The organism is Vibrio alfacsensis (assembly GCF_019670485.1).
In the GTDB taxonomy this organism is placed as follows: Bacteria; Pseudomonadota; Gammaproteobacteria; order Enterobacterales; family Vibrionaceae; genus Vibrio; species Vibrio alfacsensis.
This window is the reverse complement of the sequence record NZ_AP024167.1, coordinates 112727-228069: the sequence shown is the minus strand read 5'-3', so window position 1 is coordinate 228069 and position 115343 is coordinate 112727. Positions and strand designations below refer to the sequence as shown.

The 115343-nt window shown below is 41.2% G+C and carries 122 protein-coding genes (2 of these 122 running past the window's edge); 69 read left to right on the top strand and 53 right to left on the bottom strand.

The window, feature by feature from the left end:
* Positions 1-193: the 3' portion of a hypothetical protein gene (locus tag VA249_RS22665; protein ID WP_221072321.1), read on the top strand. 35 nt of this gene lie to the left of the window's left edge; only the last 193 of its 228 coding nucleotides appear in the window; its start codon lies beyond the left edge, outside the window; its stop codon occupies positions 191-193.
* Between the two features lie 93 nt (positions 194-286).
* Positions 287-1012: an exonuclease domain-containing protein gene (locus VA249_RS22660; protein ID WP_176703625.1), complete on the top strand. Its 726-nt coding sequence runs from the start codon at positions 287-289 to the stop codon at positions 1010-1012.
* A gap of 52 nt (positions 1013-1064) precedes the next feature.
* Here the strand turns inward: VA249_RS22660 and VA249_RS22655 are convergent, their stop codons facing one another.
* Entirely contained in the window at positions 1065-2117 is a 1053-nt protein-coding gene (locus VA249_RS22655; RefSeq protein ID WP_176703626.1) for a V-type ATP synthase subunit I domain-containing protein, read from the bottom strand.
* A 110-nt stretch (positions 2118-2227) separates the two neighbouring features.
* Here VA249_RS22655 and VA249_RS22650 point away from each other — a divergent pair, with 110 nt between their 5' ends.
* Positions 2228-2866, top strand: a complete 639-nt coding sequence (locus tag VA249_RS22650) for a hypothetical protein (RefSeq protein ID WP_176703628.1) — start codon at positions 2228-2230, stop codon at positions 2864-2866.
* 60 nt (positions 2867-2926) lie between these two features.
* On the opposite strand, the gene VA249_RS22645 is transcribed toward VA249_RS22650, so the two are convergent.
* The 3 genes from VA249_RS22645 to VA249_RS22635 all read right to left on the bottom strand — a co-directional run bounded on the left by VA249_RS22645 (position 2927) and on the right by VA249_RS22635 (position 5262).
* Positions 2927-3202, bottom strand: a complete 276-nt coding sequence (locus VA249_RS22645) for a hypothetical protein (protein ID WP_176703630.1) — start codon at positions 3200-3202, stop codon at positions 2927-2929.
* 300 nt (positions 3203-3502) lie between these two features.
* The gene (locus tag VA249_RS22640) at positions 3503-4204 is read right to left on the bottom strand and encodes a hypothetical protein (RefSeq protein ID WP_176703631.1); all 702 of its coding nucleotides are present in this window, start codon (positions 4202-4204) and stop codon (positions 3503-3505) included.
* Between the two features lie 227 nt (positions 4205-4431).
* Entirely contained in the window at positions 4432-5262 is an 831-nt protein-coding gene (locus VA249_RS22635; protein WP_176703633.1) for a hypothetical protein, read from the bottom strand.
* Positions 5263-5413: 151 nt separating this feature from the next.
* Between VA249_RS22635 and VA249_RS22630 the strand changes: the two genes are divergently transcribed.
* The 4 genes from VA249_RS22630 (at position 5414) to VA249_RS22615 (ending at position 7538) form a co-directional block, all read left to right on the top strand.
* On the top strand, positions 5414-6355 hold the full coding sequence (locus VA249_RS22630) for an SPFH domain-containing protein (protein ID WP_176703635.1): 942 nt from the start codon (positions 5414-5416) through the stop codon (positions 6353-6355).
* Positions 6356-6357: 2 nt separating this feature from the next.
* Entirely contained in the window at positions 6358-7020 is a 663-nt protein-coding gene (locus VA249_RS22625) for a hypothetical protein (RefSeq protein WP_176703637.1), read from the top strand.
* Between the two features lie 12 nt (positions 7021-7032).
* Entirely contained in the window at positions 7033-7236 is a 204-nt protein-coding gene (locus VA249_RS22620) for a hypothetical protein (RefSeq protein WP_176703639.1), read from the top strand.
* A gap of 107 nt (positions 7237-7343) precedes the next feature.
* Positions 7344-7538 carry a hypothetical protein gene (locus VA249_RS22615; RefSeq protein WP_221072319.1) on the top strand — a complete coding sequence of 65 codons (195 nt, stop codon included), beginning with the start codon at positions 7344-7346 and terminating at the stop codon, positions 7536-7538.
* A gap of 138 nt (positions 7539-7676) precedes the next feature.
* Here the strand turns inward: VA249_RS22615 and VA249_RS22610 are convergent, their stop codons facing one another.
* From VA249_RS22610 to VA249_RS22570, 9 genes are all read right to left on the bottom strand, one after another.
* On the bottom strand, positions 7677-8963 hold the full coding sequence (locus VA249_RS22610) for a hypothetical protein (RefSeq protein ID WP_176703642.1): 1287 nt from the start codon (positions 8961-8963) through the stop codon (positions 7677-7679).
* Positions 8956-9954: a hypothetical protein gene (locus VA249_RS22605; RefSeq protein WP_176703644.1), complete on the bottom strand. Its 999-nt coding sequence runs from the start codon at positions 9952-9954 to the stop codon at positions 8956-8958. Before VA249_RS22605 ends, VA249_RS22610 begins: the two co-directional genes overlap by 8 nt.
* The gene (locus VA249_RS22600) at positions 9941-11173 is read right to left on the bottom strand and encodes a hypothetical protein (protein ID WP_176703646.1); all 1233 of its coding nucleotides are present in this window, start codon (positions 11171-11173) and stop codon (positions 9941-9943) included. The genes VA249_RS22605 and VA249_RS22600 overlap by 14 nt, the downstream gene beginning before the upstream one ends.
* A gap of 61 nt (positions 11174-11234) precedes the next feature.
* The gene (locus VA249_RS22595; protein WP_221072317.1) at positions 11235-11723 is read right to left on the bottom strand and encodes a hypothetical protein; all 489 of its coding nucleotides are present in this window, start codon (positions 11721-11723) and stop codon (positions 11235-11237) included.
* 44 nt (positions 11724-11767) lie between these two features.
* Positions 11768-12253, bottom strand: coding sequence for a hypothetical protein (locus VA249_RS22590; RefSeq protein WP_221072315.1), 486 nt, complete (start codon positions 12251-12253; stop codon positions 11768-11770).
* Positions 12250-12879, bottom strand: coding sequence for a hypothetical protein (locus tag VA249_RS22585; protein WP_176703649.1), 630 nt, complete (start codon positions 12877-12879; stop codon positions 12250-12252). Before VA249_RS22585 ends, VA249_RS22590 begins: the two co-directional genes overlap by 4 nt.
* Positions 12880-13032: 153 nt before the next feature.
* On the bottom strand, positions 13033-16947 hold the full coding sequence (locus VA249_RS22580; RefSeq protein WP_176703650.1) for a conjugal transfer protein TraG N-terminal domain-containing protein: 3915 nt from the start codon (positions 16945-16947) through the stop codon (positions 13033-13035).
* A gap of 11 nt (positions 16948-16958) precedes the next feature.
* A complete protein-coding gene (locus VA249_RS22575; protein ID WP_176703651.1) occupies positions 16959-18428 on the bottom strand; it encodes a conjugal transfer protein TraH in 1470 nt (489 codons plus the stop codon).
* The gene (locus tag VA249_RS22570) at positions 18418-19452 is read right to left on the bottom strand and encodes a conjugal transfer protein TraF (RefSeq protein ID WP_176703652.1); all 1035 of its coding nucleotides are present in this window, start codon (positions 19450-19452) and stop codon (positions 18418-18420) included. The genes VA249_RS22575 and VA249_RS22570 overlap by 11 nt, the downstream gene beginning before the upstream one ends.
* Before the next feature lie 134 nt (positions 19453-19586).
* Here VA249_RS22570 and VA249_RS22565 point away from each other — a divergent pair, with 134 nt between their 5' ends.
* The 3 genes from VA249_RS22565 (at position 19587) to VA249_RS22555 (ending at position 22674) form a co-directional block, all read left to right on the top strand.
* Positions 19587-21173, top strand: a complete 1587-nt coding sequence (locus tag VA249_RS22565) for a hypothetical protein (protein ID WP_176703654.1) — start codon at positions 19587-19589, stop codon at positions 21171-21173.
* A gap of 66 nt (positions 21174-21239) precedes the next feature.
* Positions 21240-22283 carry a ParM/StbA family protein gene (locus VA249_RS22560; RefSeq protein ID WP_176703655.1) on the top strand — a complete coding sequence of 348 codons (1044 nt, stop codon included), beginning with the start codon at positions 21240-21242 and terminating at the stop codon, positions 22281-22283.
* Entirely contained in the window at positions 22276-22674 is a 399-nt protein-coding gene (locus VA249_RS22555; protein WP_221072313.1) for a hypothetical protein, read from the top strand. The genes VA249_RS22560 and VA249_RS22555 overlap by 8 nt, the downstream gene beginning before the upstream one ends.
* Here the strand turns inward: VA249_RS22555 and VA249_RS22550 are convergent.
* The 5 genes from VA249_RS22550 to VA249_RS22530 all read right to left on the bottom strand — a co-directional run bounded on the left by VA249_RS22550 (position 22671) and on the right by VA249_RS22530 (position 25710).
* The gene (locus tag VA249_RS22550) at positions 22671-23285 is read right to left on the bottom strand and encodes a hypothetical protein (protein ID WP_176703658.1); all 615 of its coding nucleotides are present in this window, start codon (positions 23283-23285) and stop codon (positions 22671-22673) included. The genes VA249_RS22555 and VA249_RS22550 overlap by 4 nt on opposite strands.
* A 287-nt stretch (positions 23286-23572) precedes the next feature.
* Entirely contained in the window at positions 23573-23854 is a 282-nt protein-coding gene (traL, locus tag VA249_RS22545) for a type IV conjugative transfer system protein TraL (protein WP_176703660.1), read from the bottom strand.
* A 9-nt stretch (positions 23855-23863) separates the two neighbouring features.
* Positions 23864-24493 carry a hypothetical protein gene (locus tag VA249_RS22540; RefSeq protein WP_221072311.1) on the bottom strand — a complete coding sequence of 210 codons (630 nt, stop codon included), beginning with the start codon at positions 24491-24493 and terminating at the stop codon, positions 23864-23866.
* Positions 24494-24503: 10 nt separating this feature from the next.
* Positions 24504-25307 (bottom strand): lysozyme family protein, encoded by an 804-nt coding sequence (locus VA249_RS22535; RefSeq protein WP_176703664.1) that lies wholly within the window; start codon positions 25305-25307, stop codon positions 24504-24506.
* The gene (locus VA249_RS22530) at positions 25300-25710 is read right to left on the bottom strand and encodes a hypothetical protein (RefSeq protein WP_221072309.1); all 411 of its coding nucleotides are present in this window, start codon (positions 25708-25710) and stop codon (positions 25300-25302) included. Before VA249_RS22530 ends, VA249_RS22535 begins: the two co-directional genes overlap by 8 nt.
* Before the next feature lie 120 nt (positions 25711-25830).
* On the opposite strand from VA249_RS22530, the gene VA249_RS22525 reads away from it, so the two are divergent.
* From VA249_RS22525 to VA249_RS22450, 16 genes are all read left to right on the top strand, one after another.
* The gene (locus VA249_RS22525; protein WP_176703668.1) at positions 25831-27549 is read left to right on the top strand and encodes a 3'-5' exonuclease; all 1719 of its coding nucleotides are present in this window, start codon (positions 25831-25833) and stop codon (positions 27547-27549) included.
* A 55-nt stretch (positions 27550-27604) separates the two neighbouring features.
* Positions 27605-28693 carry a hypothetical protein gene (locus VA249_RS22520; RefSeq protein WP_176703670.1) on the top strand — a complete coding sequence of 363 codons (1089 nt, stop codon included), beginning with the start codon at positions 27605-27607 and terminating at the stop codon, positions 28691-28693.
* Between the two features lie 175 nt (positions 28694-28868).
* Positions 28869-29507 carry an IncC plasmid conjugative DNA transfer DtrJ family protein gene (locus VA249_RS22515; RefSeq protein ID WP_176703671.1) on the top strand — a complete coding sequence of 213 codons (639 nt, stop codon included), beginning with the start codon at positions 28869-28871 and terminating at the stop codon, positions 29505-29507.
* 10 nt (positions 29508-29517) lie between these two features.
* Positions 29518-30228 (top strand): thioredoxin domain-containing protein, encoded by a 711-nt coding sequence (locus VA249_RS22510; protein WP_176703673.1) that lies wholly within the window; start codon positions 29518-29520, stop codon positions 30226-30228.
* Between the two features lie 14 nt (positions 30229-30242).
* Positions 30243-30635: a hypothetical protein gene (locus VA249_RS22505; protein ID WP_176703675.1), complete on the top strand. Its 393-nt coding sequence runs from the start codon at positions 30243-30245 to the stop codon at positions 30633-30635.
* Between the two features lie 65 nt (positions 30636-30700).
* Positions 30701-31546, top strand: a complete 846-nt coding sequence (locus tag VA249_RS22500; RefSeq protein ID WP_176703677.1) for a DsbA family protein — start codon at positions 30701-30703, stop codon at positions 31544-31546.
* 206 nt (positions 31547-31752) lie between these two features.
* A complete protein-coding gene (locus tag VA249_RS22495) occupies positions 31753-32097 on the top strand; it encodes a hypothetical protein (protein ID WP_221072307.1) in 345 nt (114 codons plus the stop codon).
* Positions 32087-32266, top strand: a complete 180-nt coding sequence (locus VA249_RS22490) for a hypothetical protein (RefSeq protein ID WP_176703681.1) — start codon at positions 32087-32089, stop codon at positions 32264-32266. The genes VA249_RS22495 and VA249_RS22490 overlap by 11 nt, the downstream gene beginning before the upstream one ends.
* Before the next feature lie 8 nt (positions 32267-32274).
* Complete coding sequence (locus VA249_RS22485; RefSeq protein WP_176703683.1) at positions 32275-32673, top strand: hypothetical protein; 399 nt, start codon at positions 32275-32277, stop codon at positions 32671-32673.
* A 12-nt stretch (positions 32674-32685) separates the two neighbouring features.
* Complete coding sequence (locus VA249_RS24365; protein WP_176703684.1) at positions 32686-32904, top strand: 2Fe-2S iron-sulfur cluster-binding protein; 219 nt, start codon at positions 32686-32688, stop codon at positions 32902-32904.
* Between the two features lie 10 nt (positions 32905-32914).
* On the top strand, positions 32915-33412 hold the full coding sequence (locus VA249_RS22475; protein WP_176703685.1) for a hypothetical protein: 498 nt from the start codon (positions 32915-32917) through the stop codon (positions 33410-33412).
* Between the two features lie 46 nt (positions 33413-33458).
* Complete coding sequence (locus tag VA249_RS22470; protein ID WP_221072304.1) at positions 33459-33683, top strand: hypothetical protein; 225 nt, start codon at positions 33459-33461, stop codon at positions 33681-33683.
* The gene (locus tag VA249_RS22465) at positions 33677-34273 is read left to right on the top strand and encodes a hypothetical protein (protein ID WP_176703687.1); all 597 of its coding nucleotides are present in this window, start codon (positions 33677-33679) and stop codon (positions 34271-34273) included. The genes VA249_RS22470 and VA249_RS22465 overlap by 7 nt, the downstream gene beginning before the upstream one ends.
* 253 nt (positions 34274-34526) lie before the next feature.
* Entirely contained in the window at positions 34527-35015 is a 489-nt protein-coding gene (locus tag VA249_RS22460) for a hypothetical protein (protein ID WP_176703688.1), read from the top strand.
* 101 nt (positions 35016-35116) lie between these two features.
* On the top strand, positions 35117-35302 hold the full coding sequence (locus tag VA249_RS22455; protein WP_176703689.1) for a hypothetical protein: 186 nt from the start codon (positions 35117-35119) through the stop codon (positions 35300-35302).
* A 29-nt stretch (positions 35303-35331) separates the two neighbouring features.
* Positions 35332-36177 carry a CPBP family intramembrane glutamic endopeptidase gene (locus VA249_RS22450; protein WP_176703690.1) on the top strand — a complete coding sequence of 282 codons (846 nt, stop codon included), beginning with the start codon at positions 35332-35334 and terminating at the stop codon, positions 36175-36177.
* Positions 36178-37710: 1533 nt separating this feature from the next.
* Here the strand turns inward: VA249_RS22450 and VA249_RS22445 are convergent.
* The 6 genes from VA249_RS22445 to priA form a co-directional block, all read right to left on the bottom strand.
* Positions 37711-38226: a hypothetical protein gene (locus VA249_RS22445; protein ID WP_221072302.1), complete on the bottom strand. Its 516-nt coding sequence runs from the start codon at positions 38224-38226 to the stop codon at positions 37711-37713.
* Positions 38227-38283: 57 nt separating this feature from the next.
* On the bottom strand, positions 38284-38808 hold the full coding sequence (locus VA249_RS22440; RefSeq protein WP_176703692.1) for an outer membrane beta-barrel protein: 525 nt from the start codon (positions 38806-38808) through the stop codon (positions 38284-38286).
* A gap of 42 nt (positions 38809-38850) precedes the next feature.
* A complete protein-coding gene (locus VA249_RS22435) occupies positions 38851-39666 on the bottom strand; it encodes a PIN domain-containing protein (RefSeq protein ID WP_176703693.1) in 816 nt (271 codons plus the stop codon).
* Positions 39663-40424, bottom strand: coding sequence for a hypothetical protein (locus VA249_RS22430; protein ID WP_176703694.1), 762 nt, complete (start codon positions 40422-40424; stop codon positions 39663-39665). Before VA249_RS22430 ends, VA249_RS22435 begins: the two co-directional genes overlap by 4 nt.
* A gap of 1 nt (position 40425) precedes the next feature.
* Positions 40426-40965, bottom strand: a complete 540-nt coding sequence (locus VA249_RS22425) for a hypothetical protein (protein ID WP_176703695.1) — start codon at positions 40963-40965, stop codon at positions 40426-40428.
* A 118-nt stretch (positions 40966-41083) separates the two neighbouring features.
* The gene (gene priA, locus VA249_RS22420) at positions 41084-43306 is read right to left on the bottom strand and encodes a replication restart helicase PriA (protein ID WP_176703696.1); all 2223 of its coding nucleotides are present in this window, start codon (positions 43304-43306) and stop codon (positions 41084-41086) included.
* A 106-nt stretch (positions 43307-43412) separates the two neighbouring features.
* Here priA and VA249_RS22415 point away from each other — a divergent pair, with 106 nt between their 5' ends.
* The 10 genes from VA249_RS22415 to VA249_RS22370 all read left to right on the top strand — a co-directional run bounded on the left by VA249_RS22415 (position 43413) and on the right by VA249_RS22370 (position 53802).
* Complete coding sequence (locus VA249_RS22415) at positions 43413-43784, top strand: hypothetical protein (protein ID WP_176703697.1); 372 nt, start codon at positions 43413-43415, stop codon at positions 43782-43784.
* Complete coding sequence (locus VA249_RS22410) at positions 43777-44424, top strand: hypothetical protein (RefSeq protein ID WP_176703698.1); 648 nt, start codon at positions 43777-43779, stop codon at positions 44422-44424. Before VA249_RS22415 ends, VA249_RS22410 begins: the two co-directional genes overlap by 8 nt.
* Before the next feature lie 3 nt (positions 44425-44427).
* Complete coding sequence (locus VA249_RS22405) at positions 44428-45555, top strand: hypothetical protein (protein WP_176703699.1); 1128 nt, start codon at positions 44428-44430, stop codon at positions 45553-45555.
* Between the two features lie 121 nt (positions 45556-45676).
* On the top strand, positions 45677-45865 hold the full coding sequence (locus VA249_RS22400) for a hypothetical protein (protein WP_176703700.1): 189 nt from the start codon (positions 45677-45679) through the stop codon (positions 45863-45865).
* A 42-nt stretch (positions 45866-45907) separates the two neighbouring features.
* Positions 45908-46447 (top strand): hypothetical protein, encoded by a 540-nt coding sequence (locus tag VA249_RS22395; protein WP_176703701.1) that lies wholly within the window; start codon positions 45908-45910, stop codon positions 46445-46447.
* A 459-nt stretch (positions 46448-46906) separates the two neighbouring features.
* The gene (locus VA249_RS22390) at positions 46907-50293 is read left to right on the top strand and encodes an ATP-binding response regulator (RefSeq protein ID WP_221072301.1); all 3387 of its coding nucleotides are present in this window, start codon (positions 46907-46909) and stop codon (positions 50291-50293) included.
* Between the two features lie 73 nt (positions 50294-50366).
* Positions 50367-50936 carry a TraE/TraK family type IV conjugative transfer system protein gene (locus VA249_RS22385; RefSeq protein WP_176703703.1) on the top strand — a complete coding sequence of 190 codons (570 nt, stop codon included), beginning with the start codon at positions 50367-50369 and terminating at the stop codon, positions 50934-50936.
* Positions 50851-51702: a type-F conjugative transfer system secretin TraK gene (locus VA249_RS22380; RefSeq protein WP_176703704.1), complete on the top strand. Its 852-nt coding sequence runs from the start codon at positions 50851-50853 to the stop codon at positions 51700-51702. The genes VA249_RS22385 and VA249_RS22380 overlap by 86 nt, the downstream gene beginning before the upstream one ends.
* A complete protein-coding gene (locus VA249_RS22375; protein ID WP_176703705.1) occupies positions 51699-53129 on the top strand; it encodes a TraB/VirB10 family protein in 1431 nt (476 codons plus the stop codon). Before VA249_RS22380 ends, VA249_RS22375 begins: the two co-directional genes overlap by 4 nt.
* 1 nt (position 53130) lies before the next feature.
* On the top strand, positions 53131-53802 hold the full coding sequence (locus VA249_RS22370; RefSeq protein WP_176703706.1) for a hypothetical protein: 672 nt from the start codon (positions 53131-53133) through the stop codon (positions 53800-53802).
* Positions 53803-53867: 65 nt separating this feature from the next.
* Here the strand turns inward: VA249_RS22370 and VA249_RS22365 are convergent, their stop codons facing one another.
* On the bottom strand, positions 53868-54947 hold the full coding sequence (locus tag VA249_RS22365) for a DUF7146 domain-containing protein (protein WP_176703707.1): 1080 nt from the start codon (positions 54945-54947) through the stop codon (positions 53868-53870).
* Between the two features lie 2 nt (positions 54948-54949).
* Complete coding sequence (locus tag VA249_RS22360) at positions 54950-55807, bottom strand: hypothetical protein (protein WP_176703708.1); 858 nt, start codon at positions 55805-55807, stop codon at positions 54950-54952.
* A 270-nt stretch (positions 55808-56077) separates the two neighbouring features.
* On the opposite strand from VA249_RS22360, the gene VA249_RS22355 reads away from it, so the two are divergent.
* The 18 genes from VA249_RS22355 (at position 56078) to lepB (ending at position 74432) form a co-directional block, all read left to right on the top strand.
* Positions 56078-57667: a hypothetical protein gene (locus VA249_RS22355; protein WP_176703709.1), complete on the top strand. Its 1590-nt coding sequence runs from the start codon at positions 56078-56080 to the stop codon at positions 57665-57667.
* Positions 57633-57902 carry a hypothetical protein gene (locus VA249_RS22350; RefSeq protein ID WP_221072299.1) on the top strand — a complete coding sequence of 90 codons (270 nt, stop codon included), beginning with the start codon at positions 57633-57635 and terminating at the stop codon, positions 57900-57902. Before VA249_RS22355 ends, VA249_RS22350 begins: the two co-directional genes overlap by 35 nt.
* A gap of 3 nt (positions 57903-57905) precedes the next feature.
* Entirely contained in the window at positions 57906-58388 is a 483-nt protein-coding gene (locus tag VA249_RS22345; protein WP_176703711.1) for a hypothetical protein, read from the top strand.
* Positions 58389-58568: 180 nt separating this feature from the next.
* Positions 58569-59864: a putative sodium/potassium/calcium exchanger gene (locus VA249_RS22340; protein ID WP_176703712.1), complete on the top strand. Its 1296-nt coding sequence runs from the start codon at positions 58569-58571 to the stop codon at positions 59862-59864.
* Positions 59865-59874: 10 nt separating this feature from the next.
* Positions 59875-60786 carry a PD-(D/E)XK nuclease family protein gene (locus VA249_RS22335; RefSeq protein WP_176703713.1) on the top strand — a complete coding sequence of 304 codons (912 nt, stop codon included), beginning with the start codon at positions 59875-59877 and terminating at the stop codon, positions 60784-60786.
* A 90-nt stretch (positions 60787-60876) separates the two neighbouring features.
* Positions 60877-61872, top strand: coding sequence for an AAA family ATPase (locus VA249_RS22330; protein ID WP_176703714.1), 996 nt, complete (start codon positions 60877-60879; stop codon positions 61870-61872).
* Positions 61872-62486, top strand: a complete 615-nt coding sequence (locus VA249_RS22325) for a hypothetical protein (RefSeq protein ID WP_176703715.1) — start codon at positions 61872-61874, stop codon at positions 62484-62486. Before VA249_RS22330 ends, VA249_RS22325 begins: the two co-directional genes overlap by 1 nt.
* Before the next feature lie 78 nt (positions 62487-62564).
* Positions 62565-63605 (top strand): DUF3150 domain-containing protein, encoded by a 1041-nt coding sequence (locus VA249_RS22320; protein ID WP_176703716.1) that lies wholly within the window; start codon positions 62565-62567, stop codon positions 63603-63605.
* Positions 63606-63676: 71 nt separating this feature from the next.
* A complete protein-coding gene (locus VA249_RS22315) occupies positions 63677-65389 on the top strand; it encodes a VWA domain-containing protein (RefSeq protein ID WP_176703717.1) in 1713 nt (570 codons plus the stop codon).
* Between the two features lie 15 nt (positions 65390-65404).
* Positions 65405-65989, top strand: coding sequence for a hypothetical protein (locus tag VA249_RS22310; RefSeq protein ID WP_176703718.1), 585 nt, complete (start codon positions 65405-65407; stop codon positions 65987-65989).
* Positions 65986-66384, top strand: coding sequence for a hypothetical protein (locus VA249_RS22305; RefSeq protein ID WP_176703719.1), 399 nt, complete (start codon positions 65986-65988; stop codon positions 66382-66384). Before VA249_RS22310 ends, VA249_RS22305 begins: the two co-directional genes overlap by 4 nt.
* Positions 66374-67138 (top strand): hypothetical protein, encoded by a 765-nt coding sequence (locus tag VA249_RS22300; protein ID WP_176703720.1) that lies wholly within the window; start codon positions 66374-66376, stop codon positions 67136-67138. The genes VA249_RS22305 and VA249_RS22300 overlap by 11 nt, the downstream gene beginning before the upstream one ends.
* Positions 67139-67255: 117 nt before the next feature.
* Complete coding sequence (locus VA249_RS22295) at positions 67256-69346, top strand: TraI domain-containing protein (protein WP_176703721.1); 2091 nt, start codon at positions 67256-67258, stop codon at positions 69344-69346.
* Positions 69347-71317 (top strand): conjugative transfer system coupling protein TraD, encoded by a 1971-nt coding sequence (traD, locus tag VA249_RS22290; RefSeq protein ID WP_176703722.1) that lies wholly within the window; start codon positions 69347-69349, stop codon positions 71315-71317. It begins immediately after the preceding gene.
* Positions 71317-72384, top strand: a complete 1068-nt coding sequence (locus VA249_RS22285; RefSeq protein ID WP_221072360.1) for a hypothetical protein — start codon at positions 71317-71319, stop codon at positions 72382-72384. Before traD ends, VA249_RS22285 begins: the two co-directional genes overlap by 1 nt.
* The gene (locus VA249_RS22280; protein ID WP_176703724.1) at positions 72378-73370 is read left to right on the top strand and encodes a hypothetical protein; all 993 of its coding nucleotides are present in this window, start codon (positions 72378-72380) and stop codon (positions 73368-73370) included. Before VA249_RS22285 ends, VA249_RS22280 begins: the two co-directional genes overlap by 7 nt.
* 10 nt (positions 73371-73380) lie before the next feature.
* Positions 73381-73749, top strand: coding sequence for a hypothetical protein (locus tag VA249_RS22275; RefSeq protein WP_176703725.1), 369 nt, complete (start codon positions 73381-73383; stop codon positions 73747-73749).
* A gap of 2 nt (positions 73750-73751) precedes the next feature.
* Positions 73752-74432, top strand: a complete 681-nt coding sequence (gene lepB, locus VA249_RS22270) for a signal peptidase I (protein ID WP_176703726.1) — start codon at positions 73752-73754, stop codon at positions 74430-74432.
* Positions 74433-74482: 50 nt separating this feature from the next.
* Here lepB and VA249_RS22265 read toward each other — a convergent pair whose 3' ends face one another.
* From VA249_RS22265 to VA249_RS22215, 11 genes are all read right to left on the bottom strand, one after another.
* The gene (locus tag VA249_RS22265) at positions 74483-75703 is read right to left on the bottom strand and encodes a hypothetical protein (RefSeq protein WP_176703727.1); all 1221 of its coding nucleotides are present in this window, start codon (positions 75701-75703) and stop codon (positions 74483-74485) included.
* A 27-nt stretch (positions 75704-75730) separates the two neighbouring features.
* A complete protein-coding gene (locus tag VA249_RS22260; RefSeq protein ID WP_221072359.1) occupies positions 75731-76195 on the bottom strand; it encodes a helix-turn-helix domain-containing protein in 465 nt (154 codons plus the stop codon).
* A gap of 339 nt (positions 76196-76534) precedes the next feature.
* On the bottom strand, positions 76535-77731 hold the full coding sequence (locus VA249_RS22255; protein WP_176703729.1) for a TraU family protein: 1197 nt from the start codon (positions 77729-77731) through the stop codon (positions 76535-76537).
* Entirely contained in the window at positions 77728-79047 is a 1320-nt protein-coding gene (locus VA249_RS22250; protein WP_176703730.1) for a TrbC family F-type conjugative pilus assembly protein, read from the bottom strand. The genes VA249_RS22255 and VA249_RS22250 overlap by 4 nt, the downstream gene beginning before the upstream one ends.
* Positions 79048-79057: 10 nt before the next feature.
* Positions 79058-79579 (bottom strand): S26 family signal peptidase, encoded by a 522-nt coding sequence (locus VA249_RS22245; protein WP_176703731.1) that lies wholly within the window; start codon positions 79577-79579, stop codon positions 79058-79060.
* Positions 79580-79581: 2 nt separating this feature from the next.
* Positions 79582-79998: a hypothetical protein gene (locus VA249_RS22240; RefSeq protein WP_176703732.1), complete on the bottom strand. Its 417-nt coding sequence runs from the start codon at positions 79996-79998 to the stop codon at positions 79582-79584.
* A 111-nt stretch (positions 79999-80109) separates the two neighbouring features.
* Positions 80110-82641, bottom strand: coding sequence for a TraC family protein (locus tag VA249_RS22235; protein ID WP_176703733.1), 2532 nt, complete (start codon positions 82639-82641; stop codon positions 80110-80112).
* 71 nt (positions 82642-82712) lie between these two features.
* A complete protein-coding gene (gene traA / locus VA249_RS22230) occupies positions 82713-83045 on the bottom strand; it encodes a TraA family conjugative transfer protein (protein WP_176703734.1) in 333 nt (110 codons plus the stop codon).
* A 27-nt stretch (positions 83046-83072) separates the two neighbouring features.
* Positions 83073-83558: a hypothetical protein gene (locus VA249_RS22225; protein WP_176703735.1), complete on the bottom strand. Its 486-nt coding sequence runs from the start codon at positions 83556-83558 to the stop codon at positions 83073-83075.
* A gap of 605 nt (positions 83559-84163) precedes the next feature.
* Positions 84164-84865, bottom strand: a complete 702-nt coding sequence (locus tag VA249_RS22220) for a thermonuclease family protein (RefSeq protein WP_221072358.1) — start codon at positions 84863-84865, stop codon at positions 84164-84166.
* 242 nt (positions 84866-85107) lie between these two features.
* Positions 85108-86727, bottom strand: a complete 1620-nt coding sequence (locus tag VA249_RS22215; protein ID WP_176703738.1) for a hypothetical protein — start codon at positions 86725-86727, stop codon at positions 85108-85110.
* A gap of 882 nt (positions 86728-87609) precedes the next feature.
* Between VA249_RS22215 and VA249_RS22210 the strand changes: the two genes are divergently transcribed.
* From VA249_RS22210 to traN, 7 genes are all read left to right on the top strand, one after another.
* On the top strand, positions 87610-88161 hold the full coding sequence (locus VA249_RS22210; RefSeq protein ID WP_176703739.1) for a hypothetical protein: 552 nt from the start codon (positions 87610-87612) through the stop codon (positions 88159-88161).
* Positions 88154-89974, top strand: coding sequence for an ATP-dependent helicase (locus VA249_RS22205; RefSeq protein ID WP_176703740.1), 1821 nt, complete (start codon positions 88154-88156; stop codon positions 89972-89974). The genes VA249_RS22210 and VA249_RS22205 overlap by 8 nt, the downstream gene beginning before the upstream one ends.
* A gap of 54 nt (positions 89975-90028) precedes the next feature.
* The gene (locus VA249_RS22200) at positions 90029-90409 is read left to right on the top strand and encodes a hypothetical protein (RefSeq protein ID WP_176703741.1); all 381 of its coding nucleotides are present in this window, start codon (positions 90029-90031) and stop codon (positions 90407-90409) included.
* Positions 90406-91095, top strand: a complete 690-nt coding sequence (locus tag VA249_RS22195) for a hypothetical protein (protein ID WP_176703742.1) — start codon at positions 90406-90408, stop codon at positions 91093-91095. Before VA249_RS22200 ends, VA249_RS22195 begins: the two co-directional genes overlap by 4 nt.
* 96 nt (positions 91096-91191) lie before the next feature.
* The gene (locus tag VA249_RS22190) at positions 91192-93294 is read left to right on the top strand and encodes a TonB-dependent receptor plug domain-containing protein (protein ID WP_221072356.1); all 2103 of its coding nucleotides are present in this window, start codon (positions 91192-91194) and stop codon (positions 93292-93294) included.
* Positions 93294-94067 (top strand): type 1 periplasmic-binding domain-containing protein, encoded by a 774-nt coding sequence (locus tag VA249_RS22185; protein ID WP_221072354.1) that lies wholly within the window; start codon positions 93294-93296, stop codon positions 94065-94067. Before VA249_RS22190 ends, VA249_RS22185 begins: the two co-directional genes overlap by 1 nt.
* A 129-nt stretch (positions 94068-94196) precedes the next feature.
* Entirely contained in the window at positions 94197-99392 is a 5196-nt protein-coding gene (traN, locus tag VA249_RS22180) for a conjugal transfer protein TraN (RefSeq protein WP_176703745.1), read from the top strand.
* A gap of 62 nt (positions 99393-99454) precedes the next feature.
* On the opposite strand, the gene VA249_RS22175 is transcribed toward traN, so the two are convergent.
* The 3 genes from VA249_RS22175 to VA249_RS22165 all read right to left on the bottom strand — a co-directional run bounded on the left by VA249_RS22175 (position 99455) and on the right by VA249_RS22165 (position 101716).
* Positions 99455-100423 carry a hypothetical protein gene (locus VA249_RS22175; protein ID WP_176703746.1) on the bottom strand — a complete coding sequence of 323 codons (969 nt, stop codon included), beginning with the start codon at positions 100421-100423 and terminating at the stop codon, positions 99455-99457.
* Between the two features lie 82 nt (positions 100424-100505).
* Positions 100506-101018, bottom strand: a complete 513-nt coding sequence (locus VA249_RS22170; protein WP_176703747.1) for a hypothetical protein — start codon at positions 101016-101018, stop codon at positions 100506-100508.
* 11 nt (positions 101019-101029) lie between these two features.
* Positions 101030-101716, bottom strand: coding sequence for a hypothetical protein (locus VA249_RS22165; RefSeq protein WP_176703748.1), 687 nt, complete (start codon positions 101714-101716; stop codon positions 101030-101032).
* Between the two features lie 100 nt (positions 101717-101816).
* Here VA249_RS22165 and VA249_RS22160 point away from each other — a divergent pair, with 100 nt between their 5' ends.
* Both VA249_RS22160 and VA249_RS22155 read left to right on the top strand, forming a co-directional pair.
* Complete coding sequence (locus tag VA249_RS22160) at positions 101817-102146, top strand: hypothetical protein (protein WP_176703749.1); 330 nt, start codon at positions 101817-101819, stop codon at positions 102144-102146.
* Positions 102136-102705: a hypothetical protein gene (locus tag VA249_RS22155; protein ID WP_176703750.1), complete on the top strand. Its 570-nt coding sequence runs from the start codon at positions 102136-102138 to the stop codon at positions 102703-102705. The genes VA249_RS22160 and VA249_RS22155 overlap by 11 nt, the downstream gene beginning before the upstream one ends.
* Positions 102706-103061: 356 nt before the next feature.
* On the opposite strand, the gene VA249_RS22150 is transcribed toward VA249_RS22155, so the two are convergent.
* The 3 genes from VA249_RS22150 to VA249_RS22140 all read right to left on the bottom strand — a co-directional run bounded on the left by VA249_RS22150 (position 103062) and on the right by VA249_RS22140 (position 105437).
* On the bottom strand, positions 103062-103286 hold the full coding sequence (locus VA249_RS22150) for a hypothetical protein (protein WP_176703752.1): 225 nt from the start codon (positions 103284-103286) through the stop codon (positions 103062-103064).
* A 31-nt stretch (positions 103287-103317) separates the two neighbouring features.
* Positions 103318-104685 carry an ATP-dependent DNA ligase gene (locus VA249_RS22145; RefSeq protein ID WP_176703753.1) on the bottom strand — a complete coding sequence of 456 codons (1368 nt, stop codon included), beginning with the start codon at positions 104683-104685 and terminating at the stop codon, positions 103318-103320.
* A 62-nt stretch (positions 104686-104747) separates the two neighbouring features.
* Complete coding sequence (locus tag VA249_RS22140) at positions 104748-105437, bottom strand: DUF4942 domain-containing protein (protein WP_176703754.1); 690 nt, start codon at positions 105435-105437, stop codon at positions 104748-104750.
* A gap of 235 nt (positions 105438-105672) precedes the next feature.
* On the opposite strand from VA249_RS22140, the gene VA249_RS22135 reads away from it, so the two are divergent.
* Complete coding sequence (locus VA249_RS22135; RefSeq protein WP_176703755.1) at positions 105673-105957, top strand: GIY-YIG nuclease family protein; 285 nt, start codon at positions 105673-105675, stop codon at positions 105955-105957.
* A 61-nt stretch (positions 105958-106018) separates the two neighbouring features.
* A complete protein-coding gene (locus tag VA249_RS22130; protein ID WP_176703756.1) occupies positions 106019-106354 on the top strand; it encodes a hypothetical protein in 336 nt (111 codons plus the stop codon).
* Between the two features lie 317 nt (positions 106355-106671).
* Here VA249_RS22130 and VA249_RS22125 read toward each other — a convergent pair whose 3' ends face one another.
* Entirely contained in the window at positions 106672-107673 is a 1002-nt protein-coding gene (locus tag VA249_RS22125; protein WP_176703757.1) for a class I SAM-dependent methyltransferase, read from the bottom strand.
* A 128-nt stretch (positions 107674-107801) separates the two neighbouring features.
* Here VA249_RS22125 and VA249_RS22120 point away from each other — a divergent pair, with 128 nt between their 5' ends.
* Entirely contained in the window at positions 107802-108110 is a 309-nt protein-coding gene (locus VA249_RS22120; protein ID WP_176703758.1) for a hypothetical protein, read from the top strand.
* A 33-nt stretch (positions 108111-108143) separates the two neighbouring features.
* On the opposite strand, the gene VA249_RS22115 is transcribed toward VA249_RS22120, so the two are convergent.
* The 5 genes from VA249_RS22115 to VA249_RS22095 all read right to left on the bottom strand — a co-directional run bounded on the left by VA249_RS22115 (position 108144) and on the right by VA249_RS22095 (position 111405).
* Positions 108144-109394 carry a DNA/RNA non-specific endonuclease gene (locus VA249_RS22115; protein WP_176703759.1) on the bottom strand — a complete coding sequence of 417 codons (1251 nt, stop codon included), beginning with the start codon at positions 109392-109394 and terminating at the stop codon, positions 108144-108146.
* Between the two features lie 171 nt (positions 109395-109565).
* Entirely contained in the window at positions 109566-109718 is a 153-nt protein-coding gene (locus VA249_RS22110; protein WP_176703760.1) for a hypothetical protein, read from the bottom strand.
* 67 nt (positions 109719-109785) lie between these two features.
* A complete protein-coding gene (locus tag VA249_RS22105; RefSeq protein WP_176703761.1) occupies positions 109786-110199 on the bottom strand; it encodes a phage protein NinX family protein in 414 nt (137 codons plus the stop codon).
* A 98-nt stretch (positions 110200-110297) separates the two neighbouring features.
* Positions 110298-110594, bottom strand: coding sequence for a hypothetical protein (locus tag VA249_RS22100; protein ID WP_176703762.1), 297 nt, complete (start codon positions 110592-110594; stop codon positions 110298-110300).
* Positions 110595-110898: 304 nt separating this feature from the next.
* Positions 110899-111405 (bottom strand): DUF262 domain-containing protein, encoded by a 507-nt coding sequence (locus VA249_RS22095; protein ID WP_176703763.1) that lies wholly within the window; start codon positions 111403-111405, stop codon positions 110899-110901.
* A 153-nt stretch (positions 111406-111558) separates the two neighbouring features.
* Here VA249_RS22095 and VA249_RS22090 point away from each other — a divergent pair, with 153 nt between their 5' ends.
* The 3 genes from VA249_RS22090 to VA249_RS22085 all read left to right on the top strand — a co-directional run bounded on the left by VA249_RS22090 (position 111559) and on the right by VA249_RS22085 (position 112372).
* Positions 111559-111759 (top strand): hypothetical protein, encoded by a 201-nt coding sequence (locus VA249_RS22090; protein ID WP_176703764.1) that lies wholly within the window; start codon positions 111559-111561, stop codon positions 111757-111759.
* Positions 111760-112025: 266 nt separating this feature from the next.
* On the top strand, positions 112026-112151 hold the full coding sequence (locus tag VA249_RS24240; RefSeq protein WP_256997344.1) for a hypothetical protein: 126 nt from the start codon (positions 112026-112028) through the stop codon (positions 112149-112151).
* Positions 112151-112372 (top strand): hypothetical protein, encoded by a 222-nt coding sequence (locus VA249_RS22085; protein WP_176703765.1) that lies wholly within the window; start codon positions 112151-112153, stop codon positions 112370-112372. Before VA249_RS24240 ends, VA249_RS22085 begins: the two co-directional genes overlap by 1 nt.
* A 27-nt stretch (positions 112373-112399) precedes the next feature.
* On the opposite strand, the gene VA249_RS22080 is transcribed toward VA249_RS22085, so the two are convergent.
* From VA249_RS22080 to VA249_RS22065, 4 genes are all read right to left on the bottom strand, one after another.
* Positions 112400-113101 carry an adenylosuccinate synthase gene (locus VA249_RS22080; RefSeq protein ID WP_176703766.1) on the bottom strand — a complete coding sequence of 234 codons (702 nt, stop codon included), beginning with the start codon at positions 113099-113101 and terminating at the stop codon, positions 112400-112402.
* A 55-nt stretch (positions 113102-113156) separates the two neighbouring features.
* Positions 113157-113369 carry a hypothetical protein gene (locus VA249_RS22075; protein ID WP_176703767.1) on the bottom strand — a complete coding sequence of 71 codons (213 nt, stop codon included), beginning with the start codon at positions 113367-113369 and terminating at the stop codon, positions 113157-113159.
* A 260-nt stretch (positions 113370-113629) separates the two neighbouring features.
* Complete coding sequence (locus tag VA249_RS22070; protein WP_176703769.1) at positions 113630-115087, bottom strand: DNA cytosine methyltransferase; 1458 nt, start codon at positions 115085-115087, stop codon at positions 113630-113632.
* Between the two features lie 67 nt (positions 115088-115154).
* Positions 115155-115343, bottom strand: partial view of a hypothetical protein gene (locus VA249_RS22065; RefSeq protein WP_221072353.1) — the 3' portion only. The gene runs 147 nt beyond the window's last position; only the last 189 of its 336 coding nucleotides appear in the window; its start codon lies off the right edge, out of view — the gene reads right to left on this strand; it ends in the stop codon at positions 115155-115157.

Below are 115343 nucleotides of genomic sequence, written 5' to 3'. Positions count from 1 at the left end.
AGGTTACCTATATGCGATTGGTGAAGAGTATGAATGCACTATTGAATCTGACATGGATTTGATGGCGTTTAATGCTGGAATCACTAATGCCAATGGAAAACATAACCTCTCTGTACAAAAACTGCAGCACGTCTCTTGTCGTTATATTCAAGGTCCTTGCCGCACATCTGACAAAGAGCTTTCACTTCGATAACTGAGTTAATACACCTTTACTCAATACCATCCCTTTGAGGATTCAACTTCCTCTAGGGCGGTTGATCCTCGCTAAACCATAGTGAGATAAATTATGAGTACGACTAAGAAATACAAATACCAAGAAGACCAATTTTGGACAGATACCGAAACAGGTGGTCTTGCTGATATGGTCACGCTTGATAACGGAGAACGTGTCTATGGCGCGCTTTACCGTCCTTTAATTGAAGTTGGCATTCTCGTACCAAAGTCATTTGAACAAGGCATCATTGACCTTGAGGATTGCCACAAGCTAAATCTTGGTATTACTGTGACTGAAGAAATGCTGAAAAGATTTGATCCGTGGGCATTCAAACAGCACAAAAAATCAGGCCTTTTAGCACGAATTGAATCTGGTGAGGGATTTGATGCGGTTGCTAAAGATAATGATGATGCCCAAAGTATCATTTTGGACTTCCTCCACACTAACGGTGTGAGAGAGTTCAACCGTGATGCTGGAACCGGTGCGGTTGCGATGGGAAATAATATCGCTTTCGACATGCAGTTCTACGATGCTCAGCTACCACGCGTTCGACAATATATTCACTATCGAAAATTCGATGTAAGTAGCATTAACGTTGCAGCAAGAACTTGTTTGTGGTCGCATCTTGGCTTGAAAGGTATCGATAAACAGCTCAACCACACAGCGCTCGATGACATTAAAGAGTCTGTTGAGGAAATGAACTGCTATACCACACAAATTAATGAGCTGCTTTGGTACAAACAGCAAGCTCAAAAGGCAGGCATCTACTCAGAAGCCGATGGGGAATGCCCATTTTAATGCCTAACCAAGCGAACCCCCCAACACACCCCAGGTGTGTAAGGGGTTCCCTTTATTTTGCTTTGATCTGATAAGAAACGTCTTTATAGTCCGACTCAAGATATTGCTCACGAATTTTAGTGGCGTAAGCGTAAAGCGAGACATAAATTATCGTTAAATCATCTTCGTGCATCTTAGTTTTCGCCTCATTCATATCCTTGATAAACGTTCTCTTCGTTGTCGATAACACGTCAAACAACGTGATCTTTTTAGCTTTCTGCAAAGCTTTTTTCATATCCGGTTTAACGAATTTAAGCGTAGTTGCAGGCGTTTTCTTCAAATCTTGAATGTAGAGCAAGATATTTGGGTCAATATACTTTTTCAGCTTAAGAAACTGCTGGTGGATCAAGTCATTCATAGGTTTGCCCGGGTAGTCTTTCTCTAACTCTTCACAAGATGGCATCAAGCCGGTTCCAGTTTCCGTTAATTGAACATCAACAGAGATACCGTTACTGCCACTGAGTTTAAAGTGAAAGGGCAGACCAGCTATTAAGCGAGTACCATCAAAAGTAAGAGATTCGTACTTTAACTCTTCCCAGTAGAATTTAAGTTCATATTTCAAACGATTCTTCGCTTTACCTTTACCAAGCATTGATCCAATCACAACGCCTGAATCTAACGATTTCTGCTCTTTAAGCTCTCGAATTTCTTGCCTTAAACTACGATTTTGCGATGCAAGTTCATTGATGATTTCTGTCGACTCATTCTTATTTTTTTCGTATGAAGAAATCGTCTTTTCCCATGACTTATCAATCGCTTCAACATTCTCAAATCGCTCGGTAAAAGCGGTTAACTCATCACGAAGCTTTTTAGCCGATTCACGACTTCTTTCTAAATCACTAAGCGCATTCTCTAGCTGGTTAGCTTGGTCTTGTAAGACGCAAATTTGAAGTTTAGTGATCTGATGATCTTGCGCCTCATCGACAAAATTTAAGGCCAACTGTTCGACATCTTTATACATCGATACAAAGGTGCTGAAAGCGTGTTTCGCTGCGACAAGGTTGCCACCTGCAATGAGCGATTGTGTAGCGAGCAAGTGGGTAGCAATTTTTGAAAAATCAATCATTTTGTATCATCAAGAATCGTATATCTGTGCAATTTTACTCTATTTGAACGGGTAATTCTTGGTTTTTTAACCCGCCATTATTAGGCAATTATCATATGGAGAAAACCACTATGAATACCCCACTAGAGCAGTACCGTTTATCCGGTAATTCGGCTCGAATTATTGACATTCAAATTAACAAACAACGCAAATACGATAAACCGAAGAAAATTCGTAAGAGAAAAACTAAGCCAAAGCCTCTGGCTGCGAATAACTTTGGAATGATCAAAAAGGCGGTTAGCAACCTGGATGACTTAGGCATCCCGTTCAGTAATGCTTGGTTTTTAAAAGGCCCGGCGTACTATCAAGTTCTCGCTGAAGTACTAAACTGGGCTGCAAAAGTATTCGACCCAGGCCTATATCATTACAAGCCTTACGCAATCGCGCACGCGATTAGAATGGGCGCTAATGCTAGCTGGGGGGTTGATGACGACGGCAAAACCGTTTTGTTTATCGAATCTTTGGAGGCTGGTGTATCAACCTTTCACGACCCAAGTGGCATGATTGCAAATTTCATTAATGAACTTGAAGAATGTCATTTTGAGATTGGCACCAACTGGCCACACCCATGGAGTCGAGTGCCGCGTCAGAACCTGTCTTTTATCATGTTAACCTATCCAAACGTGTTAAAAGTGGTGTCGGAGCTAACTCAACCAGGTCGCGTAGCAAGAGATAAGGAGATTGATAAACTTATCCCTTTCATTAACTAAGTAAAAACCTCAGACTAAGACCAAATCACTCACCTGATTTGCCCTCTTGTCTGAGGTTTTTTATTTGAAAATAGGGGAAGTAACATTCAAAGATTGAATGGTGTTGTGTTCATCATCCGTTATTTGGGTAGAAACAAACTGCTTAAAGACCAGCTCAAACTCTTGGTCAGTGTACGGCAAAGATTGATTTGTATGGAGGTATGTCGCAAAATCGTCCGTATATACTGGAATATGACCAAACATACCTGCGACTCCGTTCAGTATTTCCTGCCTAGTAAACCCATTAATATGCAATGCCGTTTCACAGTAAAGGTTCGCTAAGTCCTGCTTGTCCATTCTTCATCCTAAACAAATGTTAATAAAGTCACAGTTTACAATATCCGTATTCTGGAAGTCTGGTTTGAACTGCGAATCGTTCTTTCAAAATTTGTATTACTTAATTTTATCAAGACATAGCAAAAATCTCATTAAGATTTTCGGTCTTTATTCTACATAAAACGCAGTCAATATCCTTTTATTTCCAATAGCTTACGATGTATAGCTATTTGCTTGCGCAAATGATTTGTTTAAGTTTTATTCAAAATAAAACCTGATTACCACTTTCAGCCAATTATTTTTTCGTGTAGAGATTTCGACTTAAACACAGGATAGTTTGTAGCCGTGGATTTTTATCAAGTGAGTTAGCTCTCGAACATCTTTTTCATACTGAGTGTTTCTAAAAGCAACGAGTTTTGTTCGCAATTTGTTGTTTCTGGTACTTATTTTTCCAGATAACACGCCCTCTCGCGCTTCAAAGACCGACTGAGCAGCCAAGATCGCTTTGTTAAGTGCGAACTTTAGGTTTTCGTTAGTTATTTGTTGTTGCAATTGCTCAAGCAGTTCTGATTGTTGCTCTTTGATGTTTAACTGGTATTGCTCAACGCTGGTGAAAGATTCGCGAGTTGTAAGTTGGGATATTTCGAGTTTATCTAATCTACGCGCCATCCATCGCCTTTTTGCAGCTTTGGGCTCAGGTGGCAAAGACAAGTTGAAGCTTGCAAGTATCTTTTCTAGCAAATCTGACCAATGCTCGTAATTAATCGAATCAAACCTTTCAAAACTGTCTATCAGTTGCATCTGTCCGTCATATTTGGTCGGGAGTACATGACTCGACAAACGGACCGTTTTGATCTGCTCATCAGATTTAGCGAGGTCGTTAAGTGAAAAATATACTATTTTAGATTCATAACAGTGCAGATAGATTGAATCTGAACTCATTGATTCTTGCTGAGTGTAAGACACTCCAGCTCTATCAAGATACCTTTTGATGTTGTGTATTGTTCTATTGTTAATTTTCATGTTTTCTAACCTTACAGAACGTTGGCGACAATCAGGAAACAACAAAATGTGTATGAGATGCAATGCAAGTGCGGTAATCAAGTGTCAAAGCGGGTCTATAGCATTAAGACTAAAGAGAGGTTACAACACTGGCATGATTGTCATTTCGTCGTTAGTGGTTCACCTTACAAGATAGAACAAACACATGCCAAGTACTAATACATAAGCACTTGGCATATGTATGATTGTTAGTGCGTGATTTTAAGGTAAGTATGGATGTAGTTAAGATCGGTACCACGATCGGCAGGATGGTTTGTGTCATCGACAATCCAATCTGACATATGCATTTGCCAGTCATTCCACTTTGCGACTAGGTAATACACTTGACTGCCCTGTGTTGGCGTGATGTCGATGGTTTCAAACAGCCTGATTGTCATATCTAATGCTTCATCACCATTATTGGTAGTGACAAGGTTTGAGACACGATATGCGCCTGATACATCTCTTACATCCATAGGTGTTCCAGAGCAAGCAGCATCCGTTGAATCAAAAGTGTTAATCGTCGCTCTAAGCATTAAGAAGTCTGCGACCTCAAAATTGATATTGTCTGGCATGGCATAGTCGGAAAACGTGAGCTCAACCGTGAAATTAAAGTCATCGCTAAAAGGTTTGCAATCCATAGTCCAAACGCCATTTTGCAATAGTGCTAACTTTTCAATTCTCTCATCACGATTTAGCGGTTCTGGCTTCACACGATCATCATAGTAATCATCTTGGCTCTCATCATTATATGAATCTTGTGAATAGAAGTTGGGATCGGAAAAGTCCTGACGTTCCAGTTGTGTGTTCGCTGGTGGCTCGTACCCATTAGGTGTGCCATCAGGCTCCGTGCCGTCAGAGGGATTCTCAGGATCACTTGAACCATCGTCATTCCCTGTTTCGTCATTCCCTGTTTCGTCATTGCCATTTGAGGGGGTGTCTACCACTTCAGATTCAGAATTACTTGAACCACCAGAATCACCACCGCAACCTGTTAAAGTCAGCAAGCCAACCAACAACATCAAAAATAAATAGTTCATGTTTACGTTCCTTATTATCGTTTCTTCAAATAGCGAAATGCACTAATCAAACTCGTAACGACTGCAGTATCTAACGATTAGTTAAGCCGACAACTTATAGAAAACTTTTCGCTTATAGGTCTGAACCAATCATTAAAGAAAAGGACAGACCATGTATGAAACAATCGTAATTGGCGTATTAGTGCTCGCTGCTTCAATCTTGGTATTGAAGTCAAGTTTAGTTATAACGCCCGAGGGGTCACTGTACGTTGTTGAGAAGCTGGGGAAATTCAGTAGAACGTTAACCCCGGGTCTAGCATTCTTAGTTCCTTTGGTTGAGCGAGTAGCGCACCGACCGACCGTAAAGGCTCAAATCGTTGAACTTCCAGATGTTGAAGCGTTTTCAAATGATAATTCTCTTTTAATCGTTTCTTCTCAGTACGTCTTTAAATTCGTTGACGTAAAGAAAGCGCTGTATACAGCCATGAACGTAGAGCAATTAATTGAAAATTACTGCGTTACATCTCTTCGTAACGTGATGGGGACAAAAACATTAGATGAGCTGCTGTCATCACGCGCAGAAATTAAGGCTGCAATAGAATCAGAATTAGCTCAAATTGCAGGTAAATATGGTTGTGAATTAGAAAGCTATGAAATTTTAAATATCACTCCTACTGAAACAACCATTGCTTCAATGGAACAACTTGTTGCTGCAGACCGTCATGCTCGAACACTCAGAATCACTGCTGATGCCCAGCGTGATGCTGAAATTGCCGAAGCTACAGGTAAAAAAGAAGCCGAGGTACTTGCTGCAGAGGCAGAAAAGCAATCTGCGATTTTACGCTCTCAAGGTGAACTAGAGGCGGCTAAAAATGATGCAGAAGCAATTCGTGAACGTGGTAAAGCTCAAGCCGATGCGAATGACATGATCGCTAAATCTGTAAAAGAAAACGGCGCAGATGGTGTTCACCTAAAAGTCGCGACTGAATATACCGAAGCACTTAAAGCAATTGGTGAAAGCGAATCTAGCAAAACGATAATGATGCCTGTTGATTCTTCCCAGTTGGTTGGTTCTATTGCTGGTATTGCTGAGTTGCTTACAAAAAGGGAATAATTATGAATGTATTTGGCTTTGTACTTAGTGAACCCACTTTATGGTTTGCCTTTGCGGTTTGTCTACTCTGTATTGATCTGTTCATCGGTACTTCGATGCTTCTCTTTATGACCTTGTCCGCTTTCATAATGATGTCAGTAAGTATGGTATTTGACGATTTAAATTTTGCCACGTCAGCCGTCGTGTTTAGTGCTTTATGCTTTATCACTTATTTTATCGTTAAGGCTGTTGTTAAAAGCAAAAGGCAGGATGATATTAACTACGCAAACGAAGACATGATGAGTTTTCGGTTTAAGTTAGATCAAGACGTCTCAGCTGGAGTAAAAACTCGTATTGCGATTAACCATATACATTACACTGTGCTAGCAAGAAGTAATTACAATAGAACGTGCCAAGTTATGGTTTATGATGTTGTTGATGGCGTGCTGCTCATCACCAGTAATATTCCAAGTCATGAGTTTGCAGGTGAAGAAACCATCTGGGGAGATATTGAAAACCCTAAACTCAACACTAGCGACAACGTTTGCGATAACGCACGCTACAACACATCTTCATCTAAAAACAATCCACCACCAGCCGTTTCTGATCCAACTCCATCAAGCAATAGCAGTAGTGCCAGTTCTATAGGGGATGGCAACTCTTGCAGTGGCGACTCTGGTTGTTAAGGTAGGTTAGGCATGGCTAGGCTCGTTCCAACAGTTATCGGCTCTAGAAAAGACGTCTTTGAGCACTTAAGCGAGCTTGGCATGCTTGATGACGTTAAGCGTCTTAGCGAGGCATTGAACTCTCAATTTAAAGGTGTTCGTGTTGAACAAACGCTTGAAGATGGGAATCTTAAGGTGACCGAATACGAGATTGTGGCGACAACCTGGGAGAAATAGTAAAAGAGCATCGCATTTATAGGCTGGTGGATTTTATCAAACCAATGACAATTCGATTTAGTTCAATTGTCATTGGTTTGGTTATTGTAGCTATTTCTTGGAATACAATGAAAGACCTGGTACTGCTTGCAGTAGGAAGTGAAACGATCGCGCTTATATCTACAGCTTTTGGGCTCGCATCGTTTTTAATATTTGAAAAAACGAATGTCGACTTTGATGCAATGAGTGATTTAACCAGTAAGCTCGAAACTATGCCTGTGGATTACCTGCGTTTGTATCAAGGGTCAGTGGAACTTCTGTAGTTAGAACGTCGCATCGCTATGAGACTTCTTAACGAAAATTACCCAGGCTGGAGTTAGGATGGCTAGTTCTCCGAATTGACAATGCATTCGTTACGCAAATAAAACCCTCGAGACCCTCACGAGGGTTTTTACTACCAATTAAACCAGTGATAAACCTTTATTGTCTTTAGCGTTCATTTTCTCACCTAGAACCAATTCAACTACATCGTTAGGCCAATTAAGTAAGTTCACATTGGATTTAAGTTCACCGTTTTGCATAAACGCACCTTTCGCTTCACTGAAACCCAGTGCGTTGAGAATATGCATAATCTCATCAATGGTGATGGAGGTGCCATCTTCTTCATTAATGATCTTAATGGCAATGTTAATTACGACAGGGTGAACACTAAACCAGTAGCCACCGACTTTATGAAACATCGCCCCTTTCTGATTGAGAGGTGACTTGTGATTTTCGTACTGAATCTTTATCTGCTCTATAAATCGGGCAAATAATCGTTGATGCTCATTTTGACTATTCTGCTCCTCTTTAGGTTTCTCGGTTCGAGCCACTTCTGGTTCAACATTCTCTACAGGTTGAATTGCATTAGGATCAATCAACGCCTCAACCATATCTTCTGGTGCAGGTTTGTCTGCTTCGGAGGATTTTGCTGATTCCATATGAGAAGAGGTAACCATGTTCATCGTTTTCTGTAAGGAGGCAGCAACATCGTCAGGGTTAACAGCAGCACCAAATTTGAGGTGATTCTTGAATGATTCGTAATCCTCTGGTGAACGCTCGAAGAGATAAGCAATGGCTTTTTCCCAGAAGTATGGGATAGGGTAGGGATTGGTAAATAACGACGCTCGGATGGCTCGTCGCATCGAAGAGCTGATTGGGTTATCAAGGTTAGAGTACGGGCTAAAGGCGTCTAAAACCGCTTTGTAGATGGCAGGATCGGTATCTTTAGTAATAAACAAGTTGTGAAATAAACCAAGACCGATCATGCCACCACAAATCGCACGGTTTGAGTTGGAGATATAGACTCCACGCTTACTGAAAGACTTAAGGCTCTCTGAAGCAGGGTTCCATGAGCGATAAGGCTCATTTCTCAAACTGTGGTTAGCGATCATAAAGCCAATAGGAAAGATATGAACAAACTGCCAGAGCGCTAAATTCCATTCCACGTTTTGGTTCTTCATGTCATTCTCAGACCAAAATTTAGAAGAACTGAACTCAAAGCTCGAAAACGCTTTGCCACCAATCCAATTCACAAGCTGGCGATGGTTTAGCACCGTTTGATTATCAAATACGTTTTGCTCAGCAAGATTATTAATGTGGGACAGAGCTTCCATTTGAGCAGGAATAAACTCTTTACTCCATAACTCGGCTTGGACAGGCCATAACTCTTTAGGTACAGATTTAAACGGATCATTTGGTTTAGACATGATGTTGAGCCCCTGAATTGGTTAGTTCGTCACTAAGTGCTTTAAGCGAGAGCGAGTACATTTGATAACAGCGTTCGCCAGGATTAAGCAACGCTTCAAAATCAACCAATTGATACTCAACATCTGGTAAGTTTTGAACAAGGTTTAACGTGTGCTTCCAAATACTTTCGCCGTGAAGTGGGTTATGAAGCACCACTTGAGATAGAGTAAAGACACGAGTAATCGTGTAAGGATCAGCAGAGAAAAATTTCTGTCTTGCAAGTGAAGCAAAGTCATTGACAAACGGTAGGTGTAGATATTCATCTTCTGGCTCTTGAGCTTGGTACCACTGTTCTAGTATCAGTTGACGGTTAAGGCGTGAAACCTTGTTGATATCAATATCACGGACACCCTTACAAGCCTTTAATATGAGCCCTAAGACAGCACCATATGGATCTCCAATAACACCCATATGGTCTTGACGAGTATATTCTTTGCTTAGTACAAACAACGCAAGCTCAAACATATCCATCCATAGTAATGAGCAGCTCGAGAGTAGATTTGGTTTGTTAGCGTGCAGTATGTTTCCAAACTTCGCATTTGTGACATTGATAGGGGACACTCGAATGTGCTTATCAAATTTACGCTCAACATTCATAGCCGTTTTCAGTTTGAGCATATCCCCATGCAAGTATTTGTCTGGTATGAGTTGACCGGAACCAACTTCAGGTCGAAGCATGATTTCACTCAGTATTTCATCAAAATTTTGATTTATGAGTCGATTGACAGGCCGTACCTGTGAATTAACTTTGACAAGGTTATGGTGATTTACTCGAGCATCCACATTCAATAATTCATCAAGCCAACGCTGCGACTCTTGCAGATGATTGTTTTGATAAAGGTACTCTAGACCATTGGATAGTGCAGTGATTGGAAGCAATTGGTCATCAATACTAAGTCTTATACATTGGTCCCAATGGCCACCTAGATATTGCATCTTATTTGGAAACATACGCGCCCCCAAACTTGTCTTCTTCAACCACTCGATGATATCGGTCTAGTAATGATTGTTTCGTCAGCTTAATCGTTTGAAATTTACCAAGCTTACCTAGTGGCTTAAACGTAACATGATTAAAGATGTCGGATTCTAGTTCAAATTTACCGTCTTTCACTAGACCCACAGAAACATCATCAATGAAGATCTCGACGCTCTCAAACCAAGGCCAATTAATCCAGTGAATAGTGTTGGTTTTTTCTTCATATACCGGTGATTGAACGCGGAATGCTTGTGTATCCACAAACACGAGGTCGTTTGACGCCCTGAAGAACTGATTGATGAGTTTTCGACGTTTCTCAGACGTCAAAAAATAGTTGTGCCAACTATCAACCCATAGTTGACCAGATGTGCTTAGAATGAAACCAAGCTTTTCCATTTCAGGGTAGTGGTAACTAACTTGGTTTTCGAGAAACCGAATGTCGAGATAATGGTTCTCAGAAATGTAAGACATCATTGATTTAGCGATATCTGCCGTTTTCGGCAATTGAGAGGTATACCGCTCTTCAAATGGAATGTTCATCGGAAGCTCTATCATTGTTGTCTGAAATACTGACAAAACCATCGCAAACATATCGAGTGTAATCCTTTGATCTATCCCGTTAAGACGTTTCCATTGGTTAATGGTTGATGGGGCAAGTAGATCAGTAAACTCTTCTACAGCATTATTGTGTGCAAGTAGCGCAGTTGCACTCGTGCTTTCATTACAGACCACAGATTTAGAGAAGAAAGGCCGAGGAATATCTAGGTAGCAAATAAACTCCCCAGGCTGACCAGTGAGGAACTGAAGACCACCTTTAGTCAGACGAAACACTAAGGTCAAGTCGGGTTGGTCAAACTGCTCTTCAAAAGTGAAGTCAATTTTTTTGTTTTTTTGAAGCTCTCCCTGGCTGATAGGTCTCACTTCATTGGTATGGTTGTTAAGTAAATAGACTTCGAAAGATTGGGCTTCGTAATTAGTATCAAAGGTTACAGAGGCGTTGTAAACGATGTTTGCTGGTACGGCTTTATCCATAATCCCGACTAGATTAAATACATCGTTAACTCCATCCTGAATACCTCTTGGTGTATCCCGAGTTTCTTCAAGAGTAACCGTTTCTTTTTGGGCTTCATCATTATCTGAAAAGCAGCCAGTTAACCCTACAGCTAAAAATGCCGCAAGTATCCAATGTCTCATAATGTTATCACTCCTTTAGTTGATAACACTAAAGGCGAAAACCGTTTTTTGTAGGACTCAATTAAATTTCTTGGATATAGAGCCTGCCATCTGAAATGACTAAATCATATTTTTGCATGGGTTTAGGGAGAAATAGTTCTCGGTTTTCATCATCAAAAACGAAGCCATTATCTTTAAATGGATTGTAGGTCAAACATGCATAGGTCTCTTTGATTGAGGCTAGCTCATTTTCAGATACACTAACGCTTTGAATTGTGCCTTTAGCGTAGCAGTGCACATTTCTAACGCTATCTCGTCTAGCTCGCTCTCTACCTGCGACACTTACCTTGAATGGATCAAATGAGTGTAATCTAACTGCATCTGCGTAACCGAGCACTAGCCCTTTGCAGTTACTACTGTTGGACTTGATGCTAATTCGCAGGTTATTTAGGTTGCGGTATACGAGCACTTCATCGCCAAGAATGATTTTTCGCCCTTTAATTCCATCAATTGTTTCAACAGGTGTGGTTAGAAAATTACTGAGCATATTCATAAAAAAACCTTTAGGCATAGGGTAGATATACCTAAAGGTAACTGGAAAATTTTAACCGACAATTATCGGGTAACGAGCATGCCGCTAGTTCGATTCGATGTGAGGATAGACATGTTTCGAGTCACTAGCCTTGTTTCGATCCCATTTTCATCTGATTGAGCTGATACATCGAATCCATTAAAAAATTGAGGCAGATCTGTAATCCATTCATTGTAGAGAGTCGGCTCAAAAGCGACATGGTAAGCCACTAGTTTGTGATTGATTGACCAATAAAACTGAATAGTTCGGATACCTGCATAGGATAAAGAACTGACACCTGTAGTGGTAATATAGCCCGCAGTCGTGCTGATAGAGTTAGGCTCAACGTCTTTCGACTCACTATGAAAAGAGGTTATCTCTGTATCGAGTTTTCTCTTGTGCATACCTAAATAAATGCCATACCACTTATGCTCGGTTTCTAAAGTCGAGTTGATGTCGCCAGTCCTTGGGTTAGCGTGAACCCAAGTGCTTGCACATAGCATTGATATTAGTAGGCCTATCATCTTCATTTGAATGCCTCTGCAACTTTGCTTCGAGTCTCCATTACGGCTTTAGACTCTGAAATAATCTCGTTGTATTGGTGTTGCGTCTGTTCTGTTTTAGATTCAGGTAAGTTCAATTTCATTTCGTACACATAGATAGGTCTACCATGCGCGCGAAATGTATGAAAGCCCCGTTCTATATAATGATCGTAATCAGCAATAGTTGTTATTTCATGGTGAAATACCTTGTTAAATAGAACTCTATCTGACACTCGAAAACGAATGTCCTCAACTTTATTTGGGTACCGAGTAGAAAGCGTAAACATCATTTCTTCAATGCCTAACTCATTAAACATTGAGTGATACCCTTGATAGTAATTCTCAGCAATATGTCCATATTGTGCGTTATAGATCGAGTCGGTACTCGAGTATTCTCTTACTTCCACGACACGATCATAAACGGTCATAGCCTCTGTGCCGCTCATGCCTGGGTACACGCCTAAGAACTTGGCTGACTTTAGTATCTCAATGATCTCTGACGGTATGCCTGATAACTCAGATCTCTCTTCAAGTTCGTCAAATGAGTTTATGTATTTTTCCGCTGACACATTCGAGGAGATCATAAGCGCCGCCATACAGATCCATCGTTTCATTTATCTGTTCTCATTTCGCCTTATAATTATAATTATTGAGCAGAAATTCAGATATTGTCCCAAATATTTCAATTACTCTTAAAAATTAGACAGTTACAAAATCGCCATTCTGTCAGAATTGTGGAATTTCGACAGAATGGCGATCATTGCTTTTTATTTGAATTGACTTAATTGCTGAATATTTTGAGCGAAAGCCCCTTTGTTGCTTTCATCTGCGTAGTATTCATTCAAACGGTTCGGATCAACGTCATAGCCCTGATTTGTCACTGTAACCAATTCTCTCTGACCTCCCAAGGCGCCGCTCCAATTTGAGATACTAGAGTAGTTCGGCTCGCTTGCTTCAGTTCCCATCATTTTGAGGACGGCTTGATCATTTCCACCGTTAAGTTGTTTATTCAATTCATTTCTCATCATCTCAATTGCAGCTTTTCGACCGTTATGATTCTCGTAAGCCTGTAATCCTGCTGTCACGCCTAAAGTCGCAACACCGACAGCAGTACCAGCAGATTTAATTGCGCCTTTGAATTCAGAAGCTTTTGGAATAGCACCTGCTACAGTACTAAGTGTATTGCCGGCTGCTTGAGATAGTACAGCAATGCCTCCAGCACCGGATTGCGCCTGTCCTGTTTCATATAACGTTTGAATATATGCTAACTTACCGCCCACTTGATCTTTCAACTCATTATAACGGTCTAAAGCTTCATTAGAGCGGCTTTGCCAAGCTTCGTTGCTCATCCCTACAGGTTTTCTGACCTCGTGCCCCCTCTCTAGTGCAGCTCTAACTTTCGCATCGGCAGTAGTAGGGTTTGAATCAAATAGATTTGCAGTTTGCTGAATTTCATCCGCGTCGTTAAACGCAAAACCAGAAGATCCAAATGCAGTACTCCACATCAATCCTTTTTGAGTCGTGTTGTCATCGATATTTCCAGAAGCAGCATCCACTCTTTCGTTTGTAGCTTGAACTTTATTACCTACTTGATTGGCAATGCCCGCTTGTGCAGCTATTTCAGAGAATGCTTGGAGTTTACTGTATCCATCTTGCGAACTCGCAGCAGATGGATTGATTAGGTTTGCACGGCTCATTTGACCTTGTAAAAAGTCGATTTGAGCTTGTTTTTGAGCTACGTCTTCTTTGCTCAAATTGCCACTCTTAATTTCTCCTTGTAAGCCTTTTATTTCTTCACCAAGACTATGCATAAGACCATTTTTTGTATCCATAAGAGCGTTTTGGAAGTCGCTATCACTGTTAATCGTTCTGTTTGATGGCTGCCCAGTAAACTGAGAGATTAATGCGTTTGCTTTTGTTTCAGACCCTTTGTTTAAGTTTTCATTACTAAATGGCAATGAAAGTTCTTTTTGAGTTTTCGATGCACTTGAGTCACTAGCTTGAGCTCCGAACGTTGTAAAGCCTCCTCTAACTTCACTTTCAATTTGACCACTCGATTTCAAGCCACTTGAATTTGTAACGCCACCCTCAGTCTGCCCATAAATGTCTGAGTACCAGTCATTCATCGCATTACGAATAACCTCTTGACTCTTAGCGATGTCGAGTCCAGCAATTGGGTCTTGAGCCAGGCTATTCATAACCTCACCAGTCGTTTTCCATGTGGAAGCAAACTGAGCCTCAGGACGATTTACACCAATATGTTGGTGGTTATTTGCTGAATGGTTATCTATTATTCCAGCAACTCGATCCTGAAGTGCTCGGGTAATTTCTGGATTGATACCTAGCTCATTTGCTGCTGCCATAATTTTCTCATTACGGTAATTCGCAATACCATTGGCAGAGTGAGTATATTGAGGTCTGGTAGTAGCCATCTGTCTGTACATGTTTTCACCAGTGCCACCACTGGTATTGGCAAACTCTTTATTTCTTGCTTGTTGAGCAGATTCAACCTTGTCGTATGTTTCCGCTTGTTTGTATGCAGTAGAAGCGGAGTCAGCAGTGCTGATTGATGCTTTTTCATCATCTGTTCGCACTTCACCTTTACTAATTAATGAGTTACCAACAGTTGCATATTGCTCCATTACCGCAGCATCAACGGAGGTTGAATCTAAATGACCTGCACCAATACTTTTCAAATACGCATTGGTCTCTTTATTGGTTTGCGCTCCATGACCTGGTTTTGCTTCAAAACGCGCACCTAGTTCACGAGCAAAATCGGCTGTTTGATTGTCGTTTAAATTAAGACCCAAACTTTTCGCCACTTTATCTGCAAAACTTGTTGATACACTGCCAGTTTGGGTAGTCACAAGTCCGCTAGAGTTAACAGCGCTAGATTGATATCCATCCGATCTCATGTATTGAGACACGCTTTGGAATGCAGAGCTAACCTCTTTGGCTGCACTTTTCCTGTGTGCATATTGATTCGAAGTGCCATTTGAATCAGAAATTACTTGAGCAGCTGTAAATCCCTGTAGAACTGGAATCGCGGCATTCATAATGCCATGATTTAGACCACCAGCAGTTTGGGATAATTGCGATTTCATATCGACACTTGGCGCATTAGCCCCAATCTGGGGAACTTGGTTACCAACGCTCTTAGATACGTCACCTTGCGGTGTCGCTACTGATGAAAGTTGCGTCATGGCAAACATAGATCCGGTTAAAACTGCGTATGTGATCAATGGCACGCTAGCCATCAAATTAGAACCAACAGTCACTGCATCTTGAGCTGCAGTGATATACATTTCTATTTTATCTAAGCTTAAGTTGCTATACCCATTAATCAGGTTAACGTAATTAACAAAATTTGATGTAGACCAATAGTTTATGATGATTGAAATGGTTTGCCATGAATAAATCCAAAGGCCGAAGAGTATGTAACTACCTAAGAACTCAATGCCCTTTGGTCCTTTTGCTACCATCACGACACCAATTAACGGAAATAGCGCATAGAAGACAAACAGCAAACCTGTCATTGCTGCAAATGACCATTTAAGGAAGTTTTCCCCCTTAATGGCCGCTTCCATGCGAGCAGTTTCGATATTCTGTGACATCACCATTGAATATGAGTTTATCGTTGTATCGGATAATGATGAGGCATGTTTAGCCATTTTTGCACGCAATCGTAACCAGTTTTGAACTTGTAATTGCTGCGCGAAACCTAGTGTTCCAACAACACTATCGAGCTGATCTGTAAATACTGAGTCTATGTTGCCATCAGTGGTTGGGTTCGTTTCATTGACTAACGCTGAACCAACATTACTCACTAACCCTTGGAACTTGGCGCTATTCATTGATTCTCCGTACTTTATGAAGTTACGAACTGAACCTACCAATGTTTCAGGACCATTCAACTCATCTGCTAAGGTATGGCAATTTACAAACGATACTTTATCGTTTGAGTCAACGCGCTTGGTAGGTGTATTAGGCACTCTAGCTGTATCAAATAAGTAATCCAGCGGAGCAGGATTACTTTCAAGTTCACTCCAGTTAATTCCGGTAGCACCAGCAGTAACACGAGCCTTACCGATACAATATTTTGAATAAAAGTAAACGTTAGTGTCTATTCTTCTGTCACGTACAAAAGCGATTTCTCTTAATGAAAGAATGGCGAGCAAAGGGCTTAAGAAACCTGTATTGGTCGCCCCTCCATGACCTTTTAGTGCAGTACTGTTAAAGGCAAGACCTCCTATTTCCCCTGACGATAGATCATTCTGCAAGGATGAATTTATAGTTCGACTAATGTTAGATAAGGCATGCCCTATAGTGGCGACACCAAGTGGAACATCATCTATCGTCACCCAACTTGACGCTGGAGATGTCGTTGCTAAATCCGCGATATAAATCGTATCGACAGTCGGCACCCAAAGGACTAAATACATCATCAAACCATACGTTGCTTTATGAGGTTCAAATTTTGACATCTGCATGTATGATACAACGTTAGTCGTAAGCGCAAATATTGCAGCAAGTGCGACAGCGGTACCTACACCGCGGTCGGAAGCTGAATCGTTAATAAAAGCGTTAACTCCACCTGCAACGGGGTTAAAGAGGGCTGATAACGCTGCAAACATATCTGCAAATATCTGCATGTCCCCGTATATGAAAATAATGTAATCCATTACGGACCCCCTTAGTTATTTGCTTCACTAAGCTCGCGGCTAGTGTTGTATTTACGAATAGACTCTCTATACATGTCGGACTCTAGTAATACAGAAATAGCGTCATCACGTTTTTTTCCAGCCTCTACTGATAGTTCAGATAACTTTTCAATAGCATCGACAACCGCTTCATTGATTTCTGGCATATCATTTTTCTTACCAAGCAAGACCGGTACTTCTTGAAGTCGATTTAGTGTGGCGTTATAGAATTCTTGGCCAATGTCGTAGCGAATCATGTCTGCGATTTGTGTAAACATTTGTTTAGCACCAGAGCTTTGTGGGTTTGGCATAAAGAACATAGCGCTTGCAACATTCGTATCGATGTAGTTAATCAGTTTGACTTGAGCATTGCTCATTCCTGAGTAGTTAAAAGTGCCGGAGGTGTTCGCAGCCACTAAGCGATTGTAGATGGAGTTCGTATCATCAATTAATAAGTCCTGTACGACTTTACCCAATGGTGTAATGTCACCTGTGTTTGAAATTGCCTTAGTATCCATGCACCCATAAACCACAGTGCCACCAGAGTTACTTTTCGACCCATCACATACCCATGCTTTATTTGTATTTCTTGCGATTACTTCAGTGCCAATAACTAAGTTATAAAACAACTCTGGAGTGATCATTGCTGGAACAACATTAATATCCTCTGTATCCATAATGACGGTGCCGATTAAATTCATAATGAATTCCCGGTCAGTCATTGATGTAACAAACATATCTTGCACAAACGGGATTTTCTTCTCAGACCCAAAGGTTTCTAACGACTGGTAAACCACATTGCCAAAGGTTTGCTTTTCAGTTTTTGTTTCAGCGCGAGCAGCATTATCAACGATAGTTTGTGGATCATTTGCTTCTTCTGTTTCACACTCAGACTGGTCATCAAAAAGTGAGGCGTATTCACCCATGATGCTACATCGAGCCTTAGCCACACCATCGGCTATTTTACCGCCCAAATCTTGAGCTATAGCGCAACTATTGACTGCATATTGATTCATTTCATTGATCCAGTCTTGAATTTCTTGGATACCCGTCCAGCATCGTGGACATAGCGCCGCTATTGACTGCCCAAGTGCGTAAGTTAATGTACCGGATGTAATGTTTCTAAGAACCGCAACAACTTCACTTAATGAAAACATCGAGAAGTTACCCGCGATCAAATCCAGTGATGAACAACTAGAGTTCACGGACGGCGGAGTAAATGAAAGAGGCGTAAGTGTAAAGTGGGGGATTCGTGCTCGCACTCGACCTAAGTCAACACCTGGTCGTAGTGGATTTAGTAATGAATCAGGTGTCACTGCCGATGGGGAACTAAAATGCACAGAGCCGACCGCGCTTAGAATGCTATCAAGGTCGGATGCAACGGCAGCCTTTGCTTGGTTTCCAAATAGGCTTAATGCTAGGGCGCATGAAAGCGCACCGTATTTAATTGGTTTACTCTTCATGATTTACGTCCTCTAAATCTATGATGTACTCCATAGTCCCAGCTGGATTTTCTATTGCTTCCATTGCATGGTTTATGAGTTTCGTTGGATTGTCTGAAATGTCTTTTGGTAATTTTGCAAGTTGAGATTGACTTACTAGGCCTCGCTCTTCTGGGAAAACTTTGTAGAACCATTCATCGTCTAGCTCTTTTTGCTCAAGAGCGACGGTAATGATGGTCTTGACTAACTTATTCATCGACATGACGCCTTGAGTGATGATGTAGTTAGGCGTATCAGATTCAGGGACCACCATCATCAACGTAGGCCAGTATTTAATTTGGTAATTTTTTGAATGGAAGTTATCTCGGATTACAGGGATTTCAGGGTTGAGGTCTTGGATGTGGTTAGTCTGTATGTTCTTAGCAACAACTCGAATTTCCCACCCATGTATTTCACGCAGGTAATTTAGAGTCTCAAGCATTTGGTGACAGAAAATGCATTTGCCATCATAAAAATAGAAGATTCCGGCTTTCTTCGATAACTCTTCCAGGGCAAGTTTGATGTTCTTTTTCTTATACTTAAACATCAGACTTTTACCATATCCGCTTAAAGGGATTCTCATGTTGTCTTGTAATAGTGGATCACTAGCAGCAATGCGAACTTTGGTACGAGCAAACACTTCAGACTTATCAAGCATCATTCGCTCAGTAACCAATAGCGCACGAATGTTTTCTTTGGTTGGATTATCGATAGCGGCTTTTTCAATGCGATCATAATTTGCAGAAAACCACGCAGTAGAAAATAGCTCAGGCAGATCTTCAGTTGACTGTTGAGATGAAGACACTTTTGTTTCATTTACTGGGACAGTTTCATCTTCTTTTACTTCTACCTCGTCAGCATATTCATTATAAAAATGCCAACCAAGGTTGGATTCACCATGAACTTCTATGGGATCAGGTCGACCCTCACGTTTTTCGGCCTCTTGTGAGTAAGCAGGTTGCATCCATAGTGAAAACATAACGAATAACGATATAAGCCAGCGCATAAACCGATTCCTATTTCATTCAGTAACTAGAAAAGCGAATGGTTTATCGTTGCTGGGCGACGGTAAAATCATCCAAAACTTGTCGGCTAAGCGTTGGGGTTTAAGCTAATGTTGGTTTTGGGGAGGATTTTGGTATGAAAAAAATATTCAAATCAATGGCAGCTGGGTTGCTGTTTGGTTGTGCTTCAACAGGCTTTATTGATTATGGGACTAACGCTACAGATTTTTACTATCTCGCAAACTTTGATGAACATGTCTATTACGATCAAGGCAAGGATACGCATCTTTACATCACGCGAACCGTCACCCCAAATGTCATTTCACCAGTAACTCTAGAAGAGTTAGGTAGAAACCCAAACCATTACTGGCCATTAGCCACCAGTGAGCTGCACAGCGACATTCGTAATCTGTTTACTATCCAAGTCATGCATACCTACGTGGACACTTACGATTTTTCGCCACCCTTGGACTGGAATAACTCGCCAAAATACAAACCTTTTGCCAACTATGGTTCTCGGATCAGCATTGCCGATGAATTAAAAGATCTTGATAGTATCGACACGAACATTGGCTATCACTCACTAAAGCTCGATGACAAAACCATGCTGTTATTGCTTAAAGCGTTAGAGCTCAAGTTTGCAGGTAAAAACGCGATCATTGATTATCACGCAAACCAATGCTTCGCTGGCTTTACACCTGCTGATCAAAAGCGTTCAGGGTTAAATCCACCAGCGACAAGATACACATGTGAAAAGCTGTTTCAGTCACTTAAAAGCTACATTCCAATCGTAAATGGTGAAACAGATAGACCAACTCTGGACTACATTACTCATGGTCCAGTGTTTGTTGATTTTAAGTTTGTGCAAGGCCTAGATAAGCATTCTCAGATAAAAGCCTTTTTTGAGGATGATAGAGTGTCCAATTCAGATAAGTCTGAACTGGCACAACGTTTTCTTAAACAGTTGGATCCCGTAACTGCAATCCACTTGGAATCATTTAAAAGAACCTCTTTTAAACCAGTATTGGTAGGCGATGATCACTACACTTATACTGTGAGCGCAAATCCTAAATACCTTTATGATAGTGACCCTGCTCGCATCCAGCATTTCTTATACTTTGACAGTGCTATGTCGCATGATTTCCTGCAGATGGCGCTGCTTGGGCTAAGCAAAATCTCTCCAGTTCGGTACAGTGGTCAATATTCACCAATTTATGAAGCGGCTAAAGGTCAGTTTCAGAACTTAAGTGTGGCGCCAATAACTAAAGACAGTCGCTTTGCTAGAAACATCTACCCGACACCACTTGTGAAGTGTCTTCACAATCGTAGGCATCAATCGGTTAGCTTACCTAAGGTTTCACGTATGACTTACTATTGCTCAACCATTGACCCAACAGCTAGGGACACTAAGCCCGATCCTTATAATAAGCCGTTGCCGGAAGTGGTAGATGATTCCGAACATATTACAGGATTAACTGTGTACCTGAATCATAGGCTTTCAAAACCAACACCTGAAGATAATTTTACAACCACATTTTACAAGGTAAACCCTGAAGCCCCGATAGGCGTTAGAGAGAAGTTGATTGAAAAGCAAATACCAAATGCTTTTGTTGGGCGAGTGGTTAAGGTAGATGGCGTGGTATATGGTTACGTTCATCATCAAGGAGTCGCATATTACATTCTCATTGATGAACTCGTTGAATACTTGGAGTCTTTCATTTAGCTATCGTTGCTGAAAAACTGTTTTCGCTGTTAGTCATGTACAGACAATCAACAGAGGACAGTTAGTATGAATATTGCGCAAGATATTGGCAGCGGTTTAACCAAATTTAAGATGGGAAATATTACGGGGTTTTTCCCATCTTTGGTTGGTAGTGTAGATATGATTGATACCGTAAGTAACACATTGGGGTTAGCGCCAGCTCATGCATTTCGTTTTAGAGATAAGCTGTACCTAACAGGTGACGTTGCTGGCGCAAAGGTTGAGCATCAAAACTTAGAAAACACACAAACAGATGATTTTGCACTTAGTGACAGCAACCTCGTTCTTATTTTGAGTAGTATTCTTGCTGTCTGTTTGCATGAAGATAACTACGAATTTGGCAATACGGTTGAAGAGAAAATCGACTCGCTTTCCAAGTTAGATGCCCCTTTAGAAGTTAATACTTGTCTAGGTCTTCCAATTGCTAAATTCAGTGACAATAAGACCGCTTACAATGAACACGTAAAAGGCGTCCATGCCGTTCAGCTTCTGACAGGGCAAACCATTAAGTTTAATATCAACCACATCTTGGTACTACCTCAATGTGCTGCAACTATTTACACTCTTCAAGCGGCGAAACCTAATGTGGATTGGAGTAAACGCAGTGTAGGGCTGATTGACGTAGGTACTCATACACTGGGTATGGCAACGTTCTATAATGGCAATTTTGTACCCGCTGAATCAGATGGTTTCTCGAAAGCCGGTATGTATCACATGGCCAACAAAACACGCCAATCTCTTAAAACCTTTACTCACGCCCCATTGCGCATTGACCGTATTCTAAATGGCTTCCGAATGGGCCAAATGATGCTTAATGGTAATGATATTGATATGGTTCAGTTCGTTGAGAGTCTGGATCCACTGAGAGATGATGTGAAGCAATACCTAACAGATGTTTGGAATTTAGGTGGCGACCGTGAAGTAGTTATTGTTGGAGGCGGTTCGTCGTATTTTGCTCCTGCAATCAAGAAGATTATCCCTCATGCTATCTTGTTAGAACCCGGGTTAGACAAAAACATCTTCGCAGTGGTTGATGGCATGTATCAACATTTCGAGGCTATGTATGAGTAAGGCTTACCTCAAGGTTGACAGTACTTACATGCGAAGCATGTCCACACGTCAGGAGTTAGACTTTATCGAATCTCTCTCAACAACGCAGAGAGCTGATTGGTTACTAATTGCTGCAAGACTTCAACTCTTGTGTGATGGTGAGTTACTTAACTCAAGTGACTTAAAGTATCTGCTTTCGACACCACTCAGTTTGAATGAGGACTTAACTAGTAAGTTAAGTGACGTTATTCAAGAATGCATCCGTTATAAGCTAGGAGTTCCCCATGAAAAGCCACTTATTGAATCCGAGAAGCGTTCTTCTGTAAGTGACCCAAAAGAGAGTAGGAAAGAGGCTAGTGAGAGTGTAAAGGCAACTGATAAAGCACCATCTAGCCCCAAGTTTAATATCTAGTTGTAGTAGTAACTGTCTTTCTTTATCAGGTTTCGGCTGCTTACATTGACTTTAGAGAGTTGTCTAATATAGCGGTCGGTACCTGTTACTGAAAACATTACATCACTCAATACAAACACTTTGACATCTTCATATCGAGTTAAAAAATCATCACTGTTTAATTTCTCAATGACGATGACTGTTGCTATCCCATGGTTCGTCACCATGTCATACACACCTCCCAGTTCAACGTAGTGATGCCCATTGCTTGCTGCAGACCAGTTGTATTCAACAGAGATGGTATCCACATACACCTTGTCATCTTCAACATACTCATTTTCATTTATGGTTATGCAATTATTATTGCGTGCAACAAAAAAGGCGATGAGCTTTCCAAAAGAATAAATCGGCATATCTTTGAAAGGTTGGTCGAATGATGTGTATTGACCACGATCTCTCAGTTTTTTAATAACTTCAATTTCACTGTCTAGCAATTCTCTATCTTCAAAAGTGCTTATCAACTCGGGTGGAAGCGGTAGTTCGCAGTCAATCGACTTCTCTGGTGTGACTAGGTAAGTGAAGTCCTTTTTTCGCTCTAATTTACAGCGGTTGATAGTAGAGTTTGAGATCATTGTTATGCCTGGTTGTTGGAATTCATACAGTATCTGAGTGAAACTGAAATTCTTGTCCCAAACTTTGTGAAGTTTTTATCAAGCTATTGACTTCGTTAATGTTTTTTTCCGGTCATTTATCCTCAATTCCATCAATAAATCAATTTTCAGTCAGCAATTCAGTATTTCGATCAAAATAACAACAAAAAAAAAGGAGTAGCAACGTATATCGCTACTCTTCTTTATGGGTGTTTTGGATTACTATATAATAACTATCGTTGGTATTTTTCCATTAAATTAATAACTTATCAAACCATCCAGTCTCTCTTGTAATTGAAATCAAGCCAAAAACCTTTAAACGGCATTAGTCCATAGAAATGCATAAAGTGCATCAACAGACCACGAGCTTGACCTTGCTTGAATCTGCCAAACATATACGCTGAACCGAAACCAATAATGGACATAATAATCAATTGCTTGGTCATAATGCCAAATGAGATAAGCACCAGAACAATGAGTGCTTCATCTATTTCCCACAATGCAATTTGTGGGAGTTCATCTACATAGCGTGGAATTGTAATTGCTTCCATATTAGCCTCCTACTTATCTAAGTTTTGACCGCACACCATTGATGCTTTTGAACACATGATGAGTTCAGGAAAAGCCTTACATGTTGTGTTTACGTCCGGGTTAGTTTCACAAAATGGGTGAGATTTTGGGTCATCCGAACAAGCGTTGTTGAGGTCAGTTTTAATTTGACAGGTACGCGAGTCGCAAGCATAACGCTCTGTATCCGTTTCCACACAGAATTGCCCCTCACATACTTTTACCTCACCAATAATACTGCCAGCGTCATTAATTATTGGACGACACTCTAAGCCATCTACGGGCATATTGTCGGTATCACCAATAAACAACTCGTCAGTGGCAGTGACATTATCAACGGTACCAACAAGTGACTTAGCTTCATCTAGTGTGATGGTCACAGGGTCTTTTTTCCAAATTACATACTGCATTGTGGTCTCAACCACGACAAAATCGCTGTCAGATGACACCTCTTTCATCGTGATAACTGGACGCTCTCTTTGATATGGGCTATTTGGGTAAGGGATGTAGTTTTCTTTTACCCAAGAGCTGGAAAGATCTCTTTCAAACATATGGCCGCTATTGCTGGAGCAACCCGTTAAAGCAACAACAAGGGCAAAAATAAAAACGTATAAAAATCTCATAGGTTTATCCTTAATGGTTAATGACTGAAATGGTGCGCTTGTTGCTACCAGAGCTTCCCTTGCTTTGCTTGTAATACTTCTTTAGCAACTCAAGGGATGACAACTCTTTGTCGTAACTCGTTACGTTCTTCGCTATGGCACTTTGTTTTGTGGTAGGTTTAGGAATGGTGAAAGTAGATGGCTTACCTGTTACCCATCTGGCAAATTTACGCCCGTATTTTTGCGATAACTCCATCACTTCGTCACTGTAGGCCAGACCTTTATCATTGACTTTGCCGCGGCGGTAACAAGAAAGGGTTCGTTTCAGTGTCTTGAATCTCGCCTTGCAGTCCAATAGGACGCCAGCTGCAGCTTCAGAGTTAATCTTTGGGTTGTAGAGATCAACAGGCCTCTCAGCTCGCCACTTGTTATATCGATATGAAATTTGAAATAACCCGATACCTAAATTGGTGTGCCCCTCATTAACAAGTCGCTCTAATGTCTCTACTTTTTCTTTGTCATCGAGATAGAACAAGCCGACGTGCTTCTTTTGGCCAATTCTTACATCTTTGCCTATTGCTAGAGCATTTGGCGTAGGAGTAAACGATTTAGTCTGCTTGTCATAATTGCCGGACTCTCGTAATGCCAATCCATACAACACTTCGATTGGGATACCAGTCTTTTCTGACATGGCTATCCAATCATCTGAAGTTAAGCCTGAGAGCATCTTGTATTGTTTCTGTGACTCAATAGGTGAGGAAACGGTCGCTGCGTGAGTTTGAAACGATAGACAACCTATGAGGGCTGCTAGCGTTAAGCACTTTTTGTTAATCATGCTGGCATTCCTTTCTTTGAATCCTTAGGAATATAAGCGCAAGGAAGCCGCCCAATAGGAACAGCGTAACTCCGGTACCGATGAAAGAACCGATCATGTATGGCACTATTGAATGTTTCATCAACGTGTCAGCCATGCCCTGCGAATAGTTTACTTTTAGAAGTGGGTCAAAGGGCTCAAACGTCATGCTGCTCGGGTCTAGAAAATACCCTGACAAGAAACTGTTTAAAAACCCGATCCACGATGGACTTGTGAGAAGTTCACAATCGAAGAACTGATGAAAATTGGTTTCATTTGATATCGTCGATTTCAACATCAAGAAATCGTTGAGCGAAGAGGTTGTGTTTAAGGTTCCATAGGCGGCTACCAAGATCAGTAAATAGATCCAAAACCAACGACTCATGTACGTTCTCTCCATAAAAAAATCCTTATTTGCTTGCTTACCAATACAAGCGAAACCGCTATTTGCTTGTCGGCTGACAAACTCATGCGATAAATCCAATGAATGTTTGGAGGATTAACGATGAAAAAAATACTACTTGGTGGCCCAGGGGCAGGCAAAACAACCGAACTGGTGAAACAGACACTTGAGGCTAAGAAAAGTGGGTTAAACTGTTTGCTACTGAGTTACAACGTAAGAAATGTTCAGGCAGCACAGCAACGAGCGGGTTTGAATCAAAGGGAATGCCGCAGCATTTATTCATTAGTTCTCGCGATATACAGAAATATCGCATCAGCAAGACATATACCCCCGAGAGAGTTGATTGATGAGGGTATTACTCGCCATCTTGCTCGCAAAGCCCTTATACAAGCGAAGCAAAATAAATTCATTCATTTCTCGCCTAATTACAAAATGGCTAATCACCTTGTTGATCTAACAGACCGATATATCCACTTATGCAATCACATTCCAACCGATGCCACAGAAGTGACAAACCTAATGTATAAAGCCGGCATACGCGCGCAATATGAGTATGAGTTATGTCGTGTATTGCCAATATACATTCAAATGGTTAGAGATGAGGGAGCTATTTTATTTAGTGAAATGCTGAGCGTAGTAGTGCAGACGCACACACGTTACCCGACATTCATTGAGTCAATGACATGTGATTTGGATTTGTTACTGGTGGACGAGGTTCAAGATCTGACAGGTCTTGAAATTCAGTTTGTTTTTGATTTGATTGAGTCATCATCCTGTGACGTGTTGCTTGCAGGCGACTTAAATCAATGTGTTACTCAATATAGAGGTGCTGACACAGACCAATTGCTCGCAAAAGTTGAGGCGTTTGAAAAGCAGCAGTTAACTCAAAACTATCGATTTGGTTCTCATGTAGCTCACTTTTCATCAGTGTTTCAACAGCATAGTCATAACGTGAACTGCCAAGATAACCATTTCACCCAACTGAAAATTATTCATGAGGGCTTCAATACAGAAATTCCGCGCTCAAAAGGAAGTCATGCTTTACTAACTAGAACAAAGGAGCAGTCGCTTGCTTACCAATTTTTGTTAGAGGCTAAAGGTGATGCGGTTTCCGTTGTAGACGGGCAGTACTGGAAGCAATCCTCAATTTTCTTAGCTTTGCTCGGTTGGGCTGTGGTTGTGACAGATTATGATATCGACAAGGTTCCGTACCTTACCGCCAAAGCGATGATACGCGCTATGTTGTACTTTCCTTATCGCAGCGCCAACGACGAGGTGATTAAGGTGTTGAGCGCTGAAGACCCAAAGGCTTCAATAGCAGGTTTAACTGCGGCATCAGAGCTTGGCGCTAACTCGTTGGGCGGGTTACCGTATTTTCTGCTTAAAGCGAAACAGCAACTTTCTGGCGATTGCACATTCAGTGATTTTCTTGAAGTAATAGTACAAAACCAACACTTCCAGCTCGAAGTAAGAACGCACACTAAGCCTTACTCAACTCTACTTCACCTTAATGAGTTGATGAAAGACTCTATATACACGCTTGAGCAATTTATTGGATTATTCTCTGCATTGCCCACTCAAAGCATCAATTCGGTAGAAGTAATGACAATGCACGCTTCAAAGGGTCTTGAATTTAATCATGTGATTATGGCTGGTCTTCATAGTTCATGCTTTCCATTACCAACCGAAACGAAATCCGAAGCTGAATCACTATTCTATGTCGCAATGACCAGAGCCATAAATACCATTCAATTTCTTGTGCCAAAGCGCGGCGTGTCTTGTTTGGTAAGTAAAATGATAGAAGTTGGCAAAATCGCATAATCTCTAAAACCACTTTTCGCTTGTAGCAGTACACCAAGCGAAAAGGAGTGAGATCATGACAACATCTCAAGCGCAAGTTGCCAATGAACGGAAACTGCAAAACCAAGATCATAAGCCTAAAAGTGAAGATCAAAATCATAGGGGTTCTTCTAATGGGAACTCCAAAAATAATAAGAATGTAGGTAATAAGCGACAACGTAAATCTGAGAAAAATGGAAACAATTCACGCCCGCAACGTAACAATAAAGCAACACAACGACGTAACGCTCAAGATCAGCATCGTACCAGTGCATATCAGCTAGCTGTTCTTCCAGAAAGTGCAAAATACTTTGCTGAAGAAGAGTTTAATACTCCTTTGCGAGTTGGTGTTGCCCTCCAGATCCATACCAATGACATTAAATCGTGGCTTAACGAGCGCTACCACCGCTTTGCCAATTTTTATGGTTATGGTGTCGGTGGACTCGTTCGAGCGGGTGTCGGGTCTCAGGTACGTCGCTATGACGAATACATCAACCGTGTGTTGATGCAATCTGAGTTTATCTTGAACAATACCCTAGCGATTACCCAGCCGATCATTGATGAATACTTGGAACAGTTCTCTTGTGAAACACTGGGTGGTAATAAAGAAGTTCGAGAAATTTACTTTAGTAATCACTTCCATCTCCGCTATCTGCGTATCTTAGAGCAGCTTGATTTGCTTCTTACTCATATCAACTTTCTTTGCCTTGTTGGTCACATTGATACTCCAGCAAAACTCTCTATGTATCACCAATGGGCACGATTGCCACGCAAGATCGAGCAAAAACTCATCATGTTGAACAAAGGCATCGAAGAAGAATTTAAGTGCAAATTAACAGGTAAAGGTCGTACAGAGGGCTTGGTTTTGCCTGAAGATAAGCTGCGTAACTTCGTTGATAATTTTGCAGAAAAATATGCGTCTGTTACGAATCGTCACTTCGAGCTGTCCATCGTCACTCCAACTCAAAACCAAATTGATAACAAGAAGATTGATCACCTTAGTTATCAGTTTTACATGGAGTACACCAAGCAAAACGAGGAGAGCAATAGCAAAGATCAAAGCGGGCAGGGTGAGAACAAATCTTTTGCTGTTTCTGCGATTAACTCACGTCTTAAGGACTTGTAATGATACTTGAAGTCTTTTTGCGCATATTGACAGCCATGTTCAGTGCAAGGTCCGTGTACTTTGCTCTGGGCGTTTTTTTTGGCTGTCTATTGTCAATTAACTTTCCCGGGGTCTACTACACCATGTCGTCTTTTCAGTTTTGGTTTGTTGATCTCGCAAAATGGGTGTTTGGTATATGAGTAATGTAAGTCCTAGCTGGTGGATGTATCTAATAATTTGGGCTCTACAAGTCGTACTTGTGATGATTTTTATTAACCCTGAGCAGGTAAAAAAAGTTGTGACTGAAGAGTACCGAAAGACTGAGATGTGGCTAGGCAAAGAAAACACTGAGCAGCTATATGCTAAAGCGACAGGTCAATACCAGCGTTACATCATACAAAGCAAGTTCAAAGAAGTGACCTATGACATTTTCTTACCACGTAACGTAGAGATGGAAAATAAGGGCATGGAGAGAATGAGGCAGGCCAGCTTCTGGCTTCATGTGCAAGATAGACTTGAGAGTTTCTTTTTGCTCATAAAAACTATGTTGTTCAGAGCAAAGATCTTTATCAATGCTTTCATTTTAAGTTGTCCATACCTTTTTCCAGTCATTATTGATGGCTTAATGAGGCGTGAAGTCCTGAAGATATCTGAGGATAACGCTTCTTTAAACCTCTACACAATCGCTAAAAAAACCTTTTTAGTATGCCTATTTTTGCCATTTTTTATGCTGTTTTGGCCATGGGCAATTTCTCCAATTTACTTACTCGTGTGGACGATATTTATGGCATTTACGCTATGGATTGTTGCATCACACGTTCAACATAGAATTTAAGGTGAACAAGATGAAATTACTAAAATCATTTTTCACATCAATCAGTGTTGCTGCAATGCTGTTATTAAGCGCAACGAGTGCATTTTCTAGCGAAAGCGAATTTCATGCAGGGATGGACTCAGATGGTCGATTAAGAAACAACGTTTATGAAACCATTGAGCCAGAAGTGACTGAAAAATATCTCAACATTGACGCTAAAGAGAAGAAAACAGTGCGTATATTTTTCGACTTTCGATGCCCGTTCTGTAATGCCACGCATGAATTTATTGAATCGTGGGCTTCCACATTACCAACTGAGTACCACGTAGAATTTCAGCATGTTATTACATCAGACCAAACCTCACTTATCTTGGCGAGTGCGTATCATTATGCGAAAAACAACATGACCCCACCAAACTTCTATAAGTTTCAGAAAAACATGTACGAGCATATTCATAAAACTCGAACCATGGCGAATGTTGGTCGTCTAGTTCGAGAGGCGATGTCGGCTTCAGGTGTCGACTTGCAAGACTTTTTTGAATATTTAGATAACGACGAAAAAATTGTCGAGTTACTAGAGCATGACAGAGAGCGTCAAAATGAGTATCAGGTCTCAAGAACACCCTCGGTTTCAGTAGGGGCTAAATACCTAACTCATCTAGATTTTGCTGCAGGCGACCCGGATAAATTTATCAACTTGCTAAATATCGTCGTCAATATGAGTATTTACGAGTTTGAGTAACAGGTTAGATGATTATGAGTGAAGACAATCCAATAGAAAGCAAAATCGTCAATCGTTCAGATTCAGTAAAGTCGGCTGTTCAGTGTCTTGTGAGCCATGATAAGCCGATTGATATGGATGGACTCAGTTCACTTATCAATATGACAGAAAATCAGAAAACGGTCGTTCGCCGTGCTCTGATGGAAATTTCTCGTAAAGATACAAGAGTGAAGTTTATCCCTGCGAGGCAAGCCCAATTTTTTTATACCGAGTTCGATTGTCCATTGCGCTCCAAAATCGCTTTAGCAATGCGACTCTTAGAGATTGAGCTGAACGATATCGTTTATCAGCACAATAGCCAAGAGTTTCAAGAAATATGCGTGAAGATTGAGAAAATGCTTAACGATGTGTTGAATCTACGCAGCTAACAACGGTTCTATCTCCACCAAAAATGTTTTCGCTATTAGTAGTGATTAAACAAGGAGATGAACCCATGAAAAAATCTACCACGCTTTTGGCTTTAACAGTGTCAGCAATTCTATCTACCTCAGTTTTTGCGAATGCTGCCGCTGTTGAGCCTGAGTCGGAATCAAATTTAATTCAAGGTTATGCAGTAAAACAACACAACTATGAGCCACTTACGCCAAGCCCAGAGGTTAAAGGTAAGATTATGGACCTAGTCGGTCAATTTGTTACTAGTATTTCTTTCTTCAAGGGCCCATACGATCTTATCGCTTTGCACATGGTGACCAAAACAGGTCAGACTGTAGCTGGTTTTACTAACCAAGAAGCCGAATACCTCATGGCAGGTTCTCTAGTCGACATTAACGACCAAACTCAACATCACTTACTCGTTACTGACCTTATTAAACCACAAGCCGGTGATGTTGCTTCAGGGTTGGAATCACTGCCTTATGCAGCGATGGGTACAGGTGATGAACTCATTCATGTAGTCGTCGATGTAAACTGTCCGTATTGTCATCAGACGTATGAAGACATGGAAAAGCTCGTCAATGCTAACCCTGGTAAATATCAAGTGCGATACTACGCTGTAGGATTCTTGGGTGCCGATTCGACGCAGAAAGCAGAGCGACTAGCAGGTATCCCTGCGTCTGAGCGCTCAAAGGCTTTCAGCGAGTTAATGAAAGACCGTTATCATAATTTAGGCAATTACCAATTTGAAACAAACGACGGTAACGTGCGCCTATATGACTTTATGAAAACCAATGGTTTTAGTGCCGTGCCAATTGTTATCTCTGAAGTAAGTAACTATAACACCGTCGTCCGTGGCAAGCCGTCAGGTGATTTCTATCGCAAGCTGAACACTGTTTCACAATAAGCAACTAAACAAAGTGGAGCAATTCGTTTTGCTTCACTTTGTATAATATCGTCACTGTATCTATAGTTATGATACTAACCCACCGAATTAGCTATCTACGATACGCCTCAGCTTTCACTTCCCCAGGCAAGTTGCGCCTTGTGATCCCCTATTTAAACAGATTTTTAACCCGCCAATTCTGGCTTTTAACTATCTGGAGAAACCCGATGGATCACAACATCATTGTTGCCCTAATTAAAGCGATCAGTCTCGTACTAGCTGCTGCTGTACCCACCCTAGTGACATACCTCGTTTCCAAGCGTTACTTTGGAAAACGAGACTATGAAAAACTAGAGAGAAAATATCTAACCTCTCTGCAAGACATCGAGTATTTACTTGAAGTTGAGCGACTTCATTGCCGTCGCAATGCTGAGTTGTTAGATCAGAGTTACCGTCGCAACACTCGTAAGGAAGTAGAGTGTTTTACTGACCTACGTTGGAGCGGTAAGTACTCACAAAAACGTGTCTACCTAGAACGCTTGAAAGTACTGGAGTCGATCAATGAAGCTTAATCTTAATGCCTTTGAAATCGAATCCATATTGCTCACCGAAAATGACTCCCTAAATGAGAGAGAGTTAGATTTTAAGCTCAACGAGCTCAAACCTACTCTTGATCAATTTGGTGTCTATCCGAAGCCCTCGGATGGTGAAGCGATCTACCCAATTTACAATCCCGTGTAGGAGGCCTTATGAAAAGCCTTGAGTTTAAGTTAGATAACTCTGATATGCACCTTTGGGTTGCATCAATGAGCAAGTTATTGGAAGTCACGATTCTTGTAAAAGATGACTTTATCGAAGACGAGCTGTGCCGTCGAGGAGATCATTTACTTTATGCAAACCTTGATGAATTCGGCGCACTTGGCCCTCGATACCAAACTCACAAACCACTCATTAAAAACTCCCACTCTGAAGATAAGCCAATGCTTCCATTCTATATGGAAAGCTTAGGTAAATTCTTTCAACTAAGTGGTGTGTTTACTGATGTTGAGGTTGCTAATCAACACATGATGAGCAGAGACGATGTCGCACTTATTGCAAGTAGCCAATGCGGTTTGCACTTTGTTGCATCTATGGAGGCTGCAAACTAAGGAGGCATACCCATGTCTTTGATCATCCCACCTAACACTCGAATTCGAGAGTACTTTGAGCAAAACAACATCCCTACAAACATCGAATGCGGCGCCGGCTTTTGTGGAGCTTGCAAACGCAAATGTAAGGGTGATGTTTCCTATACCAATGACCCCATCGCTTGGTTTGAAAACGACGAATTGCTTGTTTGTTGTGCCATAACCAAATCTGAAAAGGTCGAGATACGCTGAGGAGAAACCGATGAAAGCCTATCTGATTAACATTGAACACGATACCCAAAATCTGTTTTCTTGGGTTGCTGTGTATTGCAACAAAAGTGACCTCGAAACCGTTACTGGTTTCACTAAACGTCACTTAAATGTTCACACCACCATTCTTGACAAAGAAAGCAACATTTACCAAACGTTGCTAGCTAGTCCTAACTCCCCGTATATGACGATTGATCAAATCGAATGGGAATCAACTAGTTTGCTTTACCTGCAATCTTTGAAACTTGTTCACGACGCAGAGCGCCTTGTTGAACGCGTTAGTAACCCAAGGGTTATTGAGGGAGAGTTTACTGAGTCGACGAAAGATGAGCCAGAAGTGTCAGAAGAGGTGATTTATCGCCTTGCTAAGCACTTACAGTCCGCTAACGCAGATGTTCAGCGCTCAATCATGTCAGAGTATCAAGAACGCTATAGCCCAGAAACTTGTCAAAAGATCGAAGAGTTAAATGAGCTGCCTTGGAACTTGTAAATCTGTAGGGACGATGTTTGTCCCTTTTAATCAATTGGAGAAAGCCATGATTATTAATCAGATATTCAATATCAAAAAACTCGATGGTGGATCAACTCGTTACGGTGCATGCGAATACTGCCATAAACCAGTAGATGTCGTTTATTTACTATTGGTTAAGAACATTGCCGAAATAAAAGGTAAAGAACACATCCTTGAGGGGGCGATACACTTTGGTCATCGTAACTGTATGACCAAGATAACGAATGCAGGGAGGGTGCAATCATGTTGACCTATCCCGGCTACCTAGAAACACTTCTGAGAACCCCTGATATGGGTCTGTTCGATGATAACCCCTATGGGATGACAAACGAATCGTTTACGAAGTGGATAAACCAAAAGCGTATGTTTCAGCGATTCAACAAGTCATATACACATATCGAATCCGCAGTGCTGCCTGAACGCAAATGGACGTTTCTTGCAATGCACTTCGAGATTCACATGAAATCTCTGTATTTCATTAAGCAATTTCCCGACGGATTTTTTGAGGCAATTAACGATGCTGGACAGGTTGCTTGTTTATTACCTGAACCGGACTCTAATCGCCCTCAGAAATTTCGCATCTCTTTGTACGACGAAAGAGGTCCGAGATACCACGATGTCTTCGACACCAGAGATGACGCACTCAGTTTTATAGCCGGAAAATATCACTATAAACCAGGCGCGTTAGATCGATTAGTTGGTACCGAGGAATGGGATAGGGGAGTACTCACTCTTGGATGGATTTCTGATGGTCTAACACCATTAGAGGGATACAGACGAGATTTTGATAACCCCGACGTACAGAAGCTTTTTAAACCAATTTTTGGAGACGAAAGCTAAATTGACCCCGAGCGTAAGCTCACAACAATAAACTAAATGGAGAAAACCGATGTTTGTCTAATCTCAGTTGCGTTTGCTTTACTCATGCTATTTATGCCAACAATTGGTAAATGGGCAGAGCAGCAACTTGATAAACATGACAAAAAATCTCGCTAAATAGCAATTACTTATAGGCACCCACGAAAATATCAGCCTCCATACATTGGAGCGTTGTGTTTTCGTGCGCCTATTTTTCATCTATACGGAGAAAACCATGATGAATCATTTAGTAACCACCTATCTTTCGACAGGCTCGAAATCAACACACCTCACAAACCTTATCTACAGCATGGATCGCACTCAAGCAGTCAATTTGATTGATTCACTTGCAGCTGAGAAACACTGGTTTGAGAAAAAGTGTGATTTTATGAAGATCAGAAGCAATCATTATCGAGCTCGCCTTTGCCAGTTGCTCAGACGTGTTGAAAAGATGCTTAAGAGAGAGATTTTCCCTTACGAAGTGCTGAACGGTCACTACGTACAAAGACATTTCGTGTTGTGCTACAAACAATTTGAACGTCTATTTGTATCAGGTAGTAACTATGAGTGGCTCCACGGGAACGATACTTTAAATGTTGTCTATGTCGATTACGACGCCATGAAGATTCTTTACTACGTTGAGGGTGATGTAAATGTGATGACAGCTATGAACGCTGAACATTTTCAGAATCAACTAGAACGTACAGAAGAAGACTTTCGTTAACTAATAAAACCAAAAGCCTTTTAAGCTCATCAGCTTAAAACCAAGGCTTTTGGTTTTTTTTCGCCATTCGCTTTTATCAGTACACGAAAGAGGACTTGGTCATGCAAGAGATTGAGAAAAATAGAGCGATAGCTATTCTGCAGATACTCAACGAAAAGGATAGGATGAGAATGCTTGACCAGTATTTATTTCTTGGCCAACTGCTTGGTATCGCAGAATTTATCCAAGACCAAGACCTTAAATCTGATATAAGGGACGCTCAAGCTTTATTAGAGCAATATCTGTAAAATGGAACCAAAACTAAAGGACGTAGTGTATGCTCGATATATTAATAATCACTCATTTTATCGTTATGGGGTTTGCTGTAATAGCAAGTTTCAGATTTCCATTAATCTCGCCAACCCTAGTTCTAGTTTCAATCGGTTTGGGTCATTACATTGGGTTCATAGAGCCAGCTGGCATTGCAGTTCTTATTGCGTTCTATGCCCTTGCTTGGTATCTACCTAAAGCAGATGAACATAAAAATATTTGGGTAAGTAGGGCGGCACACTCTGTTTTCATTCTCTTTTGTATCGGTCTAGCTGCACACTTATTCCCTGGTTTTAATAATTATCAATTCCTTGATTCTGTTCAGAAATCACCAAACTCAATCCCTTATGACTTTTTCCTGAATGTAGATAAATGGCATGTATTCTTTGGCGTAATGCTAGCGGTCAGAACCTATGAGATCCCTTATTTCATCAACAACAGATATGCCCAATATATAATCGCGACTGTGGCACTAATGGGTTTACTACAATACATATCGATTCCTCTTGGTCTGATGAAGTTCGATTTTGGTTTTCCTCAATGGACTCCAATTTGGGCGTTCTCAAATCTTCTGTTCACCTGTGCTGCAGAAGAAGCATTCTTTAGGCATTATCTGCAACGTCGATTACACAAGAAATTCTTACCATTTAAAGCCATTGGTATAGTCGCCGTATTATTTGGACTTGCTCATTTTGCAGGCGGTCCATTATTTATGATCTTTGCTGCATTAGCCGGTGTTGGCTACGGTACAATTTACTACTTAACTGGAGGTAGATTACTGGCAGCAATGTTTGCACACTTTGCTTTCAATTTATCTCACCTGATTCTCTTCACATATCCATTGCCCGTCTAACCATCGATTTGACTAAAGAGCTGCCAAGTGCAGCTTTTTTATTGTCTGTAATCCGCTAACTGCTAGTACAAAAAACAATCAAGAAACTGTTACAGCGTCACAGGCTGAGTTGGTTGATTGTCTGATTCATTTGATCTTGAATGAAGATCATGAGTTGAGTGCTGACAGGTTCAAAACTACGCACTAAAGAACTTAGAAAACCTATTAAATTTCAATGGTTTAGGTGCACATTAATAACATTATGTAAAATTCAATAAGTTATTGATTTTATTGGTTTATATTGATTGGGGTATCTAATCACTCCACTCGCAAACAAGGAAAAGCGCTATAAATTCTGACACTTATAATTAAACATAATCGTTATTTACCATCTCTATGATGAGTACCATAAAGATTCTAATCGCCATTAATTGCTTCGCATTAATGGTGATTAGATCCAGAATGGATCTGTATTAATCGTTATGATGCTCTCTAAACTGAACCAGATGTTTGATGGTTTCAGGAGGTCAAAACGAATGAATTCCAGTGTCTAGTTAACAGGTCTGTATCTTTGTGATGCGTGATGATAGCCTGGAGCCTTACTTATCATGTCTATTTGCGCCAACTTTAGATCGTTCATCCGATTCAATTGATATAATTCATCACTAACCAAACCATGTTTATGCGCCCTTTGGAGGGGCTTACTACTAATAACATCTACCATATCGAATAAAAGCGTCTAGTGAATCGTTCTGTTCTCACTTTTTTTAATAAAAAGTAAATTTTCTTCGATTTTTCTACTTTTCAGATTTTGGATTCATGTTCTATTTCATATTTATTCAAAATATCGCTTAAAAGGTGCATAACGTATGGTGGACGGGATAAAAAAAAGGCGGACTCTAATTATATAAGCGAAAAGTTTTTAGGAAATGACTCTTTTTGGGCGACTTTTTCACTGAGAAAACTTAAAATACATACTAACCTATTGAAATTAAAATAATATTTATTTTAACTTAATTATTAAAAGTGTGATGAATATCACGTTTTCAGAAACAAGAGTTGTTACAACTGCGGAGGACGCGCAACGCGTTCGCCGCATTCACTTACCGAATTTGAACAAAATTGACTGGTCAGATGAGTTGCGTAATGATGATGCTTTTACAAAATACTACCTTTTAGGTTATAGGTAGTTATAAATTCCATAACAGAGAGGCAAATTAGATAAACATGAAAATGATAGAAATTTCTCTGATTAAGTTTCATTATGATTTTTATATTGTTTTGGCATTAAAAAAAGCCACACGGTACACGCATGGCTTTCAATTTAGCTCATTGGTTTAGGTGTCTATATGCCCCGCTTCTTACCTATATAAATCACAATGCAAGGTAAGGCTATAGCCAGTGCAAACAATAGCACCCAGCTAATCGAACCTATAAACGCAAACGCGTGTGTAAATAGGTGAAGCAGTAACATAGCAAACATGACTATGACTAAACCTACAACTAGGTACATCAGCGTCATTTTGCTTGGCACAAATGGCAACTTCAACTTCATTATAGAACCTCTTTTGAAATGGCCATATCAAGGTTAAACGAGGTGATATTTCCCTGAGTATCAATAATGCTGTATAGGGCATCCTTGTTTGCAGTGTATTGCAAACTCAGACTCACTTCTTGAATGTTAACACCAGCAAACTCATAACTCGAAAGGTTCGATATCGCAAGATCACACGGACCGATATACAGTTTATTTAATCGACTATTAATCAACTCTACTTGATTTGGATATTGGACAAAAACGCAGACTCTCTTATCTTTCAGATTAACGAGTTCTCGGATGCCTGCTTCACTAATCCACCAGACGTCTGTGACGAAAATAGTTTTGAAATGACAAGTGCGTATTAGGTTAAGGAAGTGGCGTTCTTTGTTACTAATTGGCATGACTTCGGCAATGTCATGGCATTCGATTTCTCTGTTACTGATACACATACACTCTGTGCGTCGGCCATGGGTAATAACAATAGAGTCACCTGCGTTTAGTTTATTGATAAGAAAAAAAGGCGAGATCATGGACAGACACCCAATCACCTCACCTTTTCTCCATTCTTTTAATGGCGTACTCATAGCTTAAAAGTGGTACTTAAATTCAAAGAAACCGCCTAAATGCTCAGCGCTTAAATCGTATGATTTCACACCAATACCAACGGCAGTAGATCGATCTAACATGACATAGTTAACACCAACGCCGTAATTAAGATCCCACTCTGATTCAGAATTACCAAATGCTGAAAAAGTGTTTTGACCAAATCCCACAAACGGCATTAACTTCCAGCGGCGGTCAATGTCAAATTCAACGGCATAACGTGCACCAAGACTTTTAAAGCGAGCTGCAGTGTCATCGATGTCTGACGGTAGCAAGTAAAACAATTCAACATGATGGCCATCATAAAACTCTTTGCCGCCTTTCACTTCTACGTGGTTAGATGTAGCGCTGCTTTCCAAAATATCAGGACTATGGCTCAAGAAAACGAATTCGGCACCGACATAGATAGAACTGTCATGCAGGAACGTTTCGTGTACTCTAGCGTTAGCAGAAGTAGACAGTACTGCCATTGCAATACCACTTAATACAGCTGATTTTAGTTTCATCATTGTGCTTTCCTTGTTTAGTATGTGCACAATTAATAGCGAAACCTAGTAGACAGCTTGATAACGTCTTTTTCTACAACGCTTGATAACCCTTTTTATCATTAATGTTGATAATAGTTTTTTGAAACAATTTCGGCTAACGCCAAGCTTTTGCCGCCATTGTTTGGCGGTTAACGGCTCAGTAAGCGCAGCCATACCTTTAAGTTCAAGTTCGTCTAACTCTGCTCCACTTATGTCCAGGTTAGGTAAATTTGCTACTAGGTTGGCATTGTTTTTCAACTTAACAATCACCCCTTTTACGGATAGCTGCTGTAGAGCATTTGAAAACGATTCAATTGGTAGTTCGACATCAAATCTCAACCTACGGTTTGATATAGGGTTACCATTTTTAGATTGAGTTTTTATCACCGTATATAAGAGCTTCTCATCATGGGTTAAGGTTCTTGTGTCGCACCGTTTATCCGTGGTTACCCAACCAGATTTACGAAACCTCTTTGTGTCATTTTTGATTGAGCAAGCCTGCGCCATGACACCAAATGTACGACATTGATAGATAAAAGCCTGCCCAAGTGATTTGTCATTAGTAAGGACGTATCTCGATACGTTGATATCTTGAGTCGCAATTAGGTTCTTAATCAGTTCAGCCATTAAACTGAAATCAGCGCTATTTTTACCCTTTGGATAGGAGTTGATAACGGAAATGCCAGCAATTTTAAACTCGTGAATAAAGCTTTGTACCTTAGTAAAGACTACCACCTCATGCGGATTTATTTTCCTCTCAGCTATATATTTCAGTACTGAACATGCTGACACATTTTCAAGGTCTACGAATACTCTTAGCGGTTGCTCTCGAATCTTCATAAGCGATTTTCCGCAACAACTTGTTTGGCAACAGCATTGATAACATTAATGAGTTCATCAGTTTCAACATCATGGTCAAAGTAGATGATTTTACTGCCACCAACTAAAATGCTTGGCGTCTGCTTAGGTTTAATTTCTTGATACTGCTCAAACAGTGTTCCTGTTTTAGTGTTCGAAAGATAGTTTATTAATTTATGGTTATTTACGCCCTCTTTAAGAAACCAATCATGCAGTTGACCAAGCGTGTTTAGGGTTTCATTTTCCTCGATGATCATGTGATACATTGCTTTATCAAGCTTGGCTGTAAAGTCAATTTGCTCACTGATAGCATGCGCCTTAAGGACTTCTTCAGTCATAAAGCGAGAGGACATAATAGGAAGTTGTTTTACAGCAATGTTCACGTCAATCTTGTCTGCAATCGACTCCCACTCATAATGAAATAATCGGTTTGGTGCACTGTCATAAGTAAATAGTAATCGGACTTCATTTGGTTCAGTGAAAGAGGTTTCAACGTCCACCACCTCAATCTTATCGGATACCGTTAGTTGATTGACATTTTGCTTAGCGACGCTTTCAGCAAGCTTTGTTTGGTTTTCGTAGTTACTACTAAATGAAAAACCAAAGTAAGTCATGGCTATCATTGAGACAGATACATAAAGCACTGACCACGAAATGATATGAGTAAAAACTTTTGCCGTCAGTGGTGTTTTAAGCGGCTCATCACTGTGTGTCACAGTAGTTTCAATCGGTTTACTCATGCTACACCTCCATAATCAATGGATGTTGCTTAATTTCGATGCTCAGTTCACGGGCAATGGCTCGTGTGTGATCATCAAGGCGGTCCACCAGCACAAGGTCAATCAGGTCTGGTCTTAAAAGGCTTAACGTAAACAAGTGCAGGCGTGGTGTATGCATGATTTTATTTTCAACGGATACGTTGATCAGCGATAGGCTGTCAGAGCGTGATATATTCGTGGAAACCAAGATCCAGAAAAAATCGCGCAACTCTTGAAAGCATGGTTTTTCATTGAATGATGGCACCAAGCTGACACCATATTTTTTCTGTAGGTAGGAATCGCAGATACAGCGTATATCTCGTTCATTGATGGCAGAAAGTTCAGCCATGAGCTCCGCATCAGAGCAAAACTGTAAGTAGACATTGAACATCTGTGAACATTCTTGCTTGTCTGACCAAACATCCAAGTCTTGTAAGTCGGTAATGGATTGGTGAGCTCTCATAACGCATTGGCTAATAAGCCTAGCGCGCATCTCTTGTTGAAATTGAAGTTGAGTCTGCATGTATTTGTCCTTAATGATGGCTACACCACTAAAGGCGAAAACTGTTTTTCAACAATGAAAATGCCAAGAAGAAGTGGTGTGTTCCTCTTGGCATGGGCGGGTTTAGATTAATTTCTTGTTAATTTGGCTTGTCTGAGCGTACATATAAAGGGCTAAGATCCCACATTAAACCGACATTCTGATAGGACTTGGTTCGCTTTTCGAGCTCCTCTAGTGCGTTTCTAAGTGCCTTATTCAAATCGTTTCGATTTGCTGCGTAAACAGAAATGCTTTCAGAATACACCCCTGCTCTTTTCTTTATTGCCGATGGATGAGGCTCAGAGACATTCACCGCACTGCCTTGACGAATTAAGGAAGCACCTTGGTTTAATATGTTATCAGCCATGTCTCGATTAAATGAAGTCACGGTGACTGAAGCAACGGCAGTATAAGGTGGCTGATTAGCCTTTTTACGCTCTTTCATCAAAACTTTGGAAATGTGTCTGTAATCTTGGGTAGTCAATAGATTGAAATAGGCATTATCGACATCACGCGTTTGAATCATCACTTGCCCATTGCCGTTTCGCCCGCTTCGACCGCTCACTTGAATTATGTTAGAACTTAATACTTCCAAGCTCCGGACATCATCGGTACTCATTAACTCACCATCCACGTCCACAACTACAACAAGGGTAACTTTAGGAAAGTGGTGCCCTTTACTAAGTATCTGCGTGCCAATAATGATTTTGGTCGATTCATCATTAATCGCATCAATCATATTCGCTAACGCTTGTTTTTTTGACGTTGAGTCTGAATCTACTCTCACGATTGCATTGGGGTTATTCTCCAATAACTCTGGAAAAATCTCACTTAAATCATTCTCTATTTTCTGTGTGCCAATGCCTAGATTTCCGATCTCACCGTGACACACAGGGCAAGTTCTCTCTGGCTTTCGAGTTGCCCCACACACATGACAATGCAGGCGATTAGTTAGATGAAAGTGGAACGGTTTATCGCATGGTTTGCACGTTGGAACATAACCACAATCCTCACATTGAGTGAGAGGATTGGCACCACGACGGTTTAGGTATACAAGGCACTGATTGCCAGCGGCTATCTCTGCTTTCATCTTTGTAATAACTTCATCAGACAATCCAGCACGCAGTCTTTTCCCTTTAATATTGACCAATGAAATTGGAGCTAGCTTGTGATTTGTCGCTCTGTGATTGAGAAACAGACGCGTGTATTTACCATCTTCAGCATTCTTTATGCTCTCAAAGCTTGGCGTGGCGCTTCCTAGAACTACAGGTACTTGATACACCAATCCCTTTAATACGGCCAAATCCCGAGCATGAAAACCGAAGCGTTTTTCTGCATTTTTAGCGGAGCTGTCATGTTCTTCATCAACGATTATTAACCCAATGTTCTTAGCTGGCGTAAACACGCAGCTGCGAGTGCCAATTAAGATCGGACTAACTCCTAGTCGAAAATTGTTAAAAGCTTTCGCTCTTTCCGTGTCGTTGAGCTTACTGTGATAACAACCGATATCTACCCCTTTGAATCGGCGTTGAAATCGAGCAATTAGCTGTGGTGTTAAGCTGATTTCAGGCACAAGAACAAGTACCTGTTTACCTTGTTTAATCGCACGTTCAGCCGCAGCGAAGTAAACTTCAGTTTTTCCTGAACCAGTCACACCGTCTAATAGATAAGTCGTGTATTCGTCTTTAGAGGTTATCGCTTCATAAGCTGATTGCTGTTCATCGTTGAGAGTGTGTTTATCTGATTCATTAACAATGAGCGTCTCTGTGAATGCTGGCGTTGCTTGTTTATGAATTTCTACATATCCCTTAGACAATATCGTTTTAACCAATGTCGAGCCATATAGAGCTTTCAATTCAGAGAGCAAGCAAACATTACGCTCACTGATATATTTAGAGGCTTCATACTGTTTCTTTGCTCTTTTAGGGATCTCAATATTGTCCTTGAGTGACACAGTTTCAATAACTGGTGCGTCCATGCAGTCTCCATCACGGACTTTCTTAGGTAAGCTAGAAACGAACAGATCCGCATAGCACGCTAAATAGTAATGCTGCGATATATCCATCAACCGAAGCGTTTCTGGATCTAAAAAGTTGTAGTCCAGCACCTCTGCTACTTGCTTAACCTTAGCACCATGAACATTAGGGTTCGCGTTGTGAATTGAAGTTACTATTGCAATTCTTTTTTTATTACCGCGCCCAAAAGGGATACGTACCCTAGCACCCAATAGCATATCTGGTGTTTCAGTGTCCAACAGCTCATGGGAAAAGGTGAAACAAGATCGAATTGGTACATTCAGCATAACTTGAACGAAGATATTCATAAGCAGCTCTCCAAAAATTCATTCCCTGCCAATATCAGCGAAGATTTAAAGCCGACAAGTGATACCCCTTTCGCTTATATCAGTAAGTGCAAAAAGAGGAAGTGTCATGCTGAAAGACAAAATTTCATCGTTACGAGAAAGCATTACTAACTGCCTGTCTGATTTCAAAGAGAAATTTGACGACCAAAACCTGCAATCACACATTTCTATATGGAAAAAAAAACTAGAGGGAAAAGTGGAGACAGGTGTATTCAAGCCAAATCGGAAAGTAAAAGGTAAAAAACCGGCTGTAGAGCAAATCCCCGAGGAAGAAGACCAACCTATTGGTTTAGTGACCGCTGAGCGACCGGAATCGACTCCACTACACGAAAGCACGCTGAGAGTCAGTTCGAGAAAGTATCGTAATCACATCGGCATTGCTCAAGTCATGGGAAAATCGTTAGAGTTAAGTTCAGAAAAGGAGGCCGGTGATGACTAAAAAAATAAGCTTGCTGTTCCTGATTTTTGTGTGGTCGATATTTTATGTGTCGGCCAATATTCCGACAGTTCTATCAACTCCAGAGCATGTGGTCTTTAGCCATGTTAATAAGGTAACCAAACTCTACAGTCTTAATAGTGATTACAAAAACATTTTACTTAGAACCAAATCGGCTATTGCGGGCAGAGAGTGTTATACAAAAGATAACGAGCAATACTGTGACGTTAAAGTAAAGTTCATTGGCCCACACACTATCGATTCGACAAAGTGGGTCCAATACAACATCACTGCCCAACTGAAACAAACCAAGCACTTTGGTTGGATTTTCGATAAACCTCTCGACCAGAGAGAGATACTGAAAGTTTCAGGCACTGTTCCGGCATCTGAAGCTCTCACTTTACCTGATACAATAGACAATCAGCACGACAATTATTTCTGGGGTATCTCTTTTGTTATTTCTTGGCTGATCTCTCCGTTACTCTTTGTATTCTTCGTCGCAACACTATTGATGAGTAAGAAAATGACCGTTGCAACCACATTTGGACTTGTTCAGCTATTGCTCGCTACATACCTAAATACCTATATCTCCGGTTACCACTTTCACGAGTTTGAGATATATCAACAGATCATAGGAGCTTAGGTTATGGATTTAACAGTCACCCCACTTGTTGAAATGATGATGGTTGCTAAAAGCTTTGTGAAAGCAAATAAAGAGCTTAGCTTTTCCTATGATGAGTCGACATTCATAGCGTCACTTCAAGCTGAAAACTTTTTGCTTACAAGAACGGCTTTTGGCTTAGTTAATGGTTCGAGTTTCACAGTCAATGCAAGAAAGCTGCTTGAAATTGCTAATACCTTAGAGACAGACATCATAAAGCTTACAGTAGAAGATGCCTGGCTCACCTTGAGCGTTAAGCGTTCTAAGTACAAAATTCAACAACTAGAGTTACCACTTAAGATGGACTTTCCTAAGCCATGTCATTCAGAATTTTCCCTTTCAAGATCTGATACGAATTTACTTGAGGGCATGAGCAAGAGTGCAAATCAACATGACTTTAGAGAGGCGATGCAGTCTGTCATCATTGAAAGTCGTGAGGGTTATCTTTCATTTGTAACCACCAATGGTCACGTACTTGTTGTTGGTGAGAAAGAAAATAATGATGACCACTTCAGTTCCCCATTGATACTGCCAAAAGCAATGGTTGGTGGATTGAAAAAACTGGCTTCATACAGCGACAGGATAAACATCAAATTAGGTGAAGACCATCTGACAGTCGTTGGCCAAGATATAAGTATTCATGTTCCACGAATTTTAACAGCAACTCCAAACTGGAGACCATTTTTATCCTTAACCTATGACTGTATTGGCGAGTTGCCTTTTAACCTAAATGACTCTGTTAAGCTTGCAATGACAGTTATTGATAAAGGTGACACTAAAAATAAACTCACGACACCACTGCGCCTAACGAGTGATAATTTAACGTTGAAGTTGGAACTGGATACGAGTATTAACCATTTTGATAAATTACTTGATGCAGTCGTTGATGAATCGAAGTCTACGGTTTCAGTTGTTGAACTAGAATCCCCGCGACTAAAAGACTTTACTCTGGTTATGAACCCAATCTATTTAAAAGACGCACTCACCCACTTGATATCACATGGCGGGGGTAAGTCAAAAGTCACCATGCACCTTAACGCAAAGGAGCAGCTATTCAGAATGCAAAGTGAAAACAACCTCAACTATTTCATAAAGGTTGCTCTGAAACGTTAATTTGATTTGGGCTGATTAATCTCATGAAGCCCAATCAGCCCATTCAATCTCCGAAAACCTTTTTCGCTTATTAGTTATGCCAGAGGCAGAGGCCATTACAAAATCGAAAAAGGAACATACTATGAAAAAGTCAAAAATCGCTATCGCAGCTGCAGTGTTCGCAACCGTGCTTTCAGGTGCAGCACTAGCCAAATCCAAAACATTCGACTACAAAGATCTGTCGGCACTTGACCAAGCTCAGACTCCTTTCGTTGAAGTTATCAACAAAACTGAAGAGTCTATCTGGTCTCGTCACCGCCGTCGCTTCTAATTGTAACGGAGTGCTCACCGCTTATAAGCGGTGAGCTTCTTTATGATTATCATAACCCCCAAGTTACAAAAATATCTGGATGATGCATTCACCATCAATCTAGGGGCTACCGAGTTTGCCCAGCCTACTTCAACACAGTTTCAAGAGAATTACATTGGTATCCTTGCAAGACTCTACTTAAATGAAGAGGTCTTTATTCAGACGCAGAAGCATTATGGAGAGTATGTAGACATTCTCTACATTGAAGTAGCTCAGCAGTACCCTCGAGTTGAAGAGTATTTAACAAAAACCGCATCTTCATACATTGGTCAACGCTATCTGATGGATGACTCGTTAGGTCACTTTAAACGTCTTTATGATATGGATTGTTTGGACCCCATCCCTCCCAAAATCATTACCGAACTTACTAAAACTGAAAACTACGATCAAACGCTTCACGAGTTAATGATATGGAACCAAGAGCACGTATCAGAAATTGACTTGTTTATAATGAAGTGCTTTACGACTACACCTTTAGAAATTGTTGAAAAAGATTACGTCGGCTTAAAAGTAACATTGGAAGATAACTGTCTAGATTGTTGACATCATTTAGAAACAAATTTATGGCTAAACGCGTCATTCACTTGACAATGCCGACTCATTAATTACCATTCAAAATAACATAATAACAACAAAGTATGAGAAATGCGTTAAAAACCAACACAACTAGGGGGTTTGCGCCCTTTTCGGCGAAAAGTCCAGAGTGAGCTTGCAGGCTAGGTGTTATAAGGAATTCAAGTGATAGCATTATTGGTTTTTGTATCGATATAACGCTATGACGTTTGAGTCTACCTTTAGATCACAACCATTTTGGGGCTAAAAAACCACATGAATCACTATCTAAGTGTCACACTTATTCATGTCATAACTTAAATGGCATTAAAACGTTAAGTTCTTATGCATTTTGAGCAACTGATTTTTTTAAATTTAGCTGCAATTATTACTGCTCTGTAAAACACAACGCCCACCAAAGCCTTTACGGTAAAGCTCTGAAGGCGAGCAATGGACTTTTCGCTGAAAAGGGCGCGAAACCCCAACTACATCTCAAGGAAGAGAACTGTGGTACTAAACAGTCTTTATACAAACCTCATAGTAAAGTGCGTCCTTGCTACTGTAACGGTTATGCTTGTTGCAAGTGGAGCCTTTACTTTTATGATAAAAAAGAATTTTGATGAAAACATCGAATATCAGAAAGGTTATGTTGATCGAGATATTCTAAATATCTATTTTGATAAGTCATTTTACTTGGCAGGTGATGATGTCAATCTCCGCGACCAGTTCTACAGCCGGATTCGCAACAAAATCCAATCCAGTTTTCCTCTTGTTCAAACGATTACTATAGCTAATGAGGAGTTAGAGGTAGTATCGACGCTTACAAATACTAAGTTAGGTGATCACGAGGTATTACCTATCGAACCGCATCTGTTGTCTCAATGCCCTAACGAAGACAAGACTACAAGCTTAGGAACTTCAGTCTACTGCATCGATTTATCTTATCTCTTTAATGAAGACACTTATAACTCCCCTAGTCTATTAACTGTCAATGATAGCTCAGCGATTGAAAGGCTTAGTGATACTTGGCAACCAATCGCTGATGAAAAATACATTTTCATTCAATATAAGACGAGTTCTTATCTCAATTGGTTAATGTCATCACCTGAAATCTTCGCGATGATAGCAGTACTCTCATTAGGTGGGGTAGCAATTGTTGTCGTGTACCTCCAGTGTAACCTTATCCCTCAATTCAAGAACTTCTTTGAGCAAACTAAACAACTTACTCTGGGAATAAAAGAGTTTAAAAGCACTAACTACAAAGAACTGGACTCACTTCTAGAACAATTGCAAAGAGCTATTGGCGATCAAGAGGCTATTAGACGAAGCACAAGAGATGCAGCGGCTGCTAGTATGATTCACGACTCTAAAACGTTCTTGCTTACCATTTTACCAACTATTGAATCACTCCTTGATCTAACAAATAATCAATACAAAACGATCACAAAAGAGCAAGCTGACGTTCTTAATAAAGCTTTACTGGTTATTAAGTTGATAAACCAGCAAACGCTAGATTCGGATATGGTGACACGCTATACATTATTAGATAAGTCATCCGAGGCCTATTTACCGTTAACTCACGATAATGAAGCCAGTGTGCCAATTTCAGAAGTTATCCAGCGCATATTGCAATTGGTGAACTTCAAGAACGCAACGTCAGGAATGAAAGTTGTTGTCATTCCCGATATCAAGATGCATTCATCGTATAAAGTGAATGAATTTTTTGTACGAAAATGTCTTCAATCACTAATATTCAATTCCTCTAAATACTCAACACCTGACGACGGAAATTTCGATAGTAAACTCATATTCTTAAAGATCATTACAAGGCAAGGGTCTACACCTGGCTCTGATGAACTTGTGTTTCAAGTGATTGATCAAGGTTTAGGGGTACCAGTAGAAATCGAAGATAAGATCTTCAACGAAAAACTCACTGACGTGGTGTTCAAAACTAAGTCATCATCTGGTCTTGGGGTTGATCTCTACTATCTCAATGAAACAGCGAAAGAGACAGGTGATAAGCTCAGATACATCAAGACTGATAAACCGCGTGGGGCGACATTTGAGTACTCTATACCTCAAGCGATTCACAATGGCTTTTCTGAGTTCACTAAACCGGGTGTGGCAAGAGTGTTGATTGACCTATCTGATGGTGTTATCAGAGACCATTTGGTGGAGCTTACTGAGAATGCGGGTTATCAGATCGTTCAAAATAACATCTTTGACTTTGCTGTGACTGATAAAGAAAGCCTGGTCAACTCAGTAGAAAACGCTCTATACGTCAATTACGCCAGTGAAAACCTGTTTAATCTGAAAGAGAAAGGTCATTATTTAAGCTCTGAGCAACACTTGGTTTTATTCGATTACTTAAGCGTGCTAAGCAAAGTAGAACCCATTGCGCACCAACACTTACCTGCAATTAACCTAACTGCCAGAAAAGGGACAGTTTTGCTCGTCGATGATACAAAAGAGATCTGTAGTGCCAACAAGAAGATGCTGCAATCGTTAGGGTTTAATGTCATTGATTTCAATAGAAGCGCCGAGGCTATTCGATGTTTTGAGACCAACCCTGCTGGTTACGACTTCTACGTTCTCGATTTCAAACTCAATGACAACGACTTTTCTGGCGGGTATCTGTTGAGCGAGTTACATCAAATTACGCAAAACAAAAATCTACCCAAAAAGCCAGCTATCGCGCTTTCCGCATTTCCAAAAGACGTTATAACAGCAACAGATAAAGAGCACGGTCATCTCTTCGATTACTATGTTACGAAGAACCTTATAAAAGAAGATCTGGTATCTACAATTTCAACGTTAATCAATGATTATGGGCTCGATATTCGATTTGATCCTCAAAGCATCAGTAAAAAGCATTATTCGCAATCTATCAGCATTGTTCTCGAACTCGAATTAATCCGTGACAGACTTGTAAGTTCATTCGATAACGATAATACGAATATGCTCGTTAATGTATTGACCGACCTCAAAGACCTTAGTTACGCGATGACGCTTGGTTACTTAACGGATGAAAAGATCGACTCATGGATAGCTCGCATCAAGAACTCTGGCAAAATCTTTAATGACTTTGAGTACATTCTCAACTCTATTGATGAAGAGATTGCTAACAGTGAAGAAGCTGCGTTCCAGCATCAAATAAGCAATAATGAATCTTTAAATAGGGATTTGTTTATACCTAATTACAACCTAAAAGAGATTGATAAGTCATATCTAACCGCCTTGCACAAATCTTTAAGTAATATGGTTGAGGAAAATGTCTTTATTTCTGCTGTATCTACAGCCGAGATCTACAGCAAGGTCACATGTACTACACAAGATTTAATCGGCATTTCATACGAAAGCTACCTTGAGGCAGCTGAACAAGCTAAGAATACAGCTCCAAAAAGTCTCATAGAATACCATAAGAAAATATCTGTATTTTTGCAGACCCACGACCGCCCATGCCTAATGTGCTCTGAAAAATTAATGGTCAAAGAGTTAATAGATCACATAGATGATTACCTCTCTGACTCTACGTATAAAGCAGAGGACCTGATTAGCTACATCGAGTCTATGTCTATTAACTTGATTGTTGACATAACTAAAGATGAGGTCAATATGGCTCTGCTAAATCAGCAATTAAGATCCAATGTCGATCACCTTGTTGTCACACTTCGTGACGTTGCTAGTTATTATTTAAGTCCGGTGAACTTAGAACACTCATACCATGAACATATGCCCGAGAAATCTGCTTCTGAGGTCATTATTTCAGACTACTCAGCTGCACAACCTCAGTCATATATCGAGTTTGAAAGTCCACCTAAACCCCTAAAAAAATAAATCTTCATAAGTCAACGAATCTCTTTTTTGGTTTTCGCTATTAACAGTACGAGCCAAAAAATGGAGATTCGTTATGTTTCTAGGACGCTGGCTACGGGACCGCAATGATGCGCTGTCGATAGCTAACAAAGTAACAACCGTGATACTGATCCAGACGATACTGCTTGGTGCAGCAATATTGTCTGCATCACGAAATCATGACCGCATCGTACTTACCCCTCCTTATCTGGATGAACGAGTCACCATGTCTTATGACGCGGCGGCCTCTGGCTTCCACAAAAAATACGCCCTCTACGCTGCCGTTCTAATGGGCAATATCACCCCAAGAAGCGTTTCTGTCATTGTCGATAGTCTTGCAGAAATGTTTGAGCCACAACTCTACGCTAAGTTGCGCAGTAATTTATTTGCACAAGCCAAAGAGTTACGAAGCAAGCAAAGCTCTATTCGGTTTGTACCCGACAAGATCGTTTACGACGTGAATACGGGCAAAACCTACATTAGCGGTGAGCAAACCATCATTGCCGCATCTACTTCTGAAAAAACGCGGAGAGTTACATATGAATTCCGAATCAAGATTGACAATTATCAGCCAAGCATCAGCTACTTCGACTTCTATGCTGACGAAGATCGCGCTGAGTCTTAGTCTTAGCCTTGTCCTTGCTTCTACAAGTGCTTTTGCAGAAAAAAGCGTAACAGCAAGGCAAATCCAGAACCCGACACAAATGACTGATGTAAAAATCGAAAGTGGTCGAACAGAAGTTGTCGTTGCAAGTTGGCAGGATATGAACGTTATTCACACCCCTTTTGATAACCCGAAAATTATCAAAGATGTGGACATCAACTTCACTGTAGATGGCAGTTCTATTTATTTTCGACCAGAAGAAAAATCAAAACCCTTTGGCATGTTTATCAGTGAGCGTGACGACGAAAAATCACCAAAACTCAAACTCAATGTCATTGCTACAGATCTACCGGTTGGTGCTCAAATCAACTTAGTGCTTAAAGACGACAGTTGGGAGTTAGACAAGGTCGCTAATAAAGCTGGCCGCCCTGATGACTACATTAACCCAATGCTTGAAACCTTTGAAGAAATAGGCAAGTACCACCCTAAAATTCCTCCTGGTATGAAAGGCATTGATATTATCGACAACGAACCTAAGTTCTATGGCAATACTCTACTTATTCTAGAAAAGCGTATTCGCACTCCTTTGTTTGTAATCGACCAATATACTGCAACTAACCGAGCTAATGTCGTCGTAACACTCTCAGCAGATGACTTCTTAGCCGCCGGTGCTAACGAAAATATGGATATTTCAGAGATGGTGAATAATGCCGTTTCATTCTATCCGAAGAAAACGTTAAACCCTGGCGAGTCTACCAACGTATTTTTGATGAGGGCTAGACAATGAGTTTAAAAGAGAAATACAAACAACTGGATAATAAATCCAAAACTTACGTTCTCTGGGGCGGTGTTGGTTTAGCAGTAGTGGCAGTGATGTTTCTACTTAAACCAGAGCAAGAAGAAGTTTCCGTGCCTGTTGAGCAAAACCTTGAAGTTACACCGTTCATAGCTTCAGCTGATGATGTTGATATTGAATCACTAAATGTCCGTCAGCAAGCAACAGAGCGTGACATAAAAAACGTGCAAGCGGGTATCGGACAAGTCAACAAACAGATGAGTGAGATCAAATCAATGTTGAGCTCAGAAGACCGTTTACAAACTGCCCCTGAAATTCTCTATGAACTTCAACGTAAAGAGCAGCAGAGAGATAAGCAAATTGCTGAGTTGCGACAGCTTATAGAAGAACAACAGTCCGTTGTCGTCCTACCAGAGCCCTCAATTGAGGATGAAGACGAAGTGGAGTCAAAGGAATTTGATTTCTTAAAGGATACGGACGAAACGATTTTGGAAGATTCTGAAGATGATACTATTGAGTTTGAAAAAAGAACCTCTACGACTACTCGCAACCAAAGTGATAATGCTTACTCAAGTTTACCAACCGATCCACTAGAGCTGCTTAGACAAAGTCACGAAAATTCAGGAAAGAAAGACGCGCTAAATACTGACAATATGTATATTACGGATGATCAATCACCGCCTTATTCAAATAACGGACTCAATGATCCTACCCAGGGTTTAGCGCCAAAAAATAGAATTTCTATCATCCAAAGTACAAGGCCACCAGCACCGGTTGTAAGTGATGAAACTGAGTATCTTGGTAAGCGTATCAATGCAGGTTCATTAGTTCCATTGACACTATTAACGGGCGTTGATGCACCGACAGGCAAGCGCGCTGCAGATAAATTATCAGCTACCTTTGTTTTGAGTGGTGAAGCTCGACTCCCTGATGGTTCAAAGATGAATCTAGACCCTTGCCGAGTCATTACTGACGTACAGGCTCATAAGACGGAAGCACGCGCCTATTTCAGACCTTACAAATTGTCGTGTAAGTTTGAGTACGGTGATCTTGATATGCCAATCACGGGGGCGATTAGTGGGCCAGACGGTGCATTAGGTATCAAAGGTCACTTAGTCAATCCATCTGGTAAAGCGGTCATGTTCTCAACTCTCACCTCAGGCATTGATTTGTTTGCAGTTTGGTTAGATAGTGAGATTGATACTATTGAACTGGCTGGTGGAGACACACTGAACTCTGGTGGCGGAGCAGTGGCTTCAAGTACAGCTCCACTTCGTGAATACTACCTTGAGGAAGCAAAAGAGCTTCAGCCATACGTTCAAGTTCGTCCACTTGTTCAAGCTTCTATGATTGTACTAGATACACTAACTCTTGAGTTGCTTGAGGACGTATCGAAAAGCAAAAAAGTAAGGAAGTAGTATGAAATATCTGTCCTTATTTGCTGTATTTCTCAGCCCATTCTTGTGTGCTGGGCAAGAACCGCAATCCGATGTGACTCAGCTTAATGCCCTTGAGCTACTCCAATTAAACCAGGTTGCATATCCGACGTTAGGTTTGGATGTTATTAACTTGGAAGACGATGGTTTAGTCTTGAGATCTAAAGACTCACGTTTTTTTGTGAAAGGTGTCGTAACGGATATGTGGGATGGCGTCAGTGAACCACTTACCCCTCAACCTAACGTAGAAGAAATACCAAGCGTTCTTGAACCCCAGGACTACGCCATGGTGTTTGGCGATGGTGACGAGTTCATTCGGCTCTATCTCACCCCAAGCTGTACTGGTTGTATGATCTCTCTTGATACTTTGAACTATTACTTTGACCCTTTTAAGCATCGAATTGAGTTGGTGTGGCTATTCAATAACGCTGAAGATAAAAAGACAGTTCAACACTTGTTATGTCGTGCCCCGTCATTAAATGAGATTGGTAAAGTTATTCAAGAATCGCTTGATGAAGAGGGCGTTCCTTGTGCTGATCCACGAATTGTAATAGGTCATACATTATCGAGGCATCAAAAGGTTTACGCGTTGCCTTATTACACAACGAAATCGGGTCATTACATTCAACCTATCAAGAATAACCCTTTTAAATAGCACTCCATACTGTTTTGAGCAAAAAAAAAGGCCGATGAAAATTCATTGGCTTTTTTGTATTAGGTTTATATCTCAAAACCACACTCCTCGAACTCATAAACATTGAATCGTCCTCGTTTATGACCATCTAGTAAGTCTAAGAAATCTAATGATTTCTCGCCCTCAACGTAAAGTCGTTCAGGGGGCAGATAAATATCTACCTCAACTTCTGGGTGTGTAATGCTGAGATGGGCGTGTGTCGTGACTACAACTTTTTGACCAGTGCCACTTCTGTCATAGTCTCCGTACAGCTCGTATCGCTTACAACAAGTAGGCGGTTCAAAGCGGTTGATACCGTTGGCTGTTAACGTAGAAAACACGTTACGGCCTAGCTCAATAAGAGCAAGTGCGGTTTCAGGACCCTCTGCAACACCTAAAGTCTCATCATAACGACCAAAGGGGATGCAATATCCCTCTTCTGCCATCTGACCTTTGGTTAAAGTCGGACAACCTCGTTTAGCTTGCGGAACCTTTGCTTTGCCTTGTTGTGGATCAAGATAAATCTTCCACCAGTTAATGTGTTGACCGTTCATATTGAAAACTTTGAACGCAAGAGTTGGGAATTCACCTTGAGTAACCACACCGTCTGTTTTGTCATAAAAACGAACAGATGGAACAAAGTATGTTGTTTCGTGCAGAGCGTTAATTACGTTCTGGTTAGAAACATCAATACCTCTGTCAGACAAGTAACGAAGTCCTAGAGCGGATCTGTCATCAAAGATTTCAATCGCATTATCACTAATGTAATCAAACTCTTTTCTGGCAAAATCACGCTCTACAGGAATCGCTTGCTGGCTAACGCTGACTTCTGCCGAAGATGCTAACTCTTCAATTCTCTTAAGTAGTTTCCTGCCTTTGAGTTCAGAGAAAGCATCAGCAACACGTACGCCGTTAAAAAGGCTTGTGTCGCATTTACGGCATTTCAGAGCATGGTCTGCTTCTTTCTTAGGAACCATATACAAATCGGGTTTACCACAATTTGGGCAAACACCGTTTGGTTCTAAGATATCTCGATGGTAAGCGGGGTCAACGATCTCTTTCAAGATTGCAGGCCACTTCCCTCTAGCTTGCTCGGTTACAGACTTGGCGTAATCTACATAACTCATAGTTACGCCTCCGCTGAACGACGGTTAGCAAAGTGAGAAACAAGTTCTTTATTCACTTTTTGTAGCTTACCTGTCGACGCAAAACCATCAACCTTTACATCTTGCGATGTTGGCTCGTCTGACTCATCCATTACAGGATTTGTCATGCGTTCCATAACGGGTTGAGGCTTGTATGTTTTAACTTTAGCTAAATCAGCTTCAGTTAAATCAGGGTTAAGCGTAGCCATAGCTTCCGTTACCTTAGCAGCAGCATCACTACGGATATCAAGATCATCTTTAACAGATGAATATTGATAATCAGCAGCAATGTAAGCTTCAGCTTCTTCAGCAGTCATTTTGTTGGCCAAAATTAGCTCCAAAATTTGGCGCTCCATTTTGATAGCAACAGCTAAACGGTCCTCACAAGATTTCTTGTGATTAGCCGTTTTTTCGCGTTCCAACTCCTTATGCATAGAAGTGATCTCACGTTGAACATCTTTGTTAACAGATGTTTTATGAGCTTCCATTTCTTTATGCATAGAAGTCTTTTCACGTTCCATATCCTCACGAAGATGGAAACGTTCTTTGGCTACAGCAAGATCATGCTCACGCTGAACTGTTGATTTAGCCTTTAAACGTAAAAGAAAAGTACTCACTAGCACGATAACAACAAAGAACACACAAAACATAGTAATGGTGTCTTCACGTTGTTGACGTCCAGCGGCGACTTGCTGCTCGATAAGCATCTCAGTGAATAGTTCAGCTTGAATAGCTTCACGTTGTTCAGATGATACTTGTTTCGCTTTACCGGCTTCAAAATCAGCCTCTAATTGTTTTTTCCAATTAGCTTCGCGAAGATACTGCAGATTGTGAATAGACATAATAAGTCTCTCCTAAAGAGTGCAAAAGCACATGGGTTAATAGCCTAAAGTGGCGGGTATAACGCTCGGAGAGTCGGTGCTCATACGAATGTATTACGCCAAACCGAAATACATTTGTATGATCACAGACGTATTTGTGCTGACAACTATTTAGGAGGTGAAGATGACTTCACTAATATGGTGGGTTAATTCAACTATAGCAGCGTTCAAAATTTGAGCAAGAGTTAGATTTAGTATTTTCGCTTGTAGTGGAAACAGGAGAATTTACTTATGTTTCGATTACTTTGTTTATTGTTGGTCATGTTTAGTGGCGTAACATGGAGTCAAGAGCAGCTCCGTACCCATAACACTTTATTGCCGTTTCCCTCTACGATCACCTTATTTACGTCAGTAGATCAGCCAGCAGCTCTTATGGTGATGAAACCAAAGAGTGAAACCTTTGAATTTGTCACGACCGTAACGCCTTTATCAAAGTATCAATACTATGAGCCATCGCGTTCAGGCAATTACTATTTCCGATTGATTAGGCAGGGCCAAACACTTGGTAAAGTAAGGGTAAGAAGTGTGGCTAAGCCGGCGGCTAAATTTACTCTACCTGAAGAAATGTTCACTCATGGCTCTTATCCAATTCACCTCAATACTGATTGCCATGAATGTAAAGTCGTAGTTCAAGTCGAGCATAAAGGTCAACAAATTCTTCGAACTGAAAAACGAGATTTTGATTTCAAACCAAGCCATGACGGTGTTTATCAATTCTATGCTACGGTGCTAGTGACTGACCCCGAGACAGGTTTGGACTCTTTACCTTTGTCCGCGGAAACTAAGGTTAGCATGAATGTTAGACGACCTTACTCCATTTCAGCATTTATCAATTTTCCAAAACAAACGAAATTTGGTGAATTGGTGGATCTAAGTCTAATTGTTCCAGGCTTAACGAGAAACAAAGAGTGCTTTATCAAAATAGATGGTAAAACGCTCTACGGGTGCGCCATGAAAATAAACACCGATGAATGGTATGGGAGTTTTCGTTTGTACCTAGAAGCGCAAGTTACCTCTAAAGACTCCTACCATATTCCAACCACCTCGCATCTCGATTTACTTGATCCGCTGTTTGAGCAAGACAACATCAACATCGAATACCTTGGTCGAAACCAATATCTCATCGACACTGAAATTGGGGACCGGATAGAGTTTGAAACCAATGATGAAGCCTTTAAATACACTAAGTTTGGTTCTGCGATGTTAATAGAAAGGAATATATTTCGACATTACACATTCCGTTCCTACAAGGGTGACACTCAACTTAGCAAAGTAAATATCTATGAGAAATCTGCCAAAGATCTTGATGTTGACCTAACCATCAACAGTGAAAAGTCCACATTCATCGCACCTTTTACTATCGAGTTGAATGTTGACGTTAGTAAGTTTGATAAAGAGAACATCCGCAGCGTCGAACTCTTCCACAACGGAAAACATCTTCTGGTTAGGCGCTCACGCATTGCATACCAGATCACTGAATCTGGCGATCATAAATTCGACTTAGTTCTACGCACGAAACAAGGAATTGAGTTTACTGATTCTGAAGAAATATTCGTTGAGGGAAACATTAAACCGGTGTGTGAAGTTCAGACAAACCTAGATGATGGGTATTTCAACGCTCGCTGCCAAGATGAAGACGGATACATTCAATCAGTTGAATGGTTTGTGAACGGTGTAACAGCTTCAAACCGAAGAAAGTTATCAATCCCAAACAAACGCTTTGGTGTCGCCCCATCCATTCGATTTGAAGTAATCGATAACTTAAATGCAATTAGGAATTACACCTATGACTATGAAACCAATAAATGGTCGGAAGAATAGTAAGCGATTTCTTCGACCTCGTAACCAAAAACGCACCTCTAAGAAGTTGATCGCCGTTACGACGGTAGCTAACGCACTTGCAGGGGTACAATACCACAATGATCGTGAAAATCAGCAAGCTCAGAAAGCAGGTAAAAAAGCACACCTAACTCACACGCTTCTAAATGATTTGGTATTGATTATTATGTTTGTCCTCGTTGCTTCTGCCTTTGGGCTTCTATTTATAGGGAGATAAATCATGGAATCGAATCTTGCTATTTTAATTTTTTGGCTTCAATCTTTTCTCGTCTCTAAAGAGGGCGTGTTAACGCTAATGGGTATGTGCCTGTTTATCGGTATATACAATCACGTACAAATAAGACTGAAATACAGAGTACCTCTGCTCTCTACCTTGGTCATCAAAGATGTGGGCTTGCTTACCAAGAAACGTTATCTGATAGATGGCAACTTGATAGGTTTGCCGGATCTGCTTTTCGTGAGCCCCTTACGGGTAACCATTGTGGAAGTGAAATCTCGCCATTACTATCAGAGTGACGATCAGATCACTTGCAGACGAAGTGAAAAAGAGCGTATTCAAGCGGTACTTTACGCGGGTATGGCAGCTAAAATCTTCAGAAAGAATGTCGATGTGCGTATCCAATACGCCAATACTCAACGTATCATCAATTTTGATAAAATTGAATATCAACAACTAGTTAACCACTACCTGAGCAAAAAATAGCAAAATTGCTCACAATTTAAGCTTTCTTGCGTTATGCTTTAGATAACACCCGCCGTTTCTCGCGCAATTATCGTAATTTATTACGACTTGTCTCTTAGCACCCCTTTTGTGGGCGCTTTTTTATATCTCCAGTTTTTTAACCCACGCATTCCGCGTTATTAACTAAAATGGAGAAAACCCATGTACGAGAAACTAAACACTGAAACTAATACCATCGAATCAGTATTTAATATCCATGAACGCTACTGGGACTTTTTTGTTAAGTACCCTATGGCTAGTTATTTACTAGATTTCGAGTTTAGTACTCAAGACCTTAAGAATGACCAAACTCTATTGATCTGCACGGCTAAACTTCTTGACCGTTCTGATAGTAAAGTTCTTCTTAAAACAGTAAGTAGTATTGATCTTCAAACTCAGCATGCATACCAGTATGTCGAGTCATATGCTGCAGCTCGTTTATTTAATCGTCTATGTGTTGATAAGAAACTAGAAGATGATAAGCCTGCTACAGAAGAGAAAATCAAAGCTCTTGCTACCCAATCACCAACCTCAACTCCTACCCAAAATACGAACGATCATGTTGATTTAGACTTGCCACAAATTGGAGAGCTAATTCCTGATCAATCTAGTGCTGAACAAGTTAATCACTCAGTTGAACCTGAAAGTGATCAAACAAGTTCAACCTCAGAGCCAAATTCAAGTACAGAAACTCCTGTACAAGTTGAGACTCAATCTGACGTAGACACTACTGATAAATCTCATAGTGAAAACGGTGATGCTGAAATGACTACTGAGCAATCGGTATCCATGGAAGCAAATGAGACAGAAACTGACGAATCGCCTGTAACAGACGAATCTAATGTAGATGTTGATTTAGAGACTCAATCTGAACCTACACAATCATCAAGTGAAGACCAGCCTCAAGAGGAACTTCCTCAAGAGCAAGCACTAGAGTCAGATTCGCAATTTGACGGTATTACGCCTCAAACCGAAGAAGCACTCGCTGTCCTCGATGAGCAAATTATGGAGGAATTAGAAGACGGTGAAGTAAGCGATACCACTGAAGAACACTTTGCAGAGCAGGAATTGCAAGCAATGTCGGAATCAGAGGTCGAACTTAACGAAGCTGATCTTCAAGAGGTATCAATTGCCCTGCCTACAGCTGATATGTTCGGTGACGCACCTGTTAACACAGATGCAGACACTCAAGCAGAAGCAGAGGTAGATGTAGTGCAAAACTTTGAAATGTTAGACCAACTAGAACCAACTAAAGCAGATATCCCGGAAGCTACTGAAGCCGAAGAGATTGAACCTCAAGTTGAATCGAAATACGACGAAACAAACCACCCTCAAGATGTTCCTGGAACCATTTGGGGTAACGTTGTTGCCGCGGTTAAGCAATCTCACGGTAATGACTGGAAACTGCATCTTCCGAACAATATGGAAGAAGCAATCGTAATTCTGCAGTCTAACTAAGGTGGCGATCATGAACAGTTCAAAGTCCGATCGTCCGATGTCGTTCTCTTCATATCAATCAATGAATCTATGCGGTAGGAAGTATTACCTCACATACATTCTTGGTTTGGAGAGTAAAAAAGTGTCCATCAACCTTGGGTTCGGTAAAGTTGTCGATGAAATCACATCGAATTACTTGGCTAACTTAACGGTTGGCAGGTTCTACGACCCAATGAAGAACCTTGATGCGGTTTGGAAGAAAGAAATTGAATCCAAAACGGATTGGGATTGGGGTAAACGTTACGACGCTGAAGCATTCTATTGGATGGCTCACGGTTTTGCCGATCAGTTACCTGATCGTTGGCAAGAAAGTGGCTTTCAAGTGCTAAAAGCAACTGACGGTAAACCCTTGGTTCAATGGCGTGTCTTTCATGATATTGGAGGCATTCGTTGTCACTCTGTCATAGATGCCATTGTTTACAATCCTCTCAACGACACTGTTGGTCCTCTCGACATCAAAACTACTACAGCAATTACAGCTGAAGACTGGATGCCACATTCAGAGCAGCTTGGTTTTTATGCGAATGCCATTATGGATGACCCTCGTATCCCTTACGATAAGGTCACACATGGTGGATTTTGGGAGTTTATGAAACGAACACCCATCATTCCAAACAAACCATCAAAACGAAAACTAATTGGCCCTACTATAGAGCCTGCTAAGTTTTTTGAACTTAATCCCTCTACCCTCGCGGAACTCCCAGCTCGATTACAGGTGACGAGAAATCGCATTAATCGTCGAGAGTTTATAGGGCAACCACGAATGGCATTTAATACGCCGTGCACCATGTGCGATTTTGCTGAATATTGCTTAAAAGGCGATAAATCAATTCTTCAAAAACGCCCAAAACGTGAACACGTTATTGCCCAACAACCCGCTTAACAATACACCCTAACCCACCAGCAAATAGCCTTTTTAACCATTTACGGTTATGTCGTAAGGCTTTTGCACACTCATTATTTGGAGAAACCCATGAGTAAAATTAATGCAAAGGTAGTTAACCTTACTTCATTGCCTGGCTGTCAAAATCTGGATCCAAACATCGAGTTGATGATGTTTGAACCTAATCCACTGGCTTTAAAACCATTGGCAAACTACGTAATGGATAAGGAGCTGTTTGAGGAAACGGCAGATCAAATTGGTCAACGGTTGCTCGACATTACTACTGACGGACTGCATTTTAGTGGTCCCGTAGGTTGTGGTAAGTCAACTACAGCGCGTCAACTTCTTGCGTATCTTAATTATCCAACCCAAGTTGAGGTTGGGCATGAAGATTTGGAATATGAGACCCTTTGCGGTCGTCTTGATCCAGTCGCAGGAGTGATGGGATATGTAGATGGTCCGTTAAAATCGGCGTACGAGAAGGGTCATGCGTTTCTTTTCGAAGAACGAGAAAAAGCTCCAGCTCGTACCAATGTCGCACTAAATACCATCCTTGACGGTGCCCCAATGCACATCAGTCAAATCGGTCGCAGCCATAGATCTGAAAAAGAACACGGTTTCTTGTTCATTTCAACGGGTAATGCAGCTGGCGGTGTTGATATGTATGGTAACCACCCTACAGCTCAACAGCAGGACACATCAACCGAAGATAGATTCGATATTATTGAAGTTGATTACTGCGACCATGCGATTGAAGTCCAAATGATTAATCAATTTAACGCACCGTCTCAGATGGTTGATAACGTCGTTCAAGCAGCAAATATTTGTCGCTCGATCCACGTTAGCAGTAAGAGAGCTAAACACAGTGAAGCACCAGAAATAGCATTAACGCTGCCAGTCACGTATCGAGGCACACAGCGCATCTTGCGTAACTTAATGTATAAGCGCCCACGTTTTAGCCAAACGAACCAACTGATTGATAACGTTCTGAAGTCATCCCTTAATCTAGAGGCAATCATGCCTGAAGAAAAGGGAGCGATCATTGAGATTTTTAAAAGCCAACTTATGAAAAAAGGTGGTTTGTAATGAGCTCAAATGAATACGCAAAACTTCACTATCTACATCTACATCAAGGTACGGCCTACATCGTCTCTGATGACGATATGGTGCATTGGGAAGCAACACCTTTTTCATACAAGGTAAAGCCAATCAAGCCCTACAAGCCTGAAGTTACTCTTGACCTTTCAACAATGGTGGGCAACGTTCGTATCGAAAACAACACTATGGTGCAAAAGGGAAATTTTTCTTCTATTGCTCAAACGTTGTATTACGAATTTGAACCTAACCAGTTTGAATCGTTCATCAAAACACTTAAGGAGCTTATTCCCGAATGTTTTGTTGATGAAGAGTCAGCTTTAAAGTTTGAGGATGACAGTCGTCTCTCCCTCAAATTTTTACCATTCTTCCTCAGTCAATTTGACGGTCCTTATGCTTGGCTTTGTTTATTCAAAGCTCAGAAAGATGGATTCGCATTATTGACGGATGGAAAAACGCAACTAACCCATCTAGACCAACTTGAATCACCGATGAAAGAGCAGCTTCAGTCGCTCACTAAATACATCGAGCTGTTTGATTTAAAAGGTCATGAGTTTAACGGCGAAGCGTACGCTTTTAGCCGCCCAAAACTCTCGCTTAATTAACCCACCAGCAAACAGCCTCTTTAACCATCGCGGTTATGTCGTGAGGCTTTTGCACACTTCCAAAATGGAGAAAACCACATGGAACTTTTATTTGTTACTTCTGCTATCTCAGTACCGACACCTGATCGTGTCATTAAGGACACGGAAGAATTGTCACGAAAAGATGCACCAAAATCGCTTGTTAAGGGTGAAAAGGTAAAGATCTGGCCTGCTCTTAAAGACTGTAAGGACTACATCGATACCAATTCAAACGCTTTTAAAGCTTTGGATGCGATCACTCGCATTACATCGCTTCGAGCAAATGCTAACGCTTGGTTAGCTAGCGTCGCGTTTAATACACCTATAGCGCGCTGTGTAAACCTAGATCGTAAAGATGAAGTTACCGACAAATTCACTGCTTACGAGCATGAATTTAATAATTTGGTTAATGACTTTATCTTCAACTTCGACCACTTGGTTGAGTTTTGGGCGGATCTCTGTGACACGCAGTATGGGCACGACTGGGGTAACCTTGTTCGTAAATACAAGTTGTCTCACGAAAAACTACGTTCTTCATTCAAGTTTAATCTTCTCACTTACACCGTGAGTAGTGAGGATGGCTTGAAAGCAATTGAAGATAATATTTCAAACTATATGTACGAAAGTCTCGTTACTTATGTAGTTAAGTTTTTCGGTAAGAAAAAACCTGGCGACAAGGTACAAACAGGAGCTCTAACAACTTTTGAAAATGAACTTGTAGCGTACCTTGAAAGTTATGCTTTCTTAGACGCTCAACTTGTAGACATCAAAACCAAAGTGGCAGCTATTATGAATAAGCTTTGGCTTAACCATTGGTCAGCAACATCTAAAAAGACCATGATTCTCGATGACGAACATGGACTATGGAAGATCAAGGCTATGCTTGGTAGTCCACAAGCCATCGAAGCATTGAAAGCGTCAAGTCAACCAGCCAAAGTCAGTTTTGCTCGACCTAAGCTTCAAGTTGACATGAATGCGAATGCTGATGAACAAGTCATTCCACCAAAAGAAGTTGCTCAACCTAAACAGCAAGTAGCATCGGTAAAAACAACTTCCTCTCCTATGGAAGCTGCAATGAACCGTTTACGTAATAACCTATAACCCACCACACACCTTTCCGTAAGGGAGATTTCCCTTACAGGGATTTCTCCCATTTTTTTTGGAGAAATCCCATGAGAAATAACGCAAACGCTATTCAAGGCTCAATTCAATTGATCTTGATGGCACTAGGTGGAACCTTTGGCTACAAAGTCATTTTTGGCGCTTTTCAAACGGCATCCATTAACTTTGAAGAAAAGGTCTTCCGCTTTCCCCACCTACCACTAGAAGTTTCAGAAAAAGATAAGCTGCGCTTATTTGGGTATATGTGGCATGAGTTATCTCACGCTAAGTACACCAACCCTGACTCACCAAAGGCAGTTAAACCCAAAGCATTTGCCATCTTTAACAGGTTGGAAGATGTGTTTATTGAGTGCAAACATAACGCAGTCAGTGATTTCGCAAAAATGCGTATGGAGGGGCTGACCAATATCTTAATTGAAGATGGTAGCCTCGCAGCATCTAAACCAGATGAATCACCAGCTTCAATCTTCACTAACTTCTGCCTGAATTTTGGTTACGCGCATGTCGTCGATCATAAACAGTGCATCCCGTTAGCTGATAGTGATGAAAAGCTTTTTGAGAAAACCTTTGGGTTACCTCTCTTAATAAAAGTTAAAGCTCTCATCAGATCGTGTGCGACTGCAGCAGACTCACTAGAGAATGCGCGCACGGCTAACCACATGCTCGAGATTTTGGAAGAAGAGGCCAAAGACCGCAAAGATAAAGCTAACCAGCAGCAGCAGCAGCAGCAGCAGCAGCAGCAAAATGGCGAAGCGGATCAAGGTCAAGGTCAACAGCAACAACAAAATGGTGGCGAATCCCAAAGCAACCAAGAGTCACAAGCCAGCGGTTCTAATTCATCACAATCACCAACTAGTGAGATGAAAGAGCAATCGCAAGGTCAAGGTGGTTCTGGTGGTGAGGGTGCATCAAAAGATCAAGAGATCGCTGATGCAATTGAAAGCCTACTTAACGACAAGTTGCTGAGTGAATCCAACGATGTACGTTCTACATTGGATTTTAATCACTTAGACGCTCAAAACGGAAAGGTTTTCAGTTACGAACCGCCAAATGCACCTCTCCTCGGACAAAATGCAGATATCTCGAAGTACAAGGTACTGCCTAGTTTAGCTTTACAAGTTAAACGCTCGTTCGAGTCAAAAAACAAATGCCGTGTTAGAGCTAGAGTGACAGGAACACGTCTTCATAAGAAGTTTCCTTTAGCAATGGCTGTCGGCAACCCTAATGTTTTTCGACATAAAACAGAAACCAAAGCCATGAACACTCATGTTTCTATTGCATGGGATACCAGTGGCTCAATGGACTCACACGATAGATTCACAATTTCACAACAAGCCATCGTTTCAATGATCGATGCTTTTGAGAAAACACGAGGCTTAACATCCTCTGTGTGTGAATTTAGCGGTCGATTCCGAAATCACATCAAAGCTTTGAAACTTGAACATCATTCTCTTGAGCAAGTTAAAAGCAATTTTATCACTCGTGCAGATGGCGGTACTCCAACGGAGTATGGTCAATATTGGTGTATGGAGCAGTGCATGGCTTCTAAAGCTAAGCGCAAAATCATCATTATTATCACTGATGGTCGCCCTAACTCAGCAGAGCACTTACCCACCATGAATAAACTTTGCGCCCAAGCTGGCGTTGAGGTTTATGCATTAGGTCTACGATGCCAAGCGGTAACTCAATACTGGAAGAACAGTATGAATATCCACGACATTTCAGACCTGCCTAACCAAATCAGCAATGTTATCAAAGGCTAAAATGGAGAAAACCTTATGTCTTTTGTCAATGATCTATTGGCGATGGCAAAGGCTGGTGGCATTAATCAACGTCAATACAAAACAGAGAGTGAACTCGTTGTAGAGTGGCATGCTAAGTTTTATCACTACCAAGTGAAGAACTTACTAAACACTCATACCTCTCTGAACAAAAAGCTGGAAATTATCAACTGGCTTTTAGACGTTGAAAATGATCCCACCAAACCTTTCACAATCGCCGCTTACGCTTTTTGTAAGCAAATACCCCCACAACAACTCACCGAAACACTTCAAGACCTACTGCGCTGCACTGGTGTTTTGCGAATGCTTGAACAGCAAAAGCAAACGCCTGCAGTAGTTAAAACCGCAAGGAAGATTGGCAGCGTGCTTAAGCATGATGACAAGTCAATTGACCGGTATACGCAGGTCTTATCCAAAGAACTAAATATCGACCCTAAAAAGGCTCGAAATAAAGTCCTAAGCACTATTCGAAAAGAGAAGAAAGCTGCCTCATTTGGTCAGTTAGATATCTTTGAGAAAGAGCGCAGTCGTATGGGACTTAAAAGCCAGCTTCACCCTGTTGAAAAAGGAGGTTCGTCATGAGCTCATTCTTTTTAAAAGTCGCCATTGCTTTACGCAAACACGGCAACCTTGGGGTTCTTGGTACTGAAACACATGAGTATCACGAGCATGAAGTTGTACTTTGGAAACTGAGCAAGGGTCATACGATGGTACTTGTTCGGGATAAAGCAAAAAAAGTCCACTTGGAATACAAGTTCTACACACAGTATTACAAAGTTGTTCGTAAGTGGATGCTTAGTGATGAGTTGTACCTATTACACAAATATCGGAGTAATCCACATGATCCTAAAGCTAATCAAGATGAGTTTCGCACTTCGAAAACTCAAAAAGCTAAAAAAGAAAGTAGACCGTCTCAACCAGGAACTCGATTATTCAAAAAACGAGATCAAGACAATCCTAACCGAGATGACCGATGAGTTTTCCTCAGCTGGTATTGCTTTAGAGCAATTTATCAACGTAGTTGAATCAGATGAAGAATCCACATCGAACCCTACCAATGTGGAATTACCAACAGACCCTCAACCTACTCAAATTGTTACTACACCTATTCAGGATGAAGCGCCTTTAGCGTCTGCTCCTACTGAAGTGAATACGGTCAATACTGAGCTAGCCCCAACCTTGGAGGAAGAAACTACCGAAGATCCAATCACATCCGATGAAGCTGATGAAAAACCATCCTTAGTGACTGAAGATATGATTAGTGAATCTCAATCTGATACAACCGAACTGGTTGAAGAGCAAGTTGAGAGTGATGTAGACGTTAGTGAAGTTGCCGAGATGAACGAAGTTGATTCTTCTACCTCTCAAGATGACATTGACAGCCTAACCGATGATAAAGAGAGTGAAGTAGATGATTGTCTACCTGAACAATCAAAATTATCGTATAGCAATAAGGAAGAGGTCGACTTTAGTTTTTTCAACAATTCCGCACCGAGTGCCGATAGTAAAGACGACGTTGAACCAACCGACTTAGAAGCATCACATGTAGATTCATCCAGCACCACAAGCACTGTAAACGCAGAGCAAGTACCAGAGCCGGAGCAAACGCCCGAAGTTGGTCGCGTGGTTGGAATGATATCTGACAAGTTAACTTATGTGCATTCTGGCATGAAAGTAACTAAAAGAAAGCAACGCAAATCTGATGAAATTGGATTGAAAGTCGTTGTCTAACCAATAAGCCCACAACTGCCCGCCGAAAGGTGTGACAGTTTGGGCTTTTTTTTTACAAAAAATTCTGCCCAAACCTTTTCGCTTATAGAGGTACCAGAGAGAATTTAGGTACCGGCTATGGGTTATGCACTGATCAGGTTAAATCGAAAGATAGACAAGCTGTTTGAGTTCATTCGCAATTGTTTTATCAAAGAAAAGGTCATCATTCGTGATGCTCTATACCCTACTTTCTATGCGACTTATCCGTTCGATGCACAAACGATCAAGTTGATAGAAGATAACTATCGAAGCCACATTCTTAATGCGAGACAAAAGCTCGACTTTTCTGACAAAGAATTTGATCGAATCATCCGTCCGATCATCCATCATGTCATTCGATATTTTATGTCGCTACCTGCGAGTGAACGTCATCACCACACAGATATGTCAGCGAGTTTGTTTTACCACTCCCTGCAAACCGCCAACATTGCACTAGCCAAGTACAACTCAACTACGGTCATTCCAGATCACATCAAGATTGAGCATAAAAATGAGTATAAGCATGCTGCAGGGGTAGCTGTGTTCTTAGCCGCATTGTTCCACGATGCCGGGAAGCTGTTTTCGGATATGTCGGTTTACCCTAGCGATGAAAAAGGGCAACTCGTTAGTACCGAGCCTTGGGACCCGATTTGTGAATCTCTCTTTGATTACTGCCAAAAAAATGAGGTTACGCACTATCGTGTTAAATTCGATGTGAATCGCAAGCACAATGCACATAACGCATTCACGACACGCTTCGTTAGTACGATGCCTGACTTTCCTGAAGACTATAAATGTTCGTCTCAAATTTTGGTCATTTTAGATGGAATATTATTTGGTACCAAAGAACCTCATACCGCAACACTGACTCGTCTAGTGAAAGAGGCAGACAGTCAATCTCTAACGATGGACTTTCAGCGATACTCACGGCCTATTCAATCTGACAATCTTAGTGTGCTTACTCTCGACTCCATCAAGTCATACATTGAGTATTACCCTGATTTATCTCCAACCGACTCTCGCAGCGTACTTATCCGCACCAATCTTGGTGTTCATATTCCTTACCCAAGTGGCATGGAAGAGCTAATCAATTTTGCTCGCGGTAATCATTCAAAAATTTCCTCAAAAGTACGCGATTTGATCCCTAATGCAGACCGTTTACTGAAGATTCTGAATGAATCTGGTTATCTCCAGCATCACTATTTTCAGACAGTATCGAGAGCCCCACAGGTAATTCGTACTATTAAGTTTGAGCACAATGGTCAATACCATTCTTTAAAGGTGATCACTCTTAGACCATCAGAAGTCATTGCCTTGATACCTACTCGCCACGTCCTAGATGCCACATACGATGATGAAATTAGCAAAGATTTCCTCCAAGTAGCCAAACTATCGATGCTTAATTCACAATCACCAGCGCCACCAAGTCAAGCTGCTGAATCAAACTCAAAAACATCCGAGCAACCAACTCAACCGACCGTTAATCATCAAAGAGATAATCGACCTAATGAGCCAGAGCCATTACCTCTCATTAAGAACACGATCTCTATAGAAAGTATTGAGCAGGCGATAGAGGGAGCTGACGAGATAGATATTGTTCTATCTCAACCAAAAAAAGAAGCGCAGCCAGGGCCCGTTTCATCAAATACACCTAAACGAGAACAACCTGGAACTGAACCGAAACTCAAATCTAGCTCAACCAACAAATCAGCAGATAAATCACCTCCAAAAGAATATTTCGAACTAATGCAACATATCGATCCAAAGCACATTGAATCTCTTAAACCTGATTGGAAAGAGTCAGACACGATTAAAGAACTAGATAGAGCATTGTACGAAATTCATTTGTATAGGAATTCTCATGACAAACAGAAACTCTTCATTCAAGAGCTATGCGTCGCTTTTTCAAAAGGTTTAATCCAGTACATAGATGGATCGCCTCATTCCGAATTTTCCCAGGGACAGCTCTTTATTAGCTTTCCTCTTATCAACTACTTCTGTGAAAACACCCCAAGTGGCGATTCTTACAACATCAATCACATCAACACATACGTCGATGAAGATAGCTCAGTTTTTAATACCAAAGTGAAGATGCCATCTAACGGTAAGGCATGTGTCTCTATTGCAGCAGAAATTTCCGAAGTCTTGCTTGGTCGTGAGTACCAAATGCTTTTAGAAAAGGACGAATAAATGGATAGAAGAATAGATACATTTTGGAGACCGGCATACGAGTTGTACTCGTCATTTTGTTGGTTAGCTTCATTCGTAGTTTGTTATTACCTAACAAGCATTTTAGATCATGCATTTAGACTGATGCTGATTGCAGCTATACCCGCTCTTTGTATGGCTAGTATCAGGCTGTATCAGGGATTGCGGCATTTATATCGAAGAGGCTTACTCTTTGTTGAACCTCAACTTAAGGTCGAACTTCAAGACTTGATAAAGCTCATCGAAGACAACGTGGACCAGGCATATATCGGTGAGGGTTATCAATGGAATCAAAGTCACGCGCAGATGGCGATGGACTTTAAAGCACGAAACCCAGACACCATAAGACCTCCTCACATTGTCACTGACTTAATGAAAAAGGCATTTCGCAATCACCCAACACCCGTTAAAGGGGACGTATGGCTTCACGGCATTAATATAACGGAAACACATATATTTCTTCCTTGTGCTGAACGGTATTCACACCGACTAATCGTTGGAACCACAGGTGCAGGTAAGGGCCGTGTTCTTACGCTTGACGTTATTGGTGCAATCATACGTGGGGAATCGATTTGTATTCTTGACCCTAAACTCGATGAGAACCTGCTTGACCTGATCTGGTACACCCTAAAGCTGCGTGGTGAAGAACATCGTTTGTACTACTTCTCTCCAGCTTATCCTAGTTGTAGTGTGCGTCTTAACTTGCTCAAGAACTATAATCAACCGGCACAGCTTGCATCCCGCATTATTGAACTTCTACCTGCGTCATCGGGTGATGGGGCAGCATTCATCAACTTCTGTTGGCGAGCTATTAACTTGATCGTTGAGGGGTTGGAAATGATCACATCCATCCCGACTTTGATGAAATTGAGAACCTTTATTGAGGGAGATATCGACCATCTTCTAGTCAAAGTGGCGCATGTGTATATCAGTTCAATTCCTGAATACCGAGCTTGGGCAAATCAAATTAATTCATCCAACTTGGATTACAAAGAGAAAGCGGCTGAAATGGCGAAGTTCTATGATGAGAACTGCCGTGACAAGTATCCAAACTACACACTCGCTTCTATCATCAGCATCCATGAGCATGACCGGGCATACTACGCAAAGCTAATTCAAACCATCATACCTATCCTTTCACAGCTAACCAGTGGCTGTCTTGAAGAACTACTGTCACCTGAGGAAGATTTTCGTGATCCTCGCCCTATCGTAGATACACAAAAAATCTGTTCACGCGGCGATATTCTTTACATGAACCTTGCCTCGCTAGCTGACCCTACAACGGGTAGTGCGATTGGTAGTTTGGCGACCGCTGACCTTGTAAATGTCGTAGCAGACCGATATTTCTACCAACAAGGTAAACGCATTCCAATGAACATCTTCTGTGATGAGGCATCTGAAATCGTTACACGAAGCTCTGTTCGTATTGCCAATAAATCTCGTGGTGCGGAATGTTCATTTACGATTCTAATTCAATCAGTTAAAGATTTAGAAGAGCGACTAGGCAGTGAGCCAGCCATGGTACAGGCGCTTGGTAACTTCAACATTAAGACCGCATTGAGACTGGAGGATGATATTTCCCAAGAATTTATGAGTACCCGCTTTGGCGAAACGATGATTAAGACCATCGAGCAAAGTATGGCAACCAACACTGCGGTCGCCTCGAATGAGTTAGATTTTAATACCTCGTATGGTAAGAAAGTCAAAGACACAGCTTCGGCATTTATGCCTAAAGATCTATTCGGTGTACTTGCTGATCTCCACTACTTTACAACCCTCCCGGGCGGCGCTTTGTACAAAGTTCGCGTCCCTTATATCAGTTGCCCAAAAGAGCACAGGTTCCAAACGGTTCCGTTTGTCCACGACGCATACGGTGAACTTCCTGTTGTTGATGATATGGGTCTTAAAAAACGCGAATACATCAAAATGGTAGAAGAAGAGGAAGCTGCATAATGCTAAATCGACACTTTTTACATAAAGGCATTGAGTACTCAAATAGCTCAAAGTTTATGAGTCGCTATCTGATGCTGGTTTTAATGCTTACCCTGGGTATTAAGCTCTTTCACATCGTTGCTAACCAATACCCTTATGTTCCTGCGCTATTTAACTTGCCGTTTAATGTCGTTCATTCACCTGACTACCCAGTGAAACATGGTAATTCAGTGATCGCTATTAGCGACAAAACACAACTTAGTATTACTTCTAACCATCACTCTGCAGCACTTAATTTTGACTTAGGTTGGGAGCCAGAAAAGATCATCACAAGAGGTAACTGTTTTGCATTCCGTATTGATAACTCCAATCCAATTAAACTGTGTGAAGAAGATAATGTTCTCAGGTTAGAAAGAAACGATCGAAACGATTTCTATATTAAGTCGCAGCCACATCCTGTCGATGTCGCTTTTCTTGATACTGTCGAGCTGTATGTCGGAAATGGTAATTACCTTTCATTGACCTCCATTGGCAACTCAGAAACGCTGAAATACTCATCAGGGGTGATCAGTGAAGTGCTTAACTTGATGGTATCACTGTTTCATGTTTGCGTTGATTACTATGGAATTCCTGGACTATTTCTTTCAATTTTTATCATACGTTCGTTCAGTTTTTATCACGATATATACCAAGCCAAGCTCCACGTTTATCGTGTTCTCAATGTCCCTAAAGATGCGTCATCTTGGAAACTTGGCTTAACTACGATTGGTGTTATCACCTGCACGATACTCATTATCCAGTCACTCTTTCATCTCGATTTGTCAATCCCACTCGAAACCAGCTGGAAAGCTATTGTGTTCTGTTATGCCGCAATTTGTTTTCGCTTATATCTACAAGGCTCGAAGCTGATTTCAATTGAGGGCATCGCACTTACCTCAATAGTGACCATTTTTGCTCTAATGGAGTCGAGTATTCCAGGGTATTTTTTCCATTACTTTGGTTTCTGCACGATTCTCATTGGCGCAGTCCGTTATCTAGCTTCGCACTACTACGTTCGAACCCTGAATAGGAAGTTTAAACAATGCTGAAAAAATCCATCAAAAAAGGGAATAGCTCAAATCATCTTCATCAAGAGTTGAATGAGCGAGGTTCATTTCTTGGAAATAAACTGGTGAAAAGTCTTAAGCCGGTATTCAAATACCAGTCTTCAATAGATCAATTACAGTACCCGCTAAATTTGCCACTACGTATTAGTGCACTGCTTGAAAACTTCTTAGACAGTGACTTAAAACGCGTAGTGGTGCTTGGCGCAGATCATCACGACATCTTTGATGATGCAAAATGGTTTGCACTCATCAACTCGCTGGTGGATTCACAGTTAGAGATTGCCTTTGTTGGTGATGAAGAATCGATATACAAAAGCTTTAAGGTCTCATCTTTTCCATTTATCGCAAACAAGCTTCCTTACATCGAGAAAAATATCGTGTCTATTGATGAGGTGTGCGAGAGCGATTTGCTTGTTGTCGCTAACACATCACCTGCGCAGTTACAGTCGTTAATTTCTGATAAAGAGATTAAACCCGCACACGCTGCATTCTTAGGTGCGACTTATTCTGAAGCTGCACTCGTTTCGTCATTTTTAACCAATGAAGCTCAGCACGATTTCTTTAATGCTGCTTTGAAAATTAACAAGCAATCAAGCAGTCACCATTACTTCTATCATGGCCACGCATCGTTCTTTACCCCTGAAGCACCGTTAAGCTTCATTAAGCGTACTGAAAACGATCAGGCGATATATGAGGTGATCCCATACTGCATGGACGCAGGGTTCGATTCTACGTCTCGCATCCTTGACGTAAAAGAAGATGATCACCGTCTTATTCTTTCTAACTTCATCAGTATCGACACCCTAGAGTCAGTTATTTCATGCAGCATGCACGAAGTGAAATGGCGACGCTCATTGAAATCTGGCGAGCTAGAGAATATTAAATCCGACATTACCAATCCGCTGAAACATGTGGGTCGAATCATGTCAATTGTTCACGAATCACTTGTCGACCTCAAAGCACAATAAGGAGCCTACCATGGACGAATTTACAAAAGCGCGCATTGAAAGAGAAGATGCAATAAAAGGTGCATTCAAGATCGGATTAGTTGTCGTCACCCAAGGCTTTGATGGGCATCACCGTATCTCGAATAACTTAATTGGCATCGTCACTCGGGTTGAACGTAATGACTATGTTCGAGAAATGGGGGTCACAATAGCCTTTTCTAACCATTACTATGAAGAGTTTTATGAAGAAGAGTTGAAGAAAAACTTCTTAATTTCTCCGCATATCATTAATTCCGTTGGTACCCACGACTTGAGCACTGATTCAAAGATTGAAGAGTACGTAACGTCGCCATCGTTCACTAATGTTATTCAAGTCGCCCATGAAGCTCTGGTGAAATAGATATGTTGAGCCTTTATTTGATTAGCGTCAGCATCGCTGGCGCTCTTATTGCGTTCTACCGCATGACTTATAGAAAGTTTATGGGTGCCACTAAGATTGGTTATTTTAGTAGCTGCCTAACAATCAGTGCCCCATTTACTTTTGCACTTTGGTTGTTCCTTGAAGTTGGGATTGACAGGATGACGGTGCCATCAAGTTCAATGCTGCCTAGCATCAACATTGGTGACAGTTTCTTTGTGAATAAAACCGCTTTTAACGCCAACTACATAATTAACAAAACTTCACATACCCACCCCGAAACCGGTGATGTAGTTGTTATGAAATTCCCAATCAACACCGACGTCCATTACGTTAAAGTGTTTATCGCTAAAGAGGGGCAGACTGTTGTTCTATCTCAAGTTGGTATTCAAGTTGATAACCACCTTTACCCATTTACGCTATCAAAAACTAAGCAAGAGTATCAGGTAAGCAAGAATAAATCGGCACTGTTAGACGAATACAGTATCATCTTAAATGGCCATGAACATACCTTTTTGAAAAAGGCAGGTGAACAGATCCAGTCTATGAATTTAGTGGTGCCAAAGGGAGGTATGTTTGTTCTTGGTACTAACTTAGATTATTCTGGTGACTCAAGACAGATGGGAGCGATCAGCGAGTCACTATTGGTAGGGTTGAGAATTTGAGCCGTGAAATGATTTTGATTGGTAAAACGGTGCAAAGAGCACCGTTTTTTTTATTCAGCTACTAATGCCAATAATGCTTCTGGTGGTGAATCTAACAGGTCCAAGTGACTTAGAGTTAAGTTTGCATTGCCCTCTTCAATCAAAGACTCAATTCGTTTGGTGAACACGGTTAGTTCATGATATCCCTGCCTGGTCGTTGGATAATGAAGTGTTTTCCAAATTGGCACGCTATTTTCGTCATAGCACGTTCTCACAATGCCAAAGCGACCAACATTAGGGTCTGATATTAAAACATTAGAAGTTGGCGTTGTAAGGTCGTTTGGGTTTACTTTTCTAGTTGGCCTGATCAAATACTCATAAGACAAATTAGCTAAAACCTGAGTCGATTCGACCTTTTCAGCTATTTGCTCATCAGTATACCCATCTTGTATGTCTGCAACTGTACCTTTAACGACATTTACCTGATAACCAATTACGTTGATCATGTCTGACAAATAAAAGAAGTTTTTCAAGTATCGCATGAAAGCATTCATTACATACTCAACCGACTCAGAGTACATAACTTTTTGAAAAGTCATTAGTGACACGTAAGGCATAACAAACGTATCTTTGTGTCTCGCGACTAAATACTCAAATGGCTTGTGAACCAGATTTGTTGAGCCATGCATGATGGATTTCAATGTTGCTGCAAATGGGCCCAAACCCTCCATCTTATCGACGGTTAGATCGTTTGAAGCTAAACCAACTGGATATGACTCAATGTTAGATGGGGAGTTTTTATACTGAAGTTGAATATTGCCGAGTAGCTTTCTCGATATCCAGTTCAAGTATCGGTTGTCGGTGACAGCTCTATTGCGTTCATTTACAGACTCAAAGTTAATCAATATTGGATATGTGGCATTACAGTAGTACTTATGGGTTTCTGCATGGTAATTGCAATCAAGCGGCTCTAAGCCTCCATCAGTGATCAATTCCACTATTGATTTGTCATTGCCTAGTTGTGTCTCTTCTTCCTGCCAGAACTCAAGATCTTCACTCATGTAATTATTGATGAAGTTTTTACCCATTATCACTTTGCAGCGTGCATGGGTTTCTCCAACCATTTTGGTAACGTATTCCTTAAGGGGAACCTTGTCATCTTCAATTTTTACTACAAACTCTGGTGTAGTCTCTAGCTTATTCAGGTCAGCAAATTTTTCTTCGTATTCCGACCACAATATGCAATGAAGATTAATCAACAAGCCAGTGTTGCTAATTTGAAAATCAATCACTTAGTAAAGCTCCCAGTCCACAATGCACTAAAGTGAGCATTGATTTATGATTCTGTTTGCCGTCGTTTTAGAGAGAGAAAGTTTCTCAGCGATCTCTCTAACGGTATAACCCTCAAGGTGCATACCCAAAGCATCTAGCTTTTTAGTATCACCTCGACAATTGTTTTTGATTTGTACCAGCGCTTGATGCACTGACGTTAGTACGCTTGTTTCGTAACCAGACGTTTCTTCAACGAACCAATTATCATCGTCAATTGTATTCGAACAAATTGTGTTCGAGTGTTTGCGCAGTCGTGACGCTAGATTGTTAACTTCTCTAATAGTAAATAATTTTACATGTTCTTCTTTAAATTCGGCGTTTCTTTGCAGTTCTTCACTTGCAACTAAAATGCAAAGCTCCATATGCTGCATTAAGTCTTCTTTATCCCATTGTGAAAGAAACCACATCCGTTTTATGTTGATTTTACATTCAATTCGTAAAGCGCTGAACATAACAAACCTCCAATCTTTACAGGAAGTATGGCTTTTAAAGTTCAGCTGACAATCTTTAGATGGTTTTAAAAAAGATACTAAAAATAATCAGCTTTCGATCGAAATGCATGTTCATCAGGTTAGCAAAACAAGCGCAAAAAAAAACAAGAAAGCTGTAACCCTATGATAACCAACACCATTCAATCATTATACATAATTCAGTCATTATACATAATTCAATATAGTGGTAAAATAATGACTAGATTCCACTTTTTTTTAAAAAAATTGATAAAAAATACATAAAAAAAAGGATGCTCTAAAAAAAAGAGCATCCCTAGAAACTTAAGTTGTTGATTTTAATCACAAAAATGATAAACAACAGTCTTTCCACTTAAATATTGAGTAGATAGCAAAACTACTTTGTTTTGCATCTCTCCACATGCCCCAAGTGAACGTGGACTCACCAATGTAGTGACAGCAAGTATCGTTTATGGAATGTATCTCTACTTGATTCCATTCACTTGAACCTGGTGTTGAGTCATCAGATGGTGGATTTGTTATTTCCGAACCAGTGTTGTTACACGCGGTTGGGTCCTGACAGAAAATCCCTTTTGCTTCCCCCTCTGGTAAAGGCCACATTTGTTGAACTCGATACATAGACTTTTTCAGTGTCGTCATAGGTTCTGGCTGACAAACTGCGTCATCACCCATCGTTCTGTCTTGGAAGCCCAAGCGAGTTAGAAAATATAGTGCTCTAGCCACGGCTAATGACTTGTTTCTCACCTTATCGTCGGCACTACCAACATCGCGTGTCAATGGATACATAGAGCCCCAACAACCTGCAGTCCAGAATGAGCTGTCCATCGGGCTGTCAGCCGTTGTCACAGTACAGTCCATCATCATAGATAAATCAGTCAAAGGCGTTGCAAAAAGCACACTCTCTGGCGAAATATACATTGCAAGTTCGGAGTCATACCAAGGCGCTAAAGTTTCCGACATCCAAGTTACATTCATAAAACCAGACTTATCATAGGCGCAGCCAGGGGCTTCAAACAATTCTAGAGCCTCTGTGACCGGAAACGTGTATTGATGCCAAGAATACGAAGCCTTTGATACGCTCCCTCCCTCTCTACTATTAGAGGTTCTCGCTTCATCACCTTGATTATATTTGCTGACCATACCCGTAAAGTCACCAAACCTTGCTCCTGCGAGCGCTGGGAAACAGTAAGGCTTTGCTACAACTTCGAACATCATTGACGGGTACCACATGCCAGTAGTAATACCAACTTGAGGTAGTTCACCTTTTAAGATATCTCCTGAACAAGCACAAAGTCTGTCACTGGCCGCATCATCTGGCGCTTGGTCTGAATCTCCAAAAATTTTAGTTCCACCGATGTAGATTGGAAACATACAAGACCAGCAAAAGTCACTGATTAAGCGTTGAAATAGTTTAGCGTCTGGACAATCAAACTCCTTAAAATTTGCAGTGCTTGCTACCGCTGGATTTAGTGCTGATAGGCTTATAATTAGAGCCATAATGGAAACTAACGTTTTCATTTAGCCACCTCCCTTTTTTCTATTGGTGGAAGAGTGGTGAGGCGAATAGCAAGCCCCTCTTGTCGTGCAACAACTGGTACATCAACAAGCTTAAATCTTTTAATAAACAGAGGGTCTATACTTCGGATTTCACCGTATTTTAAAACGAGTGCCGGTATTTGAGTCTCATAATCTGGTTGTTTAACCGTAAGTGCCGTTACACCCGGACAATCTTTGATTAACTCATCGACAGCTCTTAAATGTTCGTCATTCGAGAAATCAGCAACAACGTAGCATTTTGTTAAAGGCTGAATTTCAAGCGGATTTATCCATTGACCTTTTTTGCCAAATGTTTGACCTTTTAAGACGATGTCTTTTTGAATTTGGTATCTAGGGTCGATCAATAGTGATGACGGTTCATCGGCTACTTTAAGACCAGATTCGTAACGGTTCGTTAAGATTTGTTTGGTCTGCTCAAGCATCCATTCTTCCCAGTCAACTTGACCAGCTCTTTCTTGCATCAATAAGATCAGGTCTGGCTCAGAAATGTCATACACCTTTCCGAGCTGGCGAAGTTTCTTATCCTCTTTGAAATGAGTTCTAACCGCAGACAAAGAAACATTACCACTTGTTTTCTGCCATTTGTCATTTTCATTTTTTAATACAAAGGTAGGGACTTCAGTGATATTTAGCTTTCTGAACAGCGTTGGATCAACCATGAATCGACCAACAATCTCTTTCTCAATATCAATGAAGTGCTTTAGCGTTTCTGCATACCGCATTGGCTCAGCGCCACGTATCACGAAAGCTATTTTTTCTTTAGATTGGCTAACCTCATAGATTAATGAGGCCAAATCGTTTTCTGGAATGGTTTGAGAAATGAAGATAAACCCATCAATATTTCCGTATTTAGCACCGTTTTGTTTTTTATTAATAGCTCGATCTAGGAGACGACCTGCCTTTTGAGCAAGCTCCCAAAACCCTTTCTCGATTGGTTGATTAAATGACGTACCGACTTTAAACGCCTCAATATCTTCTTTCGTTAATTCAGCTTTTGGCTTCGTAACCTCACCGATACCCATTGTAGAATTTGAGCGAGCTATCTCTTTCGCCATATCATCGAACACCTGACTGTTCACGGGTTTATCTATTATTTCTTTTGCTTCCATCAAACCTTGGTTAAATTTTTCATCAGATGGGTCTAACTCCATCATTCCCACGTCACATTTGATCTCCCCGTTGATCGTGGCGCACACTTTTACTTCTCTCAGTTGCTCTCCCAAAACAGTAAACGAGGTCACAATTGATGCCATTAATAAGCATGTAATTCTAAGCATGAGCACTCTCCTAAATCAGTGGTGTTGCGTGTTCGATAAATTCAGAACGATTAATCGGTCCAACATATCGAGAGTCAGAAGCACCTTTATAACTACCCATCACCCAGTACTCATCTTTACCAATCTTGATTCTTTGCCTATCAGCAAGATAAGAAGTAAACCCGTTTGGATCTTTTTTCTGGTATTCACCCATTACTTTGTTATTGACATAGATAAAATTGCCAATGCGAGAAATGACGTCACCCTCAACTCCTACCACGACTTTTAAGATCTTATTAGAAGTTGATTCCCTAAATTCACCAGCGAGATTGGAGTGATTTATGCTGACCAAATCACCTTTTGCTATTTCATCTCGAAGCGGCTCAAACAAGCTGAGTGAGAACGGAAGACACTTCACAAGCGTCTGAGTATCAATGGCTAAAGACCGACCGGATTTAGCAAACTGATGTACCCCCCAGAGGAAACACAAGCCAATTAACACTCCTATTGTTAACCGCACTGCAGTTGCAATGCTTAAATCGACTTTAGCCATGACTATTTACCACTCTGCAATCTGAGGTTGTTTATAGCTTCAAGCATTTCGGCGTCATTCAAGTCAAGGCCTAATCGAATAGCAACATCATCCGTTACTTCAGCGGTATCTGGTGAATTTATGACATTTGATTTCGATAGTATGTAGTCTTTGCCACCAACTTCTTTAATAGCTACAAACATTTCAGATGCGGCTTTTTGACCGAAAAGTGAAATAGTTTCAGGGTCAACTATCCCTTGCTCTTTAAATTTCTTTTCTATTGACAGGATTTGGGCGCCAGTAATTTTCTTTACATCCACCAGCTTGATTTGTGGTTGCTCTTTCAACATTGAATCAGCTGTAATAAACGCAGAGCCAGCACCGCTAACAACACCGATGATTGCGCAAAGTGCTAGATTACCTAAATTTGAATTAGACATACTGAGACCTCCTTTTTTTGTATCTCACTACCTATAAGCGAAACCCCAATAAGAAAAAGCCAAGCAATTAGGAGAGAGAAATTGCCTGGCTTTGATTATGATTAGGTAAGACTAAGCGGCTTTGTTTAACGTGCCCTCAGCTTCCATGTATGAGTAAATAGCATCACCAACCGACATACCTTGGTCGATAAAGCGGTCTATACCGGCTGTTTCATTTGCCTGCGTCGTAGTGAGGAGCTGAGTAAAGCGGTCAAGGATGTAACGGCAAATACCATAACCGCGCCCTGAAGTGTAAATAAAGGCCTCAGAGTACTTACCCATGACGGTGGTGACCGTCTTGAGTTGTTGATAATCATGATCACCGATAGAGAGAACCCGATTATTTTCAAGTACTTTAAATGTGGATTCTTTCTGTTTTAGGATTATGATGTTTGCCGAGTTTTGGATGATCGGACTGTTTCCATCAGGTGCCAAATCAAGAGGGCTTTGCGTGATGATAATGATGGACGAATTGAGCTTCCTAAACAGTCGGAATGAGCCAATAATGTACTTCTGAATACGCTCACTATTTTCGATATCAGAACCCTCTGAACCCAAAAAACGCCAGGCTTCATCGACAATCAGAGCTTTCATTTTTGAGCGATCCGCAAGGTAATAGTCGCGGTTCATTTTGATGATCAGCATCATCAAAACGATGGTTTGCAATTCAGGTAAATCACGTAAGTCATCGAGCTCAAGAACTGACCAATCACCACTCATTGTTAAGTTTGATTTACCATCAAAAAAGCGACCGTAAAGACCGTGACGGGTAAACGCAAAGAACTGGTGACCCATCTTGTGGATTTGAGACAAATGGTAATCGTCTAATTCCATGTTAAGTATCACATCATCGCTGTCGGCAACTTTTTCGTTCTTGGCACAACCAAGAGCTTCAGCTAAATCCGTGATGGTCATTTCGTTACCAAAACGTTGGAATACTCGCATTGTGTACTTCTCAAGCATACGAATTTGAAAGTCCGTCAGGCCCTCTTTTGGAGCACACATTTGCTCTAATACTCCAAGCAAAGGCGGCATTTCTTTTACGATGTCTTTGATATCAGAGAAAGGATTGATAACGAGCTTACTTGCACCTGAGAACTCAATAAACTCGCCATTGACCATTCGGGTGAGCTTTAGATAGGATCGCCCGCTGTCGATAATGCGGATCATCGTGCCGCGACTCCATAAATTAAAAACGATGCCTTGCGAGAACACAGATTTACCTGCGCCACTATCTCCTGAGATGAAACCATTCATGTTCGTTTCTGAATCAAACGGACACCAGAGTTGTACTTGGCCACGGCGAGAGAAGAAGATTTCGTTTGCGCCAACACCGTTGCCTTTCCAGTCACCAACAACAGGCAGTACGTGAGCTGACATTTTAGATGTCATGGTATGGAAACGACGGGAAAGACTTACCATCTCTACTGAGCAATTCAATGGGAGTTGTTGTTGGAATGCTGGACCACTAAACATCACATCTTCTTTCAAGTTGAAGTTACACACTTCAAACCAGTTCTTAGCTTGTCTAGCTTGCTCGGTTGCTTCTTTGTCGTCTTTACCAAAGAGGAGTAAATTCGTCCAACACTGAACAACCTTACCTCCTTTTTGAACCTCAGTAAGTAGGTTCTGATACCCCTGGTCTTTCAACTTCAACATAGGGGAGAAACGAGCCAAATGGCTGGTTGATTGATAACTCAATGAATTAGCGTTTTTGGTTATACTGCCGATCTTTGAATGTTGCTCTGGATAATAAATGGTTGTCGAAAGCATGAATGGGCAAGTAATTTGGTTCTGTGAACCATTTTTATCACCGAGTACATTTGACATAACCGGTAACAGCGTTTGTTCTGGATAAAAATGAACCGATAGTGACTTGATGTGGCGATCATTTAGGATGACCTTATCTCGCTGAATTTCTAATTCATCTTCGTAGCTAAATACCTGCTCATTAAGCGTACGGTTTGGATCGTAATCCACGTCAGGGTATTCACCAATGTTAACGAGTGAGCGAATTACACCAAGGTAATCTTTTTGATCTAATCGTTGAGGCAGCAAGTTTAGAGAGTCGAGTGTCTGTTCAACGGAATAGCACTGTGTTTGCGCGAATGAAATGTCATCTTCAGTTGGAAGATAAGCACAAGGAAGCTTGATAGTAGCAACAACAAACTTATCGTTTAGAGTTAGCTTGGTTTCATCTTTGGTTCGCTCTTTTGTGAATTGCTCCAAAAAGGCAATTCTGTTTTCAACGAAGATTTTTACGAGTTTAGCTTTGTCAGGATTGGAAGTGTCATTAATAACGCTTTCACGAGCACTACGATAATGTCTCAGTAGCGGTTGAATTAATGGGCTTGAAATCAGGTGGAATGAAATGAAAGTACCGGCAGGATAATCGGTAGCTAAGCTACTTTCTAAAATCTTGATTGTTGATTCACCTACCCCACTTACTGGATTACAAATCCATACGGCTCCAAGGTGGCTTTGTTTATCGTTATTATGGACATAGAATAATTTCTTCTCTTCTTCAAAAGAGCGAGCTTCCATCAGTTTTGATATCTCATTGCGCTCTAACAGTTTTTTTGCTTTTGCATTAAACTCTTTCATGACCTCTCTCCTGTATTTAAGAAACGACAAAAAGCAGTCTTTTACAGACTGCTTTTTGCACATCACTTAGGTTAAAGCGCTGCTGTTGCTTCACCAGCCACACCTTGGATGATGTCAGAGCCGTACTGAACGATTGCAGCGATTGCAATACCGATAACAACGGCAACGATCGACTGGTTCATAATACCTGCGCCCAGGCCAACCATAAGTGCAGCAATTGAGATTAGTACGCCTAGCGGACCGTCAAGCCATGCGATTAGCATAGCTAGTAGGTTATCAAGCTGTTCAGTACCATCTGTCGCACCTGAAGAAGTACCAACTGTGTACGCTACTGCTACGTTACCTGCTACTGTTACTGGAGCCATTGCTAGCATGATTTTTTTTGCTTTAGTCATAAGTTTCATAATGAAATCTTCCATGTTTGATTGAGATTACTTTGTGACGGAGAAAGGCGATGAAGATTCGAACTTCATGGCATCCTTGACACCGAATGACCAGCGGTTTTTAGGAGTGATTTCGATGAGGTGAGTTGATGGATAGTTGAGGTATCCAGATTCACTTTGCCAAGCGCCAACGACTACGTACATGACTGATGGTGTTTGTAAAACAGGTTTCGGTTCATGTAATGGTTGAGTCATTGTTGAGCCGACTGGTACAGCAGGGATAACACTGTCATATTTGGAGATTCGAGTACCTACACGGTATTCCTCCTCAGTAATGCTACCCTCGCCGTGCTGTCGTACATACGCATCGACATTGCCAGCTTCAATTGCATCTAAAGCATTCTCACTGTTAGTACACACACCAGTTACATAATCGCCGTCACAGATTGGCTCGCTGGAACCTACCACAGTACAACCCGTTAAACCGACCAGTGATACCGCAATTGCTGTTGAGATAAGTGTTCTAACGTTCATCGTGATTCTCCTTTTTCGCTAGTGACTCAATAAGCGAATTAATTAGCGTTCCTGACAAACAGTACGAAGTGCGGATGCGTTATCTAGTTGATAAATATATTATTTTATTTGAAATTTTATTTTCAACTTGAAAACTCAGAAAGATACGTTGCACTATTTTGGTGCGCACTTTGGAGTCAAAAGGAAGTCAGAACCGACTAAAGAGACGTTTGATTGAAGCAATGAAGTGATGAACGGCTGAGGCTTATAGCGGACAGTTGAATGGTCAAGTGACTCAAAATATCGCAGAAAACTGCAACCTTGTTATTTGCAGCCTGTTGAATATCTGAAACAAAATCATCAAGCGTAACCCTTTACGAATTTCATTTATGGCTGGACGCTGAATGACGTCCTTATCTGATTGGAGTTTTAAGCACAATTGAATTAACTCGACTCCTCTATCTGCTTGTTCTTCCCATGACTTTTAGACATTACACTTCCCCTACATCCAGATCTAAATTTTGATAAGGATTATGTATAGCAAAATTGGATAGTAAGGCTATCCCATTAGCTTTAAGCAGGCTTTAAAGAGATCTTACGACCCATCTTAAAAGCTATTAAGATAGTCAATCGCATTTTGCTATTTTCTTGTAACCCAATGAATCTAGGCGGTCTGTATCAACATAGATGACACTGTTCCGTCCGGTTATTTTAAAAAGTGGGTAGCACACACCTGGGTGGTAAGTTCGTTTATCTATGTCTACCACTACATACTTATTAACGACGCTCATTGCTTTATCAGTATCTTCTTTAAATTTGTCTATTACAGGCTTAAAAGGATTAACCTCAAGTGCATGGTAGGCTTCTGCCGAAGACCAAATCCCTTTATTAAGATTTGCGGCTTTTTTACTGATAGCAATAAGTTCTTCCTGCATTATCGCGTCGGATGACAGTATGGCTAGCCCCTCTGATAAGAGTATTGAGTTCAAATTGCTGTTATTAGAATTATTAATAAAAGCGGCGATAGTCCCGTTAAAAAACCTCTGACCAGTCAGGTGCGCTTGCACCCATTGCGTTTTTTTAAAATAACTTTCAATCACTGTCCTTGCAGCCTCATAGTATGGCTCACCTTTGGTGGGTATCCGTAAGTACGCAATTTTGACAGGGTAATCACGACCCTCCATCTGCAACGTTAAGGTTTGGTGGTCGTTGAGAGACACAAATTTCGCATGTACGATTTTCGTGTAAGTGCCCAGCTCTTTTACCTCTTCAGTATGTGCAAACATTGATAACGAAGCCATCCACATTATTAGTATTGCTCTTAGCATTATTCGGCCCTCTTATTTTTGAAAGTTAAGACTAGACAGCAGAGAAAGCTGCCAATGAACCAAGAGGGAGAAAGGTTGTACGCTAGGTAACCAATACTAGTCAGCGGCAACAAAATGAAGATCAGGACAATTTTCGATACATCGGCGTAGCGAGGGGTGTTTTTTATTTTAATAGGCATGAAAGGTACTCCAACTTGTGTAGTACCTCTAAAAGCGAAAAGTTTTTAGGCAGAAAATAGGGACTATCTAAAACTCTTAATCAGAGTTTCAAACTTAGTGAGCAAGTTTTCATTTAAGGCGTGACTCTCATCTTTTAGGCAAGCTTTTAAGTGCTTTTGGAAACCAGCTTCACTAAGGCCGCTAGCGTCTTCTAAAAGCTTAGTGAGTATGGTGCGCTCTCTTGCTTTTAGCTTAGAGAAGAGTTCGCTGACTTGGTTGTATTCATCCCCACCCTCTTCAATTACAGCATCTTCAAAGTGGTGTTCTGTGCTTATTTCAAAACCATTATCTAGCTGCAGATCAAGTGACTCGGTACCAAATTGGTCTTCACAATGATTATCGACATCCTTTTCTTTGATACCAGTGACGATACCATTTTCTATGTCTTTCTTGAGATCTTTCTTCGCTTGATGAAGAGAAATGAATATACCCTCTGAACGTCCATTCTGTATTTTTTGATTGATGAGGCGGGAAACCTTTTGCTTTTTGTTGTCGATAGATTTATCGACCGCTGATAGCTCTGCTTTGTAGCGCTCTTTGATTGTACGTTTGATATACATATCAGCAAACTGAATCAAGTCATACTCGGTATTCCACTGGTCGAGTATTATCAGCATTTCTTCTAGACAAGCAGCGCGAAGAGACTCTGTTAGCTCCGCTGTTCTATCTCCCTCTCGGACTATTTTGTGAATTTCTTTAGTGATCTTGCGTGGTAAGTTTTGAAGCGCTGAGTCTTTGAATTTCTTGACACTTAGGTTTAGCGTGTGGGCTTTGTATAAGTTAGGAAGTACTCGTTTTTGGAAGATATCCATAAACACATAACGTCTAACAGGAAAACCTAACGTTGACATCGCATTAACAAATTTAGTGTTTTCGAGTAGCTTGGCGTTGGCATTTACCAATATACGACTCTTTCTGAATGAACTCTTTTTCGACAAGATGTAGGTGAATGCTTTATCCAGCGTTAAATCATTAGAGCAGTACTTAGATTTATCATTGTTATATATTTTTTTATATTCATCACGATAAGTTCGATAGACTTCTTTGATTACAACCTCTACTTGCTCACAGACGTGCGTTTTCACAGCTTGGTGTAGAACGCAATATAAACGCTTAGGCGTAATTTGGCACATCAGACTAGAAAGGCTTTCATGGCGGCATTGGATAACTTCGTAATCACTATCCACCTTTGAACTTACACTATCCGTTCGTCTTTTAAAGTTCAGGGCGAAAGTGTCCTTGTTCAGGTCGTTGAGATAGCTGCATATAGAATTGAATGACTTCAATGCATGGTCTTTATCTTCATCGGACGTGTACCGGCCCATCGACTTTCTAAGGTGTCTCGGGTCAGGGTATCTGAAGTTGTGTATGATACCGGAGAGTTTACGTTGAGGGTTTTTTGCTATTTCAAACTTAAACATTAACCCTCGCAGAATGTCTACCTCTCCAACTTCTATGCTCTCATCAATAAAATTAATGCCGTTGGTATAGTCGACTATCTTCTTTATCATGAGGTTTTGGTAGAGAGGTATTGTGCACAAAGCTTTTTTGAAGTCGTAGTTCTCTATCTGAAAGTTATAGGAGGCTTTCACGAACTCGTCAGTGCAACTGTTTGCTGTACTTTTCTTTAGAATGTCATCCATTCTGTTTCATCCTGAAACTTGTAACTCTTATTCTTATAGCACACTGCTAACCATATACAACCGGAACAGTATAAAATCTGACTTAGTATCATATTCCCAAGAGTATTTTTATGCAAATATTGCATATATATATTTCTCAAGATGTTGTCTACGGTTGCCCAATGCTTCATCGGTTTTTGCGCTGCCCACACAGAGAATGTAATTTCTACATCCTAAACTTTTCAAGAAAATCTTACACTTATGGGGTCAAGGTGGGTCTAATCAGAGTCCGAAAAAAGGCTATAACTGTTCCCCGTACGTTCCTAGATAAGACTAATATGGTTCGCATCTCGGTCTTGGAGTGTTCCCGTCTCGGTCTCGGTCTCAGGTTGGTCTCATGTTGTGCCTGTTGTGGTCCCGTTTTGGTCTCACCTAGTTCCCGCTCGGGAACCAATTTGGACCAGAAACTGTATTTTTTGACCGTTAATGCTAAATTTTCACACCAAACCGCCACTATCACAGACAATTTTCAAGAAATTTAACTAAAAATTGATTTTTTTTATCCTAAAGATCTAGCGTTTAATAAAATATATCACTGCCAATATCATAGAGTTTTTATAATGCTCTGAGGCAGGTGTTAATCAAGTTCTAAAAATAGTCGGCTGCAAATGAATAAAATTAATCGTTAAAAATTAACAACTTAAAGGCATGCTCGCCTATAGCCAACTAAACTCGATTAGTTGGTGACAATGGTGTTACGAGTGCGAATTTAGTTGGCTAACGGGTAGATATATAGCCAACTAATCGCGTTTAGTTGGTGACAACAGTGATTTTACTCGTTTGACATAAAATTCTGTTTGGCTACCATTAATTTATAAGTTTTGTTTAATGGTAGGGTTAATAATGGATGACACACTAAGCGACATCGCCATTGAACAAAGAGAGCTTTTGACCAACAGCTATCGACAAATTAAAAAAATGGTCGAGCAAAATAATTTGATGTGCATGCGTTTTTTAACGATTAAACGAGCAGAAGTTAATCGGTATTTTCAGGAAAACCCAAGGGTATGGGCAAAAGGCGACGTCGAGTTCAAGAACACTTTATCTCCGTTAGCCATTTCACTTAAAGATCTGCATAACCATAACGTTATTGCTAATATGGTTGACCCCATAAAAGTCGTTGCGTTGCGTGCGCGAGTTGTAGTCAAGCAATCTGGAAAGCGAAAGCCTAAGCAACAATCTGTTATCTGGGATGCCGACAAGAAAATATACCTACCCAACGAGTTCCAAACTGGTCGAATGAATCTGACGGGAGACCATTCCGAATTTATTGAAACAATCCTTAACCAGATAAATGAAACCAACAACGTTGTCTATTCAAGCTACTACCACTTGGTAGAGCATCAAAAACTTCTTGACTTGAACATACCGTTCTTGGAGGGGCGATATGATTAAGCTAACAGGCGAGCAAAGCACTGCAGTTCACGATATTGGTCACTCTTTGGTTATTGCATGCCCCGGCTCAGGAAAGACAGCCGTACTCATACAAAAGGCAATCTATTTGATTGACCATTGTGGGGTTAACTCCATTCACATTGTGACATTTACGCGAGCCAGTGCTAATGAGTTGCAAGCTCGAATTAATGGATACGGTGAGTTCTACAAATCAAGAGTGCATTGCTCTACTCTCCATGCTATCTGTCTTGCTCATTTAAAGAAGTACTGCAACAGGACTTCACTAGTTTCATCTGAAGAGCAGCATACATATATTGTTAATTCATGGAATAAACACCAGAAACTAGTAGACGAAATCAATAAAGTGCGAGCAAGAAATACTGTTGAGAATGGTAAATTTCAAAGCCTTGAGTTTAAGCATCTTGAGCGTTATATCGACAAACGATTGAATAGCTCAAAACAATCAGGTGACGTGAGTCTTGGTAGTTTTGAGGATTGCCGAAGTACCTTTCAGAAGATGTATCAGTCATATGTCTCTTTTGTCGATAAAGAGAAATTTTCATCGATTCAAAACGTCATTCAAACTACTGTTGATTGTATGCAGAATGATCCAAATTTCCCCTTATTGCCTACTGAGCATTTATTCTTAGATGAGTGCCAAGACGCTGATCCTGCGCAATTTCGATTTCTTGCATTGCACGCTTTGAATGGCGTTACAACAACGATTGTGGGGGATGACGATCAGAGTTTGTATTCGTTCAGATATGCACTTGGCGTGAAAATATTTAAACAATTTATCGCTATCTGCCGAGATAAAGGCGTTACCCAACATAACCTTACTCTCAATTTCCGAAGTAAATCTGAAATCGTGCAGGCATGCCAAAACCTAATTTCTCACAATAAGGAGCGTTGTGATAAAAACATGTTGCCCCATCAAGGCGGGGGCGGAAACGTTATGGCAGTTTCATTTCAGAACGAAAACCAACAGCTTCAAGAAGTGGTTGATATGATCAAGAATGACCATCATTCATCATCAATTGCGATATTGAGTCGTACAAATATGGAACTCGACAGTATTGAAAAGTTGCTGTCACAAGAGAAGATTGCTTATCAACGTACTGACTCTAAGGGATACTTTGATACGAGTTTCTGTAAACAGTACCTCGCTGCACTTACCGCTTGTGCTAATCGAGATTTACGTAGAATCATAGCGTCGCTAGAGCCATTGATGGGCTCGAAGCAGACAGCTGAAGCAGTGGCGAACTGTATTGTCCAACACTCAAATCCAAGTGGTGATGCATTCAAAGGAAAAGTTAAATTCTCTAAGAAAGTAATTGAAGCCCTGAACTTTGCGTATACCAATGTCGCTGATCAGGCATTAAAATCCTTTACCCCTTTGTTCCTAGAGGTGATAAACCAGAAAGGTGTGCCAAACCATGAAGCAACGAAGATTCGTCAATTATGCGATATCCTCGTTAAATTCAAAGGTCCACTAAAAGAGCGATTGAGTGTCCTCCAGTTTGAGAAAGAAGCAAGTCAATGCCGAGTTTCTCTTATGAGTGGCCACGGATCTAAAGGTTGTGAGTTTGACGCTGTATACGTCATTAACTGTGACGATGACCAGTTCCCTAAAACACGCGATGACGATGAAAGGGAATATGCAGACATTATTGAAGAAGAGAGACGTCTCTTTTTTGTGGCCATGTCACGCGCTATCAATGAGCTCTATCTGTTTACAGGTAAAGCAAACAATCCTAGTCGATTCATTACCGAAGCAGGTCTAGATCTGAAAGACTTTACGTATCTTGGGTGAGTCGATTTTCTTTTCGCTTATATAGTCGACACGAAGAATAAATAGGAGTGTGTAATGCTTTCATTTATTACCCCAAAAGACAGAAATACGACTTTGCAACACCTTGCTGCTTTTTACATTATTGTTAGCGTACTTCTTGTAGCAGTGACGATGATTGGTATTAATGTCGAAATGTTCGTGGCCCTGCTACCCTTTGCTTTTGTCGAAAATATGCATTATCGAGCTTTATGGCATGGGTATAAGTTTTATGATATTCCAGTGATGGTCGCACTGCTTGTACTTAGTAGCGTTTACGCTTACTTGATGATGAGTTACGAAGTGACAAGCGGTAGTTACCTATATGTAATATATGCCTTTGTAATAGCTGGCGTGCTTTTTGGCCATATGCGTTTCGTACTTATCAGACTTAAACAGATTAAGGATACTAAAAAATGACAGATTCAAAGAAGAGAAATGGATTGGCTTGGGGACGTTATTTAAAAGAATCTGTAGCGGTAGTGCCTCACGAAGATGCAGACTTAATGCTACCGATGTACCAAGCTTTTAATGAGCCAGTGATTATTGAAGTTGATACCTTTTCGGGTTACGCCACATTGATTGACAAAAATGACAATAGCTCTCGATGTAAAGTTACCCATGAAATAAAGAACGGCGATTTAATCCCTGTACTTGTTGATAATGACAGTGGCTTACGCATTGAACTAGATCGTTTCAAAGTAACACTTCGGTGTCGCACCAGTCAGTACCTTGTGCCTAAGCGATTGGAAAAGATTTCTCGAGTGCCAAACCATATCGACTTCGACTATCAAGAAGTTGAACTTGATAATCTCACTGGTGCTGACGGTTATGTGAAAGTTGGCCAAAAGCTGCAAACGCTTACTCTTCTGAAAGAGGACGTGTTGAGCGAGCTGCATGAGCAGGCTTTAACAAAAGAACGTCAAACTTATCTCGCTTATATGCTTGATATGATCAAAACGGACATTAAACGTTGCGAAGAAAAAGAGAAGTACTTAAAAGTTACCTTGCTATCGGATTTGGAGTATTCACAGAAGTTCATGGATTCTGCGCTGCACATGCTTGACCCATCTGTAATCCAAAAAATCCAAGATAATATCGAGTAATGCATTTAAACCAAAAGACTTTTCTTTATCAAAAGCTGATGACTTGTTTATAATTTGTTAACATACAAGTAGTCATTTTTACTCAAGGATAGAGTTATGATGAAACTTCAAGCAAATGTGTTAGCTATCTCGCTCTTATTGTGCGCCACAAGCATTAGCACGGTTTGGGCGAGTTCATATTATGACACGAATCCTTATGAGATAAATAAGGTTTACACATCCTCAAAGATAACGGTAGAAAGTAATAATTCTGTTGTCCCTCTTTCGGTTATTACCAGTCGTGATATTGAACGGTTCGGTATTCAAAGCTTTGAGCAACTCTTCCTCCTGATACCACAACTAAGCGTCTCCTTTGATGGTACTGGTATTGATGTCATCAACGGTATAAGCAAGAACGAGCCTTTACGTATGCAAGTTCTAATTGATGGTATCGTTGCTTATGGCTCTGGTGTTCTTGAAATGCATTGGGACAAGCTGCCTATTACTATCTCTGAGATACAACGTGTTGAAATCGTTCATTCACCAAGTAGTAGTGTATATGGATCTAATGCCTATGAGAACGTAATCAATATCATCACCAAAAAGCCTCAAGCCATTGGTGACCAGGTACGTTATATCGAGAGGGGTTTTGAAAGACGTTTTTATGGACACATGATTATTGGCGATATGTACAGTAATGGTTCCCCTGATTCGTTTCATCATAATACCGGTATATCTATCCACTATGTGGATAGTGATGGATATAACAGCCTGGAGAGTCCTTGGAATAAACTGACGCTTTCTGCACGTTCTGAAATGTTGTTTGGTGATGACCAGATGCTTGACCTTTCATTGCGTTATACCGAAATGGACACCAAACATTGGGACTCATCATGGGAGGGGCAAGCTCCTGATAATGAGTCAAAAGATGTTGCTATACGATTGGATTACGAAAATCGGTTAACAGATAAGTCATTTCTAAAGATTCTTGCCTCTGCAGATATTCAGAAAGAATTTATGACACTTAGTGCAAACTTTAACCCTCTCCTTTTTATCGAAGAGACCAAAGTTTTAGCCGAAATGTACGACCTCAATATCGGTGATATTGATGATATACCTAACTTACCAATGACACCGGAGCTGATGGCATTCTTGCAACAATACGGAATATGGGTTGCTTTAGGTTCGCCTCTCTACCGTATGGATGCACAACTTAAAAACAATACTGAAAGGTATTACACAGGATTTGATTACCTCTACGACATTAATCAGAAACTAAGAGCTTCATTTTCAAGCAATGTTAGATATGAAAAATACGATACCGACTTTGCAGAAAGTAAAGACTCCAGTTATCAGTTAAATCATGCTACTGAAGTGGTCTACACAAGCGATAGATACGATGCAATCTTACAAGCTGCAGTCATGGCAGAGCGTATTCAAAACTATGGTTATGAGTATCCATACCGCCTCGGCTTTAATGCTGGTCTAACCGACGATGTGAGGTTAAGAGGTTCTTATGACACCAGTTATCGATGGCCAAGCCCATTTGAGAGGTTGGGTCGTCTTGATATTTATATTTATGGCGCAGAAGATAACCCTTTCGGGGTCGGTAATGGGTCTTCATTTGCTTTTTACCAGCAGGCCAATAATACCCACCTTAAACCTGAGTCAGTGTCCTCAGCCAAAATGAGCTTAATCATTAGTGATACAGGTCTTGGGGAGCGAGCTTCGGACTCTGTTATCGAAGTAACCGGTTATTTTAATAAGTACGATGATGTAATAACAAACTCCCTCACGTTAGACAGATCCGTTCTTGATAATGATGGTGAAATGGAGCGATTCGGCGTCGATGCTTCTTTAATTGGTGAGTACAGTCATCTCTATTATCGTATCGGAGCATCTTGGGCTCAGGATTCTAATCGTTCATTTTATGACTCTGCAAATGGCAACTTTGATGAAAATGTTGACCAATTCGCTTTCACAAGCGCTCTTTCATATTCGATTAAAGACACGGTTTTACGAGGTAAGTACTTCTGGCGATATGTCCCAGATGAAGTCAATCGTTCAATGTATTCAGCTGGCGCCAGCTACAAAGGAATCGAGGATACCATTATAAATTTAGATGCTCAGTACGTTCCTAACGGCGAGAGTTGGTCTCGAAGCTTCAACAATCAACCAGATGATTGGATTGTCACAGCAGAATTGGTGTTTGATTTTTAATGAGAATTCCCAAAAAATTAATACTGTCTGCAGCCCTTAGCTTATCAAGCACCGTAAACGCTAAAACTTACGACAGTTCCATTAGCTTGATTAATAACCTCGTCAACTATCGAAATAGTACGGTTAGGGAAAAAAGACCATGTCTAATCGTGGGTTTATCTGAGCTTAAAAGCTTACTCAGTATCAATGCTCCTTTGAGTGGATGCCACATTGCTTCCGAAGACGAGCCTGAATACTCCATGATACTTGAGACTTTAAACAATAACGGTGAAACAAATGCTTTACCTATCTCTCCCATTCCACCGCAAATTGATATTGCAAGTCTCATGCGCGATATCATCGGAAAGAAAAGAGGTAAATTAACGATACTATCTAGCCCATCTACGAGCTATCTTGCTAACAGCCTCTCTTCTATAATTAAGTCTCATACCGCACTGACCGTTGATATCCAAATACCTAGCAGAATGCAGGACTTACCAAGAGTCTTTAAACGCATTGATGGTGATGCCGTGCTTGTGCTTCACGATCCAACGATATTTAGAAACCCAAAACAGATACGATCATTTATGGAGTTAATGATTGCCAGCCGAACTCCGGTCGTTGGTGTGTCACCTTATTTTAAAGAATTAGGGGGGTTAATTGAGATCTCCAAACCACTTAATACAACTTACCAAGAAGCTATCGGTAGTGATGTTAACGACCTGTCAAGTTCAACTATTGAGTATTGGGATACCATCCCTAAAATTTTCGGTCTTGACCATATTCTAAAATAAAATCAGAACACTCCTAACAAACTGAATTGATACAAATTCATCTTTTCATCGATTTTTGAGGTGTAGTCTCCCAGCAACGGTTATTTGTTCGCTTATTAGTTCAAGTAGGAACTGATAGGAGCAAAACCCATGAACGCTGGAAAAATCATCGGCGGTTGGATTCTTATTTTTGTTCAAACAGCGTTCCCTGTTTGGATAAATCTATTCAGTGCGTTGATCTACGCACAAGCCGCAAATGCTACTGCAACATTTGAAGAAAGGTATAACCAGATCTTAAAAGAGGGGGCGATAAATGCGGCCAACGATGTCTATAACTTTGAAATGCCGACTCTTAATACAGACAGCGACCATTCTATTAACCCTGATGATTATTACACTGATGACACCAAGCAGTATCTCAAGTCAGAAGTTCACGCAAAAGACACCGTTAAGAGCTATAACGCTCCAGGCGGTTACACGATAGATGATTTCAATGCTCAAGCGACAATAAATAAGGGTTATGTCGACGATCCTACAAAAATCAATGAAACCCTAGTTGATGGGAATTACTTGAGTACGGTCGATACTCTCGATTGCAGTACAGCTTCGGGAAATGACAAAGATGTTTGTGAGCAACGTAATACCCGAAAAATGCTGGCTGACTCATTAGTTGGCCGCCCTGACTTCAGCGCTGATGTTGATTATGTGACAAGTAATACGCAGACACAAATGGATGGTACCCATATATTTATCGACCAAATGCTCAGCAGTGATGCTTGCTCAACAGTGACGACTGGTGGTGAAGAGGGTGAACCTGTTTATGTTACTCGCCAAGAAAGTTGTACGCGTCAATATGAGATCCCTAATCAGGAATGTTTGCTACAGCGAGACATGAAAACAGATTTTCGAGCAACGAAGACTCTGTATGAAATTGACACGTTGGCTGGTGTTAATGATTCTCCGGTGAATTTCATTGCTTGTGGTAGTGGCTGTAACTTAGCTTGGTTAGGTACAGTTGGTAATAATTACCTTTCTGGTCATTGCCGAATCTATGAAGAAAACATACCACTACAAGTTGTAAAGCCATCGGCAATCATAGATGCAGAAATCAACTATGCGAAGTGGGATGACTATATGCAGATTTGGGTCGATAGCACCAAAGTTTGGTCAGGTCCAAATAGCAATTTTCCACCAGAAACATCGGGCAGCTGTGAGCTCTCAACGAGTTGGTCTAGCAACCCTGGAACGAGCTTGAAATCTATCTTCCAGTCGAAATCTCCGGGAGAAATACTTAATGTAAAAAACCGCGTATCGGTAACGGGTTATGGTGAGGCTTATGCTCGCGCAAAAATAACATGGCAACCATCTCAGGTGACATGGGAACATTGTCGAAACAATACTGGTGATAGAAAACCATTCCGTCGTATTTGTAGCGACTTCCTGCGAAACATACAAACACCAGACATGTGTACTTGGGCAATGAGCCAAGGAGGGGCGTTACGGAGTAAAGCGATCTCACTTGGTTGTAGTGGATATATGAATGGATTGAACAACTTGCTCAATTCAGGTCATAAGATAGACAACCATGAACCATACGGTTCACAAACTTGGTACGTGCCGCCAAACGTCTTAGTAGGTAACACTTCCGAGGGTCCGCGCAAGTCCATTAACCCTAAGTTCCTGAATGCTTGTGTAAGTATGCTGGATAAAGAAGTGGTTCCTGCAAATACAACGGGACAAATCAAGAAGATCTACGACATGCTTGGCTTAGACAGTCGTGCTGGTGATATTGCCGCGGCATACAATGCAGGCCGAGTACTTTTGGAATGCCCACCAATTACAGCTGCGGCTTCTGGTGCCCCTGCGGAGCTTACTGGGGAACATATTCTTGAACTTCCTTTGATGGGCGTTGCGGGCACTCAAACAACAAATACCTATCAATCTGTATTTGGTATTAATACCAATGTCACTCGTCGAAATTTTCGTCTAGATTACTATCAACCTGGTGCACACGTTCCTTGGTATCTTGATGTTCATACTGACGGATTCTATGACTATGAAATCCTAGATTGGGGCAATCCAGGTAATAACTGGACGATAAAACTCAAACTCAAGTTGGAATATGCATCATTTGTAAAAGTGAATGTGAATCTACATGAAGTGGTAACAGCCTCCTTTAAACCTGCAGAAACCTGTCAGATTTGTCCAACCATTACTGCTACTGTTGATGGCGTAACATACACGGTTCAAGGTACTGGTAACGGAGTCGCGGGCACATCCACGCATGTAACCACTAACCCAAATGCTGCAAACACCTGTTACTACGGGTTTCAGTCCGATACTGGAAATTGCCCTGCAGATTGGGATAAGAACCCAAATGGTTTCTGTGGTAAGGCGGTTGTGAACAGCTGTGAAAGCACACTTGGTCAATATGAGTTTGCCCGCGAAAAATGCCAAGTTGGATTTGAGGAGTTTATTAACCTAAACCTAAATGCCAATCTTACTTGCTTGCAAGAGGTTGATGGTTTTGAAACGACACAAGGGGTTATTTTCGATTCACACCACCCTGGCTTCATGTTCATGCTTCCATCATGGAAGCTAACTGCAGGCACGAATGATCTACCGCAGAATTGTTATCAAGCCATGCTCACTATCGATCCCGAAGATGACAGCTTTGACTCATACGAGTGCAGTACGTTAGAGGGAAAAGCAAAAGAGGATTGTGAACGAGGCGAAGTCTGCTATCCAGGTTTATTACCTGAAGATGAAGTATGTCTTCCTCTTGAAAGCCCTTGGTTAGATGACCCTACCCAACCGTTAACCGCGGCTCATCCTGAGTGTGGGGCGTTTGTTGCAGATCCTGCCTGTACTATTAACGATGAGCTGTCTACTTGTATTGATTGGGTAAACGATGCGTCACTCGATGGTGCTACTCAATGTATTGCTGAAGAAGTCGTGTTTGATTGTGTAGAACAGACGGGCACAATGCCGGGCACGAATGATTCAAGTCAGCTCGTTTGTGATTCAAACATCAAATGTCTTGGTACTGAATGTGTTCAAGTAACTCAAGAAACCAACGGTCATTTCGGTGAAGCAGCAACCGCTTTGAAAATGATGAACGAAATGCGTTCGGGTATGAATTGTGCTGATAAAACGGACCCAACAACCTGTCGATTGTTCGATGGCAATATCACTCGTTGTCGTGACTTTACTTTGCCTGGTGCACCTGACTGTTGTTCAAAGAGTGATACTGGAGTTCCATCAGGTGGTTGGGTTGAAAAAGCCAAGCTAGGCTATGCGATGTTCCAATTTACAACTCACGAGGTCACTTCCAAGCTCATGTTTAATTCCTGGACTGGATTGAACAGTATTGCCGATGTTCCTGGCGGTTCTTGGGCTGGTTCTAGCTATAACTACATTGTAAATGGCGTTAATACCTATGTGACTAACCCTATTATCAGTGGATGGAACTCTTTGGCCCAATCCTTTGGTGCTGATTGGGCAACAATGCAAGACGTTGCTATGAAAGGCGCTCAGAAATCCGCTGAAGCAGCAGCTGGTAGCGCTGCGGCTCAAGCTGGGACAGAGTCAGTTTTTGGTGAGGGTGTTGCTCAGTATGCAGCTAAAGGTGTATATAAAGCCATGGAAACCTTTGGGTCGCCTGAGCTTGCCAACAGCCTCTTTACAACAGGTACAGATAGCGCAGGTAATCAGTTTATCGCTGGCTTCCAAAATGAGTTCGCCAATCAAGCTGCAACCTATATTGGCAATGTCTTAACCGTTATTGGTTGGGTTTACTTAGCCTATCAAATCTACAACATCCTTATTGCTTTGCTCTTTGCTTGTGATGAACAAGATGTGGAAACCGTTCAACAGAACGAGACACTAAATTGTTATCGAGTGGATAAGCGATGTACCAGTAAGTCGTTTTGGGGTAAGTGTCTTGAGTACACTGAACGCTATTGTTGTTATGACTCCCCATTTGCCAAAGTATTCTACAAGCAAGCTGCTATTCAATTTGGTGAGCGAGTCGGTAAGTCGTGGGTTCAATACATGAAAGATGCATCATGTAAAGGGTTCCAACTTGAAGAAATCACCACTCTTGATTTCGACAGGATGGATTTTACTGAATTTACTAACTTGCTAATGACTCCGGGGATTCTAGCTTACGATCCAAATGCTATGCCGGATGACTTTAAGCCAGAGGGTAAATGGTCTGACGGTGGAGCGAATACTGGACCGGGTATGAATCAATTAAATGAGGAGGGGATCACTCCGGGTTTAGGCTTCATGGATGATGCCCATAAAAGCAACCGAACCGATGTTGTGGTTAATGAGTCTGAAGAAATGCTTTGGTTTGACGATTCTAGCAGTTCGAGCTCTGTCTGTTATACCGATTGCAACGTGAGTGGAAAAGTCGGCAGTTATGACGAAGATTTGGGTTTCTGTGTTGAAACCATCGAGCAAACAACGACTCCGTCCTATTCATGTTCAGATCCGTCTCATCGTTTGGTTGGTGATAAATGTGAGTATGAAATAACTGGAGAAACGTATGAGTATTGTGGGCCAGACTTCTATTATGATGCGACACTTAATAAGTGTATTGCTGATGATGTAATACGAGAGCCTGCCATACCATCGTGTGGGGCGGGTTATGATCCAAACATCATAGCAGGTGTTTGCGAAAGCGTTATTGTTACGAATAAATACGAATCCTGTGATGCTCACGGTAGTGGCTTTACCGTTGTTGGAGATAAGTGCGTTAAAACCGATGTAGACGTACAACCTCTACAACTAGAGTGTCCATACGAGTACTCACCGACTCCAACTTACGATCAATGTGAGAAAGTATTTGAGCACGATGCCAATCCAGACCTCACTTGTGATATAGGAGTCTATGATACTCTATTGGGTAAATGCCTTGAGCGTTACACAAAGCCAATCGAGAAGTCATGCTCGTCAAGAGACTATGTTCACGATGGTAGTGGTAACTGCGTTAAGACGACGACTCAGGAGTTCTACGTTGCTCTTGTATGCCCGTCTGGTTATACAGAACGAGATGGTAAGACGTGTAAGAAAGCGGGTCCTACAGCGCCATTGCAATTTAGTTGTGAGACAGGATGGACGCTTGAGAACGGAGACTGCGTTAAATCTGTGTATGCGGAATTAGAACCAGGAACATTCTGTCAGAATGAGATGCTTACCTACAATGCCAGTACCGGAGATTGTCGCAAGACATACTCTACTGGCGCTCAGATGTCTTGTCCTGCTGATTATATTCCAAACGCTAATACCTGTGTTAAACGAACGGGGAATACCTATACGGGTAACTATGTTTGTCCTTAACGTTTGAGTAAACAAAACGCCCCGAACTTTAACAGGTCGGGGCGTTTTTATTTGGATGCTTGCTAGTTACTACTTGAGTATAAAGACCCCTTTTCAAACTCTTTGACCCAGTCTTTATCTTGATTGTTACTAGATATCCTTACCAATCTATCTAGGTCTGGGCTACACGTTTTGCAAGTTGACATTGTTCCTCCCCAAAGAGGTTGGTCAATTACTGGTTGGGGGTTTATGTTCTTAATATCGTCTAAATGTGAAAAGCTCAGTGCGTTGATAATCTTGTGCCCATTTTCATTATTACGAACAATGTATGTGCTCATAATTACGATGTGGTTTTTACCTTTCGTGTTGCAGTTATATACAGTCTCATACTGCTGCATAGGTTTAATTTGCACTCTTGAATAAGCATAATTGCTTCCATGTTTATCGGGATTATACCCTTTGACAGTGCAATCAACCCCTTGCTTTCTGAACTCATTAAGCGCCGAATCTAAACCTGTTTTAAAAGCATATTTTGCTTTTAGATGTAGTTCATGGTGCTTACTTTGGGGTACTGTGTTTTGGTAAGTCGGTAAATCAGTAGGATCTAACGAGGTAGAGAAAAAATGAGTATTATCCGACATTTGAGTAACGTTACGTCTATATACATATTGAGTTGCATACTCAGGACTGCCAAAGCTTGGACTGTCGCTATTCATGGCTAACAAAGAGGCAATGGACAACTTGGTTAGGGGGGTGAACAAGCTTGCGACAATAAATGCTTTCTCATGCGTCTTAAAGCCTAAAGTATTTTCTATGTACTCGCCATCAAGGGGCTTTCCATATTCGTCATAAGAATTGATTAGGTGAGCTGCTAAACTGCCATGGTACTCAGCTTCCATTCTCTCAATGTAAGCGACATCTTTTTCCCAGTTGGTATAATCTTCTTCCTCAAAACGGTCATATACCTGACTAAGCGTTTCGGGTTGACTTGCACAACCTTGGATAAAGGCAAACGCAAGCACTGTGATAATTGTTCTGTTTAAAATAGACATAATGCACCTCCAACGTTGTCGTTTAGCCTAAACCAATACATTCTTATTCTCGGCAGAATTGAGAGTTAATCTAATTGTAGTCTCAATTCTGACACGTACTTTCCGTATTAAGGTCACGCACGACTCTGTAGATCGCAAGATTTAAGATGCCCCAACTCTCTTCAATACTTCCTAAAAGATCCGCCTTATCCTGTTCTATGCGGACTGATATTTCTCTTTTGAGCTGCTCACATACGTCGTACAAGATCCGATGAAGCACATCCTGAGTAGTGCAACTGCTAAACATCGCTTTGGTGGCGTTCGTCATTCGAGAGCAGAGTGATGGGCTTATTGCATTCTCACTGATGCTTAAAGAAGTTAGCCATAATGGAAATGGCGTTTGAGTGATGTGTTTGGCTTGGTAATACAAGTTTTGCTTTGCGATAGCAGGACGACCGAGTTCGGATAGCAATTGATTGTACACCACAAAAGCGGAGCTAAAGATAAGCTCTTGGGCTTCTTCATTTAAGTTGTTATGTCTCTCTGTAAAGTCATACGGGCGTTCAAGTTCTAGGTAATCAGTCAATTTCAGTGTTTCAGCATAAATTGTTTTCATGGTCTTTATCCTTAAATCTCACAATGCATCATGTGTCGGTATTCTTGAGCTTTGTCTTTGGTAACGATGTGTGTTGATAAGTATTCTGGATTAACAAGTTGAACCGACAACTCAGCATTCGCCCTAGCTTCTGCACGGTCATGCACCAGTAAATCAAAGATGTATCCTCTCTCAAAAAATGCTCTTGATTTGGTCTGTAATAAGGTTTGATAGACATGATTCATCGACTCACGCTCAAACCCATCAATGAATGTGCTTTTCGCAATCATCGCCATACTGACGACTCTCAAATGCTCATTCAGGTTGAACATGTTTTCTTGATGTTGTCTTAAATTAAAATGGAGCTTTTCAGCAAGCACGGCTTTCTGACCAATAAACGTATTCAATTGGTTGTACTCGTCGATACTTAGCGTCTGCTTTTGAGATTGGGTATCAAACTCTTTAAAGTTCATGCCTGCTGAGTCAATTAGGTCAGCAATCATCAAGATGACATCTCCTTGAGTCTTATTGTCAAAACGATGCCAGTACTTTGAAACATGAGTCAGCACCTTTTCTTGGATAGCGAGTTCATTAGCAGACATTCCCTCTTTCCAGTCAGTTTGCATTTCTTCAATGAATTCAGGTCTCACATACCACTTAAGCAGCGATATCACCATTTGAATCATGGCTCGGTCGTTATCGTTATAAAGCGTAATCATATGCACATCTCCAGGTTTGCTGTTACTGGGAGTATTCACTGCAAACATGAGCCGACAAGTTTTCGCTTATTAAGGTACAGAGTAAGAATGGAGTCTAGATATGGGTATGAGTCGATTTGCTAAGTGCAAATTCCTGTTAAGAGTTTTGGTGTGGGCGACTCTGTGTGTTGCGTTTATTATTGACGAGCCATTAACGGCAGTCTCATTTGCGCTTTATTTAATGCTGGTGGAACTTCTTTTAATTACAGAGTTAGATGCTCAATACACACGGATGCGTAACTCTCTCAAAGAAATAAAAGTCATATTGCCAAAATTACGAGAAACCAACAATCACGCAAAGTTAAAACAATTTAATGATGCGACTGATGATTTCAATTCTAGTTACACAAAACTATTCGGCGGCAATAAGGAGTCCTCAGATGATGAATGAGACAGTATCAGAACTCAACTTTTCGCTATCCAAGCCTGAGCCAAGTGATGTGTTTGGTATAGAGAACTACTCGTTACAATGTGAGCATGAAAACGGTAACCGATTCAGTCTGCTTTTCGATAGAGTGACGTTGAATCGTTTTAATGATTCTGACCGAGTGTACAACAGTTGCATTGAAGCTCGATGTAAACCCCAATGGCTACCTTTCCTTGAGGTATTTTGTCGAGAGCACACACTGAAGCCGATGTTTTCGCAGCTGCTTCACTTACAACGCAATGAATGCACCAAGCTTGTGTCGATAAATCGCTTTCTTAGTAATGATCATATTTCGATGCCTGAAAAGCGCGCAGCCATTCTTTACGTGCTAACTCGGATTAATCCTGAGTGTATGTTTTACTGTTTTGACCAAAGTTTTCCCCACGAGGTTGCGATGGCCAAGTTTCTAACAAGGCAGCAGATCCCTGTCCTCACGTTTACTAATGATGCTCATAACAATCGACACTCACAGCATTTGGCGGGTAAATCGGTCGCGTTCTTCAATTACATGACCTTTGCTTAATGCCGGGTACCACTTTGCAGCCGATATTGAGTGACGCTTAAGGCGTGTTCGATGTCGGCTGTGCCATAAGTCATGTTTAATTCGATACACCGACCTGCTAGTACCAATAAGGCGTGAAAGGTACTTGGTGAATCTATTAATGGTTTGAGTTCACTGTCCGTCATTAAATTAAGATCTTGTTGCAGGCATTGGCACATAAATGCCAAATGTGGGCACTCTACTTTTGTTATCTGAATGGCAGCAGTAAGTTGGTTACGTATTTCCATGAGGTAAGGTTAGCAATTGATGGAATGAGTTGAGGTATGATTTAGTGAGAGGTGAGTAGCAAAAAGGGGCACAAAGCCCCTAGTTGATGATTAATCTAACATCATAAAGCTGCGAAAACGCTCTTCCCCAAGTCTTTGTAGCGTGTATTCGACTGATTCAAACAGCTTGGGCTTTGACTGACCGTTGAAGCCGCCAACACCAGAATCCAGTATTTCGCCATTGGGTAGCTTTAATCGCCAGTGAGGTGCAGGCACTTTGAATCGTACTGCTTCAAACTCATAGCCACCAATCACCTTTTTGTTCGCATTACTCATAATATTGTCCTCTGCTTATTCATGGTTGGCTTTAGGCTTTCTCACCCATTAGTGCTTCTGAGTCACGGAAACGTCCAAACCGTGCGTGCTGTAGGCTACCGTCAGGTGTCATTTCTTGCGCTTTCAGTTCTACCTTGCGATGGAGGTACTTATCTTGGTTAGTATATATTTCGTCTCTTAATTCAATGCTAAATCCGCCACCGCAATAAACGACTTTATCGTTATCTTCCAACAACACACCGATGCGTCCCATCGTATTCTCAAAGCCTTTTTCTGAGTCGCCAGTCAATATTTCAATGATCACGCCATCAAACGTTTCCACAGATTTCAGCTTTAGCCAGTCAGATGTTTTCTTAAATTGGTACGGGGCATTTGCGTTCTTTATCATTATGCCCTCACCTCCAGATGAAATAAGACGTTCAGCAATTTCAAAGATTTCTTCTTCAGAGGAGGTTCGCCACGTCTTAACGCCACTCACTAAGCCTGAATGTGCTGGCGTTTCATTTAGCTCATTAATGGCTTGGGTTAGTCTTTCTTTGCGGACGATGGCTTTAGTTGGCTCAACTTCGCTTGCTCCCTCAAACGAACTGTTACAGAAGTAGTCAAATGCTTTGAATCGAATATTGACCTCGACCTCGTCACGCTGATGCCCTAGTGCGGACGCTGCTTCTTGCAGTGTGCCCATTTCATCACCGTGCATATAGACCCCCTCCCCATCTACCCACACGATGTTCGATTGCTTAAGTCTCGGGTCGATAAATTTCAGCAGAAAAGCGAGCGTGAGTACTGATTTGTCAAGGTGTGAAATGCTCGTGACTGGATTACCTGTGTACGTAAAATAGCTCACCGTTTGCTCTGAGAAATTACACGCTGCCAAGACCCGCCAGCCGTTCTCTTTTTCTTCAACCAACGCATTGATATCGTCACCAAGCATTGGGTTTAAATCCCAGCCATTGAATAACGAAGATGTGAATGTTTTGCCCTTTTGTACTACGAACGTGGGGATTAGCTTAGGGAATATTTCATTGGTTGCCGTTACGCCAATACCGCAGCTGGTCGATTTTTTTAGAGCAAGCTGAACGAAGCGGTGCGCCTCAGGTGTGGACTCGGCACTGAACGTTTCAAGAGCCAGTTTTGCGGCATTACCTGTCAGTTCACGATTCGCCAAACCATCTAGCAGTTCAAACACCTCTGCATCTTCCATTTCAGACTCCATAGAGCCGCAATGAGTGGGTAGTTTGTTAGCTTTGATGCCGTAGGTTATCTTTGGATCTAAGATGTATCTCAAGCCTTTTTGGGCAACTGTATCAAGCTCGTTTTTGATTAGCTCTTTTTTCGCTTTGATGCCGCTGAGAGTGTTGGCAGTGATTAGTGTTTTTACGAGGTTTTGAATAGACATGGCGTATCTCCCTTTTGGTTATAGAAATACTAAAGGGAGACACTGAGCCGACAACGAAAGGGTTATGATGCGAGAAGCAAAGGTACGGATTTATCGGTGAGTTTTAGGTTTTTGGTGAATGCCTGTATTGCTATTTCTGGCGAAATTTCCAATTCTTCCGCAGCTTCATAGCCATTTTTCAACCAACCTCTTAATCGACCGTTTTCAATGTTCAAATCACAGATGAATGATTGGGCAAAGCGAAGATGGATATTACCATTTTGAAAAGCGCGGCAGTCAAACAGTAACTCAGGCTTACCCGTCGAATGATTGTGATAATAGAACTCATGCTTTACGTTCGATGCCCAGTGCAATTTATCAGGTCGTTCCGTTATCGAAACGTCATAATTTAGGTTACTCGCTACGGTAACAATATCGTTAATGAAGTTCAGGCAACGAGTCTCAAGACCACATGCCTGCTTACTCCATGAATCCACTTTGATGCCACCAGCTCGGGATACCACAATTCTGAGATCCAATTTGTAACGTTCCAGTCCATCAGGCTTTCTGCAGTATCGCCACTCTTCTTTACCAAACGTCCGTTCATTGGACTTGTAGAGGGTGATATTGGCTTTCCCGGTCATATAGTCGAATAGCTCAATCAACTGTTCGTCAAAGTAAGAATTTGCGTTTTTGATGGCCCAAATGATGATTGAATGGGCATTTTGCGCGTTAAAGTCGACGCTGGTTTGAGCAAATAACTGATCAAGCATGGACTGGTGTCGTAAGACAATATTGTTTGTCGATTCCAATAATGCCTGATCATTTACAATAAAGTTTAATCATTTTTGACCTTTAAAGGCGTGACTTGCGAGACATGAGCTACCTCGGAACTGCCCCAAAACAACTTAGAGTAGATGCTCTTCATTAAACAAGCACGATTGTGTTGACCAACTTTTTCTAATGTTAGAAGCTCATGTTACATAGCTTGTTTCCTTGAAGGTCAATATGGATAGTAATAGTAAGGTTATCTATAAAATTACATACCCAAACGGGAAGATCTACATCGGGAAAGATCTCACAAACAGTATAAATTACTGGGGAAGTGCTAAAAGTGATGTAATCGCTGAGGATTTCAGCTTTGAAGAACGGATGAATATGACTATTCACCGTGAAATCATCTTCTTTTCTGACAGCGCTGATGAGGTCAACAAGAAGGAAGCTGAGCTGATTCGTCAGTACAACTCTAACAACCCTGATATAGGGTATAACCGATGGCCCAAGTACAAATGAAAGATATCCTTTTTGAGTTGGCGGAACTTAACTTAGCGCAATGTGAATAGGCAATTTTAGCATGAACAAAAAATCAGTATTGTTAGTTACAATGTTCACAGTGATGCCAGCAATTGCTGGCGTTAACCTTCAATGTGATGTGAGTACAAAGTGCAATGCGTACGTAAAGAATTGCGAAAAATCACCTTACCAATTTTCCGTTTTCATTGAACCCGATAATAAAATGGTGATTTTGGGCAATACTAATATTCACGCTGATTTCACGAACCAATCAGAAGTTACCTTTCAGCACATTGGCTACACGTTCTCTATCAATAAGTACGAGTATTCCGCGACTCTTACAAATCAAGAAGAAGTACGTTTTGGGACATGCAAGAAAGTCGAACCAGCATGGTGATTACACTTAACAAATAAAGATTAAACTCTACGCTACAAGCGCTTTATTTTAAGCCACTTTTTGGAAGGAATTGTGCGTTGGTTGTCTCCTGAGTGTTTTTGCTTTGTGGAGCCTTGTCACAGGTTTGTCCTACCAGAGCTTATCCGATGATTCTTAAACTATCAGAAAACGAAACCCATTTCTGTCCAAAAACTTGCTAGAAATTGATCAGACTTTATTGTCATTCACAATGGGTATTGAAGAATCTGCAAAGCCGAAAATGATCAAACTTTATGACTATGCCACCCCAAAAGTATCTCAATATCCGATATTTCTGATCAAACTTTATTGTTTGCCGACATCTGGCGGGAGGACGTTGATAGCTTATCCATGATGATGGCTAAATTATCGAATAACTCTCGCCAATAAAGATTTTTCAAAGAGGCGATTTTGGATTGTAGCCCCTCTCTCACACTCTGTATGGAAACATTCAGCTCTTTCAATAGGTCCGAATCCACATTATTGAGCATCAGATACGTTTGCATAAGATGCTCCATCTCTTTGTTGTAAAGCTGCTCTAAGGTATTGACCAATCCCTCGTCTTTTATTATCTCTTGTTTCGCTGATATCTGGTCTTTCATTCTCTGAGACATTGATGCTCGACGCTCGAACTCCGCCTGCTTAGTCTCGTTACTCGACACTTTGAAGTGGTTGTTAAACCATAACGTAAAAGGGTCTACAGCCATCTCAGGCTCATCATAGCGGTATCGACGGTGACGGTTAGGATTTAAATCAACCTTAACAATATCAACCTTAGCGCGAGCTTGGCGGTCGGCTTGCAAAAAGTCCCCACTGTAAATTACCTTTGCTTCGGCATTACGAGCTTCAATGGCAGCGTTGATAGCGTCCGACTTTTTCCAGCGTTGAGGGATGATTAGGTAAATGACTTCCGTGTTGGCTTCCAGAATGATTTTTTCAGACCATTGAGCGAACACGCTATAAGGAGGGTTAGAGAAGACGACGCGTGTTGATTTGTCTATCAACGTGTTTGATTCAAAGTCAGTACCAACAATGAAGATGTTATTTTCCATTTCTTTAATTAGGCGTTGTGACTTTTCAATTGCAAATTTCTTACCTGTTGTTAGAGCTGACAGCGCAGAGCCGGTACCCGCTCCGACATCGAGAACGCTGCACTTGGGAATGGTGATATCGTCAAGATGATAGTCAAAGTGATGAATCATATCTTTGCGAATGCAACCCAACATCTCATCCGTGCTCGGATAATACTCATAGTCGGAATTGCTCTCTTTAAGATCTCTTACGATCGCTGCTATGCCCATGACGTGCCCCTTTATTTGTTGGTCTATCCCAGGTTAAGCGCCAGCCGTTAGCCGACAATCGCCAAGATTTGGGTTTCGCTTATAGGGTCAGTGCATAAGCACCATATTGTCGAAATACGGAGAGAAACATGACAAATGCAGAGAAAGGGTTATTGATTTCAAGTGCGTACTTACACTGTAGTAAGCAACCCGAGGTGGTGGCATTCAAAGAGTTGATTCGCACGACAAGAAAGTTTGGCTTTCCAATCGTGTTGAGTCTAGTTGACAAGACAGATGAGCAAAAAATCTACTGGGCAGCAAAATTGTTGCTGAAGATCAGCAAGGCGTGGGAATTAACCGAGATACCAGACACACTGGAGATAGGTAAAGGTTCTACTCTATATCGTGATGCTGAACATTTGGTGAAGATTGCGAGTAGCAACAGCTTAAACCAGTGATAAGCACAAACCTCATCACTGGTTTGATGTGAATTACAGGTCGGTCAAACTTGTTGGGCTTAAGAACATTTGAGCTTTGTCAGAATGACCGGCTATTCGTACCCAATCAATACGCTCGTCCCTGTCGTTATAAAGAATTAAGTATGGCGTGTCTTTACAGAAGTGATCGAATTGACTCACTAACGACTCGCCAAATTTCAATAAAGTTTGGTCAAGAACATACAAATTGCCGAATACATCCAAAATTTTCCAATCGTCCATGATTATGTCATCAGACCCGCCATTGAAGATGCTTACTGTGAGCAAATCATCTTTTATTAGTGCCGCACTAATGAATGCGTCTACTTCATCATCCAATACCGTTTCACGAGGCATGAGAGGGCTAATGACTGAATCGCCTGAGAACTGCTCAATACGCTCTGGTAGCTCTTTATCAAGCACGTTTTCATCATCACTTCGGTTTTCACCGTTATAGTACAGCGGGTTCGCGTCATAGAGTTGAGCATCAAACTGTAACCCTGTCAGTTCGGTCACTTCCATCAATGAGACCTGATACGTCATATTGTCGTAAGTTGAACGGCGAGATCCGCGCTTATCACGCAACGACTCAGAATCTTGATAGAACACAAATGCACGACAGCACAATGTACCGGTGGCTTTATCAAGATACGCAATCACTTTGTAAAAGCCACATGGAATGCGCGCCACCTTACGACGGTTCGGTTTGATGCTTCGGTCATACTTACCATAGATGCAGCCGTTAAACGAAATAATCCGTCCCTGCGTCTGCCCATAATCTTTCACCATATCTTCTAGGCTCAACCACTCATCTTGGTTTAGATTTGAATGTTGAAGCGCGGCGTTGGTATACACAAAGGTGCCATTAGAGCGAGCTTGAGCTATCGCCACCGAGTCACCCCAAGCAGCCGTAGTTCTGCGTGCTAAATGACCACGATCCCAAGGATTGGAACGGTAATAGGCATTGTCTAATTGGTAGCTGTCTGGGATACGTGGGTCAGTTCGCCAGTTGTCTTTGCGGCGAGTCTTTTTAAAACGCTTTTGGTCAATCATTAATGCGACACAAGCTGCGCTACGTTTATCTTCTTCACCATTAAGTATCACTGAGTAGTTATCATAATCGACAATATAACCATCTCGCAGTGACTCGTCTTGATAGATTTCACTCATCAGGTGTAAGTCTGGTTTCGGCATTTCAATTCTTGAGTTACTACCCAAGAATAGCTCGTTGTATCCTTGCTGTTGTGCTGATCCGTATCCCGGCATGGTGCTACCCTCGTTTGTTTGAGTTCATTACCAATATAGACCCACAACGCTTGCCGACAACATCCCATTGATTGATACTGCACTCAAGTCGTAGGGATAAGACAGTCGAAGTCAAAAAAGCAAAAGCCGGTCACTCATGGCAACCGGCTGTGCTTTTGCCGATAAGAGAAATTACTTGCAAGCGAATATCGCATCTGTGAACCACTCTTCCTCGTCATCTTTCGGTGACGTGTTTAAGCGAAATGGATATTCTCGATCAGTGTCAATCTCAACCAAGTAACCAACATTTCCCATTTCGTCTTTAACTAAAAGTTGCTGTTCCATCTATTCATCCTCCAATATCAGTAGGTCGTTCGTTCAATGCCCCAAAATAGAGGCATTGGCGGTTGTGTTAGGCAGCAACGCCTTGATCATTAATTGCCATGTCTGGTACTTCAACGCTTTCTCCTAGTGTCATTAGCACATAAAAGCGCATCGCTGCTATCAGAGCTGTTTCTCCCACAATACTGGGGTCTGAACTCGTCCATAATGGATTGTCATCACTAGGCTCAATTATGCTGATGTTGTGAGCGTCAATGATGCCTCCACCTATACGCCAGTCAGTCGAGGGGCTGTACCCTGAACCAATTAAGTTACTTGTGCCGTTCTGAGAGTTACCAAACCAAATCCAGTAGCCTGCTTGCACAGGGTTTGGCGACATACTTGCAAAGCCCATTGGATCTTGAAGAATGGGCAAGTTCTGAGCCACTGCCACGGCATAATCAAGGGCGGAGTGGTTGAGTTGGTTTGGGTGTAATCGGTTCATCGGTTGAGTCCTCTTGTGTGTGTATAACCAACTTAACCTCCAACTTTGAGCCGACAATTGTTGTGCGTTATGTACAGCCTTATGCGTTATGTTTTTAGTTAATGCGTTATGTTGGCTTCGATTACTGCAATGATTTCGTTCTTGCTGATATTGGCAAAATCAACAAAATTGCCAGAGCCCCGTTCACAGTTTTCGCCAAAATGAGAAAGGTAAACCTGTGTGCGAGTTAGCTTGGATAATGTCGTTGGCTCAATGTCAGATACCAATTCAAGAAGCACTTCTGCGTATGACCAATCGAAGCTTTCAGTTGATTGACTATTGGAAATGAAATGTTTTATATCAACCAGAGCTTGATAAGTCTTAGGGTATTCCTGATATTCAGTTGGTAAGTTCATGTCCTACTCTCACTCGCTCATAGGTATCAAATCTTCATAAGAGTAAGGAACGGCTTTGATGCTATTGATAATCCCGTATATATCCCTCCAAGTCGGCTTTCTGCCTGTTTTTTGGATGGCGTACTTTTGACGAAATTGTTGTCGCTCTTGTCCCTCAGCACAAATGTAGAATGGATACGCCTTTACAGTGATGCTTGGGTAGATAGACAACGCTTGTCTTATCTTTTTTCTCTTTCAATGATCCCCTGATTGGACTGGCTCTCTGAGATTTGGGTAAATACTAAGCTTCTCATCATTGCCTCCATTACGCTTTTTCTTTTTCAAGGTGACGAACACCAGAAAAGTTAAGGTGGTTGTACACTTTCTTGAGAATGGCTTCGTCATAGCAGCTTGTGACTTTTACGCCGATTTCTCGTTCACGGAATGTACGCTGCTCGATGCGAGTCAGGTCTCTCCAATACAGACCGTTGACTGGGATCTTGTTATGTACAAACCCGAACAGTGCGTTAATGCGCTGCTGTCCATCAATAATGATGTCGCTCATTGGTACTGAGATGTTTTTCTTATCATCCCAACGCATGTTGTTGACCATCACGCTGCCCAAGTCGTACCCCTGATAGACCGATTCAAGAAAGGACACGTTTTCCGCTTGAGTCCAGCACAATTCTCGCTGCCACATTGGTAATGGCCAGTCACCGATGAATCGGCTTGTCCACGGGTAATCACGGCGCTCTTTACCGCCGCAGATAAGCAGCTCTAGTGGGCGAGAGCCAGAAGTAAAGTGAATGATAGGTTTTGGTAATCGGTTCATGTGATGTGCCCTTTGTTTTGGTTCTGATATCAATGTAAGGGCAGACGATTAGCCGACAAGAAAGTGGTAGAAGTTGGGTTTCTCATTTATGACTTTGACAATATAAGTCAGCAGCGCATACTAGATAAACGTACAGTAGAGGAGAAACCAAAGATGGAACTTGAGAATTTAGCTGCAGATAGAGACTTGGTCGTTATTGCACTTCAAGCGCTGCACCGTGAACGTGTTACGGCTTACAATTCGGCACTTACTTACTCTGACGTCAATCAGAAAAAGAAAGTTAGCGAGAGTCATTTTTGTATTTATGAAGTTACACAAGCTCTTCGTCGTATTGGTGCGGCTCCGTCGAGGTAGGTGCGATGAATCAGAATGAACTAGGAATTTACTGCGCTGTCCTGGGGTTTAATTTGTTGGCTGCGATATACTTGCTCGAATACAGTCCTTTACTTACCATCTTTTACTTGCTCTGGGTTTGCTTTGGCTTTGGCTGTTTACTGTCGAAAGGGCGGCTTATCAATCAAGCTCTTGTTGAAGATGCGAAAAAAAGATTTGGGTGCCAAAGTGGGCGTTTGTATGTATTTACGTGCCCTTTTCTGGCCACTTTATAAAGGAGCGTAAACATGGACTCATCGAAAAGCTTTGAGGAGCTGGCAAACTTGGTTAACTGGCCAATCGTTCTATGGGTGTGCATTTGTGGGCTTCTTATTGCCGCCTACCTGTATTATCTAACCAAGGATGAACGCTAATGGAATGGTTTACCAACGCCTCTAGTGAGCAGCTGGTTTTTCTTGTTATCGCCATGATTGCACTTGTGGTTTCAGGCTTAGGGATTATCTATATGTTGTCGGTACATCGTCGAAACATGCTTGGTCTTGAGCTAGAGAGAGAAGAAGTGCGAGAGCAGCTGTTCACCCAACTAATGATCAGTAAAACCAAGCGGTCAATCAAGCAGTTGGATGAAAGATAAAAGGTTAGTCAGTGGGTGGGTGGTGTTTTATTTGCTGCTTTGCTGAGTTTTAAGCCTTTTTAATTTATTCTGGGCTCTATTTCTCTGCAAGTGAATAGGTGTTGGTGATGAATCGATCTGTTCAAGCTCTTTCAGATAGTCAGCAACCTCTATCTTTTCAGCTTGTGTCGATAATGACTCATTCTCTTGTTTCAAACGACTGTTCTCTCTCTTGATGTTGTTTAGTTCTTCTGCATCACCAATTCGTGAGCATAGACGAATCAACACATTCATTTCTCGCTCTATATCGACTTCAAACATTGAAGAATCAAACAACTCTCGACGGTCTCCGTAATGCTGTGTTGATGGGTACCCAACGATACACTTTGTGCCACCTCTATTGGTCACTTCGACCAGTCCCCAACCTAAAGGTAATTCATCAGGTTTAATTAACCCTTGAGGTGCTACATAGAAACGATGCTGACCAACACCTAGCACTGTACCGTTGCGATGAGGCTTTTTTGCGTCGGCAAGAAAGTCGCTTCTGCTCACCTTGACCTCGCAAACAACGGACCCACCTAAGTATTCAGAATGAGCTCTAAATCCAATCGCATCAGGAATTTCGCCTGTGTAACCAGTAGGAAACTCTGAAACTGCGACGTGACACCCTGTTCCACCTTGCCCATGGGGTTTCTTTAACCATTTTACTGACTTTTCTACTATTTCTTTATGCGTCCATTTTTTAATCACAAATCACCTCATAACCAAGTATTTATAATGCATTCTGAACTCATACCTGATGTGTTTATTCGGTCATCCATTTAACACGGTCTTCAATAAATGGTGCAGACCATGGGCTGGTGGCAAGTCGGTACTCAGCAATAAGACGACGTATTGTGCAACGTCTCATCGCCTTAATTTGCGTCATTCTGCGCACTGAGCAGACTTTCGTGTTACGTGATGCAAAGTTTGCGTTAATGGCAATGATGCGACTTTCGATGAACTGATTGAGAGTCATAACTACCTCCTTTGAGTCTCACCAAAATATCAACGGTGGTTAAACCAGATTCAAGCAAGTATTTCACTTGCTCATCAATGCCCATACTGTTCAGTTTGCTGGCTATCGTTGAGGCAGTGGTGTGAACCAAACTATCAAGGTCTTGAGGATTAAAATCGTGAGATTGGTGAAGCAATGTGATTAGATTTTTTCTATCCATGATGTTGTTTCTCCGCTTTTTTTAAATGCTTTTAGTATTCGTTGAGCAAATGAGCCGACAACTAAGCGACTCTATATTGCCGTGACTTAACAAAGAAGTTGGCTTCCACAATTGCCTTTGCAACTGGTGGGCTCACGCTATTGCCGCAGCGTTCAATCTGCTCTGATTTGGTGAACTTATTGCCGTCGGAATCAAACTCGATTTGATAGCTTTCATCAAACCCTTGCGCTAAGAATAGCTCTCTAGGCGATAGGAACCTCATACCGATATCAACAATGATGTATTGCTCACCACGAATGGTCACTAAACCAAACTGATCGGCGTCTGAAAAGCTTCTGAGTGGGTTTGGTAGTGCGCTTCCTAACTCATTACTTGCAAGCTTTTTCAGAACTGTACGACATTCTGCATGATGATTACCACAACAGATCGTGTGCATGGGTGTGTCCATTGAGTGACCGATGTTCGTCCCTTTGAATTTCACCAAATGAGAGACAACTAAGGCGTTATGATCCTTGCAAGTAATAGTATGCAAAGGGTCACGAATGCTGCTTCCATTCACCCCTGTGTAATGCTTTGCAATAAAAGCAACGCTCATGTTGTCAGACTGAGAGCGATAAACGGTATCAGGGGCATCATCTTGCTTGAACGTAACAGGTTGATCGCTTGGGATGGTGAACGGTTCATCATTTTCTATGATAAATCTCTGAAACCCTTTAGCGAGCCGTTCCATCGTTTTTGGTACCAATGGTTTGCGACGATTAAAGATTGATTTGACGGGAATATTGAAATCCATAATTGAAGACGCAGGTTTATATGGTTCCCTACCTAAGCCGTGAGTCTTTTCTGGCCAAACGATGGGTAAATTATCATTTCGTGCAACGATGAATAACCGCTTACGAATCGTCGGTGCACCGTAATCACTTGCTCTTAAAATTCGGTGTTCGAGCTTATAACCTAGTCCCTGCGCGATTTTGTCGTAGTGCTTAAAGCTTGAACCAAGGGTCTCTCTAATTTCATTCCACGCTGGATCGCTCTTATCAAGCCCAGTCGTCATAGCTGCTACAAAGGCGTTAAAGGTTTCACCTTGCTTGTCCTTGATAGGGCGATACTTGCCAGGCTTAAACTCCTCAACGGGTCCCCATTGCATGATTTCTTCTACGTTTTCCATTGATATCACACGAACGGGCACCGACGCCGCCCACTTGATAATCGACCATGACAAACAACGAATGTTTTTATCGACAGGGCGACCAGCAGCGGCTTTGCTGTAGTGCTTGCAATCAGGCGATGCCCACATCAGACCAACTGGGCGACCTTTGGTTGCTTCAACAGGGCAAACATCAAATATTGACTCACAATAATGCTTGGTGTTCGGATGATTGGTTTTGTGCATGGCAATCGCTCCAGGGGAGTGATTGATAGCAAGTGTCACGTCAGTCTGAAGCCCCTCAGTTATCCCAACTGAAGCGCCGCCGCCGCCAGCATACTGATCGACAATAATCTCGTTTTCATATAGCAAATTAACGTCCTCTTCTTGTTAGGCAAATCCATCTTAGGTCGGCGTGGCAAACCGACAATTGACAGCTTTACTCAAGAGGAGTCGTATATGTGTATATCAGTGACTTGGTTGAATCGGTGTCTGTTGGGAGAATGAACTCGATCAATTTACCGTTATCAATCACGTTGAAAGCCACGCGATGCGCAGGGAACAACCCCTTAACGCCCTGTAGATTGCTGTATGAAATCCATCCGTCATAAACCGCGTAATCAGCTAC

What these genes read in the sequence shown, in the direction of transcription:
- VA249_RS22660 (WP_176703625.1), top strand. Translation starts at nt 287, where the DNA reads ATGAGTACGACTAAGAAATACAAATACCAAGAAGACCAATTTTGGACA.
- VA249_RS22655 (WP_176703626.1), bottom strand. Translation starts at nt 2,117, where the DNA reads ATGATTGATTTTTCAAAAATTGCTACCCACTTGCTCGCTACACAATCG.
- VA249_RS22650 (WP_176703628.1), top strand. Translation starts at nt 2,228, where the DNA reads ATGAATACCCCACTAGAGCAGTACCGTTTATCCGGTAATTCGGCTCGA.
- VA249_RS22645 (WP_176703630.1), bottom strand. Translation starts at nt 3,202, where the DNA reads ATGGACAAGCAGGACTTAGCGAACCTTTACTGTGAAACGGCATTGCAT.
- VA249_RS22640 (WP_176703631.1), bottom strand. Translation starts at nt 4,204, where the DNA reads ATGAAAATTAACAATAGAACAATACACAACATCAAAAGGTATCTTGAT.
- VA249_RS22635 (WP_176703633.1), bottom strand. Translation starts at nt 5,262, where the DNA reads ATGAACTATTTATTTTTGATGTTGTTGGTTGGCTTGCTGACTTTAACA.
- VA249_RS22630 (WP_176703635.1), top strand. Translation starts at nt 5,414, where the DNA reads ATGTATGAAACAATCGTAATTGGCGTATTAGTGCTCGCTGCTTCAATC.
- VA249_RS22625 (WP_176703637.1), top strand. Translation starts at nt 6,358, where the DNA reads ATGAATGTATTTGGCTTTGTACTTAGTGAACCCACTTTATGGTTTGCC.
- VA249_RS22620 (WP_176703639.1), top strand. Translation starts at nt 7,033, where the DNA reads ATGGCTAGGCTCGTTCCAACAGTTATCGGCTCTAGAAAAGACGTCTTT.
- VA249_RS22615 (WP_221072319.1), top strand. Translation starts at nt 7,344, where the DNA reads ATGAAAGACCTGGTACTGCTTGCAGTAGGAAGTGAAACGATCGCGCTT.
- VA249_RS22610 (WP_176703642.1), bottom strand. Translation starts at nt 8,963, where the DNA reads ATGTCTAAACCAAATGATCCGTTTAAATCTGTACCTAAAGAGTTATGG.
- VA249_RS22605 (WP_176703644.1), bottom strand. Translation starts at nt 9,954, where the DNA reads ATGTTTCCAAATAAGATGCAATATCTAGGTGGCCATTGGGACCAATGT.
- VA249_RS22600 (WP_176703646.1), bottom strand. Translation starts at nt 11,173, where the DNA reads ATGAGACATTGGATACTTGCGGCATTTTTAGCTGTAGGGTTAACTGGC.
- VA249_RS22595 (WP_221072317.1), bottom strand. Translation starts at nt 11,723, where the DNA reads ATGCCTAAAGGTTTTTTTATGAATATGCTCAGTAATTTTCTAACCACA.
- VA249_RS22590 (WP_221072315.1), bottom strand. Translation starts at nt 12,253, where the DNA reads ATGAAGATGATAGGCCTACTAATATCAATGCTATGTGCAAGCACTTGG.
- VA249_RS22585 (WP_176703649.1), bottom strand. Translation starts at nt 12,879, where the DNA reads ATGAAACGATGGATCTGTATGGCGGCGCTTATGATCTCCTCGAATGTG.
- VA249_RS22580 (WP_176703650.1), bottom strand. Translation starts at nt 16,947, where the DNA reads ATGGATTACATTATTTTCATATACGGGGACATGCAGATATTTGCAGAT.
- VA249_RS22575 (WP_176703651.1), bottom strand. Translation starts at nt 18,428, where the DNA reads ATGAAGAGTAAACCAATTAAATACGGTGCGCTTTCATGCGCCCTAGCA.
- VA249_RS22570 (WP_176703652.1), bottom strand. Translation starts at nt 19,452, where the DNA reads ATGCGCTGGCTTATATCGTTATTCGTTATGTTTTCACTATGGATGCAA.
- VA249_RS22565 (WP_176703654.1), top strand. Translation starts at nt 19,587, where the DNA reads ATGAAAAAAATATTCAAATCAATGGCAGCTGGGTTGCTGTTTGGTTGT.
- VA249_RS22560 (WP_176703655.1), top strand. Translation starts at nt 21,240, where the DNA reads ATGAATATTGCGCAAGATATTGGCAGCGGTTTAACCAAATTTAAGATG.
- VA249_RS22555 (WP_221072313.1), top strand. Translation starts at nt 22,276, where the DNA reads ATGAGTAAGGCTTACCTCAAGGTTGACAGTACTTACATGCGAAGCATG.
- VA249_RS22550 (WP_176703658.1), bottom strand. Translation starts at nt 23,285, where the DNA reads ATGATCTCAAACTCTACTATCAACCGCTGTAAATTAGAGCGAAAAAAG.
- traL (WP_176703660.1), bottom strand. Translation starts at nt 23,854, where the DNA reads ATGGAAGCAATTACAATTCCACGCTATGTAGATGAACTCCCACAAATT.
- VA249_RS22540 (WP_221072311.1), bottom strand. Translation starts at nt 24,493, where the DNA reads ATGAGATTTTTATACGTTTTTATTTTTGCCCTTGTTGTTGCTTTAACG.
- VA249_RS22535 (WP_176703664.1), bottom strand. Translation starts at nt 25,307, where the DNA reads ATGATTAACAAAAAGTGCTTAACGCTAGCAGCCCTCATAGGTTGTCTA.
- VA249_RS22530 (WP_221072309.1), bottom strand. Translation starts at nt 25,710, where the DNA reads ATGAGTCGTTGGTTTTGGATCTATTTACTGATCTTGGTAGCCGCCTAT.
- VA249_RS22525 (WP_176703668.1), top strand. Translation starts at nt 25,831, where the DNA reads ATGAAAAAAATACTACTTGGTGGCCCAGGGGCAGGCAAAACAACCGAA.
- VA249_RS22520 (WP_176703670.1), top strand. Translation starts at nt 27,605, where the DNA reads ATGACAACATCTCAAGCGCAAGTTGCCAATGAACGGAAACTGCAAAAC.
- VA249_RS22515 (WP_176703671.1), top strand. Translation starts at nt 28,869, where the DNA reads ATGAGTAATGTAAGTCCTAGCTGGTGGATGTATCTAATAATTTGGGCT.
- VA249_RS22510 (WP_176703673.1), top strand. Translation starts at nt 29,518, where the DNA reads ATGAAATTACTAAAATCATTTTTCACATCAATCAGTGTTGCTGCAATG.
- VA249_RS22505 (WP_176703675.1), top strand. Translation starts at nt 30,243, where the DNA reads ATGAGTGAAGACAATCCAATAGAAAGCAAAATCGTCAATCGTTCAGAT.
- VA249_RS22500 (WP_176703677.1), top strand. Translation starts at nt 30,701, where the DNA reads ATGAAAAAATCTACCACGCTTTTGGCTTTAACAGTGTCAGCAATTCTA.
- VA249_RS22495 (WP_221072307.1), top strand. Translation starts at nt 31,753, where the DNA reads ATGGATCACAACATCATTGTTGCCCTAATTAAAGCGATCAGTCTCGTA.
- VA249_RS22490 (WP_176703681.1), top strand. Translation starts at nt 32,087, where the DNA reads ATGAAGCTTAATCTTAATGCCTTTGAAATCGAATCCATATTGCTCACC.
- VA249_RS22485 (WP_176703683.1), top strand. Translation starts at nt 32,275, where the DNA reads ATGAAAAGCCTTGAGTTTAAGTTAGATAACTCTGATATGCACCTTTGG.
- VA249_RS24365 (WP_176703684.1), top strand. Translation starts at nt 32,686, where the DNA reads ATGTCTTTGATCATCCCACCTAACACTCGAATTCGAGAGTACTTTGAG.
- VA249_RS22475 (WP_176703685.1), top strand. Translation starts at nt 32,915, where the DNA reads ATGAAAGCCTATCTGATTAACATTGAACACGATACCCAAAATCTGTTT.
- VA249_RS22470 (WP_221072304.1), top strand. Translation starts at nt 33,459, where the DNA reads ATGATTATTAATCAGATATTCAATATCAAAAAACTCGATGGTGGATCA.
- VA249_RS22465 (WP_176703687.1), top strand. Translation starts at nt 33,677, where the DNA reads ATGTTGACCTATCCCGGCTACCTAGAAACACTTCTGAGAACCCCTGAT.
- VA249_RS22460 (WP_176703688.1), top strand. Translation starts at nt 34,527, where the DNA reads ATGATGAATCATTTAGTAACCACCTATCTTTCGACAGGCTCGAAATCA.
- VA249_RS22455 (WP_176703689.1), top strand. Translation starts at nt 35,117, where the DNA reads ATGCAAGAGATTGAGAAAAATAGAGCGATAGCTATTCTGCAGATACTC.
- VA249_RS22450 (WP_176703690.1), top strand. Translation starts at nt 35,332, where the DNA reads ATGCTCGATATATTAATAATCACTCATTTTATCGTTATGGGGTTTGCT.
- VA249_RS22445 (WP_221072302.1), bottom strand. Translation starts at nt 38,226, where the DNA reads ATGATCTCGCCTTTTTTTCTTATCAATAAACTAAACGCAGGTGACTCT.
- VA249_RS22440 (WP_176703692.1), bottom strand. Translation starts at nt 38,808, where the DNA reads ATGATGAAACTAAAATCAGCTGTATTAAGTGGTATTGCAATGGCAGTA.
- VA249_RS22435 (WP_176703693.1), bottom strand. Translation starts at nt 39,666, where the DNA reads ATGAAGATTCGAGAGCAACCGCTAAGAGTATTCGTAGACCTTGAAAAT.
- VA249_RS22430 (WP_176703694.1), bottom strand. Translation starts at nt 40,424, where the DNA reads ATGAGTAAACCGATTGAAACTACTGTGACACACAGTGATGAGCCGCTT.
- VA249_RS22425 (WP_176703695.1), bottom strand. Translation starts at nt 40,965, where the DNA reads ATGCAGACTCAACTTCAATTTCAACAAGAGATGCGCGCTAGGCTTATT.
- priA (WP_176703696.1), bottom strand. Translation starts at nt 43,306, where the DNA reads ATGAATATCTTCGTTCAAGTTATGCTGAATGTACCAATTCGATCTTGT.
- VA249_RS22415 (WP_176703697.1), top strand. Translation starts at nt 43,413, where the DNA reads ATGCTGAAAGACAAAATTTCATCGTTACGAGAAAGCATTACTAACTGC.
- VA249_RS22410 (WP_176703698.1), top strand. Translation starts at nt 43,777, where the DNA reads ATGACTAAAAAAATAAGCTTGCTGTTCCTGATTTTTGTGTGGTCGATA.
- VA249_RS22405 (WP_176703699.1), top strand. Translation starts at nt 44,428, where the DNA reads ATGGATTTAACAGTCACCCCACTTGTTGAAATGATGATGGTTGCTAAA.
- VA249_RS22400 (WP_176703700.1), top strand. Translation starts at nt 45,677, where the DNA reads ATGAAAAAGTCAAAAATCGCTATCGCAGCTGCAGTGTTCGCAACCGTG.
- VA249_RS22395 (WP_176703701.1), top strand. Translation starts at nt 45,908, where the DNA reads ATGATTATCATAACCCCCAAGTTACAAAAATATCTGGATGATGCATTC.
- VA249_RS22390 (WP_221072301.1), top strand. Translation starts at nt 46,907, where the DNA reads ATGGACTTTTCGCTGAAAAGGGCGCGAAACCCCAACTACATCTCAAGG.
- VA249_RS22385 (WP_176703703.1), top strand. Translation starts at nt 50,367, where the DNA reads ATGTTTCTAGGACGCTGGCTACGGGACCGCAATGATGCGCTGTCGATA.
- VA249_RS22380 (WP_176703704.1), top strand. Translation starts at nt 50,851, where the DNA reads ATGAATTCCGAATCAAGATTGACAATTATCAGCCAAGCATCAGCTACT.
- VA249_RS22375 (WP_176703705.1), top strand. Translation starts at nt 51,699, where the DNA reads ATGAGTTTAAAAGAGAAATACAAACAACTGGATAATAAATCCAAAACT.
- VA249_RS22370 (WP_176703706.1), top strand. Translation starts at nt 53,131, where the DNA reads ATGAAATATCTGTCCTTATTTGCTGTATTTCTCAGCCCATTCTTGTGT.
- VA249_RS22365 (WP_176703707.1), bottom strand. Translation starts at nt 54,947, where the DNA reads ATGAGTTATGTAGATTACGCCAAGTCTGTAACCGAGCAAGCTAGAGGG.
- VA249_RS22360 (WP_176703708.1), bottom strand. Translation starts at nt 55,807, where the DNA reads ATGTCTATTCACAATCTGCAGTATCTTCGCGAAGCTAATTGGAAAAAA.
- VA249_RS22355 (WP_176703709.1), top strand. Translation starts at nt 56,078, where the DNA reads ATGTTTCGATTACTTTGTTTATTGTTGGTCATGTTTAGTGGCGTAACA.
- VA249_RS22350 (WP_221072299.1), top strand. Translation starts at nt 57,633, where the DNA reads ATGACTATGAAACCAATAAATGGTCGGAAGAATAGTAAGCGATTTCTT.
- VA249_RS22345 (WP_176703711.1), top strand. Translation starts at nt 57,906, where the DNA reads ATGGAATCGAATCTTGCTATTTTAATTTTTTGGCTTCAATCTTTTCTC.
- VA249_RS22340 (WP_176703712.1), top strand. Translation starts at nt 58,569, where the DNA reads ATGTACGAGAAACTAAACACTGAAACTAATACCATCGAATCAGTATTT.
- VA249_RS22335 (WP_176703713.1), top strand. Translation starts at nt 59,875, where the DNA reads ATGAACAGTTCAAAGTCCGATCGTCCGATGTCGTTCTCTTCATATCAA.
- VA249_RS22330 (WP_176703714.1), top strand. Translation starts at nt 60,877, where the DNA reads ATGAGTAAAATTAATGCAAAGGTAGTTAACCTTACTTCATTGCCTGGC.
- VA249_RS22325 (WP_176703715.1), top strand. Translation starts at nt 61,872, where the DNA reads ATGAGCTCAAATGAATACGCAAAACTTCACTATCTACATCTACATCAA.
- VA249_RS22320 (WP_176703716.1), top strand. Translation starts at nt 62,565, where the DNA reads ATGGAACTTTTATTTGTTACTTCTGCTATCTCAGTACCGACACCTGAT.
- VA249_RS22315 (WP_176703717.1), top strand. Translation starts at nt 63,677, where the DNA reads ATGAGAAATAACGCAAACGCTATTCAAGGCTCAATTCAATTGATCTTG.
- VA249_RS22310 (WP_176703718.1), top strand. Translation starts at nt 65,405, where the DNA reads ATGTCTTTTGTCAATGATCTATTGGCGATGGCAAAGGCTGGTGGCATT.
- VA249_RS22305 (WP_176703719.1), top strand. Translation starts at nt 65,986, where the DNA reads ATGAGCTCATTCTTTTTAAAAGTCGCCATTGCTTTACGCAAACACGGC.
- VA249_RS22300 (WP_176703720.1), top strand. Translation starts at nt 66,374, where the DNA reads ATGACCGATGAGTTTTCCTCAGCTGGTATTGCTTTAGAGCAATTTATC.
- VA249_RS22295 (WP_176703721.1), top strand. Translation starts at nt 67,256, where the DNA reads ATGGGTTATGCACTGATCAGGTTAAATCGAAAGATAGACAAGCTGTTT.
- traD (WP_176703722.1), top strand. Translation starts at nt 69,347, where the DNA reads ATGGATAGAAGAATAGATACATTTTGGAGACCGGCATACGAGTTGTAC.
- VA249_RS22285 (WP_221072360.1), top strand. Translation starts at nt 71,317, where the DNA reads ATGCTAAATCGACACTTTTTACATAAAGGCATTGAGTACTCAAATAGC.
- VA249_RS22280 (WP_176703724.1), top strand. Translation starts at nt 72,378, where the DNA reads ATGCTGAAAAAATCCATCAAAAAAGGGAATAGCTCAAATCATCTTCAT.
- VA249_RS22275 (WP_176703725.1), top strand. Translation starts at nt 73,381, where the DNA reads ATGGACGAATTTACAAAAGCGCGCATTGAAAGAGAAGATGCAATAAAA.
- lepB (WP_176703726.1), top strand. Translation starts at nt 73,752, where the DNA reads ATGTTGAGCCTTTATTTGATTAGCGTCAGCATCGCTGGCGCTCTTATT.
- VA249_RS22260 (WP_221072359.1), bottom strand. Translation starts at nt 76,195, where the DNA reads ATGTTCAGCGCTTTACGAATTGAATGTAAAATCAACATAAAACGGATG.
- VA249_RS22255 (WP_176703729.1), bottom strand. Translation starts at nt 77,731, where the DNA reads ATGAAAACGTTAGTTTCCATTATGGCTCTAATTATAAGCCTATCAGCA.
- VA249_RS22250 (WP_176703730.1), bottom strand. Translation starts at nt 79,047, where the DNA reads ATGCTTAGAATTACATGCTTATTAATGGCATCAATTGTGACCTCGTTT.
- VA249_RS22245 (WP_176703731.1), bottom strand. Translation starts at nt 79,579, where the DNA reads ATGGCTAAAGTCGATTTAAGCATTGCAACTGCAGTGCGGTTAACAATA.
- VA249_RS22240 (WP_176703732.1), bottom strand. Translation starts at nt 79,998, where the DNA reads ATGTCTAATTCAAATTTAGGTAATCTAGCACTTTGCGCAATCATCGGT.
- VA249_RS22235 (WP_176703733.1), bottom strand. Translation starts at nt 82,641, where the DNA reads ATGAAAGAGTTTAATGCAAAAGCAAAAAAACTGTTAGAGCGCAATGAG.
- traA (WP_176703734.1), bottom strand. Translation starts at nt 83,045, where the DNA reads ATGAAACTTATGACTAAAGCAAAAAAAATCATGCTAGCAATGGCTCCA.
- VA249_RS22225 (WP_176703735.1), bottom strand. Translation starts at nt 83,558, where the DNA reads ATGAACGTTAGAACACTTATCTCAACAGCAATTGCGGTATCACTGGTC.
- VA249_RS22220 (WP_221072358.1), bottom strand. Translation starts at nt 84,865, where the DNA reads ATGCTAAGAGCAATACTAATAATGTGGATGGCTTCGTTATCAATGTTT.
- VA249_RS22215 (WP_176703738.1), bottom strand. Translation starts at nt 86,727, where the DNA reads ATGGATGACATTCTAAAGAAAAGTACAGCAAACAGTTGCACTGACGAG.
- VA249_RS22210 (WP_176703739.1), top strand. Translation starts at nt 87,610, where the DNA reads ATGGATGACACACTAAGCGACATCGCCATTGAACAAAGAGAGCTTTTG.
- VA249_RS22205 (WP_176703740.1), top strand. Translation starts at nt 88,154, where the DNA reads ATGATTAAGCTAACAGGCGAGCAAAGCACTGCAGTTCACGATATTGGT.
- VA249_RS22200 (WP_176703741.1), top strand. Translation starts at nt 90,029, where the DNA reads ATGCTTTCATTTATTACCCCAAAAGACAGAAATACGACTTTGCAACAC.
- VA249_RS22195 (WP_176703742.1), top strand. Translation starts at nt 90,406, where the DNA reads ATGACAGATTCAAAGAAGAGAAATGGATTGGCTTGGGGACGTTATTTA.
- VA249_RS22190 (WP_221072356.1), top strand. Translation starts at nt 91,192, where the DNA reads ATGATGAAACTTCAAGCAAATGTGTTAGCTATCTCGCTCTTATTGTGC.
- VA249_RS22185 (WP_221072354.1), top strand. Translation starts at nt 93,294, where the DNA reads ATGAGAATTCCCAAAAAATTAATACTGTCTGCAGCCCTTAGCTTATCA.
- traN (WP_176703745.1), top strand. Translation starts at nt 94,197, where the DNA reads ATGAACGCTGGAAAAATCATCGGCGGTTGGATTCTTATTTTTGTTCAA.
- VA249_RS22175 (WP_176703746.1), bottom strand. Translation starts at nt 100,423, where the DNA reads ATGTCTATTTTAAACAGAACAATTATCACAGTGCTTGCGTTTGCCTTT.
- VA249_RS22170 (WP_176703747.1), bottom strand. Translation starts at nt 101,018, where the DNA reads ATGAAAACAATTTATGCTGAAACACTGAAATTGACTGATTACCTAGAA.
- VA249_RS22165 (WP_176703748.1), bottom strand. Translation starts at nt 101,716, where the DNA reads ATGATTACGCTTTATAACGATAACGACCGAGCCATGATTCAAATGGTG.
- VA249_RS22160 (WP_176703749.1), top strand. Translation starts at nt 101,817, where the DNA reads ATGGGTATGAGTCGATTTGCTAAGTGCAAATTCCTGTTAAGAGTTTTG.
- VA249_RS22155 (WP_176703750.1), top strand. Translation starts at nt 102,136, where the DNA reads ATGATGAATGAGACAGTATCAGAACTCAACTTTTCGCTATCCAAGCCT.
- VA249_RS22150 (WP_176703752.1), bottom strand. Translation starts at nt 103,286, where the DNA reads ATGAGTAATGCGAACAAAAAGGTGATTGGTGGCTATGAGTTTGAAGCA.
- VA249_RS22145 (WP_176703753.1), bottom strand. Translation starts at nt 104,685, where the DNA reads ATGTCTATTCAAAACCTCGTAAAAACACTAATCACTGCCAACACTCTC.
- VA249_RS22140 (WP_176703754.1), bottom strand. Translation starts at nt 105,437, where the DNA reads ATGCTTGATCAGTTATTTGCTCAAACCAGCGTCGACTTTAACGCGCAA.
- VA249_RS22135 (WP_176703755.1), top strand. Translation starts at nt 105,673, where the DNA reads ATGGATAGTAATAGTAAGGTTATCTATAAAATTACATACCCAAACGGG.
- VA249_RS22130 (WP_176703756.1), top strand. Translation starts at nt 106,019, where the DNA reads ATGAACAAAAAATCAGTATTGTTAGTTACAATGTTCACAGTGATGCCA.
- VA249_RS22125 (WP_176703757.1), bottom strand. Translation starts at nt 107,673, where the DNA reads ATGGGCATAGCAGCGATCGTAAGAGATCTTAAAGAGAGCAATTCCGAC.
- VA249_RS22120 (WP_176703758.1), top strand. Translation starts at nt 107,802, where the DNA reads ATGACAAATGCAGAGAAAGGGTTATTGATTTCAAGTGCGTACTTACAC.
- VA249_RS22115 (WP_176703759.1), bottom strand. Translation starts at nt 109,394, where the DNA reads ATGCCGGGATACGGATCAGCACAACAGCAAGGATACAACGAGCTATTC.
- VA249_RS22110 (WP_176703760.1), bottom strand. Translation starts at nt 109,718, where the DNA reads ATGGAACAGCAACTTTTAGTTAAAGACGAAATGGGAAATGTTGGTTAC.
- VA249_RS22105 (WP_176703761.1), bottom strand. Translation starts at nt 110,199, where the DNA reads ATGAACCGATTACACCCAAACCAACTCAACCACTCCGCCCTTGATTAT.
- VA249_RS22100 (WP_176703762.1), bottom strand. Translation starts at nt 110,594, where the DNA reads ATGAACTTACCAACTGAATATCAGGAATACCCTAAGACTTATCAAGCT.
- VA249_RS22095 (WP_176703763.1), bottom strand. Translation starts at nt 111,405, where the DNA reads ATGAACCGATTACCAAAACCTATCATTCACTTTACTTCTGGCTCTCGC.
- VA249_RS22090 (WP_176703764.1), top strand. Translation starts at nt 111,559, where the DNA reads ATGGAACTTGAGAATTTAGCTGCAGATAGAGACTTGGTCGTTATTGCA.
- VA249_RS24240 (WP_256997344.1), top strand. Translation starts at nt 112,026, where the DNA reads ATGGACTCATCGAAAAGCTTTGAGGAGCTGGCAAACTTGGTTAACTGG.
- VA249_RS22085 (WP_176703765.1), top strand. Translation starts at nt 112,151, where the DNA reads ATGGAATGGTTTACCAACGCCTCTAGTGAGCAGCTGGTTTTTCTTGTT.
- VA249_RS22075 (WP_176703767.1), bottom strand. Translation starts at nt 113,369, where the DNA reads ATGACTCTCAATCAGTTCATCGAAAGTCGCATCATTGCCATTAACGCA.